The organism is Neobacillus notoginsengisoli (assembly GCF_003515685.1).
In the GTDB taxonomy this organism is placed as follows: Bacteria; Bacillota; Bacilli; order Bacillales; family Cytobacillaceae; genus Bacillus_D; species Bacillus_D notoginsengisoli.
Map to the genome: position 1 here is coordinate 1 of NZ_QWEG01000004.1, position 115,343 is coordinate 115,343.

Consider the following 115,343-nt stretch of genomic DNA (forward strand, 5'->3'; position numbering starts at 1 on the left):
ACCTCACGTACGGTTTGATGAGGGGGAACAGGAAAAGGACTTGCCCACTTGTCTGGCTTAGTAAGGTGGAACACCCTGAAACCCGAGGACAAGAAGGGCAAAGTCTAATTCCTGTTTTCTACTCTACAATAAAGTGTTACTCTAATTTTCTTATTGGCAAAATTTTACCTTTATTAGTGGAATCGCGTAGTAGTGTGGTGGACTTTCACGACGGAACTACTTTAGTTGTTAATGTAAACATTCAAATCAGTTTGATAAAAAGTGTTCAAAAATGGTATAAGTGTAGAAGAAGCATGGGAATCTCGCTTTTAAGTTTGGGATAAAGGCTGGCTTGGTATCCCATAGTGAAAGGAATTGACATGAAAGATGAAAGAAAATTTTTGGCGTGATCTACCACGGCCATTTTTTATACTTGCACCAATGGAAGATGTGACGGATGTTGTTTTTCGCCATGTCGTAAGCGCGGCAGCGAGACCTGATGTGTTTTTTACGGAGTTTACAAACAGTGAAAGTTATTGTCACCCAGAGGGGATCAAGAGTGTGCGTGGGCGTTTGAGTTTTACGGAGGATGAACAGCCAATTGTCGCCCATATATGGGGCGATAAGCCTGAAAACTTTCGGCAAATGAGTATTGGGATGGCCGAGTTAGGATTTAAGGGTATCGATATCAACATGGGCTGTCCTGTACCTAATGTGGCAGATCACGGGAAAGGAAGCGGGCTTATCCTTCGTCCGGAAGTTGCTGCAGATTTAATACAGGCCGCAAAAGCAGGAGGATTACCTGTAAGTGTAAAGACCAGGCTTGGTTATACAGAGATAGGCGAGTGGCAGGACTGGCTGACACACATATTGAAACAAGACATTGCGAATCTCTCCATTCACCTGCGTACAAGAGAGGAAATGAGTAAAGTACCTGCTCATTGGGAGCTGATTCCGGAGATTAAGAAACTACGTGACCAGATTGCACCAAATACACTTTTGACGATCAATGGGGATATCCTAGACCGCCAAACAGGCTTGGAGCTCGCCCATCAATATGGCGTTGATGGGGTAATGATCGGGCGTGGAATTTTTAAAAATCCATTTGCTTTTGAAAAAGAGCCGAAAGAGCACAGCAGTAAGGAATTGCTTGATCTCTTAAGGCTGCATCTGGATCTCAATGATAAGTATTCAAGTTTACAACTGCGTTCATTCAAGGCTCTTCAACGCTTTTTTAAGATTTATGTAAAAGGATTCCGAGGGGCAAGTGAACTAAGAAATCAATTAATGAACGCAGAGTCAACAGATGAAGCGCGTGCATTGCTCGATGATTTTGAGTCAAAGAATCTGGATGCAATTGGGGAACAGTAGAAGTATCCAATTAAGTGACTACAAATTTGGTTTTAAAATAAACAGGACCTTAAAGGTTTCTGTTTATTTTTTTGAACTGAGGAGTTGTTTGCATGTTATGCTTTTTTAAAAAATAACTTTTTAGATTCCACTAATTAGTAAGAAATCCGGAGTATTTTATGATATGGCTCACGAGGAAGCGGTAGCGGGTTAATATAAGGGAAACAGAAAAGATCTCCAAGGAATATTCTTTATACTTTTAACTCTTTAATGGAAAGAATATATGAAAAATGGGGGGTAGTTATATGGCACGTGTTTTGTTTATCAATGTTGGATCAGAAGGACATATCAATCCAACTATTGGAGTTGTTGAAGAGCTTATTTCTCGTGGAGAAGAGGTGGTGTATTTTACAGTTGAAGAATTCCGGGAACGGATAGAGAAGATGGGAGCTATGGTGAGAACCATTGACGGTCAGAAGTTTATAAAAGCCTTTATTTCAGGTGGTAGAAACCATTTACTAGAAAGAGTTAACGGTCTTTTACATACGGCAGATGTAGTCATACCTGCCATTCTTGAACAGATCAGAGGAGAGCACTTTGATTATATCATCCACGATTCCATGTTTGGCTGTGGACGTTTATTGGCTCAAATCTTGAAGCTTCCGGCAATCAATTCTTGTACATCTTTTGCGCAGACAAAAGCTTCTTTTGATAAAACATTGGAACAGCATTCTAATAAAATACCTGCAGAGATTCTTAAACCTATATACGATGAATTTCAAAGCCTCACGGGAAGGGTATTTGAGAAATACGGTGTAAAGATTCATTCGCCCTTCGAGGTTTTTTGCAATCCTGCACAGCTCACAATTGTGTATACAACCAGGGAGTTTCAGCCTTTAGGAGAAACATTTGATCAAACTTATAAATTTGTAGGCCCGTCGATATCTTCACGATTAGAGCAGGATGCCATTGCGATAGCTGCTATAAAAGAAAAAAGTCCCCTTTACATTTCGCTCGGTACCGTTTTTAATCGGGATATTGATTTTTATAAACTTTGCTTTGAAGCATTTGGAAATAGCAATCACACTGTGGTGATGTCGATTGGCAGCCAAACCCGGCTGGTTGATTTAGGGGAAATTCCCGAAAACTTCATTGTGAAAAATTATGTCCCACAACTTGAAGTGTTGAAAGACTCTAAATTATTTGTTACTCATGGTGGAATGAACAGTACCCAAGAAGCTCTCTATAGCGGGGTTCCGCTCATAATCATCCCTCAAAGTGCGGATCAGCCGTTCATTGCCAGTCAAGTTGTTAACATCGGTGCGGGTATAAAATTACAAATGCAAAGCTTGACCGCAAAGCAGCTTTATGAAGCCGCGGAGCATGTGCTAAACAACCCGTCTTTCCGTGAAGCTGCTGAAACTAGTAGGGAATCCTTTCAAAAATCCGGTGGATACCACCAAGCTGTTGACGAGATTTTCGAATTTAAAAATCAATATTCAATATAAAAGAATTGTAAAAAACGAGAATGAAAGAAGTTTGGGAAATGAATAACAATACAAAAATATAAATTTCAGGAATGATGCCGTCGTTAGCTTTTTCATCATTTCCACCTATTCTTCATGCAACGTTGGCTACTTTTTCGGAAAAATCATAAGAGTAACCTACATTGGCATCCCAATTTTCCTCACCCTGTGGTTCGGATTTCACTAGTTTACTTTCGACATCTCAAAATCCAGTCGTATCAATGCTTCAGGCTGAATTAATCAAACGTTTGATTAACTAAAATTCGACGCGATTTGAGTCTGGGAGCAGACTCCTAGTGTAAGCCATCGCATGTCCAGTTAGAATGATGTATAATCTAGTTCAGAATGAAAAAGGGACCCGAGATGCTCTTTTTAATAGGCAACTCCCATAAGGGTTAGTTGCCTTCCTAATTTCTTAGAAGTGGAAGGGTTAATTTATGGAGGATAAACGCTTTAAAATAGCACACCGGGAAGCGCTGATGGGTGTTGCTCTTGTGTTGCTTAACTTTGCGATTTGGTATGGTTTTGCTTATGGCCTCGGAAACAAGGATCCGAAAACCTATACGTACATACTTGGTTTTCCGGCATGGTTTTTTTACAGCTGTATTGCCGGGACGATTTTCATGATTGTTTTAATTATAATGGTCTTGAAATTCTTTTTTACCGAAGTTTCACTTGATGAGGAAGATGAAGAATGCACTGGCAAGTAATTATTCCTCTTGCACTATTTCTTGTTGCTATTTTTTATATTGGCTTTTGGGCTAATGCCCACGTTCGGCGCTCCAATTCGTTTTTATCGGATTATTTCCTTGGCGGAAGAGAAATGGGCGGCTTCATACTCGCGATGACGATGATGGCCACATATGGCAGCGCGTCAAGCTTTATTGGCGGTCCTGGCGTTGCCTATCAGGCTGGCCTTGGCTGGGTGCTTCTGGCGATGGCTCAATTGCCGGCGGGCTATTTCGTCTTAATGATTTTGGGAAAAAAGTTCGCGATTATCTCGCGTAGATATGAGGCAATCACCTTAATCGATTTCCTGAAGGCTCGTTACAAGTCTAATGCGATTGTGCTACTATCCGCAGTTGCGATCTTTGTATTTCTGTTCGCATCAATGACAGCTCAATGGGTAGGCGGGGCAAGGTTAATTGAGTCATTAACTGGGTTATCCTATCGTGGGGCATTGCTTATTTTTGCAGTAGCAGTGCTCGTATATGTCATTGTTGGAGGCTTTGCGGCCGTTGCCTTAACTGATGCGCTGCAAGGGTCAGTGATGATTATCGGAACGGTCATCCTGCTTGCGGCGGTTATTATAGAAGGAGGCGGGGTTTCCGCTATAATGGCGGAGCTTGTTGCGGAAAATCCAAATCTCATATCACCGTATGGCGCGGATCGAAGCCTTTCGCCGCTATATGTATCGACATTCTGGATTTTAATCGGGATCGGCGTGATCGGCTTGCCGCAAATCGCAGTCCGTGCGATGAGTTATAAAGATTCCAAGGGGATGCATCGTGCGATAATTATTGGGACGATTGGGATTGGAACCATTATGTTCGGGATGCATTTGATAGGCGCATTCGGACGGGCTGTCATGCCGGGAATTGAAATTGGCGATAAAGTGATGCCAACATTAACGCTTGAAATACTTCCGCCAATTCTTGCCGGGGTTGTATTAGCTGCTCCGATGGCGGCCATTATGTCTACCGTGAATGCCCTATTGATTTTAGTAAGCTCAACAGTTGTAAAAGATGTGTATTTAGGTTTTATAAAACCAGGTGCTAAGGATTCTGAAATAAAGCGGATTAGCTTCATTGTAACGACAGTTGTCGGAATTGCCGTGGTGGTATTCGCATTAAATCCGCCAAATTTATTAATTTGGTTAAATTTATTTGCGTTTGGCGGGCTTGAATCGGCATTTTTATGGAATGTCGTATTGGGCCTTTATTGGAAAGGCGCGAATAAATACGGGGCTCTTGCCTCTATGATTGTCGGACTTGTTTCGTATATTTATATTTATCACTTCCATAGCAATGCATTTGGCATGAACAGTGTCACCATCCCTATTGTTGTTTCACTGTTGGTATTTGTGCTAGTTAGTATGTCTACAAAAGGATTGGTCAAACAAAATCATAACGTGTAAAAGGAAGCCATCTATTTTAATATAGGTGGTTTTTTCTTATGGAACTCAAAAAGCCCGCTGTCCGTAGAAACATAAAATTGGTAACAAAAAATTTGATTATCTACAAAATGTACCTTTTTATGCATTTATCTTATGCCGGCAAAGGAATATAATGATAATAATAGACGAAATATTCTTTGTTTTAGTATAAGATGATGAAAACTGGAGGGTCATATGAGAAGAATTAGGAAAAGTTCTATTGTCTCTTATAGCCATTATGGACATACGAAAGTTCCGAATACTATTCAAACATCTTGTCCCACTTGCCGGAAAACAAGCAGTTTTTCCCTTAAGGCCAACTATCAGAAAAGCAAAAATGGGTTCCTGACTGAAGGAACCTGTTCATCGTGTAAAAAGGATTCAACCTTTGTGATGATTTTAAAAGGTGTTCCAGATGATACAGGAAATCCAATAGATGTTTATATCTATGACCCTCACTCTTCCAAACAGCCAATAAATCAGCTGGAACAATTACCAGACATCCCACCCGATTTGGTCCGGGCCTACCGCTCAGCTTTAAATATTTATCAGTGGAAGGACAATGCTGCGACAGCGGTCATGTCAAAACGTGTAATTGAAAGCATTTATAAGCATTTTGCAGGAGCCAAAGGGAATGGGCAGCCACTGTCTGAACAATCGGAACAAATTGTAGAGAATTTGGATTTAGTGAAGCCCATCCGTTATCTTGACCTGCTTCTTCGTCCTGAAAATCCTTTTTATGAAATTTTGGAGCTGGAAAAGGAACTTGATGATGAAACGGCCGCCCATTTAATGGACCTTCTTGAGAACTTAATTGATTACCTATTTGTCCTCCCTGGGAATATCGAAATTACATATACAAACATCCAACAGAATAGTAAATAGTCCCTTCAGGATAGAAGGTGCCTTGCTGCCCGTTTGTTCGTGAGTCGGGAGCAGGCACCTTTGTTTTTTATTTGGTAAAAGAACGCAATCCGGGATAGGGGCGCTTTTATTTATGATATATGTTAAAATCTACTAGGTGTTTTCTAATCATGCTTTGTCCTTTATACTAGGTAAGGTGTGTGGACAATTAATAGACCTTAAAGACCTTTTACTATAGATGTTGTATTACTAACAAGGGGAGGAAACTTCATTGACAACAACAAGTGCAGAAACAATGGTTGCCGATATCCACCGGTTGGATGAGAAGGGTTCTGGCCAGGCTGCGATTTGGCGTGAAAACGAACATGGCAATCTGAAAAAGTTGAAGCTGACCATCCCGCAAACTCTCCCGGGTGAAAAAGTGAGTGTAACGGTGGACAGACCTGAAAAAAGACGGTGGAGGGCGCTTCCTAATGAAATTTTGGAGGCCCACCCTGAAAGAACGGCTCCACCTTGCCCCCATTTTGAAAAATGTGGCGGCTGTGTGTGGCAGCATTGGCAATATGAAGGACAGGTGAAACAAAAAACAAACCATGTGAGGCAAGCTGTAGAATCACAAGGTTTCGACCCGAATTTGGTTCTCGATACGATTGGCATGGATAATCCTTGGCATTATCGCAATAAAATGGAGTTTACGTTTGCTCCCGATGGAACGCTTGGCCTGCATGAGCAAGGGAATTTCCGTAAAATCATATCATTGGAAACGTGTTTGATTGCTGGCAAGGAGATGGTTGCGGCTTCAATGGAAGTGGCCGCTTGGGCGAAAAGCCATCAATTGAGCGGCTATAACAAAGACTTACACGAAGGGCTGCTGCGGCACTTGATGGTACGGCAATCGTTTGCAACTGGGGAAATCATGCTTGCCTTGTTTGCAACTGAAGGACCGGCTGCCCATCAAGAAGCGGCTGATGATTTGGTGGAACGGATCACTACGGCATTCCCTCAAGTGAAAAGCTTGTTGTGGCTTGAAAACACAGATTGGGCAGACCGTACTCAATCACAAAATACTCATGTCCTTGCAGGAAGGGATTTCATTTATGATGAAATGGATGGCTACCGGTTTCGCCTTTGGTTTGATACCTTTTTCCAAACAAATCCGACCCAGGCTCAAAAGTTGGTCGAGCTTGCAATAGAAATGGGCGAGCCGAAAAAGACTGAGAAAATGATCGATCTTTTCTGTGGTGTTGGCACATTTTCTCTGCCATTTGCAAACAGGGTAGGGGAGTTGGCAGGCATTGAAATCGTTGAGACGTCCATTGAATCAGCGAAACGCAATGCAACGGATAATGGGATTGACAATACAACTTTCCTTGCGAAGGATGCGAGAAAAGGAATTGATGAAATCCTCGAGAGCTTCGGAAAACCAGAACTGCTGCTGCTTGACCCTCCAAGGTCAGGTGCAGGCGGAAAAGTAATGAGGAGAATCGGGCGCGCCAAGCCGGAACGAATTGTATACGTATCCTGCAATGTAGATACGTTCGCTACCGATATTAAGGAGCTTGAGCAGTTCGGATATGTCCTGGAAGTTGTCCAGCCGGTTGATCTTTTCCCTCATACCGTCCATGTTGAGTGTGTTGCGAAACTTGTTTTAAAAGATAAAAACACGATTTAATCACATAAAAAGGCAACGCGCTGTTGCCTTTCTGTTTCTTCTAAAAAACATTCAAAGAGTTATAATATGACAATGTCAAGGGAATTCACTTGTGAAACAAGCAATTCCTCATATTCCATTTGGGCGATGTACTGGATTTCCTGTTCGCCTGCCTTTGGATTTTCCTTTTTCGCTCTTTCGATTAAATCTTGCTGCACCTTCTGGGTCAAGACAATCATCTCATATTGTGAACGTTCTTTTGCCCAGAACTGCTCTTCACCAAAATCTGCAATCATTTTAGGGGCAATATCGAATTGGCTGTATTGCTTTTTGATGTCATCAAGCTGCCTTTCCACTTCCACTTGACTAGCGCTATGGCCTTTTTCCTTGGCAAGCATGGCCACGGAACGGAGCCTGATAATCTGGGTGAGGAGCTGGTTTTTGTCTTCATTGATCTTATCCTGGGCATCCCAGTAGGCTAGAGCCTCTTCAAGCTCTTTTCCGCTATATTTTTCCTTGTCCTGTTCACGGTTGATTGCGGTGTGAAGTTTATTGATAAATGTGTAAAACTTAATATCCTCGTCTGTAACCCATTCACCGTTGATTAAGGCAACGCCTTCATTTTTTTTTACGTCAAACTCGACGATTTTTTCCGTTTTATCTCCGTCATGATTGATCGTTAAAGCCATTTCGTATTTACCGGCCATCGGAAGGACAGTCTCAGCTTTATACGTTCCTTTTTCATTTTCGGCAAATTCGGCTTTCATTGTCCCGTGGTCCATATCCACCATTGTCAGTTCGCCCGTAATTTTTAAGCCTGACACGGGTTCCCCGTCTTCCATAACATTTATTGCAATCTGTGAAGGCTTATCTTTTAAGGTGTAAATTTGCTCTTTTATTTCAACTTTATAGTCAGGACTCCCTGAGCAGCCTGCAAGCAGCACGACGGCCAGGAACAACAACAGTCCAATCCGTTTTTTTCTCATTCCTCCATGCCTCCCAGCTTTTTCTTCTCCAAAAATTCGTCCACTAAATATTTTTCCATGATTCCGTCTTCAAGATAGGCAACATGTGTACAAACCTGTCTAATTTCATCAATATGGTGGGAGGACAGGAAGATTGTTTTACCTGTCAGTGATTTGATGACTTCAAGGATTTCCTTCCGGCCAATCGGATCGATGCCGCTTGTCGGTTCATCCAGAATGAGCAAATCAGCATCAGGGTAAAGCGTGATTGCAAGCCCAAGGCGCTGAAGCATTCCTTTTGAGTAATTTTTCACTTGCTTGTCCCTGTCATCCCACAGGCTTACAGACCTTAGCATTTCCTCCATCCTTGATTCATCCGTTTTTCCGCTGATTGCTTCGGAAAAGAAGGCCATGTTCTCGGCACCAGTCAGTGACGGGTAGAGAAGAAATTTTTCCGGTAGATAAGATACGGATTTCTTCCATTCCTTGTTCTTTTGGGTTACCTCTTTGCCATTGATCAGGACCCTTCCTTCGCTGACCGGAAGCTGCCCGAGCATGCTGTTTAAAAGTGTCGACTTCCCGGCGCCATTGCGGCCGACAAGGGCACAGACCTCATTTCGATTGATATTTAGATGAATATTTTTTAATACTGTCTTTTTTCCAAATGACTGGGATAGGTTCTCGATTGAAATCATTCTCCACCCTCCTTGCGGTGAAACACTACGGCACCAAGAAATGAAGCGAGCAGCCAGAATGTTGTGCTTCCCAGATAAAAATAGACCGGTTTCGTCCACATGAACGATTGAAGAAGCCTTGACATATGGCTGAATGAGTACACTTCCAGCCCAGTCTCCAAATAAATCCGAACCGCTTGCATTGGATTCAGGAAGTAGGCCGCTGAAAATAGCTTTACGTTTTCATGGGTAACGTTTGGCAAAAATGTCAGCAGCAAGAAATCGTGGAGGAAAAAGAAATAGAACCAAATCAGGATTGCGAAACCGATAATCTGCATCCTATTCCGGCTGATGCTTCCCACCAAAACTCCAAGTTGCATGAATACAATGACAATAGTGAATACCGAAAGAATAAAAATGCCGTAGCCGGCAAAATCAATCCTATAGCTGAATTTTAGTAGAGAGAGATAGAAAAACAGCCAACCAGCCAACGGCAGCAGGAAAACGGTATGAAGTGCCAGGGATTTTTTTAGCAGGAACGACGGAAAGCTATCTTTTTTTGTCAGCAGCATGACCATTGTTTTCTGTTCCTTTTCCTGAAAAACACTGAATGCACCGGTAAACAGGCATAAAATCGGAATGAAATAAGTCAATGTATCAAACAAGTTAATCAGGAGGATGTAAAAGCCCTGGTCAAATGGAAGAGAGGAAGTGAACAGCATTCCTGCCGAAACCGCAATAATGGCGGCCATAGAGAGCCATAGGCCTTTTCCTCTTATCGTTTCCTTCCATTCTTTCCAAATATAATGCATAGCCGATATCTCCCTTTTGAAAAAAGTAAGATGCCAATGAGGAACAGCCCTGTAATCAAAATCCGGGAAGGGTTGGCGGTTCCGCCGCTACCAACAAGGGGATGGGCATCCTCAAACATCACTTCTTCCCCGTTTAGAAAGCTGTTCAACTTTTCATAGATTTTCAGTGCCGGACTCTTTAGAAAAAGATAGGTTAGTTCCTGGTCTTCGAGCAATTCATAAAGAGATGAGCGGTAGGTTATTGGAAAATCCCCAGTTCTGTCTTGGTCCAGGTCGACAAGCGGAAAGGAACTGCCCCAATCATTGCCTCTATCGGCCAGGTTCCAAAAGTTATTCACGCCTTGGCCGCCAAGTGTTACTGCGGGGATGATATTTTCAGAAATTGTGTTTTCTGTGAATATATGTTGACTGGAACTGGCCCAAAGCTCAACGCCAATTTGGTTCTGGACGATTCGGTTTTCCCGGACTGTCGTACGGTTAGCCTGGTCGGAATAGATTCCCCGCTGATTTAGATAGAACGTATTGTTTTCAATAACAATATCATTGGTCTGCTGCAGCAAAACACCGAAGGATCGGTTGCCATAGTTGAAAATAAATTGATTGTTTGCAAGTTTAATATCATTTGACATCATAAGTGCGGCGCCGCCTGTATTGAAAGCGAATGTATTTCCGCTGAAGCGGTTTGAGTGCGAGTACATATAATGAAGGCCATAGCGGGTCCGGCTTATTTCATTGTCTAGAATCGTATTTCCATTGGAATAATCAAAGTACATTCCATCGCGGCTTCCTTCGATTGTATTGCCGGTTATCATATTCCCATTCGAGTAATAGACTTGGATTCCGTTTCCTTGACCGGCAACTTCACCGTCCGCAAACCCGAGTATATGATTGTTTTTCAAGGTATTGTGATAGGCCTTGCTCAAATAAATGCCATGAAAGACATCATGGATATAGACATTTTCAATTGTGTTGCCGTTCGAGAACACTTTTATTCCCGCATATTCTTCCGGAGCTGTCCGGTCCATGCTTCCATTTGTAACTGTAAGATTGGCGATTGTGACACCCGGCGCCTTGATGGAAATAACGTTCCCATCGCCGTCACCTTTAATGACTGTGCCTTTTGTTCCTGAGATCTTTATACTGTTCGTTATGACAAGGTTTCCTTCGTATGTGATTCCTTCAAGAGTCAAACTTTCTCCCTCTTCAAGGGCATCAATTTTGCTCTGCAAATCGCCAGGTGCAGCAAATGACTTTTCAGGGCCCAAGGCGATACATGACAGGAATATGAAGAGAATGAGAAGTTTTTTCATCATGATGTTTTCCGGTCCTTCCATAAAGGAATCAGAATCAGGACAAATGCTGCAAGAACAAGGTAGGTGCCGTTGTCCAGATAACTATTTGTAATAAAGTTGGCAAGTTTGTTTTCTCCAATCATTGGCGGGATGAACGGTTCAATTGTGATGGGGGCAGTCGGGCTCAAATTGGTGCCAAAGTTCTTCAGCCAGCGGTTCAAATCATAAACGCCTAGACTTCCGCCGACCACAAACAGGGTGATAAGGCCATATAAAATGGCTTTTTTTCGCAAAATCGCAGTCAGCAACGTTATGCCTGCCAGTCCCCAGATTAAATACTTCACATAGGACAATTCAGGAAAATTTTCTTCACTGAATTCGGCCATCCCAATGTAGTGGTTCAACCCGTTGACAATATCTATTTCCCCTTCCAACTTGTCAGGGTAAACAATAATATCCAAACCTTCAGGGTATTGCGGGGCAATAAAATTCATCCCCCACCATGGAAAGTATGCTGAAAGAAATATGAGTGAAGCCGCCGCAATTAAAAGAGCGGAGGATAGAAGAGACAGTTTCTTCCTTTTCATTATGCATCACCTTTCTATTAAACAGCGAAAGGTATCAGATTTTGGCCTGATACCGTCCGCTGATTGTTCCGGTCTCTTACTGTTTCGGCTTTACAAGGAAGTACCCTGTCATTTCCTGGTGAAGCGCGGAGCAGAAGTTTGTGCAGTAAAGCGGGAAGGTTCCTGCCTTATCAGCCGTAAAGGATATCGTACTGGTTTGACCAGGCTGCACCTCTATATTCATGTCATAGCTGTTAATGGCAAACCCATGGGTAATATCCTGGTCAAAGTCGATATTGGTCAGATGAATAACGACTTTATCACCTTCGCTCACTTCGATTTGGTCAGGGCGTTTTGCTTTTGCATCGAAGATAAACTTGGAACGCATCGCAATCCCGTACACATGAACTTCATTGCCTTTACGGACAATTTTCGTGTCTTCCTGTTTATAGACAGCATCCTTATTCTTTTCATCTTTTGGATAAACGGATATCGTTTTAATTTTGTCAGCCTTTATCATTTGAGCGTAGTGCGGCTCGGGATTGACTGGCGCAGATTGAATGACTTCCATCTTTTTGCCGGACAGGTCGATTAGTTGCATGGATTCAGGATGGGAAGGCCCGACTGACAGGTAACTGTCTTTTGCAATCTTATTCAAGGCAATGATATATTTTCCATCAGGTGCTACAGTATCGCCTTCCGCAGCAACAGAATGGCCAGGCGAGTACTGGACTGGTACACGGTCAAGGGTTTCGCCTGTATTTGGGTCCCATTTTACAATCTCGGAGGAAATGAACATCGTCGTGTACGCCATACCTTTATCATCGAACTGGGTATGAAGCGGTCCAAGCGCATTTTCGGGATTCACTTCACGTTCCATGACCGAATCGTAATTCAGGACAGGCAGGCCATTGCGTTCCCCCTTGAAGTCCTTATTTTCAATGGCTTTAAATGCTTTTTCAAAAGAAAACACAGTCATCGCAGGAGCAAGCTTGCCTGATGCAATAAAGTATTTTCCGTCTGGAGTGACGTCAACACCGTGAGGAGACTTTGCAACTGGAACAAGATAAATGCCCCCTTTATGTTTTTCAGGGAAAATCATTTTTTGGCCGGTTACTGTATCGTACTTGCCTTCTTTGACCATCTTCTCCAGCTCTCTCCAATTAAAAAGAACAATATAGTCACGGTCAGCCTGGGAGGCATTGATTTCTAGATTTGTAGTCGCTTCTTCAGTATTGTAGGTCGTCATGACAGCCCAATCTTTCGATATCTTCTTGCCAGCGTCGGAAAGGTCGAACGACCAAGGCGGAAGGGCTACCTGGTAGCTGATATTCAGCTTTTCTTTTTTCTCATCAAAGGTAACGGCGGACATAACCCCGCGGTATTTCTCGCTGTAGTCGTCGAGTTCGGCATACTCGCTGCCGATTGGCACAGCAAACCGTGTCGGAAGGAACATATACTCTGTATTTTCTGTTACAAATGCGGCACAATGAGGTCCGCTTGTATTTGGCACGTTAATAATGTCGCGAACTGTGAACGTTTCCAGATTCATGACCGCAGCCCGGCTGTTTCCGACATCAGTGGCAAACATGTACTTTCCATCATAGTCCCCGTTTGTTTCCGAGAAAGCCGGGTGATGGAGATCGCCCCATGTATAGTCGCCGAGCATTTTCTTTGAGTGATCGTCCCAACCATAGCCTGTTGCGGAATCCTGTGAAAACACAGGCACGGTCCGAATATGCCTCATTGAAGGAACACCATAGATGAACATCTGGCCGGAGTGGCCGCCTGAAGCAAATAAATAATATTCATCCTTTTCTCCAAAAGGAACATATACTTTTTCAGCGTTTGTTTTTGCATGGGCTGATTGTCGTTCTGTTTTAACGCTTTGCGAGAAGTCGCCAAAAAATAGTGTTGCTGCCGTGAATCCTGCGAGAAGCCCCGATGCTGCTGGGATCCATTTTTTCATGAATGCTTCACCTCTTTTAGGTAAGTTTTTGTGGGAAAGTATGGATTATCTATTAAGCTATTTTTTTTCGGATGCCTTTTTCAGCAGGTCGGCAATTTCTGTGATTTCCTCGTCCTTTAACGGGCTTCCGGCAATGACACTGGACATGACCGCAGACGTCGGCTCTTTTAGAAACTCTGCAAGTGGTTTTCCGTGTTTGTCCTCAACGTTTTCATAGGCCTGGGATAAATCCGGGCCTGTCGCGCTGCCCTGGAGTTTCAGGCCGTTCACAGCATGGCAGCCTAGGCAGCCCTTCGTTGACAGAATTTCGGTGTCAGCTGATGCTGTTGGGGCTTCTGTAGGTTCTGAGCTTGGAGTTTTCGTTTCTGGCTGTTCATTCTCCTTAGGTGAGGTCTGTTCGTTTTGCGAGGCGGCAGTATCCTTTTGCCCGCCAATGATTTCAAAAACTACATAACCAAAGCCCAGTCCGATAAACACACAGATGACAAATGTTACTAATGACCTTTTCAAATTTCCCCCTCCTTTGTTCTAGCAATTTCATTCTAAAATAGCTGAATGGAAGAAATTGTGACGTACGACACACCTAAATTTGAAAAATGTGAAGATTTTGTGAAGGTGCAATAAAAGGGAGACAATATGAAGCTCGTGTGTAGACTCAAAAAAATAACGGTTCGAAAGTGGGAAATTTTTTTGAAAAGTGTGGAAAGAATCACATCGTGCGCTTCCGGGCCACGGTAAAATCAGAAATGAATCATAAAATGGAAGGGGATGGTTCTTTGTTGAAGTTTTTGGTTTTTATTTTAATTCCTGTTACCCTGGTTGTGCTGGCAATATTTATTGAAGGCCTTTTGGAGTTGTACAAGCTTAAACGAGAAGAAGAGAACAGTTTGGCCAGAGAAGGAATGGAAGGCTATTTGGATCAACAGTTTGGATATAAAAAGGTGAGAGTATTCAAAAAAATCTATGACGCCGAAGGGGCTGTCCGATATATGGTTTATCTACCGTCCTACGAATGGTTCAAGGCGCCAAATTATCAATGGTATGAAGTCTTTTCAACTGAACAAGGATACAAGCATTGTGAAATTGAGAGATGATTTCCTGGTTCGGCATCGGTGCCGAAGTCCGGTTACTTTTTGGGCTCCAAACTTAACGTAAAACAGTTACTGCCAAAAAAGCAACGATCTCCTTGGTGAGGATCGTTGCTTTTGATTCCGTCCTAAATTTTCCGTTTATTCCATCGTGTTAAGAGTTAATTAGCAATAAATTCAGTGATGCAATAAATACTTTATGGAATAAGGAAAGGATTGGGAGTTCTATGGATTTAGTTCATGGATCTTTCAGTCCCTTTTTTGAGGGGAGATTTAATTTGTACTTGAAGTTAAGTATTATTATTTTTAAATTTTTGGTAAATTCAGCAATGATTGTTCATAAATCTGATAAAGTAAGGAGAGTAGGTGATAATTTCCATTAATATACAATGATCAAGAATTATCATATGATTGGTAAAGCAACGATTGCAATGATGAATCTACTCATGATATAGAAACGCGCATACAAAGATCTAGTATCCGCGTTAATTGTATATAGAAAAGCATGCAAAACAAAAAGAAGTAACAGCCCTCATTGAGTGGGTATAATCGATGAGTGCTTTACTTCATTTTGTAAGGACTGTAGAGCTCCTTTTCCGAAGAAGTCACGGGCTTTATTGGCTATTTCAATTAACATTTCATCATTTTTCCGTAATGTCTCACGTATACGACTTATTAATTGGAGAGCATTTTCACCAGTAATTTGCTTAGCGACACGTTCAAGGAGTACTTTTGCATCGACCGAATATTTGTGGGCAAAGCTATGACACATGACCATATTCTTCCGAAGGACATTAGAGTATTCTCCTGAAAAAGCCCGGCGAATACAGCCCCGGATTCCAGCGTAACCGTATGATATTTCAGAGACTGCCCGATAAAAAAGAACCATTCCATCAGCATGACTCGATTCCGGGTTTAAACGCAGCTCACTAACTAACGAGACTAAATGCCGTACAATCACTTTACCTGACTCAGTTGCGTTCCACCAATCTAATAAACGATGCTGATCATCCGCACTCATACCTAGCGTTTGTGTATAAGGCATTTTTCTCCCTCCAATGTAATCCTCTTAAAGTCGCGGAATTGCTTGAACGTTCTCGATACGTTTGCGAACGATTTCCCAGTCGCGACCAAGGAGTTCTTGGCCCAGTCTGTTGGCTTCTTTAATCCAAGTTGAGATTTGATTATTTAAATATCTACTTTGCACGACCAAGTAAGACACATCTGAAGATGCATCTTTAACAGCCAGTTCAAAATTAGGACTTAATTGTTTTTCGCTAATCCGCAATGTATCAAGATCGAACACCAGCATCTCTTTTTCAAAAGGCATTCGTTCCCCTTTAAGAAGACGTTGAGTGGTTCCTTGTACTGCATCGAATCCATATCCAATATCGGCTACGGAAGCATGATATGGATTAAGGCCAGGAGCAGTACGTAAGGAGGGAATAGATCGAAATCCTGTAGTAATGGAGCATACCACTTCTTTAGCGGCCATTCCTTTTTCTAAAGCAGAATGTATGGCATTTAGATAATAGTCTCTATGGGGGTTCATTTTTAGTGTCATTTACTCATCCCTCACTTTATTTCTAACAGTGTACCAATCATTTTATTTAAAAGAGAAAGACCTATCTTTACCTTATATGTATATTGTCAAATAAAGAAAATGCTCCAATTTACAAAAGCAATGGAGCAATACCGTTGTCAATAGATAAAATTATTTATTAAATGGGCTCCTGGCTTTTGACTATTCGTTTTGAGAGAAGCTCATCAACTAAATTATCCAAAAAGTGACAGAGTAATTAGTTCCAAAAGAACTTGACGTAAAAGTTAGAATAATGTAAAATAATATAGTTGTTTTCAGGGTTCTGCATCAAATCCTCTCCCCTATCAAACATTGATTATTATAGTTCACTTTAATCTTTATTTTCCTGATGAATGGAAAGTTTTTAGATGACGGCCTCCTTTGCCACCCCCTTAAAGTTACACCCAACCTTCATTATTAAACAAAACCGCAAAACCATTTCCTCGGTTGTTTTGTATGTCCTACCAAAATAAGTTTCTATTAAAATGAGCAGGGCCATCCGCAACAATTAGATTGAGGTGGTTGACCTTCACCTCCCTATCTTCATTTAACTTATATAAACACTTTTTTTCGTCCTATATGAATGTTGGTTAGGACTGTGCTGATCTCTTTTCGGAAGCATTTGAGTTTTTTGTTTTGCTGAAATGAATAAACTTTATTCTTGATAGACAAATTAAATATACATTGCTGGCCACTGCGAAGAGGGGCTAAGTGATGGAACGATTTTATGCGCTAGTTTATTTTTTTCTAGCGGGGCGTGGCAAGGTCACATTCTCTTTCCTATCCTCATCATTCATCCTTTTAAATGTTGAGTGAAATGATTCATCAGAAAATAAAGCTGATTCTTTATTTTAGCCGGCTTCCGGTGAAATGATTATGGAGAAGAGGTAGAATGGATGAATGTAAAAAGTATTAAACAAACTAGAAAAGGTATAGGCCTAGGGGCAACTTCAGCGATTGCCTGGGGAGTAGATACGGTACTCATAGGAGTAATAATAGCAAGTACACCTTTTAAGGAGGCTGTTGCACTTGCTCCAATTATAGCTGCTTTCATGCATGACTTTTTCTCTGCACTTTGGATTTCCTTGCTGATGATTATAAAAGGTGAATTTATTAACGTATTAAAGCTGATCAAATCAAAGAGCGGAGCGATTTTAGTTTTAGGAGCAGTGTGCGGTGGACCTTTAGCCATGACCTTTTACTTTCTAGGGATCCAATATGCAGGGGTAACATATGCTGCAAGTATTGCTTCTATATTCCCTGGGATAGGTGCTGTGCTTGCTTTCTTTTTTTTAAAGGAAAAAATGAACGCAAGAACTTGGCTAGGCGTAGTTCTTAGTATCTGTGGAGTAATCGTATTAGCCTATGTGCCATCGAAAATGGACGTAGGCGGTCATTTTTTCATCGGAGTATTGTGTGCATTTGGTGCCGCTTTGTTCTGGGGGCTTGAAGGGGTAATCGGCGCATGGGGAATGAGGGGAAAAAAAGCTGTTCCTCTATTTGCGATTAATATTAGACAGATGATTTCAGCCCTGAGTTTCGGCATATTAGTTATACCGTTTGTAAAAGGATATCCTTTAGTATTTGAAGTTTCATCAACCCATGTAGTATGGTTGCTCGTGGTAGCTGGTTTATTAGGGGCCATGAATTATTCTTTATACTACTCATCAATTAATATTATCGGTGCTGCCAGGGGACAATCGCTTAACAATACTTACGTTTTTTGGGCGATCTTAACTGAAATTTTGTTTATTGGTACCTCTGTTAGCTTGCAATTTATTATAGGTACAATAATCGTCATTTTGGGTTCTGTTCTTGTTTCAGCAACCCAAAAAGAGACAAAGGATCGAGAGCCCGTGACAACGACTTGATATAGAATTGATCGACTACACAATAGAACTTAATTTCAGTTTTCCTTGAACTATGAGCTGCTGGATTCGCGAAGTATTGGTTGGAACGTGAGATCCACAACAGAAAAGGGAGAACGGATGATTGATGCATTTAGTAAGAACCCTATTTCAGTCAACTACTTAAAAACAAACTTATAGCCCCCATGCTATTAGTATGGGGGCTGCAAAATTTATTAAACTTCCGTAAGGCTTTTTTATTCGGTTTGGATCACCGGTAAAAATCAGTGTAATCCTTGTTCAGGTAGTATTGCCATTAACTGGTTTTGCTTATATGATTAGGTATAAAGAGAGTGTTCAAGGGGGAACCGCTTTATGATTCCGGCAAAAATAGATCCTATTTCCTTTATACCGGTAAGTGGAAAAGAAGTGGATTCCATCGCCAATTGGTTCGATCAGCATAACCAATCATTCTATTTCTTGGGTTGGTCTTATCTTCGGAATCAGCAGCAAATGGAAGAGCTTTTTTACCGAGCTATTCTAAAAGTGCACAAAGAGTTTCCCAAAATAAATAGAGAAACAACGTTCGAAATGTGGGTGACATCGATTTTTATTCAAACCTGCCGGGAGCTTTCTAAAGTTAAAAATTTCCAAGCTGAAGAAGAAGGTTTACCAAGGCAGGATTTATTTATAGCGCTTGATGAGTTGAAAGAGGATGAGAAAGAAGCGGTGGTCCTTACCTACTTAAAAGGAATCTCCCTGGAGGACGCAGCAAAACTATTGCGCGTCTCAACGGAAAAGATCAAGCAGCTTTTGTTTTCAGGAATTCAGTCGCTTAAAAGGGGATTTGGATTCGAACGAAGCTTAAATGGCTGTAAAGAGTATCATAAATATTACATCGATTACTTTGAAAGAACCCTATCTCGGCCAGAAAAGGTTGATTTCGAAATTCATATTTATCATTGTCGGGACTGTCAGGATGATCTGGCTGCCTTTCAGGATGTCATGCTAACGATGAAAAATTTTGATGAAGGTATTGAGGGTTTTCACGTACCGACCAATTTCATGGCAAACGTCCGAGCCAGGCTGGCAGAAAGAGAAAAGACTAGACAGCTGAAGCGTAAAAAGCGGATAAGAATGGCAACTGTTTTTGCAAGTATTTTCACATTACTAATAAGCCTTGAGGTTTTGACAGGCTCTTTTACAGGCCTTTACTATGCTTATGCAGAAAAAGATGAGCAGTTGCGAGGATTTCTGCGACAAGGTATGGGGAAAATGCTGAATCTGGAAGCGGAAAGTGAAGGACTAAAAATTAGAATCAAGAGTGCGGTTACTGATGAGTTTCAGACGCTCATTTTTTATGAAATTGAGGACACAGCTGATGAACACCAATATATGATTTTCCTTGATAATGGGGCGGCAGTAGAGAACCATTATCAAATCATGAAGAGTGATAATTATCCGAGGTTTTATCCTCCTGACCTTGAGTCGGAGGCGAATAATAAGGAAAAGAACGTATATCGTGGAAAAATTACTCTCTCGCCTCTGAAAAAAGAAAAGGCAACGATTCAGCTTAAGATCACAAAGCTCCAGAAGGTGAACCGTGATGTTTCCAGCCTACATAATGTTTATTTTTTAGATGAGGCAGGAAGTAAAACGGTTGAGTGGAAATTTGAGATTCCTGTGGTAAAACAGCCGTTTTCCGAATATGCATTGGACCAAGAGACGGAAGTCGACGGCATCCCTGTCCGATTAGAAAAACTAATTATCGCGCCAACGGCAACGATTTTACGATATTCCATTCAAAATGGACTGCCGAATAAGCGAATCGAATATCTTAGTTTCAACAACCTTGAAGTAAACAATAAAAAAGCGAAAGCTGAAAAGTATGGAAACAATTATATAGAAGAAAAAATGGGTTGGATTACTTTTCAGGCTCATTTTGACCCGCTTTTTAAGATAAAGCCGAAAGAAGTCAATCTTCAATTGGAATCTGCCGTTATAACAGTAGAAGACAAAAAAACGGTCGAACTCGATGCTTCAAAGCGCTATCCCCAAACCTTCGAATATGCAGGAAGTACGATTTCCATTGAAAAATTTGAAATTGGAAAGCCAACCGTTCTTGTTATGAGTAATCATGAAATTAATAATCGGGCATTTGATTCGCTTTGGTTTGATGTTGAAGGCGATTATGATGAAGGTACCACTCCGATGGAGATAGATCCTGAAGGGGTTCTGTTTGATAAAAACGGGGTTGAACATGATTCAAATGATATCATGAATTTTGAAAAAATTGAGCAGCCGCGTTATTTTACAACCGTTTATACACTGAAGTTGCAAAGTGGCAATTCTGAAGAGAAAGCCATTCCTAAAAGGATTCTGTTGCATGGATATCACAAGACAAGATATTTTGATGATGTGATGGCTATTTCGGTGAAATAATATTTTATGTAGCATCCTAGGTATTGTCGCATATATACTCGAAGGCACATCTAAATTGGCAGTTTCCCTCCGATGAGGGGACTGCCTTTTGTAGGTTAAAAAGCCTCTGAGTGCTGTTCTATATTTTGTTCGTTATATCCACATCCCGAGAAGCGCTTGTTAAGTTGCTAATCAAATTGGTCTCTTCTACCCCTTTACCATGCTTGATTAGGAACTATTTACCACTAATCCCCGTAAATATTTATAATTCCAAATATTCATGTAATTATATCCTTATTCAACTATAATGAAGGCGTTGAAATAAAAGGAGGTAGAAAATTTGGCGAAAAAGATGATTGTTCCTGTTGTTTTGTCGCTTGGATTGATGGCAGGTGCGATTCCGGTAAACAGCGTATTCGCACAGCAGGCTAATCAAGCCCAGATTTCGAAGAAGTGGAATGAAAGGGCAAACGTGCCGCTGTTTGTGAAGGAGCGGATTGCGGACAAGTTTTCTGCAAGCACCCCATCCAATGCATTGGCTTATTTGGAGAAGAACGCTGTGAAAACTGGCATTAAAAATCCTGGCAAAAATCTAAAGGTGAAAGGTGTAGAAAAAGATGAATTGGGTATGACTCACGTACGCTTTCATCAGTCGATTAACGGGTTGAACGTAGAAGGGGCGGAAATGATTGTTCACTTTAATGAGGATAATGAAGTGGTATCCGTCAACGGAAGAATCAATCAAACGATAACCGATGACGCTGTGGACACGGCAGCTTCCTTAAGCAGTGATGCTGCCCTTCGGGTGGCCCTATCGGACGTCAATGCTCCTAAAGAGCTGACATATGAACCGACTGCTGATCTTGTGGTCTATCCTTTTGAAGGTGAAAATCATACTGCCTATAAGGTGAATGTCAACTTCATGGGAGATGAGCCTGGAAACTGGTTTGTGTTTGTCGATGCAAAAACCGGGGCGGTGATAGATAAGTATAATGGCCTCATGCATGCCGAAGAAATGAAAACTCAAAAAGGTGCTGGTAAAGGTGTCCATGGTGACCATAGGGAAATACATATCACCCAAGTGAAGGAATCAGGCACTGGAACGAAGTTTGCTTTAGCTGATTATGCTCACAAAAACCTCGAGGGGATTTTTACGTATGATGCCAAAAATGATAACAACGCAAGTAATGACACATTATATGTAGGAAATTCTGCAGCATTTGTGGGCGACTATGATCGGGCCGCTGTCGATGCGCATTATAATTCTGAGAAGGTTTATGACTATTTTCTAAATGAACACGGCCGGAATTCCCTTGATGGGAAAGGAATGGCGATCGTTTCCAGGGTCCACTATGGCCAAAATTACAATAATGCATCGTGGAATGGGCGTTGGATGACGTATGGGGATGGGGATGGTGAATTCTTCATCTCACTATCAGCCGGTCTTGATGTTGCTGCCCATGAAATGACTCATGGTGTTATCACGCATTCAGCAAACTTGGTTTACCGCCATCAACCGGGCGCACTAAACGAATCGTTCGCGGATGTCTTTGGCGCACTCGTTGATGATGACGATTGGGAAATCGGCGAGGATATTATGGCGCCGGCGGCAAAAGCTGACGGGGTAACGAGATTGCGCAGCTTGAGTGATCCAAACAGTGTCGTGGTCAGCAATCCGCAACGGGCGGCGTACGGAAGCGGAGTCTATCCGGCCCATATGGACGAATATTATCCTATGCCAACGTCAGTGGATAACGGCGGGGTCCATGTGAACTCCTCCATTCCAAACCATGCCGCATACTTGATTGGCGAGGAAATTGGCAGGCAAAAGTTAGGGCAGATCTACTATCGGGCCTTAACGGTTTATCTAACCCCGAATTCCGAATTCAGTGACGCGCGCCGGGCGATTGTTCAATCGGCAATTGATCTTTACGGAGAAGGAAGCGATGAAGAGGCCGCTGTAAATGCTGGATTTGATGCGGTGGGAATATACTAAGTTTTAGTGTTATTAAATGAATATGAGTGAGATCCCCCATGCTTTGAGTTTGGGGGATTTTTTTATGTTTCAATTTATGAAGGAGGGGTTTTTATCAAGTTCAGCAAATTGGTATAATGATTCTTATTAACTGAGAAATGAGTTGTTAGGAATGAATGTGGAAATGAATGATCATAAGGAGAATTGGTTCAGGAATATCATTCTCTTTTTGATTAGCCAGACGATTTCCTTGTTTGGATCGTCCTTGGTTCAATATGCGATTATGTGGTATATCACGCTAACGACTGAATCAGGTGTCATGATGATGCTGTATATTCTTTGCGGCTTCATTCCAACCTTTATTCTGTCCCCGGTTGCAGGGGTTTGGGCGGACCGCTATAACCGTAAAATACTGATTGTGTTGGCGGACGGCCTGATTGCTTTAGCGACACTTATCCTGGCCATTCTCTTTTTAATGGGATACGACCAAATATGGCTCCTTTTTGTGATGGCAGCCATCCGTGCCTTTGGAACGGGCATTCAGACGCCGGCGGTCGGTGCAATCTTGCCACAGATTGTCCCGAAGGATCGGCTGACAAAGGTAAATGGAATAATTGGAAGTATTCAAGCAATCATCATGTTTGTATCGCCAATGGTCAGTGCGGCTTTATTGGCTATGGCTTCGCTTAAAATCATCTTCTTCATTGATGTGATTACAGCAGCGATGGCGATTGTCACATTGCTCGCCTTTTTGAAAATCCCTTCACATAAAAAGGCGGCGGAAAAACAGACAAACAGCTACATGAGTGACTTTAAACAGGGATTGCGATATGTGAATCAACATGGGTACCTTAAGCAATTCTTCCTTTTCTTTGCTGTTTTCTTTGTACTGATGGCGCCTGCGGCATTTTTGACGCCATTGCAGGTGGCCCGGAGCTTTGGTAATGATGTATGGAGGCTGACAGCTATTGAAATTGCCTTTTCAATCGGTATGATGGCTGGCGGAGGCATCATTGCAACTTGGGGAGGCTTCCAAAATAAAGTGAAAACGATGGCATTTGCGAGTGTAATTATGGGCATTTGTACCTTCGCGCTCGGTATCGTACCGATCTTTTGGATGTATTTAGCCTTCATGGCTGTTTTCGGAATTACCATGCCGATTTTCAATACTCCGACGACGGTTCTTTTGCAGGAGAAAATTGAAGAGGATTACTTAGGCAGAGTTTTCGGAGTCATGGGGATGATTTCAACTTCGATGATGCCAATTGGCATGCTTATCTTCGGCCCAATCGCAGATTTAATTAAAATTGAATGGCTGCTGATTGGGACTGGAGTTTTTATTATCTTATTAGCTATTTTGTTAGGACAAAACAAAGTGCTTTTGGAAGCAGGAAAACCGGCTATAACGGAAGAATAACTTACAGTAAATGCCCGACCCTGGGGACAATAAGACAACTAATTAAAAGGTTGTCTTTTTGCGTTTAATATCATAGTTTATGATAACGAGTAAGGTGAAAAATCCCATTTTGCAGTAGACCATGGGGGGGGAACGAGGTGAGGAAACTAAGCGTTTGGTGGGTAGCGGCAGTCCTCGGGTTACTTGCTGGAGCGGCTATTTGGTGGGCATCTTCTTACGCAAAAGACCATAGAGACCCGCTGAACAAATCGGATGCATTTGTTCATCATGATGGCGAGGTGCTTTCTTGGTTCGAGTTAACGAGTAGAAATGGAAAAGTGAAGGGGAAGCTTCATCAGCAAAAGGTTATTGAAGAAACCGGGGAACCGCCGTTTATGGAAGAAAAAACATACGATGTGACTGGAAAAGTAACCGATAAAGGATACGTATTCAATGTTAATTTTGCCGGGAAGTGGCTAAGGTCTGACGCCTGGTTTTCCGGAGAAAATCTTGTACAGAAGCAGGGGAAAAAAGACAGCAAATTATACGAGGCTGTTGGTCAAGAGCAGCTCAAAAAGTTTGTTGAAGCAAAACAAGAGGAGCTGCAAAATGCCATTTACCATTCAGAGGAAAAAGAAAAAAACCGTATAAGAGGATTTTTTTCGGAGTTGAAAAGTGTATATGGATACCTTTCCTCCTCGGATGACGAATCTTACCAGCTGTTCCTGAAAATTGATGAAGCGCTCCTCGAAGGTGAATTAACTGGTTCACTGCTTGTTATGAATAAAGTGCGGGGTGGAGGCAACCTTTACAAGGAAAGAAAATATGAGCTGAACGGAATAACAGACGGGCGGATCGTGCGTTTTTACACGAATGTTGAAGGAAAAGAAACCAAGTTAGAAGGAAACTTTCTTGATAGCGCGGCCAAATTCAATCTGTCATTTTGGAAGACTGCTGAAAAGCTTACGTTTCATGCAGTTACGGAAGATAAATATAAAAAGCGTTACGAGGAATTTAAAGTTAGGGCACAAAAATAAATTATATAGGAAGAAAAGCTTGCTCGTGGTAGCTAATTGTCTCGTAAATCGTAGAGAATACCGAAAAGCGTAAAACCATTCTTTCTCTAAAGAATGGTTTTACACTTTTTTAAGGTAACTTGAATCAGTCTACGATAGAAGAAATCAAATCACGGGGTAACAGCCTAAGGGATTCGGACTCTTGAGTCTGCAAAAGCTAGTTGAGAGTCCGAATCCGTGGTTGATTCGGACTCTCGAGGTCTTAAAAACAGTTTAAGAGTCCGAATCCGTGGTTGATTCGGACTCTCGAGGTCTTAAAAACAGTTTAAGAGTCCGAATCCGTGGTTGATTCGGACTCTCGAGGTCTAAAAACAGTTTAAGAGTCCGAATCCGGGGTTGATTCGGACTCCCGAGGTCTTAAAAACAGTATTAGAGTCCGAATTCGGGGTTGATTCGGACTCACGGAGTCTCAAAAACAGTATTAGAGTCCGAATCCGGTGTTTATTTGGACTCTTAGTGTTTTAAAACCTGCTTACATTCAATTTTTCGATTAGTGCATATTAAAATGATCACTTAGCATCTTCCAATCCTCCAAAAAATAAGGCCACAAATTTGGCCGCCGGCGCACTGCTAATGGGTGATAGGCGACGATTGTACGATATCCACGAACATCATGCAGTTTCCCCCGTAATGTTTTTACTTCTGCCTCCTCTTTCTGAAAAAAAGATTGGACGGCGATATTACCAAGACAGAGTATAAACTGAGGCTTTTTTGCCTGCAGCTGCTGTTCCAGGTGATGTAAACAGATTTGTCTTGTTTTTTCTTTCTCATATTTCTTCGTTGGTCTCCTCTTTAGAACATAAGTTACGTATAAGTCCTCGGCCTTTAATCCAGCCTCAAAGGCAGCATTTTGCAACGTTTGCCTCGTTCCGCAGATAAAGGAGTTTCCCCTCGTATCTTCGCGGGCACCGGGATTGTCCAATAGAACGAGGATTGGCGCATTGGGATTCCCTTCGCCCCAAACCATTCGCGAGCCGTGCTTGTCCAAGCCGCATTCACTGCAAGTTTTTTGATTATCCGGTGTCGGATCCTCCGGCCACAAGGAAGCGCAGAAGTCAGGCATATTTCCACTCCTTATAGTATGTGTTGTTTTTACTATGCCCAAGGATTCCCGCCAAATATTAAACGCTGCTTTTTATCATATTAAAAATGGGGTAATGATAAGGTAATGAATTTTTCGGTGGGATGCATAGTGGTTGAGAAATTAAACTATATTATTGAGCATTATGGCTATTTTGGCATCGTTTTTTTGCTTATCGGGGGGATTGTCGGCCTACCCATTCCGGACGAATTTCTTCTGACATTCGTAGGTTTTAATGTCTTTAAGGGGAAGTTAGCCTACATTCCCGCCTTGTTAAGTGCTTTTGCAGGAGCTTCAGGTGGTATTTCGTTAAGTTATTTTATTGGCCATAAGTTTGGGCTGCCGCTCTTGCATAAATATGGCCCGAAGTTTCATATTACCGAGGAAAAGATCAACTATACGAATAAACTTTTCTCAAAAGTAGGTCCGGTCATCCTGCTAATCGGCTATTTTATACCCGGGATCCGCCATCTTTCAGCTTATATTGCGGCAATAAACGACTACCCGCTTAGAAAGTTTGTGTTTTATGCCTATACCGGTGCATTTATTTGGACGTTTACGTTTATTACGCTTGGCCGAATTTTGGGGAAAGACTGGGTTAAAGTCCGGCTTTATGCCGAAAAGTACAGCCTTTATCTTGTGGGGCTGCTTGTTTTGGCGGCGATCGGTTATTTCTTTTGGAAGAAAAGGGCCGGAAAATGAGCGTCAATGCCTGCGAAATCCTCAGTTAAAGGTAAAATGGAGGGTAAGCAGGTGCAATCAAGGAGGAATAGTTGATGGAATTGGGCATAAGTACGTTCGTAGAAACAACACCGGATCCGGTGACCGGGAAGGTGATTAGCCATGCGCAGCGTTTGCGAGAAGTAGCTGAGGAAATTGTTCTCGCCGATCAGGTAGGACTGGATGTGTTTGGAGTCGGGGAGCACCATCGGGAGGACTTTGCTGCTTCTTCGCCGGCTGTATTACTGGCCGCGGCAGCCATGCAAACAAAGCGAATCCGGATGACAAGCGCGGTGACGGTTCTCTCTTCTGATGATCCGGTGCGTGTTTTCCAGGATTTCGCCACGCTTGACGGACTGACAAACGGCCGGGCGGAAATCATGGCGGGCAGGGGATCGTTCATCGAGTCATTCCCGCTGTTCGGATACGATTTAAAGGATTATGATGAATTGTTTGAAGAGAAACTGGACTTGCATTTGACATTGCAGAAGTCTGAAAAAGTGACATGGAGCGGAAAGCATCGCCCTTCAATTAATAATATCGGGATTTACCCGCGGCCGGTCCAGGATCCTTTGCCAATCTGGATTGGGAGTGGAGGCAACCAGGAATCCGTTGTCCGGGCCGGGTTGCTCGGACTGCCGTTAGTCCTTGCCATTATCGGAGGAAGCCCGTTGCATTTTGCCCCGCTAGTCGAGCTGTATTGGAAAGCGGCAGAGCATGCGGGCCATGATTTATCGAAGCTGAAGGTCGCTTCCCATTCCCACGGCTTTGTTGCAGAAGATACCGAGACGGCTGCCGATAAGTTTTTCCCTTCCACGCAGTACGTGATGAACAAGCTTGGCCGGGAACGCGGCTGGGGGCCATATTCAAGGAGGGCTTTTGATCAGGCCAGGAATTTAGAAGGAGCGCTTTATGTTGGTGACCCAGATACTGTCGCAGAGAAAATCATCTTTTTGCGCAAAAAGGTTGGCATTACCAGGTTCATGCTTCACTTACCGCTCGGAACAATGCCGCATGAAGATGTCATGAGAGCGATTGAACTGTTTGGCAAGGAAGTTGCGCCACGTGTCAGGGAAGAAGTCGCCAAGTGGGAAGCGGAACAGTAAGGATATTTCATTCGCGACAGCAAAGTCCCGGATACGAGGATTGCAGTCGTGGATGCCGGCTTTTTTTGCAAAACAGCCCCCTGGTTTTTTTTAAAAAAATCACCCCACTCTCAGCCTAAGCGCTGATAATGGGGTGATTTTTCGTTTTACGACAACGAATTCGCTTCTTTGGGAGCAGGTGCTTTCCGCTCATGCGGGACGATCAGATTCAGAATGAGCACTGCAATGGCACCAACAGCTGTACCGGAGGACAGGATATAGTTCGCAAAATCCGGAACGCTGTAAAGGATTTCTTTTGGAAGAACCGTTGTCCCAATTGTAAGCAGAATCGGAACGCCGATGACAATCATATTCCGGTCATCGATTTCAATTGGCTGGATGACCTTCAATCCATTCATGACGATGGCGACACAAACCACCCCGAAAATCCCCTGAATCACTGGCTGGGGCACACATGTAATGACAGCAGATAGCTTTGGTACAAGACCGAGAGCCACTAGAATAATTCCAGCGGCAATAATCGCCATCCTGCTCGCAACTCCTGTAATGGCAATGATACCGGCGTTGGAGGAATAGCCGGTCATTGGAGTGCCACCGAACAACGAACCAATGAAGCAGCCAAGCCCCTCGCCAAAGGAGGCCCTGTTCAGCCTCTTATCATCCAATTCACTCTCAGTAACCGTAGAAACCACAAACCAGGTGCCGGTTGTTTCAATTAAGATGATCATATAAATGAAAACCATCGTCAGGATAGCATGCAAATCAAATACGGGTTTCCCAAATGGGAAGAAGCTTGGCAATGAAAACAATGATGCTTTTTTCACGGCTGAAAAATCGACTGTGCCAAAATAAGCTGCAGTAAGAGTTCCTGCAACAATGGCGAGAATGACCGATAAAAGGCGGAAAAAAGTTCCGTACCCTTTTGTTTTCCGGCCTAGAAGGATGCAGATAATGAGAACGGCGGCAGAAACAAAGGCAATCAACACATTGTGGCCGACATTTCCCGGTGAAGTGTAAATGCTGTTAAACGCGCTGGGCATCAAGGAGATGCCAACAATGACGATAACCGTTCCCCCAACGAGCGGTGGAATCATCTTTCTGACTGCTTTTGCGAACCATTTAAGTGGATAGCCAAGAATCGCAATGAGTAAAGCTCCTGGCAAAAGGCTGCCGAAAACCGCGCCTAATCCAAGCTTTCCGCCTATTGCCGCCAATGCGCCGATTGGAACATAGGAAGGTCCCTGGACAACCGGCATCCGAACTCCGCCAATTGTCTGAATGAGTGTAGCAATCCCTGCTGCCAGGAAACACATTTGAATGAAAAAGGTTGTGTTCGTCGTATTTAGTGAAAGTAATCCTGCAATAATGATTGGCGCGATATACAAGTCCATAGCAAGGACATGTTGCATACCGAGCAACAATGCTTTCCCCCAGCTAATCTTGTCGTCGATACCCACTGAAATGTTTGTGTTTTTCCCCGTTTGTTTCACTGACCCCGTCTCCTTCTCTTTGATGGTTTTTTTAAGATGGTGTTTCATGAATAGCTGACGATAAGTTGGAATGAAAGTGAATCTTTTACTTTCGGTGCCATTTTTTCACTTATCATTAATTTCCCACTATAGCCTGATTGCGAATTATAGTTGAATTATAAAGAAGGAATAAGCAGATGTAAACAGTTAAATACGTATATTTAATTGTTAATTTGAGTTAATGTTCGTATTTTTGTTGACTTTAGTAAAATACCTTTCTAAAATAAAGTACATAAAATACTGAAATGTGAAGGGAAGATAGAAATGATTGTGGAAGATCATGTTTTACGCAATGACTGGATTGTTGCGTGCAAAATAGAGGACGTAAAAGATGAACCGCTTCAAGTCGCGATTATGGGCGAAAGAGTCGTTTTCTTCCGCAATGATAAAGGCATCCATGCATTCAAGGATTTATGTATCCACCGAGGCGCGGCCCTGTCGCTAGGGTGCGTGAGGGATGGAAAGTTAGTCTGCCCATACCATGGCTGGGAGTATAATTCTGAAGGAGCATGCACGAAGATTCCCCAGCTGCCTGAAGGAAGGTCCATTCCATTAAAAGCCAGAGCAATCAAATATGCATGCCGGGAAGCATATGGATTTGTGTGGATTAACCTTAACAACAACAATCCCGAAATGTTCTCTTATCCGCAATTCTCCGATGAAAAATACCGCAACATTCATTGGGGGCCGCAACAGGTGCATGCCAAACCGCCAAGGGTTGTTGAAAACTTCCTCGATGTCGGCCATTTGTCATTTATACACGAGGGGTATCTTGGCGTTCAGGAGCATCCTGTTATTGGCGAGTACGACGTGCATACTGAAGACGACCGAATTTATAGTGATGAGATTGCAATCTTCCAGCCGGACCCAGATGGAACAGGGGTGGCAAAAGATGTTTACTATACGTATGAAATCCTTCGGCCGCTAACTGTTCTGTTTACAAAAAGGGACCCTGATTCGGATAATAGGATGACGATTTTGCTTACTATTTTGCCTGTTGATGAAAGTAAATCCATCGCCTACGGGATTATGTCGTTCAACTATGAAACCGGCACAACCGATCAGGAAACTATTGAATTTCAGGATATGATATTTGCCCAGGACAAGCCAATCGTCGAGAACCAAAAACCAGAAGACCTCCCGCTAGACCTGCAGGTTGAACTCTCATTAAAATGCGACAGAATGAGCATAGCCTACAGACAATATTTAAAAAGAATGGGCGTCACTTTGGGGACGGATTAATAGATTAAATGCATAAAAGCAGTGCAACAAAGTAGTGCCTGGCACCCTGGTGGGACAAAAAGAGTCCCGCCGGGGTGCCAGGCACTTTTATTATTTAAGGATTCAAAACGGCGTAATAAAAATTTCCCAACCTGATTTATGCAAGTTTTGAAAAATGATACAAATGTCCCGAAGACTGCCCTTTGGGGCTTTTTTTAAGCTGGGTAGCTTGCAGTTTTTTACAAAAAGTCCTTCTTTCCACCTGGTTATGCCGGTAGTTCGATAGCAACTTCCTTTTTCGTAGGCCATAGGTGGGATGGACAGCTGAATTGAAAGTTGGATAGTCTATAGCTTGAAAGCCCTTACATTTTGTGATAGAGCTCGCGCTCGGAGAGGAGGAAGGATGAAGAAAAAAACGTTGGCGATTGCCCTGGCGGCTGTGCTCACAACTGGAGCGCTCGTTCCCGTATCTGCCGCAGAGGGTAGCCGGAACACAGGGACATCGATGGAACAAAGAGAGGGAAAAGCGGGTTCCCAAAAAGCGCATCCTGTGTTTGCATGGGATAAGCCTGGCCCGTTGTCGCCTGTCCTGCACAACGGATCGGTCCGCGGGGCAGGGATGGTGAAGCAGCCGCTCGATGAAATTGACGGACACATGAACGAAATGATTTCCGAAGGAGTCATGCCGGGTGCGGTGGCGTTTGTCGCGCGCCGGGGCCATATCGTAAAACATGATGCGTATGGATTTGCCTACAAATACAAGGATGATCAATTCACCAAGTCGGAGAATCCAATACCGATGCGGGAGGACACCATTTTCGACCTGGCCTCAATCAGCAAAATTTTCACTACGACTGCTGCAATGATTTTATATGAGCAGGGACGCTTTGGGCTGGATGAACCGGTTGCCAAGTACATACCTAAATTTGCGGCAAACGGGAAGGAAAATGTCACAATCCGCCAGTTGATGACCCATACTTCGGGTTTCGCTGCGTGGATTCCGCTTTATACGCAAGGAACGAACCGCGACGACAGGATGAATTTTGTTCTAAATCACCCCTTAAGCAATAAACCGGGCACTGCCTATACATACAGTGATTTGAACATGATTACACTAGGATTCTTGATTGAACGACTGTCTGGCCAGCGCCAGGACGAGTTTGTAAAGAAATATTTGACGGACCCGCTTAACATGAAGGATACGATGTACAACCCGCCGGCAAGTCTAAAGAGCCGGATTGCTGCAACTGAGTTTCAACCGGCAATAGGCAGAGGCCTTGTCTGGGGTGAGGTGCACGATGAGAATGCCTGGGCATTGGGCGGCGTCGCCGGTCATGCGGGTGTTTTCTCGACTGCGGGCGATTTGGCAAAATTGGCCCATATGTACTTGAATGATGGCCGCTACGGCAGCAAGCAAATCCTGAAGCCGGATACAGTCAAAATGCTTATAGAAAACCAGATTCCAGAGTTTCCTGGAAATGACCATGGCTTAGGCTGGGAGCTTGCCCAAGGCTGGTTCATGGATGCACTGTCAGAAGGATCGACGCTTGGCCATACCGGTTACACGGGAACGTCAATCGTTGTGAACAGAAACAACGGCACAATTGCTATCCTGCTGACGAACCGGGTGCACCCGACGCGAAACACGGTGACAACGAATCTGGCCCGCAGGCAGTTGGCGAGGCAGGTTGCTGATGCGATTCCGGTTAACATCCCTGATGGAAAGGCCTGGTTTTCCGGCTACGGCGATCGCCTGCAGCGTTCCCTTGTGGCCGAGGTCGAGTTGGATAAGTCTGCGGATCTTACTTTTGAGACGTGGTACCGAATTGAAGCGGACGCTGATTATGGGTATCTCGAATTGTCTAGCGATGGGCTAAACTGGGAGCGGGCAAAAACGTTTACCGGCAGCAGTGTTGATTGGCTTTCTGGGAATGTGGAAATACCGGAAGCAACTAAGTTCATTCGGTTCACATATACCACTGACAGTTCCGTGAATGGCCGGGGCTGGTATGTGGATAACGTGAAACTTTCATCTCTGGATGGCGAGCCGGTTGAATTGAACTTCAGCGGAGATGGTTGGAAGCAGAGGGGTTATTAAGAAAAAACGAACGAAATGGGGAGTGGTTTTTTTGAAAAGAGGATTGGCTGCGGTACTGACACTGATTTTAATTTTGTCATCATTGACAGCGGTATTTGCGAATCATGACAAAGGCAATGGCAAAAGCCAGGACCATAAGAGGTTCCAGCTTGGCGCCGAGGCTTTGCTGAAGGAACACAAGGATTTAATTAAAGGCAAGCGGGTTGGGCTTATTACAAATCCGACGGGAGTGGACAAAGACCTGACCAGCGTGGTTGACTTGCTGTTCAATGATCCCGATGTGGAATTGACCGCTCTTTATGGACCGGAACACGGTGTAAGGGGAAGCGCCCAGGCCGGCCAGTATGTTGAATACTATATCGATGAAAAAACGAACCTCCCTGTTTACAGCCTATATGGCCAAACGCGGAAGCCGACCCCGGAAATGCTGGAAAACGTGGATGTGCTCCTTTTTGACATCCAGGATGTTGGAACGAGATTCTACACGTATATTTACACAATGGCCTATGCGATGGAAGCGGCAAAGGAAAACAACATCCCATTCATCGTTCTTGACCGTCCGAACCCGCTTGGCGGAACAAAGGTGGAAGGTCCAGTGCTTGATGCATCTAAGTATACGTCTTTCGTTGGGAACTATGCGATTCCGCTTCGCCATGGGATGACCGTGGGCGAGCTTGCGAAACTGTTCAATAAAGAATTCAATATCGGCGCAGACCTGACTGTCGTTGAAATGAAAGGCTGGAAGCGCACGATGTATTTTGATGAAACGCCATTTGAGTTTGTGATGCCGTCGCCTAACATGCCGACACTGGAAACGGCTCTCGTTTATCCGGGCGCGGCATTGATTGAAGGGACCAACGTTTCTGAAGGCCGCGGGACGACGAAGCCGTTCGAACTGATTGGCGCGCCGTTCATTAACGCGGATAAATTGGCTGCCGAGCTGAACGGATTGGATCTGCCAGGCGTGAAGTTCCGCGCGGCATCGTTTATCCCGACGTTCTCCAAGCATTCGGGGGCCTTATCTCACGGTATCCAGATTCACATTACAAATCGGGATTCGTTTAAGCCGGTCGAAACGGGGCTTCATATTGTGAAGACCATCCATGAATTGTATCCGGCCCAATTCCAATTCCGCGCGCCGGACAGCAAGGGAATCTCCTTCTTCGATTTATTGATCGGAAATGGCTGGGTGCGGGAAGCGATTGAAAACGGAAAATCCGTCGATGAAATGAAAGCCCAGTGGGAAGATGAACTGGATCAGTTCATGGATGTTAGGGAAAAGTATTTGATTTATTAATTAGGAGAATCGTCTCAGTCATTATGGCTGGGGCGTTTTTTTTTGCAAAAATGGCCCAGGCTATAATTTTTGTTCCAGGCTGTCACGCAAGTTCCGGATGAGTGACAACAACTATGGAAAAACCTGACTGGTTGTCACGGAAATCGCGGTTGAGTGACAAAAATCAGGACAACAGCGGTTTGGTTGTCACGCAAAACCCGGATGAGTGACAACACTCATGAAAAAAGCGGTTTAATTGTCACGCAAATGCCGGATGAGTGACAACAATCGTGAAAAACTCAGTTTGGTTGTCATGCAAAGCAAGTGTGAGTGACAACAATCGTTAAAAACTCGATTTGATTGTCCCGCAAATGCCGGATGAGTGACAACAATCAGGAAGAAATCGGTTTAGTTGTCATGCAAATCCCGGATGAGTGTCAACAACTATGGAAAAACCTGACTGGTTGTCACGCAGAAGTTTCCGGGACAATAAAAAGAAACAGAACTTAGGAGGCAAATCCATTGAAACAGAGAAATCAGAACCGAACCGACCAAGTTAAGCAAGAGAAAAAAGAACCACTGAGCAAAAAAGGCCGCAACACCCAAAAGGACGGTTTCCGCTATGATTATGACGACTCTTCCGATGTTCAATAAGCGCAGGATGCGTTCTAACTAAAGGGAAAGGGTATAATAATCTAAACAGAAGATAAGGAACCGAAAGGAGCTCCTATGACAAAAAAAATAGGTTGGAACTTCGATAATAGTTATACCCAATTACCTGATGTCTTTTATACATTGCAAAAACCGAAACCAGTCCGCGCTCCTAAAATGGCGGTGTTTAACACCTCCCTTGCGGAGCGGCTTGGTCTGGACCCTGATGCTCTCCAAAGTGAAAATGGAGTCGAACAGCTTGCGGGCAACCAAATCCCAGATGGCGCCTCGCCTCTATCCCAGGCGTATGCCGGCCACCAGTTCGGCCATTTTACGATGCTTGGCGACGGCCGGGCTGTCCTCCTTGGCGAGCAAATTACGCCTCAGGGAGATAGGATGGACATCCAGTTTAAGGGGCCTGGCAGGACGCCTTATTCCCGCGGTGGGGATGGGCGCGCGGCGTTAGGACCGATGCTCCGCGAATATATCATCAGTGAAGCGATGCACGCGCTTGGCATCCCGACGACCAGAAGCCTCGCAGTCGTGGAAACGGGTGAAGCGGTCTATAGGGAAACCGAGCTGCCGGGAGCCATTCTGACCCGTGTGGCTTCAAGCCATCTCCGGGTCGGCACGTTCCAGTACGCCGCCGGCCGGGATGAAATTGAAAACCTTCGCGCACTTGCGGATTATGCCATTCACCGGCACTACCCTGAAATGGAAGCGCAGGAAAACAAATATGTCTCTTTCCTGCAAGCGGTTATCGATCGCCAAGCTTCACTCATTGCAAAATGGCAGCTTGTCGGATTTATTCACGGTGTCATGAATACCGACAATATGACGATTAGCGGGGAGACAATTGATTACGGCCCGTGCGCGTTCATGGATACGTATGACCCAGCGACTGTTTTCAGTTCAATTGACAGGCAAGGCCGCTATGCGTACGGCAACCAGCCATACATCGGGGTCTGGAATTTGGCGCGCTTTGCCGAATCCCTTCTGCCTCTCCTTCATGAAAACATGGATGAGGCGCTTGAAATGGCCAACGAAGCCCTTTCCAGTTTTGCAAAGCTGTTCCAAAAGAACTGGCACGAAGGAATGAAGGCGAAGCTTGGCCTGCTAAACGAAGAGCCCCAGGACGAATCCTTAATAGGCGATCTTCTTACGATGATGGAAAAATACCATGCCGACTATACAAATACGTTCCGTGCCCTAACTCTCTATAAACCGGAGGATACCGTCCTGCACGAAAAAGATGAATTTAAACAATGGTATGAACGCTGGCAGGAAAGGCTCGGCCGGCAAAATGAACCTCGTGAATCATCCCAACAATTGATGCAGCAAAGCAATCCGGCCGTCATCCCAAGGAACCACCGGGTCGAGGAAGCCCTTGACGCGGCTGTTGAAAAAGGCGACTACAGTGTGATGGAAAAGTTACTAAAGGTGCTTTCAGACCCGTACGCCCACTCAACTGAACAGAAAGAGTATTGCACCGTACCGGATCAGACTGGCAAACCTTACAGGACATTTTGCGGGACCTGAAGCTATACGAATAGTGAAAGGCAACTACTTAGTGGTTGCCTTTTTTGGCGGTATATAATAGATTGAACAATAAAACAAACTATTTAGACAAAAGAGTTTCGTTGGATTGGAAAGCTGGTGAATGGGATGGAAGCGTTACTTCATGGAGTGATTTTGGCATTTGGCTTGATTTTGCCGTTAGGGGTTCAGAATGTATTTATTTTTAACCAGGGAGCAATCCATAAAAGGTTTACCGGGACATTACCCGCGGTTGTGACGGCAGGCATCTGTGACACGCTGTTGATTTCGCTGGCTGTTGCCGGTGTGTCTATCATTGTCTTAAATTTTGAATGGCTGAGGAATTTGTTGTTTATTGTGGGATTTTTGTTTTTGGCCTATATGGGATGGTCGATTTGGAAAACGTCCGGTCAGGGTGCGAGCAATGGACGGAAAGAGCTCTTTTCAGCAAAAAGGCAGGTTGCCTTCGCCGCCTCCGTTTCACTGCTGAATCCCCATGCCATTCTTGATACAATTGGTGTCATTGGGACAGCTTCCCTTGTGTATGCAGGAGTTGATAAGTGGCTGTTCACAATCGCTTGTATCGTTGTATCATGGATTTGGTTTTTTGCCCTGGCTATGACAGGTAGGAAGGTTGGCCAGTTTGATCAGAGGGGAAGTTTTCTGAAAAGGCTCAATCAAGTATCCGCCCTGGTTGTCTGGGGGATGGCCATCTATATGGGCTATATGGTTTTGGCGCATTAAGGACCCCCTTCCATATAACTTACATATAATATAGAAGTTTTTTAAGAGCCTTACTGATTTCAAAAGAGCTCTTTTTTTCTGCATGGAGTTTCCTTTGTTTTTAAAATAATGTAAAAAAAAGAAAGAATATTGAATTTTTGCCCCCCTCATGTATAATTGTTCCGAATGTAACATTTGTCGAAAAAAGACATGATTTGATGAGTAAGATCAAATCAGTTTCAAAATATAGGATGTAAGAGTAAGGAGGCGGCCAATGAATAATTCAATGATTATTCAATTTGACAATGTAACAAAGCAATATGATACTGATCGTCCTGTACTGGACGATGTCAGTTTTGAACTTGAGCGGGGCAAATTTTACACGCTGCTTGGCCCATCTGGATGCGGAAAGACGACGATTCTTCGGCTGATTGCCGGGTTTACCGAGGCCACCTCCGGAGATATTTATTTTAACGGAAAAAGAATTAACGATCTTCCAGCCAATAAGCGCCGGATGAATACCGTATTCCAGGATTATGCGTTATTCCCCCATCTAAATGTATTTGAAAACGTGGCTTTTGGCCTGCGCATTAAGAAAATGAGGGAAACGGACATCAAGGCGAAAGTGAAAGAAGCCTTGCAGTTTGTTAACCTGGCCGGCTACGAAAATAGGGAAATTACAGAGATGTCCGGCGGGCAGCGCCAGCGTGTCGCGATTGCCAGGGCGATTGTCAACGAGCCGGAAGTCATCCTTCTCGATGAGCCATTATCTGCTCTCGACTTAAAGCTGCGCACAGAGATGCAGTATGAACTGCGTGAACTGCAGCGCCGGCTTGGCATTACGTTCATTTTCGTCACACATGACCAAGAGGAAGCGCTGGCGATGTCGGATGAGATTTTTGTTATCAATGAAGGAAAAATCCAGCAAAGCGGAACGCCTACGGATATTTATGACGAACCGATCAACCGCTTCGTCGCCGATTTCATCGGTGAGTCGAATATTGTCCATGGAACAATGATTGAGGACTATTTGGTTAAATTCACCGGCAAACAATTTGAGTGTGTCGACCAAGGCTTCAACCCAAATGAACCGGTTGAAATTGTCATCCGCCCGGAAGATTTGGAAATCACCTCTCGTGAAAAAGGGAAGCTTCAGGTCCAGGTGGATTCCCAGCTTTTCCGCGGCGTGCACTATGAACTAAGCTGTTATGACAAGGATGGGAACGAGTGGCTCGTCCATTCGACGAAAAAAGCGGCTGTTGGCGATCAAATCGGACTTTATTTTGAGCCGGAGGCGATCCACGTCATGCGTCTTGGCGAGACAGAGGAAGAATTCGACCGGCGCCTGGAAGCTTATAAGGACGGGGACGAAGAATGAACCGGAACCTGACCCGCCAGCTGTATATTCTCCCGTATACGCTTTGGATGATTTTCTTTGTCATCGCACCAATTTTGTTAGTCGTCTATTACTCCTTTTTAAATATCGACGGCCATTTTTCTTTTGAAAACTATCAAAAGTTCTTCACGCCAGTATATTTGAAGATGGTGTTCAGTTCGTTCTGGTATGCGTTCTTGATTACGTTGTTTTCGTTGCTCGTCGCTTATCCGACTGCACTGTTTTTGACAAAAACGAAGCATAAGCAGCTATGGCTCCTGCTAATCATTGTTCCGTCCTGGATTAACCTGCTCTTGAAGGCGTATGCGTTCCTTGGCATTTTCGGGACTTACGGCGCAGCCAACCAGTTTCTTGAGGCGATCGGAATTGGGACGAAGCAAATACTGTTTACCGATTTCAGTTTCGTTTTCGTATCGGTTTACATTTTTATACCGTTTATGATTTTGCCAATCTTCAATTCGCTTAACGAGTTGAATCCGGCTTTGATTGATGCTGCCAAAGACCTTGGCGCATCGAAGTGGACGACGTTCAGCCGCGTCATTTTCCCTCTGACGATTGAAGGGGTGAAATCGGGCTGTCAGGTAGTCTTCATTCCGGCGCTGTCCTTGTTCATGCTGACGAGATTGATTGCCGGCAACAGGGTCATCACGCTTGGAACAGCGATTGAACAGAACTTCCTTGTCACACAGGACTGGGGAATGGGCTCCACAATCGCGGTATTTTTGATTCTGGCGATGTTTGCCATTATGGCGCTCACCGGTATCCGGAAGCGGGGTGTGCTGCGTGGATAAAAAATTATCCCCTTTTGCAAAATTGTTTTTGGTGCTGATTTTCTTTATCCTGTATTCGCCAATCTTCTTCCTGATTTTCTATTCATTTAACAGCGGTGGGAAGATGTTTGGTTTTGAAAGCTTTACACTCGATTGGTATAAAGAACTGTTAAGTGATACAAGGCTATTGATTATCGTTCTGAATACGCTTGTTGTCGCGCTGCTATCCGCCTTAATTGCCACCATGATCGGCTTAATTGGCGCGCTTGGCATCCATTCGATGAGGAAGCGGGCAACGAAAAATACTCTCCTGTCGCTGAACAATGTGTTGATTGTAAGCCCGGACGTTATCATCGGTGCGTCCTTCCTGATTTTGTTTACCGTTTCCGGGTACAAACTTGGATTCTATTCGGTCCTGCTTTCACATATCGCGTTCAGTGTCCCAATTGTCGTCCTGATGGTGCTCCCGAAGTTGTCCGAAATGAGCCCTTCGCTTGTTGACGCCGCTAGGGATCTTGGCGCCAACAGCTTGGATGTTTTGACGAAGGTTATTTTGCCTTATTTGACTCCAGGAATCATGGCCGGATTCTTCATGGCCCTGACATATTCCCTGGATGATTTCGCGGTTACATTCTTCGTAACCGGCAACGGGTTCAGCACATTGTCTGTTGAGATTTATTCACTGGCGCGCCGCGGCGTTTCATTGAATATTAACGCCCTCTCGACGCTGCTGTTCCTATTTACAACACTCCTTGTTGTGGTTTATTACTTCATCACACAAAGACAGAAGCCGGCTGGAATGGGGGTTAAAAAATGAAGCAGCTCATGCGCATGTTTTTAACAATCGTTCTCGCCTCAGCCGCTTTGCTTGGGATTATTGCAAAATTGAATGATACAAAAGGCTACTCCGGCAGCAATACGCTAACCATTTACAACTGGGGTGACTACATTGATCCCGATCTCATCAAGCTTTTTGAAAAAGAAACAGGCATCAGCGTCGTTTATGAAACCTTCGATTCCAATGAAGCGATGATGACAAAGATCAAGCAGGGCGGTACGGCTTACGATATCGCCGTGCCATCAGAGTACATGATTGCAAAAATGCTAGAGGAGGACTTGCTCCTCCCAATCGACCACTCCAAGCTGCCGAACTTAAAAAACATCGACGAGCGCTTCATGGATTTGCCATTCGACCCGGAAAATAAATATTCCGTCCCGTATTTCTGGGGAACGGTCGGCATCGTTTATAATCCAAAGATGCTGCATGATAAAGAGATCACAAGCTGGAACGACCTTTGGGATTCGGATTTAGAAAATCAAATCCTGCTGATTGATGGCGCGCGTGAAGTTATCGGCATGGGTCTTAACAGCCTAGGCTACTCGCTGAATGATACGAATAAAGTCCATTTGCGTGAGGCCAAGAATAAGCTGGATACACTAACGCCCAATATCAAAGCGATTGTCGGCGATGAAATTAAGATGCTGATGGCGAATGAAGAAGCCTCGATTGGACTCGTCTGGTCTGGCGATGCGGCTGACATCATGTCGGAAAACGAGGACCTCGATTATGTCGTCCCAAGCGAAGGATCGAATCTATGGTTTGACAATATGGTCATTCCGAAAACGGCGAAAAATAAAGAAGCGGCCCATCAGTTTATCAACTTTATGCTGGATCCGGAAATAGCCGCCCAGAATACAGAATGGGTCTGTTATTCGACCCCAAATAAGGAAGCATTGCAATTTATGCCTGAGGAAATGACCGAGGATGAGCGCTTCTACCCGTCCGAGGAACTGACAGAAAAGCTGGAAGTGTATGAAAACCTCGGCCAAAGGAACCTGGCGTACTATAATCAGCTGTTCCTTGAGTTTAAAATGCATAGGAAATAGTTTTGGTGGAGGCACCCGTAATCGGGTGTCTCTTTTTTTGTTGGGAAATAATTAACAGAAAATTCATATTTGTTTAAGTGGGGTATGCGGAGTTCAGATAAAATTAGAATAGAAACCTAGAAAGGGAGTGACTTTTTGATACTGAAAGAACGAACGGAATCCCATGAACTGATCGGCCTGCGGTATTTGAAGACGCGCATGGAGTTGTCGGAAAACAAAAAGTTTTACTTGGCGAATTTGGAATCAGGCTACGAGGGGGAACTTGCTTTTGACAAGCTAGCCGCAACACTTCAGGAAGAAAGGTATATCCTGAATGACATGCTTCTCGAGGCGAATAACTCCGATTTCCAAATTGATAGTATGATCGTCTCGGAAGGGATCACCAACTTAATTGACGTGAAGAATTTGAAAGGCGACTACATTTGGAAAGATGGGCAACTGTATACTAAGAAAGGAAATAAATGCAAGAACCCTGTCGAGCAACTGAACAAAGCCGACCTCCTTTTCCACCAATTTCTCAGGGACAACAAGTTAAATTTCCTCGTTCAATCCCGCCTGGTTTTCATCCATCCCGAATTCACTTTATACAATGCTCCCGAGGATCATTCAATCATCCTCCCAACACAAGTTAACCAATTTATTGATCAGTTGAATAGCCCGTCTCGGCTCAATGACGGACATAAAAAGCTGGCCCAGATTCTTCTGTCTGCCATCAAGGATGCCAGCCGGTACTCCAAGCTGCCGGAGTATAGTTATGAAAAGGTATGGAAGGGCATGTTTTGCAAAACTTGTCTGTCGAAATTGGCTATTCTCGACAAGCGTTTTTTGGCATGCAGAAATTGCGACTTCAAGGAAGAAAAACAAGCTGCGATTGTAAGAAATGCAAAAGAGTTTATGTTTCTCTTTCCCGAGAGAAAATTGACAATCAAAAGCTTGATGGAGTGGTGCCAATTAGAGTTGGGTAGAAGGACTTATACAAGAGTATTAATGAAGTATTTTAAAGCAAGGGGCGGTGGAAAGAATATTTACTACGAATAACAGTTTAATAAAGGGCTATATCCAATAAAAGCTGTCGTGCGCAGGGATGGATAAGAAAATGCAATACAAAATTTTGTTTAGTTATCAAGCAAGATTGCGATTCGCGGTTTCGCATCAAAGTGTCGATTGAAACTAGTTAGAATGGCGCGCAAAGCTGTGATACGCGTCAAAGATTCGTTTAAAACTAGTTAGAATGGCGCGCAAGATTACGATACGCGTCAAAGTGTCGCTTAAAATCGGTTAGAATGACGCGCAAGGCTTCGATACGCGTCAAAGTGTCGCTTAAAATTGGTTAGAATGACGCGCAAAGCTGTGATACGCGTCAAAGATTCGTTTAAAACTAGTTAGAATGGCGCGCAAGATTACGATACGCGTCAAAGTGTCGCTTAAAATTGGTTAGAATGGCGCGCAAGGCTTCGGTTCGTGCCAAAGTGTCGCTTAAAATTGGTTAGAATGGCGCGCAAGGCTTCGATACGCGTCAAAGTGTCGCTTAAAATTGGTTAGAATGGCGCGCAAGGCTTCGATTCGTGCCAAAGTTTCGCTTAAATTCGGTTAGAATGGCGCGCAAGGCTTCGATTCGTGCCAAAGTGTCGTTTAAAATCGTTAGAATGGCGCGCAAGATGGCGATTCGCGCCAAAGTGTTGCTTAAAATCAGTTAGAATGGCACGCAAGATGGGGATTCGCGCCAAAGTGTTGCTTAAAATCAGTTAGAATGGCGCGCAAGATGGGGATTCGCGCCAAAGATTTAGTGAAACTCAGGTTTGTTAACGCGGAAGCCCCCGACCCACGACAGTCATCCCCAAAAAGGAACCACGCCGCAAGAGCAAGGCAGTCGGCTGCGGATTTTTTGGCAAAAATTCTCCTGAATCGAGTTCAAAGATGAACCCAATGCCCCTTTGAGGGTATACTTTTCATAACAATTCCAAGGTTATGAACAATGGGGGAGGAATTTCATTGGAAAAGTATATTCTATCGCTGGACCAGGGTACCACCAGTTCAAGGGCGATTCTCTTTAATAAGGCAGGCGAAATTGTCCATGTCGCGCAAAGAGAGTTTACCCAGCATTTCCCAAAGTCAGGCTGGGTGGAACACAATGCAAACGAAATCTGGGGATCCATCCTGTCGGTGATCGCAAGCGCTCTTTCGGAATCGAATATCAAGCCGGAGCAGATTGCCGGGATTGGGATTACGAACCAGCGTGAGACGACAGTTGTATGGGATAAGGAAACCGGGACGCCAGTGTATAACGCAATTGTTTGGCAATCGCGACAAACGAGCGGGATTTGCGAAAAACTGAAAGAAAGCGGATACAATGACCTTTTCCGCGAGAAGACGGGGCTGTTGATTGACGCTTATTTTTCCGGCACGAAAGTAAAATGGATTTTGGACAATGTTGAAGGCGCGCGGCAAAAAGCTGAAGAAGGAAGGCTGCTGTTCGGGACGATTGATACGTGGCTGATTTGGAAGTTGTCTGGTGGCCGTGCCCATGTGACAGACTATAGCAACGCTTCCAGGACTTTGATGTTCAATATTTATGACCTCAAATGGGACGAAGAGCTGTTGAAAATTTTGGACGTGCCAAAATCAATGCTGCCTGAGGTGAAATCTTCTTCGGAAATTTTCGCGCATACGATTGAAGAGCATTTCTTCGGCCAGCCTGTGCCAATCGCCGGGGCTGCGGGAGATCAACAGGCGGCCTTGTTCGGGCAGGCGTGTTTTGAAAAAGGCATTGCTAAAAACACTTATGGAACCGGCTGTTTCATGCTGATGAACACTGGGGAAAAAGGGGTGAAATCCGAGCGCGGCCTGTTAACGACCATTGCCTGGGGGCTCGGTGGGAAGGTTGAATATGCCCTCGAAGGCAGTATCTTCGTTGCCGGTTCAGCCATTCAATGGCTCCGCGATGGCCTCAGAATGCTAAAAGATGCAAAGGACAGCGAGGAGTATGCTGAGAGGGTAGACTCCGCGGATGGGGTGTACGTCGTGCCGGCGTTTGTTGGTTTGGGCACTCCTTATTGGGACAGCGAGGTAAGGGGCGCGGTCTTCGGCCTGACAAGGGGAACGAGCAAGGAACATTTTATCAGAGCGACACTTGAGTCGCTCGCTTATCAGACGAAAGATGTCCTCTCCGCTATGGAGGCAGATTCCGGCATTGAGCTGAAAACACTGCGTGTTGATGGCGGTGCGGCCATGAATAATTTTCTGATGCAATTTCAAAGTGATCTTCTAGGAGTGCCTGTTGAAAGGCCTGTCATCAATGAAACAACGTCCCTTGGCGCTGCATACCTCGCCGGTCTGGCGGTTGGCTACTGGGAGAGCATGGACGAGATTGCCGCCCAATGGGCAATTGACCGCTCCTTTGAACCGCAAATGCAGGAAGAAAACCGAACCGAACTTTATGATGGATGGAAAAAAGCTGTCAAGGCTGCGATGGCATTTAAATAATACAAATCCCGGAGAACGTGCAACTTAGTTCTCCGGGATTTTTTAGTTAAAAAACTAGGAGTTTTTTGCAAAAAAACAAACTTTCCACGTGACAGGAGCACAAAATCGAAGTATACTTAATAACGCTAATAATTAAGTAACCTAACTAATTATTCCGAGGTGACCAAAGTGGCTGAAATGGATAGTGAAATTTCGCAAAAGCTGATCAATACATTTATGCAGTTCAGGAAAACCGGCTGGCATACGAAAAAAATTGCCGGCTGCAATCCAAGTGAGTTCAAACTGCTCATTGTTATCAAGAAAGGGATGAATGAGGGGACGGAGGCAATGAAGGTTTCAGAAATTAGCCAGAAACTTCAGGTTACCCCGCCTACCGTGACTCAGCTCATCAATGTACTTGAAAAAGACGGGCTTGTAGAACGGACAATTGACCCGAAGGACCGCCGCGCGGTAAAGATAAGGCTGACAGAGCAGGGCCTTGAAGTGACCCTTAAGGCGAAACAAGCTTTTAGGGAAACGTTCCTTGGCTTGATTGACCACCTTGGCGAGGAGGACAGCCATAAGCTTGCCGAATTACTCGAAAAGGTCAATGAATATTTCTTAAACGAAAGTAAGAGAGAAGGTAAAGCATGAAAAAATTAAGCAAATTCTTAAAGCCATTTGCTTTAATGACAGCATTTGTACTTGTTCTCGTTTTTCTCCAGTCGCTGTCGGAGCTTTATTTGCCTACGCTCATGGCCGACATTGTCGACAAGGGCGTTATGAATGGGGACTCCGCATACGTTTGGAAAATCGGCGGGTACATGCTTCTCGTTGCTGCGGGCGGAATGGCCTGTTCAATCGCTGCAAGTTATTACTCGGCAAAAGTCGCTTCCGGATTCGGGAAGAACCTCCGAAGCAAAGTTTTTTCTCATGTCAGTGGGTTTTCCCTGCACGAATTTGACCAGATTGGGACATCCTCGCTGATTACAAGAACAACCAATGATATTACCCAGGTCCAGCAAGTGCTTGTCATGATGCTCAGGATGATGGTCATGGCGCCGCTCATGTGTATTGGTGGAATTATTATGGCGGTGTCAAAAGATGCGAAGCTGACTCTTGTTCTCGCAGTATCCTTGCCTGTCCTTATTTTAGTCATTGTGATTCTTGCAAAAAAAGGCCTTCCCTTGTTCAAGTCGATGCAGAAAAAGCTCGACGGCTTGAACCGGGTACTCAGAGAGAACCTGACTGGAATCCGGGTTGTCCGCGCCTTTAATCGGATTGAACACGAGAAAAAGCGCTTTGATGTCGCGAATCTGGATTTAACGGAGACGGCCATTAGAGTAAACAAACTGATGGCAACGCTTATGCCAATTATGATGATTTTCCTCAATCTGACTACCGTGGCCATTATTTGGTTCGGCGGCATCCGGATTGATCACGGGCATATGCAGGTCGGGGACTTGATGGCTTTCATTCAGTATGCCATGCAAATTATGTTTTCGCTTGTCATGGTCTCGATGATGTTTGTGATGATTCCGCGCGCGGCTGTTTCTGCGGGCCGGATCACCGAAGTGCTGGAGCTGACTGCTGATATTAGCGATCCACTTGCACCGAAGCAGCCGGAAGCTGGAAGAGGGGTTGTCGAGATCCAGGATGTTACATTCCGCTACCCGGGTGCCGAACTGCCGGCGCTCTCAAGCATTTCTTTCGCAATGAAACCGGGCGAAACAACGGCCATCATCGGAGGGACCGGGTCCGGCAAGTCGACTTTGGTGAATCTGCTGCCGCGCTTTTATGATATTGAGAGTGGCAGGATCCTTATAGACGGAGTCGATATCCGTGAGATGACCCAGGACGATATTAGAAGCAGAATCGGCTTTGTTCCGCAGCAGGCTGTCTTGTTTTCTGGGACAATAGCTGAGAATATCCGCTTCGGAAAAGAAGATGCCACCGATGAGGAAATCCGTCATGCAGCGAAAATTGCCCAGGCCGAAGACTTTATTGAGGCAATGCCGGATGGCTATGATTCTATCATTTTCCAGGGTGGATCCAATGTTTCCGGAGGCCAGAAACAAAGGCTTTCCATTGCCAGGGCGCTTGTCAGAAAGCCTGAAATCTATGTGTTTGACGACAGTTTTTCTGCGCTTGATTTCAAAACGGATGCGAAACTGAGAGCGGCTTTGAAGGCAGAAACAGGCGATTCATCGGTCCTGATCGTTGCCCAGCGGGTCAGCACTATCATGGATGCCGACCAGATCATTGTTCTTGATGAAGGAAAAATCGCCGGCATTGGCAAACATAGAGAACTGCTGGAAACAAACAAGGTTTATAGGGAAATTGTCATGTCTCAGCTTTCCGAGGAGGAGATTGTCTGATGAGCAACGAGAAACAGAATCATGGACGTGGACCGGGAGGCGGATTCGGTCCCCGCGGCATGGGCATGCCTGTCGAAAAGGCGAAGGATTTCAAAGGGACGCTGCGGAGACTGATTGGCTACTTGAAGCCTTTTAAACTCCAGCTTCTGAGCGTGCTGCTCACTGCGATTATTAGTACCATTTTTGCCATCGTCAGCCCGAAAATCATGGGAAAGGCCACCACAAAATTATTTGAAGGCCTGATGATGAAAATAAGGCGCGTCCCTGGGGCAAAAATTGATTTTGATTATATCGGACAAATCATAGTTATCTTGATTGGGCTGTATGTTATCAGTGCCGCCTTCGCCTACCTCATGCAATACATTATGGCCGGTGTCGCGCAAAAAACGGTGTACAACCTGAGGAAGGAAGTCGAAGCAAAGCTTAATCGGCTGCCGCTGAAGTATTTCGATTCGAGGACACATGGAGAAGTGCTCAGCCGGGCGGTCAATGATGTTGATAATATCAGTAACACCCTTCAGCAGAGTCTGACACAAGCGATTACTTCGTTCGTGACCATCATCGGTGTCATTATCATGATGCTCTCGATCAGTCCACTGATGACACTGATTGTCGTTGCGACACTTCCGTTAAGTGTCTTAGGTATTGCAAATATAGCCAAGAAATCGCAGCAGTATTTTATGGGGCAGCAAAAATCGCTTGGCATGCTAAATGGACACGTCGAAGAAATGTATACCGGCCATAAGATCAGCAAGGTTTTCGGCCATGAACAGAAGTCACAGGAGAAATTTGAAGAAATCAATGAGCAGTTATATGAATCTGCCTGGAAAGCCCAGTTTATTTCGGGAATGATCATGCCAATCATGTCCTTCATTAACAATATAGGCTATGTCCTCGTTTCAGCTGTCGGCGGTATTCTCGTGATGAAAAAGACGATTGAAATCGGGGATGTCCAGGCGTTTATCCAATACACAAGGCAGTTTTCCCAGCCGGTAGCCCAAACGGCACAAATTGCGAACATCATTCAGTCGACAATTGCCAGTGCGGAGCGTGTGTTTGAAATTTTGGACGAAACCGAGGAAGTTCCTGAACCGGCAGACGCCCGGGAATTAGCGGAAGTAGCTGGCGAAGTTGAATTTAAACATGTTTCATTCGGCTATAAAGAGAATGGGATGTTAATAGAAGATATGAACATCCAGGCCAAGCCAGGGCAGAGGGTGGCAATCGTCGGTCCGACAGGCGCTGGCAAAACAACGCTGATCAATCTATTGATGCGTTTCTATGAGCTCAACTCGGGAGAAATCCTCATCGACGGCGTCAATATCACCAACCTAAAACGGAGCAGCCTCCGGAGTTTGTTCGGGATGGTCCTTCAGGATACTTGGCTGTTCAACAGTACAATCCGGGATAATATCGGTTACGGGAAGGAAGGCGCATCTGATTCGGAAATCATCGCTGCCGCGAAGGCCGCCAATGCGGACCACTTTATCCGGACGCTTCCCGATGGCTATGACACAATCCTAAACGAAGAAGCCTCGAATATTTCCCAAGGTCAGAGGCAGCTTCTGACAATTGCCCGGGCCGTCTTGGCTGACCCGGCTATCCTGATTCTCGATGAGGCGACGAGCAGCGTCGACACCCGGACAGAGGTGCAAATCCAAAGAGCGATGGACCATCTCATGAAAGGCAGGACTAGCTTTGTCATCGCCCACAGGCTCTCAACCATCCGAGATGCCGACCTCATCCTTGTCATGAATAAAGGCAAAGTCATCGAACAAGGCAATCATGAAGAACTTCTAGAAAAAGCCGGCTTCTACGCCGACCTCTACAACAGCCAATTTGCAGGTAATACGAGAAGCGCCGGCTGAAATAAAAAGGCAATGTCCCTCAACTAAGACGGGGCATTGCCTTTTATTGTTATATAGAAAAATAAAAGAGAGGGTTGTTCAATAAAACACTTGATGTTATAATCTGATAGTGTGATAATATGGTAACGTACTAAAGGATTTTCAAAAAATATAAATAAGGGTGGTTAAAATGATGAAGCGTTTAGGAATGACAGTCTTTTTGATTTCTGCATTGTTTATGATCCTGACAGGCTGCTCAGGCAGCTCAACAGCCGGAAAAGGAAACAACGATACACTCATTATCGGAATTGACGATAAGTTCGCGCCAATGGGATTCAGAGACAAGAGCAATGAGCTTGTCGGCTTCGATATTGACTATGCGAAAGCAGCTGCCAAGGAAATGGGCATGAAGGCAAAGTTCCAGCCAATCGACTGGAAAACAAAAGAGTCCGAACTGAGCAGTGGACGGATTGACCTGATTTGGAACGGATACACTATTACGGACGATCGGAAGAAAAAGGTTCTTTTCACAAAGCCTTATCTTGAAAATGCCCAGGTGGTTGTCACTCTTGCCGACTCGAAAATTGGCAAGCTGGCTGACTTGGAAGGAAAAGTCGTTGGTCTCCAAGGATTGTCTTCAGCTTCAGATGCATTGGCGGCAAACCCGGTGAATACAAAAGTTAAAACAGTAACCGAGTTCGCGGACAATGTCATGGCGCTTAACGATTTGAAGAGCGGCCGTCTGGATGCGGTTGTCATCGATGAAGTCGTCATCGACTACTACATGACCAAAGAAGAAGGCACCTTTAAAGTCCTTGATGAGTCACTCGCTCCTGAGCAATATGGAATCGGCGTGAAAAAGGGCAACGAGGAACTTCTTGAAAAGCTACAAAAAGCCCTCGATCAATTGAACGAGAACGGCAAAGCCGCTGAAGTTTCAAACAAGTGGTTCGGGGAAGATAAGATACTAAAATAATAACTGAATGATAAACAGGACAGGGGTTCCTATAGGAACCCTGTTTGTTTCGGTTTTGCTACGGAGGAATTCCTATGTCTCTCGACTATATCTTTTCAATCAGCGGACCCATGCTGCAAGGGGCAAAAATGACGATTCTGCTCTTCTTCGTCGCGATCATCTCATCCATTCCGCTTGGATTTTTGCTGACGCTCGCAGTGAAAAGCAGTTTTAAGCCGCTATCCTGGCTGGCTCAAGGATATATTTATGTGATGCGCGGTACGCCGCTTCTGCTCCAACTTTTGTTCATCTGCTTCGGTCTGCCGATGCTTCCAGTAGTTGGGGAATATTTAGTGCTGGATCGATTCTTTGCGGCTTCGCTCGGCTTCATCCTAAACTATGCGGCTTATTTTGCGGAAATCTTCCGCGGCGGCCTGTTGGCGATTGATAAAGGCCAGTATGAAGCCTCACAGGTGCTTGGCTTGTCAAAATGGCAAACAACTGTCCGGGTCATCTTGCCGCAAATGTTCAGGATTGCCCTACCGGCTGTCGCGAACGAATCGGTCACGCTTGTAAAAGATACAGCACTCCTATACGCTGTAGCCGTTCCTGAATTGCTTCATTTTGCCCAGACGGCTGTGAACCGTGATTTTACAATTGTTCCATTTTTCGTAGCCGGGGTTATTTATCTTGCCATGACGCTTGTATTGACGGTTTTCTTTAAATGGATTGAGCGGCGCTTTAATTTCCAATAGAAAGGGGTGGGGAAAATGGCTATGATTGAAGTAAGCAATATAAAGAAGTCTTTCGGCCAGGTCGAAGTGCTGAAGGATATTTCTTTTGAAGTGAATAAAAATGAAGTTGTCGCGATTATCGGCCCTTCCGGTTCCGGCAAAAGCACCATGCTCCGGAGCCTCGTCCATCTCGAAAAAATTGACGGCGGCAGCATTGCGGTTGAGGGAGATTATCTGGCGAAGGATGGTGTCTACCGAAGCCAGCTGGAAACAAAGCGGGTCACTACGAAGATGGGGATGGTATTCCAGCATTTCAATCTGTTTCCTCACCTAACCGTGAAACAAAATCTCGAACTGGCGCCTAAACTTGTCAAGAAGGATCTGTCTGTTGGGTTACGGAAACGGACCGACGAGCTTTTGGCAAAAATCGGCCTCACAAGCCATGCGAATGCGTACCCGGCCAACCTATCAGGTGGTCAAAAGCAAAGGGTAGCGATTGCCAGAGCGCTCATGATGGACCCGGACATCCTCCTTTTTGATGAGCCGACATCCGCGCTTGACCCTGAACTAACTGGCGAGGTGCTCCAGGTCATGAAGAAGCTCGCTGAGGAGCATATGACGATGATTGTTGTGACACACGAAATGGGTTTTGCCCGTGAGGTGGCTGACCGGGTGATTTTCATGGATAACGGTGAAATCGTGGAAGAAGGACCACCGTCGGAAATTTTCACGAATCCTCGCAACGAACGGACGAAGGCCTTTTTAATGCGAAGCCTGAAGTAAATGGAATCTTCATCAGCAGCGGTTTTTTTCTTTCGTCCTAATGATTAGCCGTGCTGAATCGAATCAAAGGATGAGATGTTAATTGGATAAGGAACGCTATCATGATACCCTGCTGAATATAAAAACGGGTGGCAGCCAGAAAGGTTTTTTAAAGTCGATTCATTACCACCCTTATGAACCGACCCCTTATGAGGCACTCAAAGTACTGTTTTCCGAGTATAGTCTTTCAAGCCGGGACAGGCTTGTTGACATTGGCTGCGGAAAGGGCAGGCTGGCGTTCTATGCCAATGATCTCTTCAATGCAACCGTTGTGGGTATTGAGATGAATGAAGTTTTTTGGCATGAGGCGATGGAAAACCGGACTAGCTACTTGGCAAAAAGGAAGAAACGCAGCGACAAGCTTCATTTTTACTGCTGTCTGGCTGAGGAATACGAGATTCAGCCGGAGGATAATCGGTTTTATTTCTTTAATCCATTTACACTGGCTATTTTTGCAAAAGTAGTTCACAGGATTCTGGAATCTGCAGAAAAAAGTCCCCGGGAGATTGAAATGATTCTCTATTATCCTTCCGGAGATTATGTTCATTTCCTTGAATACCAGACTTCCTTTGAATTAGTCCAGGATATTCCGCTGCCCGGCTTGGCCGAGAAAAATATCAATGAGCGGTTTCTTGTATACCGTTTGCAATAATGCAGATTTACGTTGAAAAATGGCCTCCCAATAAATGGAGGCCATTGTTGTTTTTACTCCTTAACCGATTTTCCACAGTTCGTCGCTGTGGGTTCATAAACAGATGAATAAGTTTTGTAGCCGCCGTCGAGGTTTTTCACCTTAATGCCGTGCTGGGACAAGATTCTAGCGGCAAGGTAACCGCGCAGGCCTACCTGGCATGATACATAAACCGTTTCGTCTTTTGGAAGCTCCGAAGCTCGCTCGCGGAGTTCACCCAGCGGGATGCAGATCGAGCCTTCAATATAACCCTTTTCCCGCTCGGAATGCTCGCGTACGTCAATAAGCATGCCCCCATCCGCAACGATCTCATCAATCTCATGCCATTGGACCGCTTCTACGAGGCCGTCGGCAATATTCATAGCTGCATAGCCCGCAATATTGACAGGGTCCTTCGCCGATGAGTATGGCGGTGCGTAAGAAAGTTCCAGAGCCGGCAAATTATAAATAGTCAGGTCGCCTTTAATAGCGGTAGCGATGACATCAATTCGCTTGTCGACGCCATTCTTGCCGATGGCCTGGGCACCGAAAATCTTCCCGGTTTCTTTGTCAAAAATAAGCTTCAGCGCGATTGGCGCTGCACCGGGATAGTAGCCCGCGTGGGAACCAGGATGGACATGGACAACCTCATACGGAATGCCAAGCCTGTTCAAGGTCTTTTCGTTGTTCCCGGTTGCTCCCGCGGCCAGGTCAAACACTTTTGCAATGGATGTGCCAAGTGTGCCGTTGTACTTCGCCGCAAGGCCGCTAATGTGATCGGCGGCAAGACGGCCTTGGCGGTTCGCAGGCCAGGCAAGTGGAATCTGCGTCGGCTTGCCGTTAATATAGTCGGTGACTTCAATTGCATCCCCGATTGCATATATGTCAGGGTCATCTGTCTGCAGATACTCATTGACCACAATCCCGCCGCGCTCGCCAGTCCTCAACCCAGCTTCGGCCGCCAGTTTGTTTTCTGGACGGACCCCGATGGCCAGGATAATCATATCGGTTTCGATCTTCCGCCCGCTGTTCAACACAATCGCTTTGCCGTTTTGTTCAAAAGAAGAAACGCCGTCTTCCAATATCAGGTTGACTCCCTTTTCTATCATATGGCCATGCAGGATGGAGGCCATCTCAACATCGAACGGCGCCATTACTTGATTGCCCATTTCAACGACGGTAACCTCAATGCCGAGATCCCAAAGGTTTTCAGCCATTTCAATACCGATAAACCCGCCGCCAATGACTGTTGCCTTCCGCGGCTTTTTCTCATCTGCATACGCTTTGATTTTATCGGTATCTGGAATATTCCTTAACGTAAATAAAGCTTCTGCCTCTTCAATGCCTGGAATTGGCGGCTTAATTGGACTCGCGCCAGGGGAGAGAATCAACTTATCGTAGGATTCCTCGTACGTTTCACCTGTCTTCAAGTTTTTCACTTCAACGGTTTTCCGGTCGCGATGGATCTTCGTTACTTCGCTTAGGTTCCGGATATCAAGATTGAACCGATTTGTCATGCCTTCGATCGTCTGGACAAGCAGTTTATCCCGGTTCGTAATTGTTCCGCCTATATAATAAGGAAGCCCGCAATTTGCAAAAGAGATATATTCACCGCGTTCGAACAGAATGATGTCTGCTTTCTCATCAAGCCTGCGCAGTCTGGCAGCTGCTGTAGCACCGCCAGCTACTCCGCCTACAATAAGGACTTTTTTGCCCATCTATCTCATCCTTTCAAAAATGGATTAAAATCTATGTTCATTATACCCCTATGGGTATATGGGTGTCAAAGAAATTTTCGGAAGTTGCGAAATTATTCACAAACTTGATTAACCCGCCACTAAAACGATAAGGTATACTAGACACAACTCGCTTTGAAAGGGGAAAAGACATTATATGCGTAACCGAAAAACCTTACTAAGCTTTTTCCTGTTGATGGCCTTTACGCTCGTACTGGCCGGCTGTTCAGGGAATAAAGCTTTACTTGATGACAAGGGGAAGGAAGTTTCCCTGGAAAACAAGGACAAACCTACTCTCGTATTCTTCTTCACCGGCAATACCTGAGACTATTGTAAATCGCAGCTGGTCGAGCTGCAGAAAAACAAAAATTTATTTGCTCAATTCCCGGGTGATGTTTATGCCCTAAGCGCATCCTCCCCAGAAGATCATAAAGAATTGAAAGAGGAGCTTGGGCTGGACTATACTCTCCTATCTGATAAATATCTGACTCTTATTGAAAAAGCGGAGCTGAAGGATCCGAGTGGACCGAAATCAGTGAGGGGTTTCGCCGTCCTTGATAAGGACGGAAACATCCTTGAATCCCAGCAGTTGGACCCGTTCGGGGACCAGGTTGGGGAAATCATCCCGTATGCGGCCCAAAAGGTCGGCGGACAATAGTCCACTTAGAAACTGTTTGCCTAAATCCGGCAGGCAGTTTTTTTATGGAAAAAAACCACATTGAGCCAGTGCTTAATTTTTGGTATGTTAAAAGAAGAGAAAAATGCCGAATATTGTCAAAGGCATAAAGGGGCCATTATGAAAAACATACTCTTCAGGAATAGAGGCAAAAAGCTCATCATCTTCTTCATTATCGTCGTGCTGGCTGCGGAAATCAGTTCCATTTTTCTGCCGTTAAACGAACAAATTCTCCATGCCCTTATTTTGCTAGCCGCTTCTTTGTTGCTTTTGGTCATGCTGAAAGGGGTAAATCTGACAACGGAAGAACTTCAGAAAAACAGGCATCGGCTTGACGCCATTTTTGACAGCCTTGATGTGGCCATCTGGTCACACGACTTAAAAACGAATCATTTAAAGATTACGCCCGGAATTGAGAAGCTTTATGGGTATTCCCTTGCCGAATTTTATCATGATCACAATTTGTGGAAAAGGGTTATTCATCCGGATGACATGGTTGTTTTGCCAGAGAGGGATTTGGCGCTCTCTAAAGGTGAAGCGATTACGAGCATTTATCGGATTATCCGGCCGGATGGGGAAATCCGCTGGATTCAGGACAGAGGAATTCCAACGGTTGAAAAGGGAAAGCTTGTTAACTTCAGCTCGGTGCTTTTTGATATTACAGACAAAAAGGAAAGTGAAAACCGCTATAGAAGTCTCGTTGAGATGTCCCCCGATATTATTGCTGTTTACAGTAGGGGGAAGATTGATTATGTAAATGAAACTGGAGCAAAAGTTTTTGGTGCCAAGTCGCCAGAAGAAATGATTGGGATGCCGCTCTCCAAATTAATTCCGACCAAAGATCTGAACGAGATGAGGTTCAGGGAACTGACCATTGGGGAAGAAAGGCCGGATGAAATTAACCTTGAATTCCAGGCTGTCCGCATTGATGGCCAGCTGATTGATGTAGAAATGGTTTCAATGCCGATTTTTTATGAGGGAAGGGCGGCAAGGCAAATTGTCGGCCGAGACATTTCGGAGCGAAAAGCAGCTGAACAGACGATCCAGTTTATGGCCTATAATGACGGGCTCACTGGTTTGCCCAATCGGAACAGATTCAGGGAAAAGTTATTGGAAGCAATGTCCAGGAACAAGGCGGAAAAGCTTGCTATCCTATTTCTTGATTTGGATAGGTTCAAGATCATTAATGACACAAAGGGCCATACAGTTGGCGATCAGCTTTTGAAGGCGGTTGCCGATCGGCTGAGCCAGGTTGTTGGCAGCGATGGCATCGTTTCCCGCCAAGGAGGGGATGAATTTATTATCTTGCTGGAGGGTATGGACCGGCAAAAAATCATCAAGGTTGCCAAGCGGATTTTGAACAGTTTCTCTAAACCGTTCGCCATTGATCATGAAGTGTTCTATGTCACGCCAAGCATCGGAATCAGTGTCTACCCATCGGATGGAGAGGATGGGGAAACCCTTATCAAGCATGCCGATATTGCAATGTATCTGGCAAAGGACCGTGGCAAAAATAACTATCAGTTTTATACCGCTGGCCTCCATGGGCTTTCATCCCGCAAAATGGAAATGGAAACTGGCCTCCGCAAGGCGTTGGAGCTTAACCAATTTGAGTTGTATTACCAGCCCCAAATTGAATTGAGTACAGGCTATATTATTGGAATTGAATCGCTCATCCGCTGGAACCATCCTGAACGGGGAATTATCTCGCCTTGTGAATTCATTCCGCTTGCCGAAGAAACCGGCCTGATCGTCCCAATTGGCAACTGGGTTTTGAAAGAAGCGTGCAAACAGCACAGGAGCTGGTTGAGTCAAGGGTATTGGCCAATGGTTATGTCCGTGAACATTTCAGTCAGGCAGTTCCAGGACGATGACTTTGTCAGTTCCGTCAAAAGGATTCTTAATGAAACCGACATGGATCCCGGCTATTTAGAATTGGAAATAACCGAAAGCATTATGCAAAACTTTGAGCGGTCCAATCTCATAATAAAAGATTTAAACCGGCTCGGAGTAAAAATTGCTTTAGATGATTTTGGAACAGGCTACTCTTCACTAAGCAATCTTAAGCATCTTCCAATCGATACGATCAAAATCGACAAATCCTTCCTAGATGATATGGAGGATGGTTCAATGGTCAAAACGATTCTAGACATGGGATTGAATATGGAGTTCCATGTGATTGCGGAAGGGATCGAGCAAAAAGAACAAGTAGACTTTTTATTGGTGCATGGCTGCAAAGTCGGCCAGGGGTATTTATTCAGTGAACCGATATCGGTGGATGGCATGGAGGGTATGCTCAATAAAAAGGTTTTGGTTTGAAAAGGCAGGGGCACACCTGCCTTTTTTGGAACAATAAAATGGCTTCAGGCGAAAAATATCCTTGTATACGATAAGATAGATAGAGATAGGCTGTTTATTTATGGAGCAAGGAGATGAGGAAAATGGAAATAACGAAAAAGAAGATTGGTGAACTTGGCGGCAGCGAAGTCACTGCCTATACAGTCAAAGGGAAAAACGGAATGACGATGACCTGCCTCGATTATGGCTGCATTATTACAGAGTTTATCGTACCCGATCGAGAAGGGAAGCTTGAAAATATTGTCCTCGGCTTTGACAACATAGAGGATTATGTCGAACACTCGCCATATTTTGGCGCAGTGGTCGGAAGGATTGCCGGCAGGATTAAAGAAGGCCGATTCACACTTGACGGCAAGGATTATCATATGGCAAAAAATAATGGTGAAAACCATCTCCACGGTGGAGAACGCGGTCTGGACAAGGTGATTTGGAACCTAGAGACAAAAATAGAAACAGATAAAGCTCAACTGATTTTTACATATGAGAGCCCGGATGGCGAAGAAGGGTATCCTGGAAATGTATCGTTGCGGACTGTCTATACGATCACAGACCAAAACGAGCTTGTGATTGAATACAATGGCACGACAGACAAGAAAACAATTCTGAACCTAACGAATCATACATATTTCAATTTAAGCGGAAATGCGAAGTCGACAATCCTGGAACACACACTGCAAATTGACAGTGACAAGTTCCTTGAACTCGATAGCGGACTGATGCCGACTGGAAGGCTCCTTGATGTCGAAGGCACCGCGTTTGATTTCCGGAATGGAAGGAAAGTGGCGGACGGGCCTGCTTCAAGCCATCCGCAAAACATTCTTGCCGGAAAAGGCTATGACCATCCGTTCGTCCTGAATAGGAAAAAGCAGCCTGCGATTAAAGTGAGCTGTGAAGAAAGCGGCCGGACGCTTGAAGTCGAAACAAATCAGCCTGCCGTCGTTCTTTATACATCAAACCAGCTTGAAGGCGACTTTCTTATCAATGGCAATGTCAAGGCGGAACGTTATCTGGCACTCTGCCTGGAAACGCAGAAGCATCCAGACGCCATCAACCACCCGGATTTCCCATCGGTTGTACTCGATAAAGGCGAAGAGTATTATTCTTATACGAAGTATTCGTTTAAAGTGGAATAAACGTTCATTTGCATTACCTGTTTAAAAAGATTGAAAACATGAAAGGGGGAGGCGGGCATGGTTCGAAAGCCACTGCGACTGCTGTTTGTCGTCGCGGGGTTTTTATCGCTCGGAATCGGCATCATTGGAATTGTTTTGCCGATTATTCCAACAACCCCATTACTCCTTCTGGCATCTTACTGTTTCATGCGGGGCTCGGAAAGATTCGAGAGATGGTTTAAGGGCAGCAAGCTATATAAAAAGCATCTGGAAGAATTCGTCCGTAAAGGCGGCATGACATTACGGCAAAAACTGACCATCCTCCTTTTGGCCGACTTCATGATTGCCATCCCGTTTATTATGATCGACAGGTGGATACTCAGGCTCGTGCTCGTAGCCGCAATCATTTATAAATATTATTATTTCTTTGCAAAAATAAAGACCGTTCCTAACAATTAGCTTTTTGAACATAAAAAGCCTGCTCCTGAATGGAAGCAGGCTTTACCTATTTAATCAACGAGCTTTTCAAAATTGAGGCGTTTGTTAATGGCAACCATTAATGGCGCACCAACTGCCATGACAACGAATTCACCGATGGCAACAGTCAACCAAGTGGCGAAAAACGGCCATTTCATAGCAATGTTTAATTCCCAAGCGATTAGGAACATCGTAAATGTGAAGACAACAGTGTTGACCGCCATCCTCGCCCAAATTCCTTTTATAAAGCGGCAAGAAAAAATCGTGATTAACAAGGCAATGACAGATTGTCCGAACCCAAAGACGAGGTCAAGTGCCGGGTTAGGCGAGAAGAAAAGATTCGCCAGGAAAACACCAACAATGATACCGAAAAAGTACTTTTTATTGAAAACGACGAGATGGTTGAACATCTCGGATAAGCGGAATTGGATATTTGAAAAACTAAGCGGTGCGACCAGCATCGTGACCACAATGTAAAGCGCGGCAATAAGCGCATTTACAGCAAGTGTCCTATTCTTCATTGTTCTCTCTCCTTAGTTTTTTATCGTGGGAGGTTCTCGAACCACGCGGGATTTGCCCGAAGTTTACATTATAGTCCGCCATTCAGTAACCGTCAATAGGATTTTTTTGCAAAAAAGGCGACCGGATGCGGAAAAAAGAAATTGATTTAGCGAAGAATACGAATCCCTTCCTTAGGGTATATCGTAATAACTGGCTGTACTTGCCTATTATTGAAGGAATATTTTCCTGCCAATAAGCGGAAACCTAACAAAGAACTTGTATGAATGAAACCTCATATTATTTTTATTGATTACTTATTCCCGGGAGCTGGTTTTATTGGTAATTGAACTACTTGTACTGGCAATTCTAATCCTTTTGAATGCATTTTTTGCAGCATCGGAAATTGCCTTTATTTCATTAAATGATAATAAAATTAGATTAATGGCGGAAAACGGCAATAAGAAGGCAAAAATGCTTGAGAATTTCCTATCTGAGCCGAGCCGTTTTCTCGCGACCATCCAGATCGGGATTACACTTGCCGGGTTCATGGCAAGTGCTTTTGCCGGTAAAAGCTTTGCCGGCCGGCTTGGGGGCTGGCTTAAGGAGATTGGCGTCCCGCTTTCCCATAGCTTGTTGGTCACCCTGTCGCTCGTTGCCATTACGCTTATCCTATCTTATTTTACGCTCGTCCTAGGTGAGCTTGTCCCTAAGCGGCTCGCTCTTCAAAAAGCGGAACCGATTGCTTTTTTTGCCGTCAAACCGCTCATTATTTTGTCAAAAGTAACGTCTCCATTTGGTAAACTGTTAACGGCGTCCATGAATGGTATTGTCCGCCTATTTGGAGTGGATCCGAATGCGGAAGAGGAGAACGTCACCGAAGAAGAAATTCGCATGATGATTGATGTTGGCAAAGAAAAAGGAACGATCCTGGAAGCCGAAAAAATCATGATTAATAATATATTCGAATTTGACAATAAAACGGTTTCGGATATCATGACGCACCGGACGAACATCGTCGCGCTTCCGATTGATTTCACCTTAAGCGAGGTGGTCAACCTCGTCGTGCATGAAAAATATACGCGTTTTCCAGTTTATGAGGAGCATATTGATAATATTATTGGCATCCTGCATGCCAAGGATCTCCTTCAGTTTATTGAAAATTCCTCAGAAGATGCATTTAACCTCAGGAAGCTGATTCGCGAACCGTTTTTTGTCCTGGAGTCACAAAGGATTGACCATTTATTCAAGGATATGCAGACAAACAACGTCCATATTGCCATCGCAATTGACGAATATGGAGGCACGGACGGGATTGTTACGATTGAAGATGTGATTGAGGAAATCGTTGGAAATATATTTGATGAATACGATGAGCCTGGGGTGGATGACGAAGAATATACGATGATTGATGAGAGCACGTATATGATTAATGGAACAACGAATTTGTATGAAGTGGAGCGCCTCTTAAAAGTCGATCTCCCGATTCAAGAATACGATACGCTCAGCGGATTTGTCATCGGCCACCTTGGCTACATCCCTAGCGCGCTCGAGCAGCATACGTTCCAGCACAAGAATATTTTGTTTACGGTGGAAGAAATGGATGACCGCCGGGTGAAAAGAGTCCGCGCCGATATTCTGGACGGGGAATCAATGGATGATGTGGAGGAATAAGTGGTGAGGACACGGATTTCCCTGGATGCGTGACAGGTAACGGCGGAAAACGTGTTAAGCTGTCACGCAAAGCCCAACGGCACGCGCCCACGCAGGACTTGCCAAAAAGAAAGTTGGAAAATTTCTTAAAGAAAGCCAGATGTATGTGGTATTATGGATGGATAAATCGTATCGAGGGCAAAATCCTTCTTTTAATGCGAGAGAAGGGTTTTTGCGATAAAACAGCAGCTATTTCTAGTCAACGGGGGTTTTTTAAGTGGGGAGCAGTCATCATGAGACAGAAGGGTTGAAACGAGCGTTAAGCAGCAGGCATATTCAGTTGATTGCCCTTGGAGGCGCAATTGGAGTCGGGCTGTTTTACGGGTCGAGCGCAACAATTAAACTAGCGGGACCGGCAGTCGTTCTGTCATACCTGATTGGTGGAATTGTGATTTTCACCATCATGCGTGCGTTAGGGGAAATGGCGGTCGCTGAACCGGTTTCCGGCTCGTTTAGTTCGTATGCGAACAGGTATTTAGGCCCGTTCGCCGGCTATTTGACCGGCTGGACGTATTGGTTTATGTGGGTTGTCGTCGGAATGGCCGAAATCACGGTCGTCGGCGTCTATGTGAATTATTGGTTCCCGGATATCCCGCAATGGGTGAGCGCACTGGTTGCGCTGGTCATCATTACAGCGGTCAATCTGATTAACGTAAAAGCATTCGGCGAATTTGAGTTTTGGTTCGCGATGATTAAAATAGTTGCCATTGTTGGCATGCTCGTTGCCGGGCTTGCGATTATCTTTTTTGGTTTCGGCAATGGGGGCGAAGCGGTCGGCTTTGAGAACCTGTGGGTACACGGTGGATTTGCGCCGAACGGCCTGACAGGCATCCTGTTGTCACTCGTGATGGTCATGTTCTCGTTCGGTGGCGTCGAGCTGGTCGGAATCACGGCGGGCGAGGCTGAAAACCCTCAGCGGACAATTCCGAAAGCAATTAACAGTGTGATTTGGCGAATTCTTATTTTCTACATCGGCGCCCTCGGTATTATGATGATATTGTTCCCGTGGGACCAAGTCGGCGCGGAAGGCAGTCCGTTCGTGCAGATTTTTGACCATATCGGCATTCCCGGTGCAGCGCACATCATCAACTTTGTTGTAATCACTGCCGCCCTGTCTTCCTTTAACAGCGGTTTGTTCAGCACCGGCCGGATGTTGTACAACCTTTCTTTGCAAAATAACGGACCGAAATTTTTTGGAAAATTGAACAAAGCGAGTTCTCCGAGCCGGGGCATCCTGTTCTCGTCGCTTTTCTTGCTTGTTGCAGTGTTTTTGAATTATGTGGTTCCTGAAAAGGTGTTCATCTATATTTCTGCGGTTGCAACGGTGGCGGTCATCACCAGCTGGACAATCATTCTTTTGACCCAGTTGAAATTCAGGAAAGCAAGAACAGCAGAAGAAGTTCGTTCGCTTGCGTTCAAGCTGCCTTTCTACCCATTTTCATCATGGTTCGCCCTCGCTTTCCTGGCGATGGTCATCGTCTTGATGGCATTCATCGAAGGAATGCGGGTTGCATTGTTCGTCGGCCCGGTGTGGTTTGTCATTTTATACGTTGGATATAAGATGAAACGAAATTAAGGTTTGTATATTAGGCCAGGGTCGCTGCCTGGCTCTTTGGAAACGCTGATCCGGTGGGATTGGCGTTTTTTTGTGTTGGTAGTTGCTATTTTATGGGCCCCGGGAGTTACCTCTCAAGTTCGGACAGTGAACCGTGCTTTCAAGCTCGAGCAGTCCAAAGATATCCTAAGTTCGGACAATCAACCGTGATTTCAAGCTAAAGCGGTCCGAAGATGCCCCAAGTTCGGACAGTGAACCGTATTTTCAAGCTTGAGCAGTCCGAAGATGCCCCAAGTTCGGACAGTGAACCGTATTTTCAAGCTTGAGCAGTCCGAAGATGCCCAAGGTTTGGACAGTGAACTGTGATTTCAAGCTTGAGCAGTCCGAAGGTGCCCCAAGTTCGGACAGTCAACCGTGTCTTCAAGCTTGAGCAGTCCGAAGATGCCCTAAGTTCGGACAGTGAACCGTGATTTCAAGTTCAAGCGGTCCGAAGATGCCCAAGGTTCGGACAGTGAACCGTGATTTCAAGCTTGAGCAGTCCGAAGATACCCCAAGTTCGGACAGAAAACCAGGTTTTCAAGCGCCAATAGTCCGAAGTGGGTTTGATAATTGGCCTTTCGTTCACTAAACCTGCCATCTCAAACCGAAATCCAGCCCGCCTTCCATACGCATTCACCGTTTTGTAACAAAGTTGGCATGAAGCGGGTGCTCCGTACGATTGCAAGCGTTTACAATAATAGTGAGTGTGGATGGAACGGCGTATGCTCTAGTACATCGGGAGCATGGACCACTTTTGCCATGAGAGGGGTTGGGTGAATGCGGTACGGAAGTTTTTCGGAGGTTATCGAGGAAGCGAAGCGGAGAAGGCCGATCAGGATGAGTGTCGCGGCGGCGCAGGATTTGGCGGTGCTTGAGGCGATTAAGGATGCGGTTGAGTTGGGGATTATCGAGCCGGTTTTGGTGGGGGATCACAACCAAATTTCACAACTCGCTAGCCTGATGGGCTTTCCATTAAATAAATTCGAGGTTATTCCGGCATCAACGGATGAGGAAGCGGCGTTCAAAGCGGCGGAAATCGCGAGTGACGGCAGAACTCAGGCGATCATGAAAGGGCTCGTGAACAGCACTCCGTTTCTGAAAGGTGTTTTGCACCGGCAGCTGAGTTTGCGAACCGGAAGGATTTTTAGCCATTTATCGGCGTTTGAAATTCCCGGAACCGAGTCGCTGTTGTTTATGACGGATGGAGGCATTAATATCTCGCCTGATTTCGGGCAAAAGAAGCAGATTGTTCTGAACGCGCTTGAATTCCTGAAGCAAATTGGGATGGACAGTCCGCGTACAGCCATTCTTGCCGCGAATGAATTGGTGATGGAGTCAATGCCGGTGACGTGCGAGGCGAGCCTGCTTGTGGCGGAAATCAAGGTAAAGATGGACATACCGATTGAAGGCCCGCTACCGCTCGACTTGGCGATCAGCAAGGACTCGCTCCTTCATAAGGGAATCGACAGCGAGCTTGACGGCAAGGCGGATTTGTTGATTGTTCCGACCATTGAGGCAGGCAATATTTTTGGTAAAGCGATTACGTATTATGCGCACGGAACGATGGCCGGCATTGTCCTTGGGGCAAAAGTGCCACTCGTCCTCAATTCGCGTTCCGATTCGGCCAAGGCAAAGCTTGCATCGATTGCACTCGCGGTTGTCGCGGCATCGAACGCGGCAATTCCGGTATAAAGGGGTGACAACTGTGTCCAAATGCATTCTTGCAATCAATCCGGGTTCGACCTCTACGAAGCTGGCGATTTATGAAGATATGAAACTTCTTTTTGCAAAAACGATTCGCCATGGCGAGGAGGATTTGAATCGATTTCGAAGATTGGCGGACCAGATTCCGTTCAGGCTTCAGGCTGTAAAAACGTTTATGGAGGAGAATGGCTTTGATTCAGCGTCACTTTCGGGGGTTGCCGGACGGGGCGGATTGCTAAAACCGTTGCAAAGCGGCACGTACGAGGTGTGCGAGGCGATGCTCGAGGATGCAAGAACTGGTGTGTTTGGCGAACATGCTTCCAATTTGGGATCAATCCTGGCTTTTGAAATTGCCAGCGAGGTTGGGATTCCGGCTTTCATAGTTGATCCGGTTGGCGTGGATGAATTTATACCGGAGGCACGTTTGTCGGGTTTTGCGGGGATTAAACGAAAAAGCCAGCTGCACGCGTTGAACATGAAAGCTGTTTCGCGCAAAATCGCTAGCGAAATCGGGAGGCCGCTTGATGAGCTGAATTTCGTTGTTGTGCACCTTGGGGCGGGCATTTCTGTCGCCGCTCAAAAGCGGGGAAAGCTGATTGATGTCAACAATGCCGACAATGAAGGGCCGTTTTCGCCTGAACGGGCCGGGACACTTCCATTGAAACAGCTGATCAGCCTTTGTTATTCGGGCAAGTATACCGAAAAAGAACTGATTCATCTTGTGACGAGACGGGGCGGAGTCTGTTCGTATTTGGGAACGAAGAGTGTTATGGATGCGGAAGAGAGAGCACTCGCCGGTGATGCGGAGGCGGAACTTGTGCTGCGTGCTATGGTTCACCAGATTGCAAAGGAAATCGGCGCAATGGCCACAGTTCTTGACGGCGAAGTCGACGGAGTGATTTTGACAGGCGGTTTGGCTCATTCCGACTATATCATCGTCCGAATCAAAAAAAGGGTCGAGTTCCTAGGTAATGTGTACGTTTTCCCCGGAGAAGAAGAATTGGAAGCCTTGGCTGCCGGTGCGCTGAGAGTGCTGAATGGGGAGGAATTAGTGCTGAGGTACTCTGGGCAAAGAGAAGAAGTTAGGTAAAATAGCGTGTTCGTGAAATCGTATGTATAGTTTTAGAGAGGGGTGGCCAAAGATGGCCACCCTCTTCATTATTCTTTCGTAAACTCGTCGGCGAGTTCTTGAATTTTTTCAGGTTTTAAAAATGGTGAGATCGATTTTTCTGTTTGAAGAGTAAGAGCAGCCCCAGCAAGGCCCAATTGGCAGGCGTTAAATAACGATTTCCCGTTCATAATTCCGTATATCGCACAGGATGCAAATGCTTCGCCAGCCCCTGTGACATCAACCACCTCTGTTTGGAAAGATGGCAAATGCCCGGATTCCTCTACAGAGCAATAATATACCCCTTCATCACCAAGCGTGATGATCACTTTTTGAACCCCGCGCTGTCTAATTTTTTCACAGGCGGTTTGACAATCGTTAAAGGTGTTAATTTGAATGCCGGCTAGCACTTCTGCTTCTTCGCGGTTTGGGAGCAATAGTTCCACTCCATCAAGACGAAAAGGAAGCTTTTGCGCCTTGGCGGTAGATACAGGGTCGATAAACAAAGGAATGTTATCATCTTTGCAGCGTTTAATTAAGTAGCTTATACAGTCCTTAGGAATATTCGTATCCAAATAAACAGCCTGTGAGGCGGCGATATGGGACCATTTTTCCTCGAACATGGAAATGGTCAGTTTTTCGTATATATTCATGTCTGCCATTGAGACAATGCTTTCACCGTCAAGATCTAATAAAGTAGTAAAAGTTCCTGTCCTTTCTGTTGGCAGCACCCATACTTGGCTTACGTCAACCCCTTGGCCTTTTGTTTCCTTCAGAATCCAGTTTCCTTCTATGTCATCTCCGACACAAGTCATTAGAGAAGTGCTAAAGCCGAGCCTGCTTAAGTTTTCGGCAAAATTGCGTGCGACTCCGCCACAAGCCTCAGTAATTTTGACCGGATTGGATGAATATAAGCGCACTTTCTGATTTGTTCGTGCTTTCCGGTCTGTGTTAGCCCCTCCGATACAGATGATCGACGATTCTTCCCTAAGAATATAGCCGCGGCCCTTGATCTCACCGCGTCTTGTCAGGCTGCTAATATAATTCGCAACCGCAGGTCGTGATAAACCGACTTTTTGTGACAACTCTTGCTGCGATATAAAAGGGTTCATTCTGATAAGATGTAAAATTTGTTTCTCTTTATCCATGGAAGATCCCCGCCCTCAAAAACTTTTTCCCTAAAGTTGTGTTTACAAATATATTCATATTTTCATTCTATTGGCAACTAGATTATACGCTATCAAAATTATACAAACAAATGATAATCGGTAAAAAACATGTTCAGGCAATGCAAAAACATATTAGTTAATTTTTCCATTTTTAATCATCGGGATAAATGCTAAGACTAATAATTGCGTTAAATAAAGCTTTATCACCTTTAACAATAAAAATTGGGTAATTATGCAATTGTTTTTGCGAAAGAATATTGTTGACATTCAGAAATGAAAACGTATACTAAACTTATGTTTAAGTTATAAACATTTGTCACGAAAGGGGGTTTGCACAATGACTGATGAAATTAGCAGAAGTGAAAAATTAGTATTAGACATGATTCACGCAAATCCATTTATTTCCCAAGAGGAATTATCAGAATTAATGGGACTGCCATTATCCTCCATTGCAAATAGTATTTCCGAGTTAGTTAAGAAAGAATATATTCTAGGAAAAGCTTTTGTTTTAAATGAAGCAACTCCTATTATCTGCATTGGCGGGGCTAACGTTGACCGAAAGTTCTATGCCAAAGATGAAATTACTCATGAGACGTCCAATCCGGTGAAATCTTCGATATCGGTAGGAGGCGTCGCGAGAAATATTGCTGAAAACTTAGGTAGATTAGGCGAAGAAGTCATCTTGCTATCCGCTAGGGGCAATGATTCCGATTGGGACGTGATTTATGATTTATCCTCACCATTTATGAACTTGGAGCATGTCACTCCATTTGAACATTCATCAACAGGCTCCTATACAGCAGTTTTAGATAAGAATGGTGACTTAACAGTCGCATTAGCAGACATGGATATTTACGAAAATATCACCCCTGAGTTGTTAATGAAAAACAGTCCGATTCTTAGAAAAGCGAAATGTATTGTCGTTGATTTGAACTGTCCAGAAGCGACGATTGATTTTCTTAGTTCTTTCACATCTAAGCATCATATTCCATTAGTCGTGATCCCTGTTTCAGGGCCAAAAATGAATAGGCTTCCAGAAGCCTTGAATGCAGTAAGCTGGCTCATCGTAAATAGGGATGAAACTGAAACCTTCATGAATATGAAAATCAAAGATGAGAAGGATTGGAAAGAGTCAGTGGAAAAGTGGCTCGAACTAGGCGTAAAAAATGTGATTGTAACGAATGGATCAAAAGGTGTCATGGTTGGAGTGGAAACCGGAGAGATCCATCACTACTCGGCTATTGAAACACCAAAGGTTGTGGATGTGACAGGTGCAGGAGATTCTTTTTGTTCAGGGGTCGTTTATTCCTGGTTACAAAAGAAAGACCTCGACTACATTATTAAATCTGGTTTGGTCAATGCACACAAAACAATTATGTCAGAGTATACAGTCAGACAGGAACTATCCCAAAAACAATTTATTTTAGATATGGAGGCAATTTAAATGAAACAATATCTTGAATTTTCCGCAGAGGTACAAAAAGCAAAAGAAGAAGGTAAAGCAATCGTAGCGTTGGAATCAACGATTATCTCCCATGGTATGCCTTATCCGCAAAACGTCCAGATGGCACGCGAAGTTGAACAAATCGTTCGTGACAATGGCGCCGTTCCTGCAACAATTGCAATCATCGACGGAAAAATCAAAATTGGTTTGACAGAGGAAGAGCTGGAGCTATTCGGTAAAAGCTCAGATGTTGCCAAAGTATCAAGACGTGACTTGGCTGCAATCGTTGCAACGAAGAAACTAGGTGCGACGACTGTTTCCTCCACAATGATTTGTGCTGAAATGGCAGGAATCGGCATCTTCGTAACAGGCGGCATCGGCGGCGTTCACAGAGGCGCAGAAACAACGATGGACATCTCAGCTGACCTTGATGAGCTGGCACAAACAAATGTAGCTGTTGTTTGCGCAGGCGCGAAATCCATTCTCGACCTGGCTCTTACGCTAGAGTACCTTGAAACAAAAGGAGTTCCTGTCATCGGGTACGGAACTGAAGTTCTTCCAGCATTCTACACAAGAAGAAGTGAACATAAATTAAACTTTTTCACTGATTCACTTGATGTAATCGCTGATACTCTGAAAACAAAATGGGAATTGAACCTTAAAGGCGGAGCGGTCATTGCGAACCCGATTCCAGAAGAGCATGCGATGGACGAAGATTACATCAATGGCATTATCGCTGACGCGGTGAAAGAAGCAGAAGAAAAAGGCATCTCCGGTAAAGACAGCACGCCATTCTTGCTTGGCGCAATCAAAGAAAAAACAGAAGGCAAGAGCCTTGTTGCCAATATCGAGCTAGTAAAACACAATGCTAAAGTAGGATCTCAACTCGCAGTTAGCTATAACAATAAAGCAAAGTAATTGAAGTGTTAAAATAAAGGCTCTATTAAGGAATACTGTTGATTTTTTAAAACGTTGATGGAAGCGAAGGGCACCGCCTCCGGCGGGATATAGCGGCAAGGTGGAGACCCCACAGGCGCAGTGCGCCGAGGAGGCTCCACTGACGCCCCGCGGAAAGCGTGTGCCCGTAGTGGAAATCAACAGCCAAGTTAGAAAGAGAAAAAAACAATTCAACTTCTATAAAGTGAAATAATCAAAAACTTTATAGAAGTTGTTTTTTTCAAAAGCTAGCTGAAAACGCTAACAATAGAAGGTGGGCTTTACATGAACTTTATCTTTTTATTGACAGGACTTTTATTTATTTTTGTTATTGGCTTCCTAGTCAGTAATGATAGAAAAAACATTAAATATAAACGAATTCTAACCATGTTGGTTGTACAGGTCATTTTAGTTTACTTTATGATGAACACCAATATCGGTTTGATTGCCATCACAAAAGTGGGCGTGTTCTTTGAAGAGTTAATGAAACTTGCTGATGCAGGGATCAACTTTGTATTTGGCGGCATGGTAAATGAAGGCGCATTCACATTTTTTATGTCAGTATTATTACCGCTCGTCTTTATATCCGTTTTAATTGGAATTTTAAATTATATAAAAGTACTGCCGTTTATTATTAAATATTTAGGGTTGATTTTAAGCAAAATCACTGGCATGGGAAAGCTGGAAAGCTATTTTGCTATTTCTACGGCAACACTTGGGCAGCCAGAAGTATTCCTGACAATCATTAAACAAATTCCTGTTCTATCGCCTCAAAGGCTTTATACGATTTGTACGTCAGCAATGAGTGCAATCAGTATGGCGATGGTAGGTTCTTATATGAAAATGTTGGAGCCGAAATTCGTTGTAACCGCTGTCGTATTGAATATTTTCAGCGCACTTATTATTGCAAATATTATCAACCCATATGACTTGGACGAAAAAGAGGATTTAGTTCAAGTGGAAGAAAAAGAAAAGCTTCCATTCTTCCAAATGATTGGCGAAAGTGTAATGGATGGGTTTAAACTCGTCATTATCGTAGCAGCTATGCTTTTAGGGTTTATTTCCTTAATGGAATTGATCAATGTCGTTTTCCTCGGCGTATTCCAAATTTCTTTCCAAACGGTTATTGGTTATATTTTTGCACCAATTGCTTTCTTAATGGGTATTCCATGGGGAGAAGCCGTCCAGGCAGGCGGAATCATGGCCACGAAACTCATTACAAACGAATTTGTGGCAATGTTGAATTTCGGCGATATTTCAAAACAGCTTTCGGATAAAACAGTCGCCATAGTATCTGTTTATTTGGTCAGCTTTGCGAACTTCGGAACGGTCGGAATCGTTGCCGGCTCCATCAAGGCCATTAGTGAAAAACAAGGGAATTTCGTAGCAAAACATTCTATGAAATTGCTGTTGGGGGCAACATTGGCATCTGTTATTTCAGGAACAATGATGGGGCTTGTGATGTAATAACTTCTAGAGGTGAAAAGGATTGAATAACAAAAGAAAAATCATCTTGGATTGTGATCCTGGCCATGATGACGCGATTGCAATTATTTTAGCCGCTGCAAGGCCGGAATTGGAGATACTGGGAATTACAACTGTTTCAGGAAATGCGGAGATTGAAAAAACAACGGATAATGCGTTAAAAATATGTGATTTGGTTTCATTAAAAGATGTGATAGTTTCTAAGGGAGCAAGTGAACCGTTGATTCGTGTGCGGGAAACGGCACCTGGCATTCATGGTGATTCCGGATTGGACGGGCCGGATCTCCCTGAACCATCCCGCAGCTGGAGTGATGAACATGGTGCAGACACCATTATTAGACTTGTAAAAGAGTCGAAAGACCCGGTTACCATTTTGCCAACCGGACCATTAACAAATGTTGCCCTCGCTTTAGCGAAGGCACCGGAAATAAAGGATAATATAGAAGAAATTGTCCTGATGGGCGGCGGGACATTTGGGAACTGGACACCTACGGCTGAATTTAATATTTGGGCAGACCCGGAAGCGGCAAAAAAAATATTTGATAGTGGCCTTCCAATTGCCGTGATGGGGCTGGATATCACACACCAGGCCTTGGCAACAAAAGACGTGATAAATCAAGTGAATCAAATTGATAATCAAGTTGCTAAAATCGTTGGAGAGTTACTTGTTTTCTTTGCTTCAACCTATAAAGAGATGTTCGATTTTGATGGAGCGCCTGTACACGATGTGTTAACGGTTGCCTATTGTGTCGCACCGGAATTATTTAAGATGAAAGAGGTAAATATTACGGTCGAAACGAAAGGCGAGTTTACAGCGGGAACGACTTCAGTCGATCTTCATGGAGTTACGGGCAGAGAAGTGAACGCCAAGTTCGGATTGGAACTGGATGTAGATGGTTTCTGGAAGCTCATGATTGACGCGCTTAAAAAGTATTAAACAATAAAAAGGCTGAAAACATTGATGTTTTCAGCCTTTTTTCTCATGTATTAATGTTGCTTATTCGGAAGCTGGTCGCTCGGGTTTCCTTTTCCTTGACGCTTCTTGTTTTGCTTGTCTTTTCTTTGCTTTTCGTGAATCTTCTCAACGAACTCATGGGTGTTATCCATGCCTGTCCCTCCTGGTTTTCATGTCCTGGAGTTAGTGTTGGCAATCACGTCCGAAACCATGTATGAATTTTTGCCAAAAGAAAAAGCCTTAAAGAATTAAATAAACTCCACAACATCCCCTACAGGGAACCGTGTTGTCGGGCGGCCCGGCGCAGCGGCTTTGCCGAGTGCAATAAGGATAGTGGGAATGTAGCGGTCACCAATGTCAAATCGTTCCTTGAACAGTTCTTTATTGTAGCCGCCCATTGGCACAGTGTCGTATCCGCGTGCTTTTGCAATAAGCATGAGCTGCATGGACACCAGGCCCGCATCGAACGTAGCGATATGTTCCCTAACCTCATGCGAAGCATTCTGATAGGTGCGGCTTGTGTTTTCAATCATGCGCTCCATTATCTTTTCTTCCATATAACCTGCTTCATAAGCGCTCCGGTAAACATCCTCAATATTGTGATACATTTCGGCATCACCGAGGACGGCGATGACTGCAGAAGCCGTTTCCACCTGCTCCTGATTAAAGGCAATGCCGCGAAGTTCCTTTTTCACTTCCTCATCTGTAAAGACGAGAAACTTCCAAGGCTGCAGATTGTTGGATGAAGGAGCAAGAGTTGCTTCTTGCAAAATATCAATGATTTCATCGCGGGAAATTTTGAAAGAAGGATCATACTTCCGGACAGAGCGGCGCTCCTGAATGACCGAAGAAAGAGTTTGTTCTGAGACAATCATGCTGTATATACCTCCAAACTAGTTACAAAAAGTAAGCTGTAATGAACAGGGTAGCGTTTTAAAGAGGAATATGTCAAATGATGAGGCTTGACGCCTTCAGCAAGAAAAACACCTTTCCCCATTGCTAGGGAAAGGTGTTTTCTATTTTACCTCTATCTAGTGTACGAAGAGGAAAAATGAACTTTATAATGAATTCAATCAAACGTTCGATTAAATTGTATTTCTACCTACTACCTAACCTCTATCACAAACGCGTACCCCGAGGAGCCACGTTCCCAGCTCCCGTGAATGCTGTAAACGTAAATTCCTTTTTCATCAGGTGCTGTGAAGATGTTGCCGTTCAGTGTGGCTCGTTCAGCATCGATGTCGCTGACCCAGCGGCTGATACCGACTGAGTCTTTAAGCGGGACTTTTTTGAAAGCAATTTTCACTTCTTCCCCGGGGGAGACGACAATTGGCTTCAGGTTGTGGTGCTTGACGAGCTCTGGCGGGGAAATAGTGTCTTCACACTTCGAGTGAATAATTCCCTCCCAGCAAAAAGAGGCTCTTGCCGCGGTCATATGCTGGTTACCCGCAGACACGGCGAGTGTCGGCGGTCCAACCGGGATTAACGTCAGAATCAAATAAATCCCCGTCACCAAAGACAAAAATATCACAACTTCTTTCAACAGCCTTTCCACTTCCATCCCCCCGGATGATTTTGTTGTTATCTATTAGACGGATGAACGGCTGGAAAGTTGCTAAAGAATTTCCTGTTATTCGCAAAAATTTCTTTCGTTTTCCTCTCTAAGCCTTCGGACTTCATCCTCCAAATAGCGCAACCGAATGTTAATACGATAGAAGATGGGCATATAGGCAACGATGATAATAATTAAAAAAACAATCCAATTCAATTTGGCTCCCCCTCAACCTGTACAGAATAACTTAACTATATCTCAGCATTTTTCTTTTTTGCAAAAGAAAACAGCCCTGGGGGTGGAACTCCAGGACTGTTTACTGCAAAGGCTTCGCTGGCGCGGCGCTATGGACAGGCAAATCTTTTCTCCGGTACACACTTAAGACAAGCCCGACAATGAATGCGTTAATCAATGTCGGCATGAGTCCGTAGCTGATAAACGGCAGTGAAACAGAGGTGAGGGGAAGGAGGCCGATTGACATCCCGATATTATAGAAAACTTGTGCTGAGAAGAGGGCGACGGCCCCGGTCACGAGCATTTTTCCGAAAGAATCATGAATCATGGTTAAGATGAATGCCATCCTGATTGCCAAAAATAGCAGAGTGGCCAATAGAATTGCCGCGAAAAGCCAGCCCGCATAGTGTGTGATGGAAACGAAAGCCATGTCAGTGTGGCCTTCAGGCAGAAAATCCCCATGCTCCCGCTGGCCGAACCAGCCTGCGGAAGATAAGGCCTTCCGAAGATGTAGATACAGATAACCGAACCCTTCGGAGTCCCTTTCCGGGTAAAGGAAGGCAGTAAAACGCATCTTTACATAATTTTTCATTTGAATATAATACCCGGTTGACATGATGGTGATCATCGCAGTTAAAATCGCGGCCGTTTTTGCAAAAGAGAACGTTCTTGAAAGTCTCCTGGCAAGCATGGCCAAAACGATGACAATATATAAGATAATCGTTGGAAGCATACTGACCGGAATCAGGATGATGAGGGAGATGAAAAATAATAGGGCTAATTGCCAAAGCCTCATCCGGTTATTTTCGAAAAATGATGCCCATGCCAAAAACAGAAACGGCAAGGCCATCGTACTTTCAATCCTTACAGGACCGATAGCCAGATATGGCATTCCCATAATATACCTGCTCGCCAAGAATTGGAGAGCCAATAGAATGGATATTCCCAAGCCGAAATAAACAAAGCCATATTTTTTCAGAATCCGGTAATTGACGAGCATCAAGCCTAGGGCCACCGCGGCGCCAATGAGGATAGTCAGCATTTTTTTGACGGCATAGTGTGGGATTGAAATATAACCGGCTGGTATAAGTGACAGAAAACCAAAGCACAGGGCAAGCCCCAATAGGATAATCATCAGCCAATCAACTTGCGGACGGTAGAGCTTGTCAAATTGCATGCCGAGCTGAATCGGGCTGCCCATTTGCTTAACAGCTTGTTTCTCGGCATCTTCATCAGACATTCCTTTTTGCGCCCATTCTTCCGTCGAACATTTAATGTGATAGGCGAGTTCGTCCTTAACGAGCCTTTTTGCTTCATTGGACTTTATGTGTTTAACGACTTCTTGAATGAAGGAATTTTTTTCATGTCCCACTTGTATTTCCTCCCAGTAGCTCGGTTAGGCCTAGGCGGTTAGAGGCAGCCCGCCTTTCGTTTTTTGCGAGAAATTTCTTTCCCTTGTCTGCCAGTCTGTAATATTTCACTCCGGATTCCCAGTTAGGGAAAATCAACCTGTTTTTCTCGAGTTGGTGGAGGATTGTGTAAAGGGATCCTTCGTTTTCGACGAAACGCTTCATGCCACGAGCTTCTAGCAGTTTTACGAGCCCAAAGCCAGTCCGTTCCTGAACAAGAAGCTGCAAGATAGCCATTGTGGTGTCTTCGTCACTCTCAAATGAAGTTTTCACTTTTTTCTTGATTTCTTTTTGAAGATCTTCTGTAAAAACGAGATCCGCGAAAGTATTCTTTTTCATTGATGTACGCAGCTTTTTCAATCGATCTTCCATTGATTCAGCCCTCCAGTAGTTCCTTTAGTAGATCCTTTGCCCGCTTCAGCCGGGTTTTGACTGTGTTTTGGTTCAGGCCAATTAAGTCAGCAATCTCCTTTACCATCAAGTCTTCAAAGTAAAAAAGGTAAATAACTTCCCTGTACATGACAGGCAGCTTCATCACCGCCGCTGCCAGCTGGGCATCCTCATCCTTTTTAATGACTTCATGTTCAACCGTATTTGTACTGCAGCGTGTTGCATAAGGTTCATTTTCTGAAACAACGACATTGTTGTTATACCAGCTTTTTAGATAATCCTTGCTCGTATTAATGGCGATTCTCCACAGCCAAGTCCTCAACGAAGCCCGCCCTTTATATGTATGAAGAGACTTATAACATTTAATGAAAATCTCCTGGGTTAAATCCTCTGCGACGGCCTTGTTCTTCACATAGGAAAAAACAAGCTGCAGGATTTCCTGCCCGTACAAAGTCATTAATTGATCAATCATTTCTTCTCTTTCTTGCAAAATAAGCCCATCAACCGCATATCCCTTCAACCCTCTTCCCTCCCGTTCAATAATTAGACGACCATTCCCGCGGAAAGGTTTGTGTAAAAGAAAGTATATTTTTATTTAAGGCAGCAAAAAAGATTTGGCAGCCGTTCCTTCGGTTACTAAAGGAAGGTTTAGTGCCCGGACAGCTACTTTCAGAACAGCCTTCGATTAATAAAGGCGGACTTATTCATTGAACAGCTACTGGCAGCAGAGCCTTCGATTAATAAAGGAAGCTTTAGTGTACGAACAGCATCGGTTAGCCGCCGCTTTGGTCACTAAAGCACGTGGCAAGCGCGTCCAGAAAAGGACAAAAAAAATCCCCCTTCCAAAAGGAAGAGGGATTCACGGAAGGAGCAAAAATGAACTAAAATTTAGCCATCAGCCGCCATTGCCATAGTTGGTCATCGGTCAAGAGTGACAGTGTGATAGGGAATCGGTCATCGGTTTGCCTTTTGCCATCACAAAATACCAATTGTATCTGGGGCGCTCCTTCCGCGCCTTGAAGGGGAGTCTCACCCCTTCAAGGTTAGAAATAATTATCAGCGTCGAAATCCAGTTCGATCGAATAGTTTTTCGCATTTATCAGGTTGGAAAGTTTGTTGGCATGACGCTCCGCTTCCAGCCCTTTGACGCGGTATTCCTCAGGTTCGAAGAGCGCTACCTTCACGATAGAAATGTTCTCGCCATATGTATAAGGAAACTCTTCCTTCTGGGCTGCGCCGTACTCTTTATACTTTCGCGCTTTTGCCCGGAGCTGGGTCGCAAGCTCGATTGCTTCCACGATCGGAAGCTCTTCATCATTGAAGATAACAGTGTTTTCGATATTGGCCGCATAGACCAATCTGTCCAAAATCCGCATGTCTTTACGGATAGCATCAAGGTCAAGCTCTACTTCCTTCAGCGTGCGGGGGAGCTTTGGCTTTTTCCCGCCTTTCTCCATTTCAACGAACGCAACCCGGTCCATTTCCTCTTCAATCTCATGAACCCGTTTATTTAAGATACTTTTCAGTTTAACCGCTTCTGCGAGTGTTATTTTTGCCAAAATCCCCAACTCCCTCTTAATCAGGATTATTCAAGATTACCATTATTTGAGATTGACATCAAATGAGAAGAAGGAATTTACCGGCAAAAAATGAATTAGTAATGAAAGAGAGGTATTTGAGGAGGAAGCGGTTTGCAAATCAGGCTTGCTGAAACGAAGGATATTGAACAGTTAATCAAAATGAGATGGGATTTTACGCTGGAGGATTACCCGTCCGCACAGGAAAAGAGTGATTATCATTCTTTTACTATGGAGTGCAAAAATTTTCTCGAACAGGCAATCAGCAGCGGCCAATGGTTTATCTGGGTCGCGGAGGAAGGAGAGCAGCTTGTTTCACATATTTATATTGAACTCATCCAGAAAGTGCCGCGGCCTGGAAGGGTGACCGCACCTTTTGCATATATGACAAATGTGTATACAGTGAAGGAATATAGAGGCAAAGGGATTGGAAGTAAACTGATTTCCGTGGTCAATGACTGGGTGAAAGAAAATAAGTACGAATTTATTATCGTTTGGCTGAGTGAGGATGGCGTCCGATTTTATGAGCGCAATGGATATGCCCGCTGCATAGAGCCGATGGAGTACTTTCCAAATTGAGTTTTGCCAGCAAGGGGCCTGACCGGCTCTTTTTTCTTTTGCAAAATGAAATTTCTTAAAACTTTTTAGCCGACTGGATGTCTAATGTGTAGAAAGGGGGCGGACAGGTGGATAGCAGGGTGCGAATGGTGAAAGCAGCGATTAAGGGGGATGACGAGGCTTTCCTTGAAATGATGAAAGCTTACAAGATTGATTTATATAAAACAGCGCTCGCGTTTTTAAGGAATGAGGGAGATGCGCTTGAAGCGGTGCAGGAAGTGACGTTCCGCGCCTATAAAGGGATCCGTTCTGTCAGGGAGGCTTCGTACGTCAAGACTTGGCTCATCCGGATTATGATCAACTATTGCAATGACGTTTTGAAAAAGAGGAAAAGGGTTGTGTTTGATGAAGTAATCCTTTATTCGGAAGGCCGGATCGAGAACCACGACGGGCTGGAAATTCGGGATGCGATGAAGGGGCTGGATGACCGATCGCGCGAAATATTGGCGATGAAATATTTCCAGGACTTGAAAATTAGTGAGATTGCGACGGCGCTCAACCATCCTGAAGGAACGATTAAAACTTGGCTGAACAGAGCGTTAAAGGCGTTGCGGGAAAAACTTGGTGAGAATGGAGGAGGGTACCGTGTATAGTCCGGAAGAAGAAAAGCTAGCAGATTACAAACGGTTTGTCGATGGCCTTCCTGTCCCGGAAGAATTACTGGATTCTGCGATTTTGGCAGGTTTTGAAAAGGGCATTCTTGAGAAAAAGCGGACTCAAAGGTGGAAAAGAAGTTTATTTTCAGTGGCAGCTGCCGCTGTCATGGTCATAGGCTTTTTTACTTCGATCAGGCTTTCGCCGGCTTTCGCGGGATATGTATCCGAACTGCCAGGCTTTGCGAAGGTTGTTGACTGGATTCAGGGAGACAAAGGCATCATTGCCGCGCTCGAATCGGAATATGACCAGGAAATTGGCGCATCGAGCACGAAGGATGGGGTTACGTTTACTGTTACGAGGGCGATTGCAGATGAAACGGGGCTGCTGTTGTTTTATACCATTGATACGGTGACAGAACGGCAGGAAATTGGCCTTGAGGATGTGAAATTTAAAAATACGGATGGAAAGAGATTCGTGTTGGAAAGTGCCAGCCATGGTATGCCGCATTATTCTGCAAAAGGGGAAAAGTCGTTTACCGGTACGCTCGATTTCTCTTTTCAGGAACAGTTAGAAGCTAGGGCGTTTCATTTAAAGGTAAAAATTGAAGGAACAGAGCATGAGGTTGATTTTAAGCTGAATAAAGAAATTTCCGCGAAAAAGGAATATGTTATAAACAAAACTGTTGCCATAGAAGGCCAGAAGGTTACCTTTGAAAAGGTGGAGATTTATCCGCTCAGGGTGGCCATTCATGTCAAAATGGATCCCGCCAATACGAAAAGGATTTTAAATTTTGACCAAATCCGGCTTGTGGATGAGCGTGGCGAGACATGGAATAAAATTTCAAATGGGATAACGGCCAGCGGTGGCCCAGCCGACGACAAACGAATTCTTTATGTGCAGAGCAATTACTTTAGGGAACCGAAAAAGCTTTATCTCATTCCTGGCAAAATACAGGCCGTTGATAAAAGTGATGCTTATATGATTGTCGACACGGAAAAGGAAACGATTATTAAACAGCCTCAGCCAGGAAAATTTTATGGCGTGAAGGTGGAGGATGGCAGCTTGTTGATGAGAATGAAAGGAAAGGTTCATTACTTTCCATTTTCAAGTATTAAGGATGCGGAAGGAAAAGATCTTGAAAGACATGATAGCGCAAGCTCTGGTCAGTCGTTTACCACATATGGCAATGGGTATACAGAGCATGGAATCAGTCTGCCGCCCGGAAAGAATGTGTACAAAAACCCGTTGACACTTGAATTGGCTTTCTACCCGTCTTGGATCGAGTCACAGGAAAAAGTAAGGATTAAATAAAAATTTTAGGGCAAAATCCGGGTGCGGGTTTTGCCCTTTTAGTCTTGTAGTCCCTTAAAGTCTAGATGAGTGACAATAATCCGCGAAAATCCGGTCTTGTTGTCACGCAAACCCCGTATGAGTGACAACAATCAGTAAAAGTCCGGTCTGGTTGTCACTCAAAGTCAAGATGAGTGACATCAATCCGCAAAAATCCAGCTGGGTTGTCACTCGAATCCCGTATGAGTGACAACAATCCGTAAAAGTTCGATCTGGTTGTCACGCAAACCCCGTATGAGTGACAACAATCTGCAAAAATCCGGTATTGTTGTCACTCAAAGTCCAGATGAGTGACAACAATCCGCAAAAATCCGATCTGGTTGTCACTCAAAGTCCAGATGAGTGACAACAGTCAGCAAAAATCCAATCTGGTTGTCACTCAAAGTCCAGATGAGTGACAACAATCCGCAAAAGTCCGATCTGGTTGTCACGCAACCCCCGAATGAGTGACAACAGCCAGCAAAAATTCAACCTGGTTGTCACGCAAAAATCCTTTTTACAAATAAATATCTCTGTACTTGATAGAATTACTTCCTCAAATGCTTCGTGCAATTATACAAACTGCACTCCCACACTTCGCCGTTCTCTTCTAACACGGTTACCGCAGTGTTCAACAACGCTGCCTCTTCACTCAAAGCCGGCGCGAGTTCGGAAATAATTTTGCGAATAAACACGCCGTGGCTGACGATGAGGATATTTTTGTCAGGATTAGCATCACTTATATCCCGGACGGCAGCGAGTCCCCGTTCAACGACGCTTTCATGCTGCTCGATGCCAAGGTCGAGTTCCCGCCAGTTGTTGCCCCATCTCACGATTCGCTCAGATTCAGTCGTGCCTTCAATTTGCCCGCCGTTAATCTCACGTAGTCGGGGGTCGAAATGTATCTCATCGACTCCGAGCGTGATAGCGATGATTTCCGCAGTCTGCTTTGCTCGGAGCTGGGGGCTCGCGTAAATCACGTCCCAACTTTCGCCAGATAGCCTTTCGGCGACCAGTCTCGCTTCGTTGATCCCATCCTGGTCAAGGGGGATGTTGGAACTGCCTTGTGCCCGTCTTTCCTTATTCCATGCTGTACTGCCATGCCGGATAAAGCCAAAAGTCGCCATAATGAGCCTCCTAAGTATGTAATCAGAACCTATTCGATCCGCTCAATCAGTTTTCTTTCCCACGCCTGGGTTTGATTTGGATGTTGGCTGTTAATGAAAATATCACCATCATCCGTTTCAATGAGAAGATAGGGAGGCTTCGCTTTTTGAATAAACAACAGGCTGGTCCCATGGCCGGTCACTTTAAATTTTCCTTTGGCAATATCGCTCATCGCAAACCCATTGACTCGGAACGTCACCTCGGGTAATTCGTCAATCAGCTCGACTGATCGAATATCTTCGTAGGGAATTTCTTTTCCGTACATTCCGGTAATTTCAAAGCTGTCTTTCCGTAAAATCAGCTCGGTTTTCTCGTAACCAAAGAACATCAGCACAGCTAGAAAGCTGAAGGTAACTATTGCAATCCCGATGCTGATGACATAGCTTCTCTTCCGTTTTTGGGGAATTTCATATCGGGAGAGATAAATGATTCCTCCTAGCAAAAAAACGATCATGAAGCCGAAAATGAGCTCAACTTTATAAGTAAAGGAAGTAAATAATAACGGAAGCAAAACAATCATTCCAACCGCAGTCGCAATGAGCAAGGAACCAATTTTTTGGGGGTATCCCGCTTTAAGCAGCTGTTCCTGTTCTTCCTTTGAACGATTGGCATAGCCTGAAATGAGCCAGTAGGCGCCTTTTCGGACACCCCAGCCGAGCAGCAAAAACAGCACTGCAGTCCCAAGTACGACAAAAAATAGCATCCACATAATAACCCCTCCTTGTTGGTTTAAGGATACTACATTTTGCCGTTATTTGGCATGGAAAACCGGGTTCCATATTTAGAAACCCGGTTTGTTTGTTCCATTATTTGCTGATGAACATTTGGGTCCAGTAATAGCCGCCTTGTTCGAATCCGACGCCGATGTGGGTGAAGTCACGGTTGAGAATGTTCTGGCGGTGTCCTTCGGAGTTCATCCAGGCTTGGACGACTTCCTGTGGAGTGCGTTGGCCCATGGCAATGTTTTCTCCTGCGCTCCTGTAGGTAACGCCGAAGTCGCGCATCATATCAAATGGCGATCCGTATGTCGGGCTTGTGTGTGAGAAGTAGTTTTTCTGCTGCATATCAATCGATTTTTTTTCAGCCACTCCGCTTAATTTTGTATCGGCTTTCAGTGGCGGCAAACCGTTTTGCTGGCGCTGTACGTTCGTTAAATCAATGACCTGCTGTTCGAACTTGTCAATGCCAGCAGTCGGCTTTTGCTGCTGCTGTGTGGGCGCTTGCCCCTGCCGTTGGCCTTGTTTCTGTGCGGGTGCTTGCTGTTGCTGCCCTTGCTGTGGAACTTGAACCTGGCCACCCTGACCCTGGTTAGGCGCGCCTTGTCCAGGCTGCATGACTGGAGGCTGTGCTCCAGTATTTGGCGGCATGGAAATCAGCCAGTTTTGTCCTTGTCCTGGAATCTGCTGGAACTGTCCCTGACCCTGTCCCTGTCCAGGCATCTGCTGAATTTGTCCAGTGCGGGGATCAATCCTGACAAATTGGTATTCGGCCGGCTGTACAAGGATAGCCGTTGTTTTTGGATAATTCTTACTGTCCATGTCAGTCTCGAGACTTGAAATATTGTCCCTATTGAAGCGGCCATTTCTATCCTTGCCGCGGCGGTTGTTATCGCCTAATGTACCAAACCTATCGTTTCGGTCATCGTTATGGCCAGGATTCCATTCTTCTGTCAATGGACCTTCATGATCCATGCCAAAAAGATCATTGTTTCTGTCTCCGTTATCACGGACATTATACGCCCCGGTTCGATGGTCCGTAGCGTTATCGTTATTGGCATTGTTATTACAGGCCGCAAGTCCGAGGGCAAGAACACTTGCCGCCATAATGGCGAAAGATTTTTTAATCAAGTTACCATCCTCCTCTTGCAAATATAGTGGTACGACCTTATTTTTCAACCAGTTAGGCAAAATATAAGTGGAAATTAGCTGCCGAAACCCTACATTCTGGAAAGCCTTGCCTGTTCTGTTTATCTTGCACCATGTGATGATATAATGGGGAATTAACAGGAGAAAAATGGGGAGTGGGCGAGAATGATGACATTGGAAGAAGTGATGGAAAAATTGTCCGGGATGGGGACGGAGCAAACGAAGAAGACTTTTTTGCGCCACGGGGCACCGGAACCGCTTTTCGGTGTAAAAGTCGGTGATATGAAAAAGCTTGTCAAGTATGTTAAAAAGGACCAGGAGCTCGGGTTGGCGCTTTATGATACAGGAAATTCCGATGCCATGTACCTTGCAGGGCTATCGGTAAATCCAAAGCTGATGGAGAAGGAAAGACTGCAGAAGTGGGTTGAAAAAGCAAAGTGGTATATGCCGGCTGAGTATACGGTTGCAAAAGTGGCGGCCGAAAGCAAGTATGCCCTGGAACTTGCGCGGGAGTGGCTTGAGTCTGATAAAGAGTATATCGCTGTCTGCGGCTGGAGCACCTATTCAAATTATCTTTCAATCACCCCGGATGAAAAACTCGATCTTGATGAACTAAAGCGACTTTTGCAAAGGATTGAAAAGTCCATCCATCAGGAAAGAAACAGGGTCCGATATGTCATGAATGACTTTGTTATTTGCACAGGATCGTTTGTGAAGCCTTTCTATGATGAAGCAATGAAAGTGGCTAAAGCAATTGGCAAGGTTCATGTCGATGTCGGCAATACAGCCTGCAAGGTTCCGCTTGCCGCAGATTATATCAAAAAAGTAGAAGCAAGGGATAAAATTGGGGTAAAGAAGAAAACATGCATTTGTTAAAAAGGTAATCGGAAGTAAAGAGGTGCAAGCGGAGTATGGAAACAAAAAATGAGGAACATTTAAAGAGAGGCTTAAGCAACAGGCACATCCAGCTGATTGCCCTTGGTGGCACAATCGGTGTCGGCTTATTTTATGGTTCGAGTGCGACCATTCAGTTGGCTGGGCCGGCCATTTTGCTATCCTACCTGATTGGCGGCGCTGTTATCTTTATGATTATGCGGGCGCTAGGGGAAATGGCGGTCGAAGATCCTGTATCTGGGTCCTTCAGTGCCTATGCGAATAAGTATCTTGGCCATTTTGCCGGATATGTAACAGGCTGGACGTATTGGTTTAACTGGATTGTGGTCGGGATGGTCGAGATTACGGTATTCGGCGTATATATAAAATACTGGTTTCCCGGTGTGCCGCAATGGGTATCGGCACTTTGTGCACTCGTTGTGTTTACGGCAATTAACCTGATTCACGTAAAAGCATATGGAGAGTTCGAATTTTGGTTTGCCATGATTAAAGTAGTGGCGATCATCGGTATGATTCTTGCTGGGCTTGGCATCATCCTGTTTGGGATTGGGAACGGCGGCGTACCGATTGGCTTTGATAATCTTTGGGCAAACGGAGGATTTATGCCAAACGGGGCTTTAGGCATTGTTCTGTCGCTTGTGATGGTCATGTTTTCGTTCGGCGGGATTGAGATGATCGGTCTTACAGCTGGAGAAGCGGAAAACCCGAAAAGAACGATTCCAACTGCGATTAACAATGTGATTTGGCGTATTTTGATTTTTTATATCGGTGCGCTCGGCATTATTATGGTTTTATATCCTTGGGATAAAATTGGGACTTCGGGAAGCCCGTTTGTGCTAATATTTGACAAAATTGGCCTGCCGGCTGCCGCAGGAATCATCAACTTTGTTGTGATAACAGCTGCTCTGTCGGCGTTCAACAGCGGCATGTATGGGACGGGCAGGATGCTTTACAGCCTGTCTGAACAGGGGAACGGGCCGGCATATTTCCGTAAATTGAGTAAATTCGGTGTTCCGTCCCGAGGGATTCTGTTTTCGGCGGCCATTTTGCTGGTGGCGGTTCTCCTGAATTATCTTGTTCCGGAGAAGGTGTTTTACTATATTACCGCGATTGCAACGGTAGCGGCGGTAACCAGTTGGAGCATAATCATTATCACTCATATAAAGTTCAGAAAAGCCAATCCTGGAGGCGGGGCGTTCAGGATGCCGCTTTATCCGTTTTCTTCATACTTCGCCTTGGCCGCGCTTGCTGTTGTTGTCGTTGCCATGGCTTTTATTGAGGGAATGGCGGTGGCTTACATCGTCGCTCCAATTTGGTTTGCGATCCTGTTTATTGGCTACAAGTTGAAGATGAAATAATGTCTATCAGGAAATGCCTGTTTTAAGGCCAGTTTTCATACGGCTTTGGGACAGGTTTTTTTATGGCAAAAAGCTTCACAAAGTTGTGGATTTTCTTCGCGGAAATTGATTGACAATTCAGATAGAATAGGGGTGACAGGAATATAAATTTTAAGGGAAAGAGGCGCAGGATGATGAAATCCCAAAAAGTAGTGACCGGATTGACAATATCAATTATGATATTAGCCGCAATTGCTGCTTCCTGGGGCATTTTTTCGGGCGGTGGGCCAGGACCGCATCCATTCAAAACCCTTAATGGTACAGAAGTCCAACTCTATGGGAAAGGATTGTATCAAGATGATTCGGTTTCTGGTGCTGAGCAGGAAATCGCACAAGACATCGTCACGCTGGCAATAGGCATTCCTCTTCTTTTGCTATCGCTATTTATGTACGGAAAAGGCTTATTAAAAGGAAGGCTGCTTTTAGCCGGCACACTCGGTTACTTCCTTTATACGTATACATCTTACTCGTTTTTATCCTCCTATAACACATTCTTTCTTATCTACGTTGCACTCATGTCCTTTAGCTTTTTCGCATTCGCCCTCGTGCTTCTTTCTTTTAATATGGAAACATTGGCCTCGAGCTTCAACCCCCGAATGCCAGTCCGCTTTCTAGGGGGAGTGCTCATTTTCTTAGGGGTTGCGGTTGGCCTGATGTGGTTAGGAAGAATTTTACCCGCCTCGTTCAATCACACTGTTCCATTTGGGCTGGATCATTATACAACGCTAGTCATTCAGGCGCTCGACCTCGGTTTTGTGCTTCCTGCAGGAATTTTTGCGGGAATCATGCTCATTAAGCGGAAGCCGGCCGGTTATTTACTCGGGCCTGTCCTGATTATTAAAGGAATCACGCTGCTTACAGCGATTACGGCGATGGCCATCAGGATGATTGCCGCAGGGGTTCAGTCAAGTTTTGCAGAGATAGCCCTTTTTGCTGCTTTCATACTCCTATTCATGTATTGCCTCTATCTTGTGCTGAGAAATGTAAATGAAACGGAGGGAACGGTATGAGGAATTTGATTCTTTTTGAAACGAAGCATGGGGCTGTCGAGCATGCCGGGGCTTTGCTTGCTGATATGCTGGAAGGTGAAACGAGGACGGCCCGGGTTTCCCGAGGCAATATTCCGCCCTTAGATCAGTTTGATACAATCATCCTCGGGGGTTCTATTTATTTTGGCAAAATACAAAAGGCACTCTCAATCTTTATGGCAAGACATCAGGAAGAACTGCTAAAAAAGCGACTAGGCTTATTCATTTGCGGAGCCCACCCTGATCAAAACGAGCGGGAGAAGGAACTTAGGGAATCCTTTCCGGAAAAGTTAAGAGAACATGCGGTAGCGAAAGATATTCTTGGTTTCCAAATCCATTTCCAATCGCTTAATCTTCTTGAAAAGAGTATTGTTAAATCTATCCTAAGGTTAAAAGAAGACAAGGAAGCCATTGATCGGGAGGCCATTCAGGCTTTTGCGGAGAAGTTCAGATCATGAATGTGCCCAATAAATAAGAAAGCCATCCCGGTTGTTAACCAGCGGATGGCTTTTCTCATTTTCTTTGTGAAAATTGTTTGTTGATCTCCACTCCGGGCACACGCTTTCCGCGGGGCGTCAGTGGAGCCTCCTCGGCGCTTGCGCCTGCGGGGTCTCCACCTTGCCGCTGCATCCCGCCGGAGTCGGTGCCCTCCGTTTCAATCAACCTGTTTATAATCAATATTTGACTTTAAGACAGCCTTTTCCTTAAGACGCTTTTAATTCAGTTTGTTTGATTGATTTTTCCCCTTTGCTGCCGCTCATCATTAAGCCAAGCAGCGCGCCCACGATAGCGGGAAGGACCCAATCCATCCCGGCTGAAGCGAATGGGAGAGCATTCCGAAGAGCGAGGACGGGTCCGAGTTTGAACCCGAATGTGCTTAAACCGCCGATCGCCGCGAAGACTCCTGTGAATAGCATCGATGTTCCGTAGACCATGCGCGGATTCTTATAAAAGCGGTGGAAAAAGCTTAATGTAATCAAGACGATTGTCAGCGGATAAGCGGTAACCAGGAACGGAACAGAAACCTTTAGAATTTGCGCCAAGCCCATATTTGAAAGAGTAAAACCAATGAAGGCAACGCCGGCTACGACTGCTTTATAGCTCAACTTTGGAAAAAGGTTCGAGAAATATTGGCCGCAGGCAGCTGTAAGGCCGACAACCGTTGTAAAGCAAGCGAGTGTAAAAATAAGTCCGAGCAGCATAGGGCCGTATTTGCCTAGAAGGAGTGCCGAAGCAGTTGTCAGGAGCTCGGTTCCAGATTCAAATGAGCTGCCAACAGCGATTTTTCCGCCAACAAACGCAACCGACAAATAGACCAGAGTGAGAAGTGTCCCTGCGATAACAGCGGCTTTCATTGTGTAACGAGTGAGCTGTTTATCATCGCTTACCCCGCGCTTTTTAATAGCAGTTAGGATCACAATTCCGAAAGCAAGTGCGGCCAAGGCATCCATTGTATTATAGCCTTCTAGAAAGCCTTTGAAGAAGGCTCCCGCTTCATAGCCGCCGGACGGAGCCGGAAACGGGCCATTTAATTTTGTGAAACCTGCCGTACACAAGGCGACAATGGCGATAAGCAAAACCGGCGTGATCAAGCGTCCCATATATTTTTCCATCTTATCCCGATTGAGAGCGGTCAAATAGACGATTCCAAAGAAAATAGCTGAGAAAACGAATAATGTCATAGTTTTACTTAAAGATTCCGGGGCGAACGGGAGGACGCCCATTTCAAAAGCAACGGTGGCATTCCGCGGGATTGCCAGGAATGGCCCGATTGATAAATAAACAACAACCATGAAGATCGTGCTAAACGTTGGATGAACCCGGTTCGCTAGAGCTTCCGCCCCGCCCTTGGCGAGGGAAACAGCCAGAAGGACTGCGAATGGAAGACCAACAGCAGTCAGGATAAATCCTGCCATCGCCATCCAGTAAGATGTCCCGGACAAAGCGCCAAGAATTGGAGGGAAAATTAAATTGCCAGCTCCGAAAAACATTGAAAATAACATGAACCCGATGAACAGTGTGTCAAACTTTTTCATTTTAACTCTCCCTTTCATGAGAATGCGCAAGCGGCCAACCCGGACATTTCTCGAATATATTTGTGAATTTTTACTATAGTAAAATAAAAAACTCGCCCCTGTTAAAAACAGGGACGAGTTAATAACCCGTGATACCACCCACATTCCGCAATCGCCAAAAAGGCATGCGGCACTCAGTAACGTACAATCATACGTCTTCCTTGTAACGGCGGAAACCCGTCAAAGCTTACTTTCTTTCAGCTTTGCATCTCAGAGATGATTTTCGGTCAGGTACTGGACACCGGCTTTCACCACATGCCGGCTCTCTGGGGAACAGTTTTCCTGGCTTACTCTTCTCGTCATTGATTTTTTAAAAAATTAAGAATGTGGAATTTGTCTAGCTTCACACCGGGCGCTTGCCCTTTTCTTATTTAAAAATAATTTATCAGACAATGAGTGAAGTGTCAACCACTTTTAGACAATTTCAATAATTGCGGCAGATAGGGCGAAAAAAATTTATGTTCAAAAGTTAATTTGGCAATATTGTAAACGATTTCTTTAATGGAAATTAATTTTGCGAAAACAATATTCTTTTTAAGGCTATAGTAAAGTGGCTGTTGCCGCTCCGAGTTCGGGCGCGCGTCTGGCCGGAAGCTCAATCACAACGCTTGTCCCTTTATTCAATGCGCTTGTAAAGACCATGTTCCCATGATGGGAATCAACGATTTTAGAGCTGACTGTCAGTCCAAGTCCTGTCCCCTTTTCTTTTGAGGAATAGAAGGGTTCGCCGATTTTTTCAAGTCGTTCCTTTGAGATTCCAATTCCGTCATCCTTTATTGAAATTCTCACTTTTTCTTTTTCGGGCGTTTCTATACTTACAAAAACCTTACCGCCCGGGAAGGAGGCTTCGATGGCATTTTTCATTAGATTAATGAAAAGCTGTTTCAACTGATTTGGCTCACAGTCAATGCAAATATCTTTTTCGGTAAAGTCCCGGCATATCTCGACATTGTGAATTGCCGTAACGGGTTCCAAAAGGGAGATGACATTCCGGATAATGTTTTGAAGGCCTGCACGGACAAATTTGATTCCCTGCGGCTTGGCAAGTAAAAGCAGTTCACCTGCAATATGGTTAATTCTGTTCAATTCCTCCGCCATAATGGAGTAATAAAATTGATGCTTTTTATCCTCCGATTCAAGAAGCTGGACAAACCCAATCAAAGATGTGAGTGGGTTGCGGATTTCATGGGCAACACTTGCGGATAATTCGCCCACAATTGAAAGCTTTTCTGTCCTTCTCAATTTCTCTTCTGTTTTCCTGAGTCTTGTTACATTCTTGGCGTGGCCAACGATTCCCCTCGTTTCTCCATGAACCATCATGGGTAGGGATGTGCATTCCAAAACGATTTGTTCTCTGTCCTTACTATTTAATTCAAGCTCAATAATTTGCGGTCGCTTTTCATTTAAGACGACTGAAATGTATTTTTCTAACGTTTTCTTGTAACGGAAAGGGAGAAGATTTTGCAAACGCCTACCTACAATTTCTTCGCGTTTATAACCTGTCACTTCTTCAAATCTCGGATTCAAGTCGATGAATCTGCCGTCCAGGTCAGTCATGTATACGATGTCAGGGCTGTATTCAAATAAGGATTTGTATTGCTGGCGGCTTTCCTCAAGCAAGTTCATGAGTTGCCTTTTTTGGGTTATATCCCTCCCAATAATAACGAGGCCTTTGCGGCTTCCGTCAGGGTTGAATAAAGGGACTTTAATCGTATCGAATATTTTCTTATCACCATTAGGGGAAACTAGTACTTCTTCTACCCGGGTAATTTTACGATTTTTCCACGTCTCTTCATCAGAAACCTCACAATAATGAAGGGCTTCGGCATAGTCCTTAGAATAGGTAGCTAGTTCTGAATCCTTTTTTCCTCGGTAGTCTACCCCTTCGAGCCCAAAAAGCTTTAGCCCGAATTCATTCACTTCAACCCACCTGCCCTCGCCGTCTTTGAAATTGACAAAGTCGACCATCGATTGAATGAGGGTAGAGAGGCGTTGTTTATCGATTTTTGTTGTATTGAGTTCCTCTGTTTTTTTAAGAGCTAGATAAAAGAGGATGGCTGTTGCAGCAACATACAGCCCTTCTTTTATTTGGCCGGCAAGGGTGACTAGGGGGGAGGGCTCGAACTGGGCGAGCAGCAGATTTGTTCCGTAAATCCAAACGATGCTGCCGGTGATATACCAAATAATCATTTGTTTTTTCTTCATAGCTCCGCTCCTGAAAAAGGTTATTCAATGGCACGAGAAATTCGACAACACTCCTAGAGCAAGCCCCTGTTTGTTCGATATCCGGTTAGGTATGACGTTCCTTTCGGCCAAGGTTCCTTTTCCTTGAAGCCATCAATTCTTCAAAGGCTCCTGACCCGAACAATACGCCAGCCAGAATGAAGGGGAAGCCCGCAATGTGAGAAATGGTAATCTCCTCATTTAGGAAAATGGCCGCGCCAACAAGGGAGAAAAACGGACTCAGATTTATAAAAATCGCTGATTCGGCGACTCCCACTTTTCCGATTGCGTAATTATAGGCCATATGCCCAAAGGCGGTTGAAATAACGGCCGAGGCAAAAAAGATTACCCAGACGGATCCGGGAGCATTTCCAAGCATGGCGAGTCCCCCGGGCTCCTGACCAAGGCTGATAAAAAACAGAAGAATAGAGCCTAAAACTAGCATATATCCAGTCATAAGGCGGGGATCCATCGTACGGGAAGCTCTTTTGATTAAGATGAAGCTGCCTGCCTGTGCCAAAATGGACAGGAAAATAAACAAATCACCAAGAGAAATCGTTCCGACTCCTTGGCCGTTATCCAGGACGATAAACGTAACGCCTGCAAGCCCGGCTAAGACCCCGACGATCCGGATAATGTGTAAGCGGCTGCCAAGGAAAATGGCTGCAAGGATTGCTGATAACAGAGGGCCGAGACCAAGAATCAAACCCGCATTCGAAGCGGTTGTTTTTGTCAGGCCAACCGACAGAAAATAATGGTGGCAAACAACGTTAAAAATACTGGCGATTACAATGGCCAGAAATTCTGCTTTAGTTGGCTTGCGCACCTTTTTCATAAAGGCGAGATACAGAAATACCGCTCCCCCCGCAGTCAATATTCTTAGTGAGGTAATCGTTACCGGCGTAAAGGCGGTGACGATGATTTTAGTGGCAATGACGTTCAAGCCCCATGCCGCCATCACCGCTACCAAAATAGCATATATTTTAAAATTTTGCTTTTGTTCCATTCTTCAATGTTCCTTCCTGCATAGATTGCCTGACAATGAGAAAGAGGGATGGTGTGTGGACACCTTCCCTCTGGCAATCCTTCTTATTGAGTTTTAGTATAACAGGTTTTTCACTATGAGGCACTGCAAAAGTGCTGGATCCCAAGCATTCTCTCCTTGGAAGGAATGTTACATTCACCCTTTTTTGGCCAGGCTTCCGTCCTTTTCGTAAACAAGGACCGTTTCTACGCGCGCCTGTTGGACGCCCTTGCCGATGGATATGGCATCTTTCGCTGAATCGTGTACGGTAAGGCTGCCAATCAGGATGGAATCAGCACAGTTCTCCCCTCCGAATACTTTCAAGTCTGTTCCCGCGGTCCGGAAACCGCTGACTGAAACATGATTAAGCGCGACATTTCTGGAACGGTATTGAATGGCCATTACAGGCTCTCCCTGATAATCATAGTCCGGGTCGCCTATGGCAGTAAAATAGTTTATGGAGACATTTCGATAAGCCGAAACAACAAGTGCTCTTGGCTTCGAGCCGGCATATAGCTCTGTACGGATTGGTGCAATTGAAACGAGATTGGTTGCCCTGATATGAAAGGCCGTTTTTGAAACAGGATCCGTACTTTTATGGTGGTCGATATGCCTCCAGTTAAAGGAACGGTTGTCGTGAACGGACAGGTGGCCGATAATGTTGACGTTTGACGCGGCGGATGAATTGCCGTGCGCTTTGATTTCGATACCGCCGAAACAGCGGGTTGATGAATTATTGACAAGCCATACATTTTTCGAACCATCATCTGCTTCGAAGCCGTTTGAATTTGAAAAACCTTTCTTATGGGCACGGCCGCTTGGGTCGCACATGTGGCAATTGGAGATGAGGATATTATCACTATGATGAGTTGTCACACCATCATCGCCAAAGCCGTAGCCATTCAATCCGTCCAGCCATATATAATTGCTTCCGCCCCTAGCCCGATAGCCGTCACCGGAGTAATTGTAAATTGTCGAGGACACATCAAAGCAATGGAGCCCGGGGTTGATTGCCTCCACATCCTTCACCCAGCCGAAAGTGACATTCGCATAAAGAAGGCAGCTGGACCGGTTATTCCCGGCTGCCGTTTTCTTTACATCGCCCAGCCTCTCAACGTTCCAATCCAAGGTCATCCCTTTAACAAGAATATTGCGATTGCCTTTCCAGTGAGTCGCATTTGTCACAAGCTGGGAGGACTTTGGCGCTTTCTCATTAAGCTTCAGCACTGTTTGGCCTTTCCCCTCGCCAATCAAGCATGTCCAGGAGGGAAGCCGGATTTCGCTCGTGACAAATGTCCCTTTGGGGACACGGACAGTCACCCTTCCGTTTCCAATCGCCTGTTTAAAGGCTTCTGTATTATCTGTTACTCCATCCCCGACCGCCCCATAATCCGCAACATTTACTTCCCTTCTCGAAACCGACATCAGGTGCCTGTATTCTTCATCAAGGATGTTTTTCCAGGAAGGGTACACACTGCCGTCATCCGCTACAATCGTTTTCGATTCCTCCATGGCCGGGGAGGTCTTTTTTGCAAAAAAGAACACAGGCATGGTTGTGAAGAGTTGTTTGAACTTAGCGGTTATCGGCCTTTTCCGTTCTGTTTCAAATGAATAACTGGACGGGTTGGCGCTGTGCTTCCTGAAAAGCTCTTCCGTTTCGGCTATGGCCCCCCGTAAATCCGTTTGAAAGGCCGAAACCTTTGCTAGCAGGGCGGCATTTTTGCGGGGATCATGCTTTTTATCTAAATAGAGCATTTTTCCACCTCCTGACTTGTTCCATTGAATAGGTTTAATATATTATTCCCGGTCTTGTCGGCAGTAATCTTTCGGGAAATACATTGGGTTTATTTCCTTTATTTTACTATAGGTGAAAGTCCCTACAAGGTATGCTGGTTTTCAAAACGAGACACGGCATCTGCCCAATCTTTCGGCTTCGCTTCTTTAAAGGTACTTTGTTAAGATAGAGATGAATTAATAATGATGACAGAACATGATACACTAACAAATACATAAAAAAATACTGGGAGGACGGCTATGAATCTCGAAAAAATGCTAATTGAAAAAAAGTATTATGAAAGCTTTATGGAGGGGCAAAGTGAGCATCCGGCGGCTGTCCTTGCGGAAGCGTATCTTGAAGCAAGGGAGAGAGGAGAAGAAGGGCTTCAGGAAATCCGTTTTGCCCAAGGTGAAGTTTACTTTGGCTTCAGGGACTATGAAGCGGCCATCCAGAAATGGGAGGGCATCAGCGGCTCGCTGAAATCGTGGTCGGTAAAAAATACAGCCGATTCATATTACGAGCTTGGTGAACTTGCAAAAGCGGAAGACCTGTACAGGGCGGCCGAACCGAAAAACAATTCTCTTAAGGCTGAGGTTGCGCTTCAGCTGTTTGCTCTCTATATTGAAAAAGGCAAAGAGGAGGCTGCCTCCGATACGATAAAAGGGCTGATTGCTGAAAACCCGGGCTATCCTGATGCAGCCAGTCTGGCGCGGAATTTTTTTGAAAGCCGCGGTGATTGGTCCAGTGCAACCGACCTGGCCGCAAACGAACTCGAGAGGACAAAAACAACGGACTGGGCGGACGTCCTCATTTCCTATGTCGACAGGGGCGCCACTAGCGGAATGCATCCTGCCTATTTCATGAAGGTGCTCGCCTTTCTGTATGAATTGGACAAAGATAGATTCGGACATCTAGCTGCCTCGCTTTGGAAAAACTACTTCGGCACAGAGAATTATTTTGCGTGGATAAATGAATTTAATGCATTGCTTGCCGGGTTATCTGATCTTCCGAACGGGGAATGGCCGGAGTTGACCGAGTTATATAAGGAAGCCTATCTGGACTTTACAACTTCCGGCAATTATTCAATCCAATCCCTTTCTGGAATTATGCCACCTTTACTGAAGAATTGGCTTGATATCGAAGACAGGCAGACAATCGGGTTGGCGGCATCGGCCCTCCTGGCATGGAGCGGCAAGTATCCTGGTGGGATTTCCGCGAAATCAATTGAAACAGCTGAAACTGCGCTATCCCACTCTAAGAGAACTGAAAATGACTTTACAGAGGGACTTTCCTTGCTTTCAGAAATCGCCGCGTGGTCAAACAGTCAGGGGATGCAGCTTGGGCCGCGATTTGAGTGGATTGCCGGAGAACTTGCAAACTTCCGCACAAGGCATGTTGTGACAGTAGGCATGCAGGGGAGCGGGAAAGCACACGTGCTCCGAAATATTTTCGGGGATGCCTATCCAGACGGAGCCGACTCGGGTGCGCTTGCGTTTAAGTACCAGGATGAAGCGGCTGTCAGCAAAGTCACCGATGAAGGCATAGACGAAGTGGAAGTCTTCGAAGAATTGACAAGTGCTGAAAATGGGAATGGCATCATTTCTTTTTCGCTCCCGATTCCATTCCTTAAGGATTCAGGTCTATCCTTTATCGACCTGCCTGAATTTGAGGATGAAACACTTGGACCTGATGAGATGGAATATATTCATTTAGCGGACAGCCTCCTGGTGACCGTCGAATCAAGAGAACCGTTAACAACCCCCGAAAGGATTGTTATCGGCCAAATCCGTGAAATGCAGCCTGGACTGCCGATTCATTTCCTGCTTACCCAGACAGGGGAACCGGATCCGTATGCGTTTGAGCAGGCAGCCATGCAGATTAAAGCATCCTTCCCCGATTCAGAAGTGATAAAAGCAGGGCCTTCTCCAGATAGAAATTATCTATTTGAAGACATTGTAAAGGCTGCTGTAATCGGAACCCCTGAGCGAAGTATAATAGGAAGCCGCTCCGATAAGCTGCTCCTGTTGATCAGGAGGGCGTTGGATCATTTGCTCCTACAGCGTACGGAACAAGAGAAAGGTATTCAGGATAAGATTGAAAATGAGGAGCAAATGGCTTCAAAATTAACGGGCGCCATCCATCAGCTAAATGATATTGAATCAGAAAAGATTGAAAAGATACAAAAATCCTATCGTCTGTTAGTAGATGAAGCAAAAGCAGAGATGCTCACAGAAATCCCGGAAATTTTGCGGGGAACAGCAGATGTGATTAAAGAGGATAGTGACTTCAGGAATATTCATCTCGATTTGAATGAGGAGATGAATAGAAGGCTGAATGAGTATATGAATGGAACCGCCATGCCGAAACTCCGCACTGCTCTCGAACAATGGATTGAGGAAACAGGCGGGGAACTAATTCATATCCAGGAATATCTTGATGAAATGAGTGACGGTTTCAATAAGCTTTATGGACAGGATTGGATTCGCCTGGACTGCGACTTCCGTATTGTCGAAGACTGGAAAAGGGACATTGGCCGGATGACAAACGGCTACCAGCTTGATAAAGTGAATATTCTGTTGCGCCGGACGCCTTCCCAGATCTTTTTAAAGGGTGCCGGAAAGCTTTTTGGAGCCTTGCCGCAAAATAACGCGATGCTTTATAACCGCTACAAGACATATGTTGAAACCGAGGACTATCTTGATACTGCCAGACACGTGAATGACCGTTTCTTCCTCCAGTTTGATTTGTTCGAGAAAGCGATTGGCAGGGATATATCACTGTTCTTCCATCGTCCGCATGAAGTCCTTGATGCGACGCTAAGAGATACCCAGGCTCAACTGGAAAACAGCAGAAGCATGGCGGATGATATGAAGAAAAATCCACAGCGTTTCCATGATCCCGTGGCTTTGTTCAGCATTCGGCTCAGGCAGCTTGAATGGTTGGAAATCGTCGGTAACAGACTGTGAGTTCGGTATCGGAAATTATATAGTTCAACCTATTTAAAAACGCATCCCTTTGTTCTTGCAAGGGGATGCTTTATTTTGAAGCTGGCTGCATTAGGTTTCTATTCTATTTTTAATTTTGTATAATGTGGTTATTCCATTACGAACTCAGAGGTTAATTCTATGAAGATAAAACTGGATGAATTGACAGCGAGACTATCATCGGTTCAAATCATCGTCCTTTATTACTTGTCTGCCATCATCATTTCAACCTTTTTGTTAATGATGCCGGTAACGCTGCAAGAGGGAGTGAAGCTATCTTTCATTGACGCTCTCTTTACGGCCGTCAGTGCGGTTAGTGTCACAGGGCTGTCGACCATTTCCCTCCACGAAACGCTTAGCTACACCGGCACCTTCATTCTGGCGTTTATCCTGCAGATAGGCGGAATCGGAGTGATGACGCTTGGTACATTTGTGTGGCTGATTTTGGGCAGGAAAATCGGGCTTAGGGAACGCATGCTGATAATGACGGACCAGAACCAGTCGGCTCTATCCGGCCTGGTGTATTTGCTGCGGGAAATTTTAGTGCTAATCGTTGCAATTGAACTGATTGGCGCGCTCATACTAGGCGTCCACTTCCTTAATTATTTCCCTACGTGGCAGGAAGCGTTCCGCCAAGGGTTATTTGCCTCAGTCAGTGCAACAACGAATGCGGGCTTTGATATAACCGGACAGTCGCTTATTCCATTTGCCAATGATTATTTAGTGCAGACCATTAATATTCTCCTGATTATCTTGGGGGCAATTGGGTTTCCGGTCTTGATTGAGTTTCGTGAATTTCTGGCGCAAAGGAAAAAAGGACACTTCAGGTTCTCCTTATTTACAAAAATTGCGGTGACCACCTTTGCTGCCTTGCTTGTTGCCGGAACGGTTTTTATTTTCATTTTTGAGGCGAACCACCTGCTTACTGGTAAAAACTGGATTGAAGCTTTTTTTTACTCAGCATTCCATTCAACATCAACAAGGAGTGCGGGCTTGTCGACTATTGATATTAATCAATTTTCAACGCCTACCCATCTGCTCCTCTGTCTGTTCATGTTCATTGGTGCTTCGCCTAGCAGTGTAGGAGGTGGAATTAGGACAACGACCTTTGCAATTGCCCTTTTGAGTGTCATTTCGTATGCGCGGGGAAACAGTACAATTAAAGTATTCAAGCGTGAAATTATGCCGGAGGATATCGTGAAGTCATATATCGTGATCATGACAGCTTTCATGCTTTGCGGTTTTTCTGTGATTTTTCTTTCGTTTATAGAACCGTCCTTTTCACTGATGGAAATCTTGTTTGAGGTATCGTCCGCATTTGGAACGACCGGAATGTCTCTTGGCATTACGCCGGAACTCGGGACGGTTGGAAAAAGCCTCCTGATGACCCTTATGTTCATTGGCCGGATTGGCATTTTCTCATTCTTGTTCCTTGTTAGGGGCAAGCCGAAAAATGAGAAGTTCCACTATTCGAAGGAAAGGGTCATTATTGGCTAAGCGATACAAAAGGCAGGACCCTTTTAAGCGGGGCCTGCCTTTTCTAATATCTGAAACCTTTAATCTTCTTCGGACTCACCGAAAAAGGGTTTATTGACGAAGTAATACATACCTGCCATGAACAGTGCGCCGCCAATCATATTGCCGATTGTAACGGGGACAAGGTTATGAATGACCCCTCCCCAGGAAATTGTGCCCGGGGGATCGAGGACAAGTGCAATGGCGAAGGTGCACATATTGGCGATGCTGTGCTCGTAGCCTGAGATGAAGAAGCAAAAAACGAACAGCATCATCGTAAACAGCTTAGGCCCGTCGCCTTTTAGGGTAGTCGGGATGAAAAAAGCGAGGCAGACAAGCCAGTTACAGAGGATACCTCTGAAGAACAGTTCGCTTGTGGGCACATGCATTTTCTTTTCTACAACACTCAGTAAAAAGCCATTCACAGCGTGTTCAGCAAACAAGCCGGTTGTATAAATCAAAATTGCGAAGGTTGTCGCTCCAAGTATATTTCCAGCATAGCTCGCGGCCCAAAGTTGGACAACATCCAGCCAGCGCATCTTCTTTCTTAAGGCGGCATATGTAAAATAAAAAGTATTGCCTGTAAATAAATCCCCGCCGCCATAAGCAATTAAGATAATCGCGGAGCCGAACGTAAGAGCAGCCATCGGATAGGTCAGCGGCGATTCCTCAAGATAAAAGTAGTTTCCTGTCTTAAAGGCAACGATGACGCCAAACCCGATGAACATGCTGGCAAGCATCGCTCTTAATAAATAACGGAAAAAACTCTGTTTGTAGATTTTTAGCTTCTTTAATGCGAGGTTTTCAATTTCGATTAGCGATTTGACTTCCATGGGTAATCGTTTCCTCCCGCTTCTCTCATATTCCTGTTCTAATGAATTAGCTATGCATATGAACGGGACTTTACCCTTTTGGCGGCATGGTAAACGCCACATGTCGGGAAGCATAAGTAAAAGAGGACTGGCCTGGCCCTCTTTTAAATTTATTGCTTAAGAATGTACCTTACTATTGAAAAGACGAGTTTTGTGCGTGACCGTCAGTAATGTAAATCCGCTTAGGAACAGCAGGGCGCTTGTTACGAGAAAAACCGCCGAAAAGCCCAAGCTTCCCGCAAGGAAACCGCCCATTATGGGCCCGGCGATATTGCCAAGGAATCGGAGGCTGGTGTTGTAGCCAAGCACCTCTCCTTGAATTGCGACAGGAGCTTCCTGGCGGATATATGCCATTCGGACAGGGATGATGCCGCCAATCGTAATGCCAAGCCCAAAGCGGATCAGGACGAGCTGCCATACAGCGGTGACAAGCGAGCCGAACGTATAGATGAATGCGCCTGACAAAAGGAGAATAATCAAGATGTTCAAATAACCTTTCCTGTCAGCGAGCTCCCCCCATTTTCTTGCCATCAACAAATTGCCTACTCCCGCTGCCGAAAAGGCCATCCCTGAAATAAAGGCCAGATTCTCGGGGCCATTCAGTTCGCTCACGAAGAGTGCAAGGATTGGCTGGATGCTGAATAGGGCAATTTGAATAAACATTGAAATCAGAAGGACCGTTGTCAGGGCAGGGTTCCGCGCGATATGCCGTACTACATCTCTCCTAGAATAATATTTCGATTTCTCATCCATCTCTCCGATTTTAAATTCGCGCGCCATAGAAATTAAGAAGACAGAAATCAGAATTATGACGGATGTCCCTTTAAACGTACCAGCATATCCGAAAGTATCAGCAAGGAAGCCACCCGCGAGCGGACCGAGCAGGGTCCCTGCGATACTGCCGGTTTGCAGAGTACCAAGTACTTTTCCTGCCATCCTTTTCGGGGTCTGGGTTGAAATAAAAGCCTGGGTGATGGGGATCATTCCGGCAAAAAAGCCCATAAACAGGCGGAGAGCCAAGAGTTGCCATACAGTAGTCACAACCCCCATTAAGTAAAGTGAACAGGCAATTCCCAGGCCAAGAATAATCAGGATTCTTTTCCTTCCAACCTTGTCGCCAAGCCTGCCAAGAAAAGGCGAGAACAGGAAGGCCGTCACAAAGGTCGCGGCGAATGCAATCCCAGCCCAATGCTGGACGTAGGCAGCAGAAAAATTTCCGAATGTTTCAATATAAAGGGAGATAAATGGCATAACCATCGTCATGCTTCCACCAACAAAAAAATTCGAAAACCACATAATGGTCAAATTGCGTTTTAAAATACTTTCATCCTCTGCCAACTTGCTCACTTCTTTCGGGACTGTAATCGTATGATTATTTCGGTTTCCTAAATAGAATATCAGAAAACAAGCCATTGAAGAAAGGATGGGCTCAAGATGGCAGGGAAGAAATCCCTGTCAAAATCCTCCGGAGTCCAGCATGAACGCGGGGAAGTGAAATATGTTTTCAGTTTATCGTTAAAACAGGATATAATGATTTGAAATGTAAAGAAATGTGGAGAGATGAAATGGAAAATCAGCGTCGTGAAGTATATGATGTGATGAAGGTCTGTCTGAATGCCGGCAAAATTATGCTGCAGAACGGGGCGGAAACGTACCGGGTTGAAGATACAATGACAAGAATGGCTTCTTCATTCGGAATTGAGGCATCCCATAGTTATGTCATCCCGACTGGTATTATCTTTACCGCCGAAGATGGCGGACCAGGTGTGACGAAGCTGATTCGAATTTCCCACCGGTCTACTGATTTGCAGAAAGTTGCCCTTGTGAATTCGATTTCAAGGCGGATCAGTGAAGGAGACATTACCTTGGAGCAGGCGGTGGAGCTCCTTGATGATATAGATAAGATGAGCCATACGTTTCCGCTTTCAATGCAGACAGCTGCGGCGTCCCTGGCAAGCGCGTGTTTCATGATTATGTATAAAGGGAGCTGGATAGATTTTATCCCGGCGCTTTTTGCCGGAGGGCTGGGGTTTTTAACAGTTACCTATCTGCAAAGAATAGTGCCAATCAAGTTTTTCGCCGAGTTTTGCGGTGCCCTGATTATCGGCCTTGTTGCGCTGATTTTCGTTTTAATTGGATGGGGAGACCAGCTGGATAAGATTATCATCGGTTCGGTGATGCCGCTTGTACCGGGGCTTCTTTTGACAAATGCGGTAAGGGATTTAATCGCGGGTCATCTCGTTGCAGGCCTGTCCAAGGGCGCGGAAGCCACTCTAACCGCGATAGCCATTGGTTCGGGAGTCGCGATTGTCCTGGCTTTATTATAGAAGGGAGTTGTCGGCTTATGGCCGTCATTGAGCAACTCATACTGAGTTTTATTGCGACAGCTGCATTTGGAATCCTTTTTAATGCTCCCCGAAGCATGCTGATTAAATGCGGTTTTGTCGGGATGTTCGGCTGGACGATTTATTATTTAATTGAACGGGACACATCGAATGGGGTTGGCGCAACGCTTGTCGCGGCGTTTGTTGTCGGCATCATCAGCCATATGCTGGCAAAGTCGTCGCGGACGCCGGTAATCGTGTTTAGTGTATCCGGGATGATTCCCCTCGTCCCTGGTGGAATGGCCTATAATGCGATGAGGCATTTTGTCGAAATTGATTATTCCACGGCTATGAGCCTAGCTGGAAGAGCGTCTCTCATGTCCGGAGCCATTGCGATGGGGCTTGTCTTTTCGGAGGCGTTGAACCATATCCATCGGAGTATCAGGACAATTAGGAAATAATAGCGTTGTCATTTCCGGAAAAGGAATTCAACTTTAATTGGAAAAAAAGCATTTAATAAAAATTTCGCTACTTATGCGGAATTTTTTTACTGGCTTAAACTAATGCCATTAGTTATTATTAAACTAATACCATTAGTCAAAGGGGGAATTAGGATGAAATTAACAAAAGAAGGGCAGCTTTACCAACTCGCTTTTATGCCTTCCGTTTTTCCGATTAATTGCTACTTTGTAGAAGAGGAAGAGACCTTGACGCTGATTGATGCAGCTTTGCCTTATAGCGCGAAGGGAATTATCAGCTCGGCGAAAAAGATTGGGAAGCCAATCGGAAAAATTATATTGACCCATGCCCATGAGGATCATGTCGGAGCGCTTGATGCTCTGAAGTCAGCTTTAGGAGAAATACCCGTTTACATCTCCAAACGCGACGCGAGGTTAATGGAAAATGATAGAAGCCTAGATGCAGAAGAACCTCAAACACCAATTAAAGGCGGCGTCCCGAAAAAACTGATCACAAGGGCGGACGGATTTCTTTCTGATGGGGAAAGAATCGAATCCCTGGTTGCTGTCAGCGTGCCTGGCCACACCCCAGGGTCGATGGCGTTTTTTGATACAAGAACGGAAATGCTAATTGCCGGTGATGCTTTTCAGACGAGGGGAGGCATAGCAGTTGCGGGAGATATGAAGCCTTTGTTTCCATTCCCTTCCTTTGGTACGTGGAGCCGGGAGCTCGCCTTGGAAAGTGCGCGAAAGCTTGCGGGATTGAAACCTAAACTGCTTGCCTGCGGTCATGGTGTAATGCTGAAGGAGCCGCTGGCTGTTATGGAACAGGCAATCCTTCATTTGGAAAACAAAATAGTCAAAGGGGCTTAAAAGAATGTCACCAAGAAGAAAAGTTGCAGTCGACAAGGAAAAAATCATCCTGGCGGCAGTTGAACTTGCAGACGGAAGAGGGTTTGAGGAGGTAACGCTGGCCAATTTGGCAAAGGCGCTTTCCATTAAGCCCCCTTCCCTTTATAACCATATCGATGGTTTGCCTGGAGTAAAAAAAGAGCTGGCCATTTACGGAATAAATGAACTATACAATGCCCTGGAACGGGCAATCGAAACTCAACGGGAACATGAACCAATCCTGGCGCTGAGTTTTGCCTATGCGGACTTTGCCGGGAGGCGGCCGGGAATTTATGAAGCAACCTTTAACGCGCCTGACCCGGCTGACCGCGATGTCCAGGCAGCAGGCAGTAAAATAGTCAGTCTTGTATTAGATAGCATCAGCAGTTATTCGCTTGGAGAAAAAGAAGCGCTGCATGCAGTCCGCGGATTGCGAAGCATGATTCATGGTTTCTGTTCGCTTGAACAAAAAGGTGGCTTTGGTCTGAACCTGGATGTCAACGAAAGCCTTGCTTTTATGGTCGCTACCTTTTTGGATGGATTGACAAGCAAGAAATAGGAGAGAGTCGCTCATCATATTATTTCTGGCAGGTCCTAAAAGGGGGATACCCATTTAATATATTTTTATTTTTTGCCACCCAGATAAACAAAAATCAACTCGTGTAAGAAAACCTCGTCAATGGTAAATCCTAATGGATAGAAGAGCGCTGATTCTGTCGAAACCCGCGCCAGGCAAGCATTTGAAATAAATTTGTAATTTATTGGAGGGTTAATGGACAGGCCTGGCGGGTAATAAATCCTTGTATCAACCTTTAAAGGAGGAAGATCAAATGGATAAGAGAATTGTTGGAGTTTATGATAACGGTGATGAAGCGGTACGAGCAATTGAAGATTTGAAAGCTCAAGGTTATGACAGGGATGCGATATCTGTAGTTGCCAGAGACAGAGACGACATTGATGAGATACACGAAGAAACAGATACGAAAGCAGAGGAAGGCTTGGCGACAGGCGCGGCAACGGGCGGTGTTCTTGGCGGCCTGGCTGGATTTTTGGCAGGGGTGGGCGCATTGGCAATCCCTGGCGTAGGACCAATCCTCGCAGCGGGCCCGATTGCGGCGACATTGACCGGTGCCGCGGTTGGAGCAGGTGCCGGCGGTTTGGCAGGCGCGCTGATTGGCATGGGCATCCCGGAGGACGAAGCGAACCGTTACGAAAGTGATGTCAAAGCAGGTAAAATCCTCGTCCTCGTAGATGAAGATGAGAACAGGCTGGGCACTGGCAGAACGGGTGCTGTCACTGAAAATTCGAATGAATGGTCAGGAAGCACGACGATGGATGACCCAACCATGAGGACAGGGAACGACTTCGGAACTGGAACCGTTGACGCCAACCGCGACACACTTGGCGGGAACCTAAATAATGACCTGGACAGAGACCGAAACAGGGATTTCACAAACAGGACTACAGATGAAACGAGCGGCATGATGTCTGGAGGAGCCTCGATGGGCAGTGCGAATTTAAGTGATATGTCCGACTATCCAACAGGATCCGATGACAACTTATACCGCAACGACCCATCAGCTATTAACCAGAATACAGCCGGAGCTGCTTTTGGTACGGATGAAGATACGATTAAAGGCGGTGCCGGTGGAAATTCCACTCTTGGAACGGATAATGATCCGTCGCTTGGAACAGGTACTGGAGCATATAACCCAGGATTGGGCTCGGATCCGAATTTATCAAATACTCCGAATGCCAAACCTGAATCAAGCTTTGGAGATTCAATGATTAGCAATGACCCGTTCAGAGGGACGGATGATACGTTGAGGGAAACGAATAAAAATCGTGACAGCTTTGATGACCGTTTCGATGGCGAAGGCCGGGACAACTCGAAGCGCTAATGGGCTAAACAATAGAAAAAGGCAGGGAAATGGAGACATTTCCCTGCCTTTTTACGTGCGGTATAGTTCTGATATTCATGTTGGCGGAAAACCGTATTTTCCGCGGGCATCTGCCCTATTTCAAGTAACTTGCAGCATGTTGCAAGGTAATAGTTTAAATAAATTATGGATTGTTTTTTGCAAAACAACAATCCTTTGCCGCGGTTCAATATTCCACCTGGTTGTTTGGTACCTAAACGATGTAAGCCCTACCTCTCCTACATCCTTGCGGCTCCGAAGCCGCGCCAGTGTGAATAAGTCCTTCTATTAAAACAAAAGCAGAATGCCAGTTTTTATTACATTGCAATCTGCGCGATTTCAAGCTACTCGAGCGCACAATATTTAACTATACTTTAGAAAAACGATTTTGTCAACAGCAAAGTTAACATCCATAATTGTTGCATATTCTTTTAAAAATGGGTAAAAAAGCAGTATGATTAAGTTGTAAGAATGTTTAGATTTCCGAAGGATTGATGGAATTTTACGATCGATTGCCGGAATCGTTAGGCAGGTGGCCACCGTGTCCAAGATATTTTCATTTTTAAAACCATACCGGCTGCATATGGCCGTTGCGTTGATCCTCATGCTCGTTGAGCTCGTTGTCGAACTTTGGCAGCCGCTTCTTATGGCAAAGATCATAGATGAAGGGGTTTTGAAAAAGGACCTCAATCTTGTGATTTACTGGGGAGGCGTTATGCTTGGAGTTTCTGCCCTGGCATTCGCTGCGGGGATTATCAATTCATTCTATGCAGGACATGCAAGCCAAAGCTTTGGCTTTGATATCCGCAAGGCACTTTTTGAAAAGGTCCAATCCTTTTCTTTTTCAAATTTCGACCGTTTTTCAACGTCTTCGCTTGTCACGAGGATGACAAATGATGTGACCATGATTCAAAACACTGTGTTTATGAGCTTGAGAATCATGCTTCGGGCGCCGCTGTTGATTGTCGGGGGCCTTATCATGGCCATCCTTGTCGATGTGAAGCTGGGCCTTATTTTGGCCGGCGTTACGCCACTCCTTGTCCTTTTTCTCGCCTGGGTCAGAACGAGGGCAAGGGGGCTGTTCCTTTCCATGCAAAAAAATCTCGATCGGGTGAACTCGGTCCTCCGGGAAAATCTAATCGCCATGAGGCTGATTAAAGCCTTTTTGCGCGGAAAGCACGAAATAGGGCGGTTTACTGATTCGAATGAACGCCTCAAGAAGAAAACCGTTTCCGCTTTTAGGTTAATCGAGTATACGACGCCAGTCCTGATGCTCGCCATGAACGCTGGAATTCTCGCTGTGCTCTGGTTTGGTAATATTGAGGTCGCAAATGGGGATATCAAGGTTGGTGAAGTGGTGGCGATTATTAACTATGGCACCCGAATTACGTCGGCTCTGTCGATTGTCTCTATGATTATCATGATTTTCTCACGTGCGCGTGCTTCGAGCCAGAGGATCGCCGAAGTGTTTGATACGGATATAGATTTGCTGGATGCACCCGCGGCATTGAAAGAGGAAACCGTTCCTTTTGGCAAAATTGAATTTAGAAATGTATTTTTTCAGTATCCAGGAACCAAAAGACCGATACTGGAAAATGTCTCGTTTACGGTCAAGCCGGGTGAAACGCTGGCCATTCTTGGCGCAACAGGTTCGGGAAAGACGACCCTGTTCCAGCTCATTCCTAGGCTCTATGATGTCACACGGGGGGAAATCCTGCTTGATGGGACAAATATCCGTGACATGAAACTCGATAAACTCAGAAGGCAAATCGGCTATGTCCCTCAGGATGTCTTGCTATTTACTGGGACAGTGGCCGAAAATATCTCCTGGGGGAAGGAGGATGCTTCCAAAAAGGAAATCATTGAGGCAGCCAAGAATGCTCAAATCCACGACTCAATCGAAAAGTTTCCTAAAGGCTATGAATCGAAAATCGGTCAGAAGGGTGTCAACTTATCTGGCGGACAGAAACAGCGGATTTCGATTGCGAGGGCACTTGTCCGAAAACCAAAAATCCTTCTGCTGGATGACAGCACAAGTGCGCTCGATATGAAAACGGAAACAAACCTCTTGAAGGATTTGTATCAATACAATTGCACAACCTTAATTATCACCCAAAAAATCACGACAGCGATAAGTGCGGATTCAATCCTTCTTTTGGAAGAAGGGAAAATCAAGGCTGCCGGAAGCCATTCCGCCCTTCTCCGCACAGAGCCGCTTTATAGAAGAATATACGAAACACAGCTGGAAGAAGGGAACCAAAGCTATGCTGAAGGGTTTAACTAGGCCATTTGTGTATACAAGACCAGCGCTGCAGGCAAAAGGAAAGGCAATGGCAAAGAAGAAGGAGAAAGCGAAAAATTGGGCTGCTACAATCAAAAAGCTTTGGGAGTATCTTTCGGTTAAAAAGGGCGGAATCACACTGGTCCTGTTCCTTGTTGTGCTGAGCACCGCTCTCTCTTTGCTAGGCCCTGTGCTGATTGGGAAAACCGTCGACAACTATATTGTTGCGAAAAAGACCGACGGCTTGCCGCTCTTGCTCGCGGGAATTCTTGGGGTTTATATCCTTTACTCCGTTTCCAACTTCCTCCAGGGCTATATCATGATTGGGATTGCGCAGACGACGGTGGCAAGGCTTAGGGCGGATTTGTTCAGCCACCTTCATCGGCTGCCGATTTCCTTTTTTGACAAAAGGCAATCGGGGGAATTGATGAGCCGTGTTACAAATGATATTGAAAACGTCAGTACGACACTGAACAGCTCGGTCATCCAGATTTTTTCGAGTTTACTTATGCTCGTCGGGACCATTTCCGTGATGGTCTGGCTGAGTCCTCTGCTGACGGCGATCTCGCTCATTATCGTCCCTCTCATGTTCCTTGGCATGAAATGGATCACGAACCGGACTGGTGTCTTGTTTAAGGAACAGCAGCGCAATCTTGGCGAGCTGAACGGCTTTATCGAAGAAACAATCTCCGGACAGCGGATTGTTAAGACATTCTCCCAGGAGCAAAAGGTAATCGATGAATTCATGCACAAAAATAGCCGGCTTCGGGAGTCAGGCTTTTGGGCGCAGACTTTTTCCGGCTTTATCCCGAAGCTAATGAACGTCCTTAACAATGTCAGTTTTACGATCATTGCCGCGATTGGCGGTATTTTTGCTCTCAAAGGAATGATTACCATAGGGGTCATCATTGTCTTTGCTGAGTATTCTCGCCAGTTTACACGACCGCTGAATGATCTCGCCAACCAGTTTAACACCTTGTTGTCGGCTGTTGCGGGAGCGGAGCGTGTTTTTGAAATTCTGGATGAAGATGCTGAGTCCATCGATGAATCTGCCGCTATTGAACTGGAAGAAGTCCAAGGCGAGGTTGAATTCAGGAACGTGTCGTTTTCCTATGAAAAGGAAGGGAGCACAATCAGGAATGTCTCTTTCACCGCCGATCCGGGGCAGATGGTCGCGCTCGTCGGTCCGACCGGGGCGGGGAAATCAACAATAATCAATCTGCTATCACGCTTCTATGACCCTGATAGCGGGATGATTCTGATTGATGGGTATGATACATCCACTGTCAAAAGAAAAAGCTTGCGGAGCCATATGGGGTTTGTTCTTCAGGACTCTTTCCTGTTCGAGGGACCGATTTTGGAAAATATCCGCTATGGCAGGCTTGACGCGTCAGATGAAGAAGTAATCGAAGCTGCCAAGGCGGCAAATGCCCATTCCTTTATCGAGAAGATGCCTGATGGATATAGGACAGTCCTGAAACAGGACGGAAGCGGCATTTCCCAGGGGCAAAAACAGCTTCTTTCCATTGCCAGGGCCATTCTTGCCAACCCGGCGATCCTGATTCTCGATGAGGCGACAAGCTCGATTGATACAATTACGGAATTAAAAATCCAGGAAGCGCTTAGCAGGCTGATGGAAGGGAGAACAAGCTTTGTAATCGCCCACCGCCTGAATACAATCCGCAATGCTGAAAAAATTCTGGTGCTAAAAGACGGAGAAATTACTGAACAAGGAAGCCATGATTTTCTCCTCCGCAAAAAAGGATTTTATTATGAGTTGAATAATAATAAAAGGTGAACTGCCGGTTTCTTGGACCGGCAGTTTTTTCTGTTTATAGGCCAATAGTATATAAAACTATGTGAATTAATACTCATATATAGGGCGAAAGTTAGAAGAAATCTGTATCTTTATACGTATTTCAGAAAAATATTTTAAATAGTGTGACAAAAATGGTTGTTTAAGGGAAGTTATTATTTTATAATTCAAAATGTAGTGAAAATTAAAAACACAAGGGGGATGTGTGTGGAAAAATTTGTTGATTTACTAAATGGGTGGCTATGGAGTACACCGATGATCGTATTTTGCCTTGGGGTGGGGCTATACTTTTCATTGCGTACTCGCTTTCTTCAGGTTAGGCACATCAAGGATATGGTTATGCTCATGTTCCAAGGAAAGAGCTCCGATGCCGGCGTTTCTTCCTTCCAGGCTTTGTCACTTGCTCTTTCAGGACGAGTAGGTACCGGAAACATTGCAGGTACCGCTACAGCTATTTTTTACGGAGGCCCAGGGGCTGTGTTCTGGATGTGGGCGATTGCCTTTATCGGGGCGGGAACCGCATTCGTCGAATCGACACTTGCCCAGATTTACAAAGTAAAACAGGATGGAGAATACCGTGGCGGCCCGGCTTATTATATTGAAAAGGGCATGGGTGTAAAATGGTATGGAATTTTATTTGCTATTTCAGCATTGATCGCAATGAGCTTCCTCATGCCGGGAATCCAGGCCAATTCGATTGCGGTAGGAATTGAAAACGCCTTCAATGTGAGCCGGGCGGTAACTGGACTGGTCATTGTCGCCATTCTGGCAGCAATTATTTTCGGAGGCGTTAAGCGGATTTCGACCGTCGCTTCCTACGTTGTTCCGTTTATGGCTTTAGGCTATATCCTTGTTTCTCTTTATATCGTAGCAGTGAACTTTTCTGAGGTGCCTGCTGTATTCTCATTGATTTTCAGAAGCGCATTCGGTGCGGATGCAGCATTTGGCGCATTGCTCGGCCTTGCAATCCAGTGGGGCGTCAAGCGCGGGATTTATTCAAACGAAGCCGGCCAGGGAACTGGTGCGCACGCGGCTGGGGCAGCTGAAGTCTCCCATCCGGCAAAACAGGGGCTTGTCCAGGCATTCTCTGTTTATATCGATACGTTGTTCGTCTGTTCGGCAACCGCATTCATGATTCTTTTTACAGGCATGTACAACACAGTCGCACCGGGTGAGAAGAGCTTCATTACCCATAATCTTCCGGATGTTGAGGCAGGTCCAGGCTTTACCCAGGCTGCTGTTGATACGGCACTTCCTGGTTTCGGTGCAGGATTTGTTGCGATTGCGCTTTTCTTCTTCGCGTTTACAACGATCATGGCCTACTACTATATCGCTGAGACAAATATTGCCTACCTGACAAGGAATGTAAGCAGTAAATGGCCGATGTTCATTCTGAAGCTTGTCTTAATCGGTTCTACATTCTACGGGGCAATCAGGACGGCCAATTTAGCCTGGGCGCTCGGTGATGTCGGGCTTGGCATCATGGTCTGGCTCAACCTGATAGCAGTTGTGATTTTGGCAAAACCTGCCTTGGTCGCTTTGAAAGATTATGAGGCGCAGAAAAAGCTGGGGCTCGACCCTGTATTCAATTCCAAAAAGCTTGGCATTAAAAATGCCGAGTATTGGGAAGAAGAATACAAGATCCCAGAAGAAGAAAAAGTATCTTAATAGAAAAGACAGGACGGAACGCATCGGCGTTCCGTTTTTTGCTGTGTTTTTGTCGTAATTTAGGGGATTTCCATAGTAATTGTCGTACGAAAAAAGGCTGTAAAGGGAGGGAATAGAGGGAGTTTTGTCGTAAACTAGACATACAAAGAAGTCAAAGTAGAAATTGGGTGTATGACAATGATTGAGGAAAAACTTCTTCTTCAAGTGTTAATAATATTGGCTCCAGTTCTCCTCTACAGCCTTTTGCCCGAAAACAAACGGTGGCAAGAGAACGGCCTGATTTTCGGACTCCTGCTGAGCGGGGCGGCATTTTTAAGTATAGTGTTTTCCTATCAGTTTGAAGGTTTTTACTGGGATTTGAGGTATGTTCCATTTGTGCTGGCAATCCTTTATGGCGGGCCAGGGGCAGGCTTGATAGTTTTTCTGGTTATCCTGGCAACACGTACGATTATGGGCGGGGAGGCAGTCGTTTACAGTTATTTTACAAGTCTTGCGACTGTGGCCTTTACCTTGTTATGGTATGGTAAGTTCTGGACTTATTCATCTTCAAAAAGGATTAGGCTTGCAATTCTGGTTAGCGGCTGGTCGATCTTTTTTTCTTTTATGATGTTTGTCGTATTCCGTTCTATGGCTGATAAGCCGCTGGACAGGGATTTGTTCCTATCACCAGGCATATGGATGTTCGGCGTAATCAGTATCATTGGCATTGGTTTTGCTGCCAGGCTTATTGAGGAAATACTAGAGCGGGATAAGATGCGGAATGATATCATCCGTGCGGAGAAACTGAATACAATGGGCGAGCTTGCTGCTTCCTTTGCTCATGAAGTGCGGAATCCGCTGACCGTCGTTAAAGGGTTCATGCAGCTGATGCACCAACAGGAAACAGGTAAAAACCATGAATATTTGACTCTCGCCTTAAGTGAGGTGGGCCGTGCGGAAATGATTTTGAGCGACTATCTTAATTTCGCAAAACCGCAATTCAACAAAATAGAGGAATGCAGCTTTCACGAGGTGCTAACGGAAATAGTGGCCCTATTGGGACCGCTCGCCGCAAAGGGAGGGGTCTCGCTAAAAACCCAGATGGAAAAAGAAAAAATGTGCATTTCCACCGACAGAAACCAGCTTAAACAAGCCCTTGTCAATCTCGTCAAAAACGCCATAGAGGCCACAGATGAAGGCGGCGTTGTCACGATTTCACTTCGCCATCACGATATCCATGCTGTTATTGAAATCCAGGATAATGGCCGGGGTATGTCAGAAGAACAGTTATCCCGGATTGGCACCCTTTTCTATACGACGAAAGAGAAGGGGACCGGTCTTGGCACCTGCGTCTCCCTCCGCATCCTGAATGAAATGAAAGGCAGCATTCATTATAGCAGTGAGGCGGGTAAAGGAACGATCGTAACCGTCCAGCTCCCTCAGTTCAAAACAAGCTGCTGCAAACAGACACAAGCAATCCTCAATATTGCAAAATAAGAAACAAGCGAGAAGGCTTCCATGACAGGTGGAAGCCTTTTAATTTTTAGAATCTCTTCCAGTCGCTTTTTTAGCCGGTTTTTACGTAACAAGATCAATTATTCATCGTCTAATATGTGAAAAGAGGAAAATTATGTCGAATTTTGTGGGAAATTCATAAATAATGGGCAATATGGATGGAAAAGGTGGTAAAATAGGGGGGATTAAAAGGAACCGTAAGGAGAATAGGACCTATGAATGGTGTTCTACAAAATAAAAAAATGGAACAAGAAGAGCTCAAAGCATTAAAGTTTTGTATTTGGCTTTTTTATATCTCTTTTATTGGTGTAGATTTGTTGTTTTATGTATTTTTTCCAAATCTTCTTGGCATATATGGTAGTGGTGCGCCATTTAGAGGGATAGGATTTTGGTACTATATTATCGGACTAACCTTACTGCCAATTAGTATATTTATGTATAAGAGAAAAAAGATATATTTTATAAAATACTTTTACTTTATAGGATTTAATGTACTTGATCTAATCAATAATATTTTGATTTATAAAGATAAAAATATAATTTTTCAATCAGGAAATTTTTCTGAGGTGGTATTTTTTCTCTTTACACCGATTTTTATTAGCAAAAGATATTTCTGGACCGTTACAATTGGAATTCTAATTAAATATTTAGTGACAGGGATAGTCCTCCACACAAATGAAACCATCGCTCCAATGACTTTGTTAACAGTAATTTCAGCTATCACATATATTCTTTTAATTCGATTTAAGTCTTATTTGAATTCTCTATCAGTAGTTTACGAAGAGATGAACCAAAAAGAAAAATTAATTGGCATTGGGCAAATGGCAACGGGGATTGCTCATGAGATTCGTAATCCTTTAACTTCTCTAAAAGGATTCGTCCAGCTTCAGCAGGAGTTAAAACATGAGGAAAAAGACTTTTTCCCGATTATGAAGCAGGAAATCGACCGGATTAATTCAATTGTTGACGACCTGATGATTTTGGGGAAACCCAGTGTTGTATCTTCCTTTGATAAGGTAAATATAAAGGATATAGTCGACTACGGCTTGTCCATTGCTGAACAGTTTGCAAGAGGAACAGAAATAAAATTTATTAAAGAATATGACAATAGAAATCCTGAATATATACGGGGGGATGAAAAACAGCTTAAACAGGTTGTAATCAACTTAGTTAAGAACTCTATAGAGTCAATGCCCGATAAAGGAACAGTCAAGGTTTCTATTAAAATAGAAGGCCAAGACAAGGTAGTATTATCTATCGCTGATGAAGGAAACGGCATATCTGAAGACAATCTCCAAAAGCTATTTGAACCATTTTTTACAACAAAAAAAGACGGTACTGGATTAGGGCTAATGGTTTCAAATCAAATTATTAAGGAACATAAAGGGCTAATTCAAGTCGATAGCAAATTAGGAAAAGGGACAAAAGTAGATATAATCTTCCCTAAAATATAAAAAAGTCTAGTTTTCGAGCAATTTTTCTACGATTATACACAATTATCTCATTGTCCCTATGTATTGCTAAAGTAAATTGTTTTATAATGAACTGTAGAATTGACTTCTGGCAAAGGAACCAATTTTTGCATGTTTCTTGCCAGTGTCTAGTCAGCGAGGTATATAAATGCAAAAACCAATTTATCAAAGCTTAATGAATGAGGAACAAAGGACCTTAAAATGGTTTATTATCCTTTTTTACGTAATTTCTATATCGTTTGATTTCTTTTATGGTTACATTATGCCGACATATATGGCTGGCTATAAAGAAGATAATTCTCCACCTGATTTATTAGGTTCTTGGATGTATGTTTTCATGTTTTTACTAATCCCTATTTCAATTTATTTAAGCAAAAAAAGTAAATTGTACACTATTAAATATATTTACTTTATATCATACACTTTATTTTCACTGATAAGGGATATTACTGCTTTCCTTGGTCACGAAGAGAATTATAGAAGTGGCAATCCAGTAGAGATTTTTTTCTTACTAATGACTCCAATTTTTGTTAATTCTCGTTTTTTTTTAGTAGTGCTTTTAGGACTTATAATTAAATATCTAGTTGCAGGAATAATAATAAAAACTACAAACGTAATTCTTGCAATAGTGATGATTGCAGCCCTTTCAATTTTTGCCTATATATTATTAAATCGTTTTCAATCCTACGTAAATGCAGTGAAGACCTCATATGATCAGCAACTAATTGGTATAGTTAAAGGGGTTATTTCAACTCTTGAACTCAAAGACCCATATACAAGAGGCCATAGCGAACGGGTGGCGGCCTATGCTTTAATATTGGCTAAGGAGATTGGAAAATTTAATAAAGAAGAATTAAAAATGTTTAATTATGCATGTCTTCTTCATGATATTGGCAAAGTTCATATCCCAGATAACATTTTAATGAAGCCAACCTCTCTTACAAAAGAAGAATATGAAATTATTAAGTCACATACAGAAGTTGGAGAACGGGCGGTAGAAAATGTTGATGGATTACAGGGGAGTATATCTGTTATCCGCTCCCACCATGAACGATGGGATGGTAAAGGTTATCCCGATCAACTTCAAGGAAAAGATATCCCGTATTTGGCCAGGATTACTGCTGTTGCAGATGCATTTGATGCAATGACCAGTTCGCGTTCTTATAGGGATGCACTACCACCTGAAGAGGCTTATAAAAGAATAATTGAAGGCAAAGGGACCCAGTTTGATCCTGATTTAGTGGAAGTCTTTAAAGAAGTTTATCCTTCATGGGAAAAGGTTCATAAAGAGTGGGATAACAATCCAGTTAACAAGTTTTCAAACATTCATATAGTTTAATGAAAAGGAGGTGAAAATATGAAAATCCGTAAGCTTAACAAAGTGAAAGCTACTGCTTTTCCTTGCTGGTGGTGCTGGTTTGCTTAATAAGTGAGTCAAAGGGGTGCATGCTGTTAAACCATGCATCCCTTTGCTATTTTTAAAAGTTAGGTGAAAACATGACAATCAATAAAACTTCAAAGATAGTATTAGTACCAATTGAGTACCATAAGGATAGAACAAACTACATAGTTAAAGACAAAACTTCAGGGGAATTTTATGAAATGCCGGAAATGGCAATAAGGGCAATTAAGTTGCTGATGGAGGGTCACTCCTTAAATGAGGTGGAAAGACGGCTTAAAACGGCGTACCCGGAAAAAGAGGTAGATATAGTTGATTTTGCCCATCAGCTAATTGAATTAAATCTCGTAAGCGAAATAGATGGAGTGAAAGTCTCTGCTAAGGAATATAAAACAGAAACCAAGGGCTTTATGTGGATTCCAGTTGGAATAGGTAAATTGGCATTTAATAAAGTAAGTTATATTATTTATTCAATATTATTTGTTTTTAACATATTTCTTTTTATAAGAAACCCATCTCTTTTTCCAAGTTATAAAGACTACTTTGTATTTGATTGGATGTCGTTGAATGTCCTTTTATGGATAGCGGTAGGAATGATTCTACTTTTAATTCATGAATCAGGCCATATTTTAGCTATGCGATCCTATAACTTACCGACTCGGCTGAGCATTGGCCATAGGCTGATGTTTCTTGCCCTCGAAACGGATATGGAAGGAACTTGGGGGCTGTCGCCTGCGCAGAGGAATGTACTTTATTTAGGCGGACTATGTTTAGACTTAGTAATATTAACGTTTGCATTGACTGTCCAAGCTTATTATCTTGAAGGACCAATGTTGTTACTGGCAATAATGAAAATCATAGTAATTGATATTTTTATACGATTTGTTTTTCAGTGCGGCGTTTTTATGAAAACGGATTTGTATTTTGTATTAGAAAATATTACTGGAAGCTATAACTTAATGGAAAATGCACATCATTTGATAAAAAGTTGGTTTAAAAGGACTACTAGAAAAGTTGGCGAGGTTTCGTATGAACATGAGAAAAAAACCATCGCTTTCTATAGTATTATATACTTCCTTGGGGTGTTTTTAACAATTTCCATTTTTGTTTTATTTTCAATTCCCCAGATTTTTATTACTTTCAGCCATTCCATTGAAAGGTTGGGTAGCCCGCTGTTTTCGAAGGAGTTTTTAGATGGTGCTATTGTTTTACTTCAAACAATGACGGGCCTATCTCTTCTCCTCTACTCCTGGAACAAAAAATATCGCCTAGGTAAAGATTAATATTTATTGAAGCTATCTGGTTTTGAACTGGATGGCTTTTTGATTATTTAATTCGGGCAAGTCCCCATGTTGGGACAGAGATTCAGAGAATTAAGCGTTCACTGTTCTAAGTTGTCCCATGTTGGGACAGAAATTCAAAAAATCACGCGTTAATTGTCCCAAGCTGACCTTTGTTCGGACAGAGCTTCAAAGAATATCGTGTTCTTTTTCCCAAGAACCACCAAGTTCGAACAGAACCCCACAAAAAAACCGCGTTCCTTGCCCGAAGATATTTCCGAGTTCAGATCGAGATTCAGCAAATCGCATTTTCAATGTCCGAACCCGAGCCTCATAAACAACAGCACCCCCTGCTTCCAATCCCACCTTTGTGTCAAAACTATGTCAAAACCTCAAGAACTCAGGGGATTTCCCCCGGAGGATGGGGGAATACCCTGATGCAAGCAAACAGCCTTTATTTCCTACAATAAGAGTAACGAATTGAACAGTACATTTTTTTAGGAGGAACTCTTATGCAGGCAAATCTTGAAACTGTAAAAAAACCCGGCCGGTCTGTCAATGATGCTTTTGCATCCCATTTTGCCAAATCGATGTTTTTGGCGGTGAGCGGGCTTGTCATCCTATCTTTCATTGGAACGAGGATGTTCACACACGTTGATTTAAATCTCTATGGCTATATGGTTGGAACGATTGTTTTCCTCGGCGGATTTTTCTACCGGTTCATTGCCTGGGGAGAGAGGCCTCCGACAAAAATCTTTATCAAAAAAGGCATCAAGCTTCTGTTTAGGAGATCAACTCC

Annotated in this window: 99 protein-coding genes, 1 pseudogene, 1 riboswitch and 1 other annotated feature (1 of these 102 running past the window's edge); of the genes and pseudogenes, 68 read left to right on the forward strand and 32 right to left on the reverse strand. The window is 44.6% G+C overall.

Going from position 1 to position 115,343, the window contains the following annotated elements:
* Window positions 1-366 precede the first annotated feature (366 nt).
* From D1B31_RS06705 to rlmD, 6 genes are all read left to right on the forward strand, one after another.
* Window positions 367-1,350 carry a tRNA dihydrouridine synthase gene (locus D1B31_RS06705; protein ID WP_118920000.1) on the forward strand — a complete coding sequence of 328 codons (984 nt, stop codon included), beginning with the start codon at window positions 367-369 and terminating at the stop codon, window positions 1,348-1,350.
* Window positions 1,351-1,634: 284 nt separating this feature from the next.
* Window positions 1,635-2,837, forward strand: a complete 1,203-nt coding sequence (locus D1B31_RS06710) for a macrolide family glycosyltransferase (RefSeq protein ID WP_118920001.1) — start codon at window positions 1,635-1,637, stop codon at window positions 2,835-2,837.
* Window positions 2,838-3,292: 455 nt separating this feature from the next.
* A complete protein-coding gene (locus tag D1B31_RS06715) occupies window positions 3,293-3,565 on the forward strand; it encodes a YhdT family protein (RefSeq protein WP_118920002.1) in 273 nt (90 codons plus the stop codon).
* On the forward strand, window positions 3,550-4,992 hold the full coding sequence (gene panF / locus D1B31_RS06720; RefSeq protein WP_118920003.1) for a sodium/pantothenate symporter: 1,443 nt from the start codon (window positions 3,550-3,552) through the stop codon (window positions 4,990-4,992). Before D1B31_RS06715 ends, panF begins: the two co-directional genes overlap by 16 nt.
* A 213-nt stretch (window positions 4,993-5,205) precedes the next feature.
* A complete protein-coding gene (locus D1B31_RS06725; RefSeq protein WP_118920004.1) occupies window positions 5,206-5,895 on the forward strand; it encodes a hypothetical protein in 690 nt (229 codons plus the stop codon).
* 274 nt (window positions 5,896-6,169) lie between these two features.
* Window positions 6,170-7,546 (forward strand): 23S rRNA (uracil(1939)-C(5))-methyltransferase RlmD, encoded by a 1,377-nt coding sequence (gene rlmD, locus D1B31_RS06730; RefSeq protein ID WP_118920313.1) that lies wholly within the window; start codon window positions 6,170-6,172, stop codon window positions 7,544-7,546.
* Window positions 7,547-7,605: 59 nt separating this feature from the next.
* Here the strand turns inward: rlmD and D1B31_RS06735 are convergent, their stop codons facing one another.
* The 7 genes from D1B31_RS06735 to D1B31_RS06765 form a co-directional block, all read right to left on the reverse strand.
* The gene (locus tag D1B31_RS06735; RefSeq protein WP_118920005.1) at window positions 7,606-8,511 is read right to left on the reverse strand and encodes a FixH family protein; all 906 of its coding nucleotides are present in this window, start codon (window positions 8,509-8,511) and stop codon (window positions 7,606-7,608) included.
* Entirely contained in the window at window positions 8,508-9,185 is a 678-nt protein-coding gene (locus tag D1B31_RS06740) for an ABC transporter ATP-binding protein (RefSeq protein WP_118920006.1), read from the reverse strand. Before D1B31_RS06740 ends, D1B31_RS06735 begins: the two co-directional genes overlap by 4 nt.
* Window positions 9,182-9,976, reverse strand: coding sequence for an ABC transporter permease (locus D1B31_RS06745; RefSeq protein WP_118920007.1), 795 nt, complete (start codon window positions 9,974-9,976; stop codon window positions 9,182-9,184). The genes D1B31_RS06740 and D1B31_RS06745 overlap by 4 nt, the downstream gene beginning before the upstream one ends.
* The gene (nosD, locus tag D1B31_RS06750) at window positions 9,940-11,289 is read right to left on the reverse strand and encodes a nitrous oxide reductase family maturation protein NosD (RefSeq protein WP_158587482.1); all 1,350 of its coding nucleotides are present in this window, start codon (window positions 11,287-11,289) and stop codon (window positions 9,940-9,942) included. The genes D1B31_RS06745 and nosD overlap by 37 nt, the downstream gene beginning before the upstream one ends.
* On the reverse strand, window positions 11,286-11,855 hold the full coding sequence (locus tag D1B31_RS06755; RefSeq protein WP_118920009.1) for a hypothetical protein: 570 nt from the start codon (window positions 11,853-11,855) through the stop codon (window positions 11,286-11,288). The genes nosD and D1B31_RS06755 overlap by 4 nt, the downstream gene beginning before the upstream one ends.
* 76 nt (window positions 11,856-11,931) lie before the next feature.
* On the reverse strand, window positions 11,932-13,803 hold the full coding sequence (gene nosZ, locus D1B31_RS06760) for a Sec-dependent nitrous-oxide reductase (RefSeq protein WP_118920010.1): 1,872 nt from the start codon (window positions 13,801-13,803) through the stop codon (window positions 11,932-11,934).
* A gap of 57 nt (window positions 13,804-13,860) precedes the next feature.
* Complete coding sequence (locus tag D1B31_RS06765; RefSeq protein WP_118920011.1) at window positions 13,861-14,313, reverse strand: c-type cytochrome; 453 nt, start codon at window positions 14,311-14,313, stop codon at window positions 13,861-13,863.
* A 266-nt stretch (window positions 14,314-14,579) separates the two neighbouring features.
* On the opposite strand from D1B31_RS06765, the gene D1B31_RS06770 reads away from it, so the two are divergent.
* Window positions 14,580-14,897, forward strand: a complete 318-nt coding sequence (locus tag D1B31_RS06770) for a hypothetical protein (protein ID WP_142922571.1) — start codon at window positions 14,580-14,582, stop codon at window positions 14,895-14,897.
* Window positions 14,898-15,423: 526 nt separating this feature from the next.
* On the opposite strand, the gene D1B31_RS06775 is transcribed toward D1B31_RS06770, so the two are convergent.
* Both D1B31_RS06775 and D1B31_RS06780 read right to left on the reverse strand, forming a co-directional pair.
* Window positions 15,424-15,936, reverse strand: coding sequence for a hypothetical protein (locus D1B31_RS06775; protein WP_118920013.1), 513 nt, complete (start codon window positions 15,934-15,936; stop codon window positions 15,424-15,426).
* Between the two features lie 24 nt (window positions 15,937-15,960).
* Window positions 15,961-16,455 carry a hypothetical protein gene (locus D1B31_RS06780; RefSeq protein WP_240035200.1) on the reverse strand — a complete coding sequence of 165 codons (495 nt, stop codon included), beginning with the start codon at window positions 16,453-16,455 and terminating at the stop codon, window positions 15,961-15,963.
* 914 nt (window positions 16,456-17,369) lie between these two features.
* On the opposite strand from D1B31_RS06780, the gene D1B31_RS06785 reads away from it, so the two are divergent.
* From D1B31_RS06785 to D1B31_RS06805, 5 genes are all read left to right on the forward strand, one after another.
* On the forward strand, window positions 17,370-18,344 hold the full coding sequence (locus tag D1B31_RS06785) for a DMT family transporter (protein ID WP_118920014.1): 975 nt from the start codon (window positions 17,370-17,372) through the stop codon (window positions 18,342-18,344).
* A 351-nt stretch (window positions 18,345-18,695) separates the two neighbouring features.
* Complete coding sequence (locus D1B31_RS06790) at window positions 18,696-20,762, forward strand: sigma-70 family RNA polymerase sigma factor (protein ID WP_118920015.1); 2,067 nt, start codon at window positions 18,696-18,698, stop codon at window positions 20,760-20,762.
* Window positions 20,763-21,093: 331 nt separating this feature from the next.
* Complete coding sequence (locus D1B31_RS06795; RefSeq protein WP_420846081.1) at window positions 21,094-22,737, forward strand: M4 family metallopeptidase; 1,644 nt, start codon at window positions 21,094-21,096, stop codon at window positions 22,735-22,737.
* 163 nt (window positions 22,738-22,900) lie between these two features.
* On the forward strand, window positions 22,901-24,133 hold the full coding sequence (locus D1B31_RS06800) for an MFS transporter (protein WP_420846078.1): 1,233 nt from the start codon (window positions 22,901-22,903) through the stop codon (window positions 24,131-24,133).
* Between the two features lie 137 nt (window positions 24,134-24,270).
* A complete protein-coding gene (locus D1B31_RS06805) occupies window positions 24,271-25,149 on the forward strand; it encodes a hypothetical protein (RefSeq protein ID WP_118920018.1) in 879 nt (292 codons plus the stop codon).
* Between the two features lie 529 nt (window positions 25,150-25,678).
* Here D1B31_RS06805 and D1B31_RS06810 read toward each other — a convergent pair.
* The gene (locus D1B31_RS06810; RefSeq protein ID WP_118920019.1) at window positions 25,679-26,251 is read right to left on the reverse strand and encodes a uracil-DNA glycosylase; all 573 of its coding nucleotides are present in this window, start codon (window positions 26,249-26,251) and stop codon (window positions 25,679-25,681) included.
* Window positions 26,252-26,380: 129 nt separating this feature from the next.
* Here D1B31_RS06810 and D1B31_RS06815 point away from each other — a divergent pair, with 129 nt between their 5' ends.
* Window positions 26,381-26,971 (forward strand): DedA family protein, encoded by a 591-nt coding sequence (locus D1B31_RS06815; protein WP_420846079.1) that lies wholly within the window; start codon window positions 26,381-26,383, stop codon window positions 26,969-26,971.
* A gap of 74 nt (window positions 26,972-27,045) precedes the next feature.
* Complete coding sequence (locus D1B31_RS06820) at window positions 27,046-28,095, forward strand: LLM class flavin-dependent oxidoreductase (RefSeq protein ID WP_118920021.1); 1,050 nt, start codon at window positions 27,046-27,048, stop codon at window positions 28,093-28,095.
* 146 nt (window positions 28,096-28,241) lie between these two features.
* Here D1B31_RS06820 and D1B31_RS06825 read toward each other — a convergent pair whose 3' ends face one another.
* Window positions 28,242-29,585: a uracil-xanthine permease family protein gene (locus tag D1B31_RS06825; protein WP_118920022.1), complete on the reverse strand. Its 1,344-nt coding sequence runs from the start codon at window positions 29,583-29,585 to the stop codon at window positions 28,242-28,244.
* 303 nt (window positions 29,586-29,888) lie between these two features.
* On the opposite strand from D1B31_RS06825, the gene D1B31_RS06830 reads away from it, so the two are divergent.
* The 19 genes from D1B31_RS06830 (at window position 29,889) to D1B31_RS06915 (ending at window position 52,032) form a co-directional block, all read left to right on the forward strand.
* Entirely contained in the window at window positions 29,889-30,866 is a 978-nt protein-coding gene (locus tag D1B31_RS06830) for an aromatic ring-hydroxylating oxygenase subunit alpha (protein WP_118920023.1), read from the forward strand.
* 382 nt (window positions 30,867-31,248) lie between these two features.
* On the forward strand, window positions 31,249-32,943 hold the full coding sequence (locus D1B31_RS06835) for a serine hydrolase domain-containing protein (protein ID WP_118920024.1): 1,695 nt from the start codon (window positions 31,249-31,251) through the stop codon (window positions 32,941-32,943).
* Window positions 32,944-32,974: 31 nt separating this feature from the next.
* Window positions 32,975-34,240 carry an exo-beta-N-acetylmuramidase NamZ family protein gene (locus tag D1B31_RS06840; RefSeq protein WP_240035201.1) on the forward strand — a complete coding sequence of 422 codons (1,266 nt, stop codon included), beginning with the start codon at window positions 32,975-32,977 and terminating at the stop codon, window positions 34,238-34,240.
* Window positions 34,241-34,741: 501 nt separating this feature from the next.
* The gene (locus D1B31_RS25020; protein WP_275670704.1) at window positions 34,742-34,873 is read left to right on the forward strand and encodes a hypothetical protein; all 132 of its coding nucleotides are present in this window, start codon (window positions 34,742-34,744) and stop codon (window positions 34,871-34,873) included.
* Between the two features lie 75 nt (window positions 34,874-34,948).
* A complete protein-coding gene (locus D1B31_RS06845) occupies window positions 34,949-36,409 on the forward strand; it encodes a protein adenylyltransferase SelO (RefSeq protein ID WP_118920026.1) in 1,461 nt (486 codons plus the stop codon).
* 126 nt (window positions 36,410-36,535) lie between these two features.
* A complete protein-coding gene (locus D1B31_RS06850; RefSeq protein ID WP_118920027.1) occupies window positions 36,536-37,150 on the forward strand; it encodes a LysE/ArgO family amino acid transporter in 615 nt (204 codons plus the stop codon).
* A gap of 253 nt (window positions 37,151-37,403) precedes the next feature.
* On the forward strand, window positions 37,404-38,507 hold the full coding sequence (locus tag D1B31_RS06855; protein ID WP_118920028.1) for an ABC transporter ATP-binding protein: 1,104 nt from the start codon (window positions 37,404-37,406) through the stop codon (window positions 38,505-38,507).
* The gene (locus tag D1B31_RS06860) at window positions 38,504-39,316 is read left to right on the forward strand and encodes an ABC transporter permease (RefSeq protein ID WP_118920029.1); all 813 of its coding nucleotides are present in this window, start codon (window positions 38,504-38,506) and stop codon (window positions 39,314-39,316) included. Before D1B31_RS06855 ends, D1B31_RS06860 begins: the two co-directional genes overlap by 4 nt.
* Window positions 39,309-40,112, forward strand: a complete 804-nt coding sequence (locus D1B31_RS06865) for an ABC transporter permease (RefSeq protein ID WP_118920030.1) — start codon at window positions 39,309-39,311, stop codon at window positions 40,110-40,112. Before D1B31_RS06860 ends, D1B31_RS06865 begins: the two co-directional genes overlap by 8 nt.
* The gene (locus tag D1B31_RS06870; RefSeq protein ID WP_118920031.1) at window positions 40,109-41,182 is read left to right on the forward strand and encodes an ABC transporter substrate-binding protein; all 1,074 of its coding nucleotides are present in this window, start codon (window positions 40,109-40,111) and stop codon (window positions 41,180-41,182) included. Before D1B31_RS06865 ends, D1B31_RS06870 begins: the two co-directional genes overlap by 4 nt.
* A 135-nt stretch (window positions 41,183-41,317) precedes the next feature.
* Window positions 41,318-42,220, forward strand: coding sequence for a nuclease-related domain-containing protein (locus D1B31_RS06875; protein ID WP_118920032.1), 903 nt, complete (start codon window positions 41,318-41,320; stop codon window positions 42,218-42,220).
* 954 nt (window positions 42,221-43,174) lie between these two features.
* Window positions 43,175-44,665, forward strand: coding sequence for a glycerol kinase GlpK (gene glpK, locus D1B31_RS06880; RefSeq protein ID WP_118920033.1), 1,491 nt, complete (start codon window positions 43,175-43,177; stop codon window positions 44,663-44,665).
* A gap of 177 nt (window positions 44,666-44,842) precedes the next feature.
* Window positions 44,843-45,298, forward strand: coding sequence for a MarR family winged helix-turn-helix transcriptional regulator (locus D1B31_RS06885; protein ID WP_118920315.1), 456 nt, complete (start codon window positions 44,843-44,845; stop codon window positions 45,296-45,298).
* A complete protein-coding gene (locus D1B31_RS06890) occupies window positions 45,295-47,022 on the forward strand; it encodes an ABC transporter ATP-binding protein (protein ID WP_118920034.1) in 1,728 nt (575 codons plus the stop codon). The genes D1B31_RS06885 and D1B31_RS06890 overlap by 4 nt, the downstream gene beginning before the upstream one ends.
* Window positions 47,022-48,890, forward strand: coding sequence for an ABC transporter ATP-binding protein (locus D1B31_RS06895; RefSeq protein ID WP_118920035.1), 1,869 nt, complete (start codon window positions 47,022-47,024; stop codon window positions 48,888-48,890). Before D1B31_RS06890 ends, D1B31_RS06895 begins: the two co-directional genes overlap by 1 nt.
* A 172-nt stretch (window positions 48,891-49,062) precedes the next feature.
* The gene (locus D1B31_RS06900; protein WP_192894751.1) at window positions 49,063-49,845 is read left to right on the forward strand and encodes an amino acid ABC transporter substrate-binding protein; all 783 of its coding nucleotides are present in this window, start codon (window positions 49,063-49,065) and stop codon (window positions 49,843-49,845) included.
* A 74-nt stretch (window positions 49,846-49,919) separates the two neighbouring features.
* Window positions 49,920-50,579 (forward strand): amino acid ABC transporter permease, encoded by a 660-nt coding sequence (locus D1B31_RS06905; protein ID WP_118920037.1) that lies wholly within the window; start codon window positions 49,920-49,922, stop codon window positions 50,577-50,579.
* Window positions 50,580-50,594: 15 nt separating this feature from the next.
* The gene (locus D1B31_RS06910; RefSeq protein WP_118920038.1) at window positions 50,595-51,341 is read left to right on the forward strand and encodes an amino acid ABC transporter ATP-binding protein; all 747 of its coding nucleotides are present in this window, start codon (window positions 50,595-50,597) and stop codon (window positions 51,339-51,341) included.
* Window positions 51,342-51,423: 82 nt separating this feature from the next.
* Entirely contained in the window at window positions 51,424-52,032 is a 609-nt protein-coding gene (locus D1B31_RS06915; protein WP_118920039.1) for a class I SAM-dependent methyltransferase, read from the forward strand.
* Between the two features lie 53 nt (window positions 52,033-52,085).
* On the opposite strand, the gene D1B31_RS06920 is transcribed toward D1B31_RS06915, so the two are convergent.
* Window positions 52,086-53,768 (reverse strand): CoA-disulfide reductase, encoded by a 1,683-nt coding sequence (locus D1B31_RS06920; protein ID WP_118920040.1) that lies wholly within the window; start codon window positions 53,766-53,768, stop codon window positions 52,086-52,088.
* Between the two features lie 175 nt (window positions 53,769-53,943).
* On the opposite strand from D1B31_RS06920, the gene D1B31_RS24160 reads away from it, so the two are divergent.
* The 5 genes and pseudogenes from D1B31_RS24160 (at window position 53,944) to D1B31_RS06940 (ending at window position 58,391) form a co-directional block, all read left to right on the forward strand.
* Window positions 53,944-54,111: a hypothetical protein gene (locus D1B31_RS24160; RefSeq protein ID WP_158587483.1), complete on the forward strand. Its 168-nt coding sequence runs from the start codon at window positions 53,944-53,946 to the stop codon at window positions 54,109-54,111.
* A 15-nt stretch (window positions 54,112-54,126) separates the two neighbouring features.
* A pseudogene (locus D1B31_RS06925) lies at window positions 54,127-54,444 on the forward strand (redoxin domain-containing protein); the annotation flags it as partial.
* A gap of 138 nt (window positions 54,445-54,582) precedes the next feature.
* On the forward strand, window positions 54,583-56,781 hold the full coding sequence (locus D1B31_RS06930; protein WP_118920316.1) for a sensor domain-containing protein: 2,199 nt from the start codon (window positions 54,583-54,585) through the stop codon (window positions 56,779-56,781).
* Window positions 56,782-56,903: 122 nt separating this feature from the next.
* Complete coding sequence (locus tag D1B31_RS06935) at window positions 56,904-57,953, forward strand: aldose epimerase family protein (RefSeq protein ID WP_118920042.1); 1,050 nt, start codon at window positions 56,904-56,906, stop codon at window positions 57,951-57,953.
* A gap of 57 nt (window positions 57,954-58,010) precedes the next feature.
* Entirely contained in the window at window positions 58,011-58,391 is a 381-nt protein-coding gene (locus D1B31_RS06940; protein ID WP_118920043.1) for a YbaN family protein, read from the forward strand.
* 50 nt (window positions 58,392-58,441) lie between these two features.
* On the opposite strand, the gene D1B31_RS06945 is transcribed toward D1B31_RS06940, so the two are convergent.
* Window positions 58,442-58,930, reverse strand: a complete 489-nt coding sequence (locus D1B31_RS06945) for a QueT transporter family protein (RefSeq protein WP_118920044.1) — start codon at window positions 58,928-58,930, stop codon at window positions 58,442-58,444.
* A gap of 6 nt (window positions 58,931-58,936) precedes the next feature.
* Window positions 58,937-58,981, reverse strand: a riboswitch (PreQ1 riboswitch).
* Between the two features lie 265 nt (window positions 58,982-59,246).
* Here D1B31_RS06945 and D1B31_RS06950 point away from each other — a divergent pair.
* Complete coding sequence (locus D1B31_RS06950; protein WP_118920045.1) at window positions 59,247-60,581, forward strand: hemolysin family protein; 1,335 nt, start codon at window positions 59,247-59,249, stop codon at window positions 60,579-60,581.
* 256 nt (window positions 60,582-60,837) lie between these two features.
* Entirely contained in the window at window positions 60,838-62,196 is a 1,359-nt protein-coding gene (locus tag D1B31_RS06960) for an amino acid permease (protein ID WP_118920047.1), read from the forward strand.
* A gap of 457 nt (window positions 62,197-62,653) precedes the next feature.
* Here D1B31_RS06960 and D1B31_RS24165 read toward each other — a convergent pair whose 3' ends face one another.
* Window positions 62,654-62,812 carry a hypothetical protein gene (locus D1B31_RS24165; RefSeq protein ID WP_158587484.1) on the reverse strand — a complete coding sequence of 53 codons (159 nt, stop codon included), beginning with the start codon at window positions 62,810-62,812 and terminating at the stop codon, window positions 62,654-62,656.
* A gap of 179 nt (window positions 62,813-62,991) precedes the next feature.
* Here D1B31_RS24165 and D1B31_RS06965 point away from each other — a divergent pair, with 179 nt between their 5' ends.
* Window positions 62,992-63,906 (forward strand): phosphate acyltransferase, encoded by a 915-nt coding sequence (locus D1B31_RS06965; protein ID WP_118920048.1) that lies wholly within the window; start codon window positions 62,992-62,994, stop codon window positions 63,904-63,906.
* 13 nt (window positions 63,907-63,919) lie between these two features.
* Entirely contained in the window at window positions 63,920-65,008 is a 1,089-nt protein-coding gene (gene buk, locus D1B31_RS06970) for a butyrate kinase (protein WP_192894757.1), read from the forward strand.
* Between the two features lie 68 nt (window positions 65,009-65,076).
* Here buk and D1B31_RS06975 read toward each other — a convergent pair whose 3' ends face one another.
* Window positions 65,077-66,174, reverse strand: a complete 1,098-nt coding sequence (locus D1B31_RS06975; RefSeq protein ID WP_118920050.1) for a carbohydrate kinase — start codon at window positions 66,172-66,174, stop codon at window positions 65,077-65,079.
* 358 nt (window positions 66,175-66,532) lie between these two features.
* On the opposite strand from D1B31_RS06975, the gene D1B31_RS06980 reads away from it, so the two are divergent.
* From D1B31_RS06980 to D1B31_RS06995, 4 genes are all read left to right on the forward strand, one after another.
* The gene (locus D1B31_RS06980) at window positions 66,533-67,639 is read left to right on the forward strand and encodes a carbohydrate kinase (RefSeq protein ID WP_118920051.1); all 1,107 of its coding nucleotides are present in this window, start codon (window positions 66,533-66,535) and stop codon (window positions 67,637-67,639) included.
* Window positions 67,640-68,557, forward strand: coding sequence for a pseudouridine-5'-phosphate glycosidase (locus D1B31_RS06985; protein WP_118920052.1), 918 nt, complete (start codon window positions 67,640-67,642; stop codon window positions 68,555-68,557).
* Between the two features lie 303 nt (window positions 68,558-68,860).
* Window positions 68,861-70,042: a NupC/NupG family nucleoside CNT transporter gene (locus D1B31_RS06990; protein WP_118920053.1), complete on the forward strand. Its 1,182-nt coding sequence runs from the start codon at window positions 68,861-68,863 to the stop codon at window positions 70,040-70,042.
* Window positions 70,043-70,064: 22 nt separating this feature from the next.
* Complete coding sequence (locus D1B31_RS06995; RefSeq protein WP_118920054.1) at window positions 70,065-70,997, forward strand: nucleoside hydrolase; 933 nt, start codon at window positions 70,065-70,067, stop codon at window positions 70,995-70,997.
* A gap of 50 nt (window positions 70,998-71,047) precedes the next feature.
* On the opposite strand, the gene D1B31_RS07000 is transcribed toward D1B31_RS06995, so the two are convergent.
* The 8 genes from D1B31_RS07000 to D1B31_RS07035 form a co-directional block, all read right to left on the reverse strand.
* Complete coding sequence (locus D1B31_RS07000; RefSeq protein ID WP_118920055.1) at window positions 71,048-71,167, reverse strand: DUF4023 domain-containing protein; 120 nt, start codon at window positions 71,165-71,167, stop codon at window positions 71,048-71,050.
* 96 nt (window positions 71,168-71,263) lie between these two features.
* Window positions 71,264-71,890 (reverse strand): nitroreductase family protein, encoded by a 627-nt coding sequence (locus tag D1B31_RS07005; RefSeq protein WP_118920056.1) that lies wholly within the window; start codon window positions 71,888-71,890, stop codon window positions 71,264-71,266.
* 230 nt (window positions 71,891-72,120) lie between these two features.
* Window positions 72,121-72,537 carry a hypothetical protein gene (locus D1B31_RS07010; protein WP_158587485.1) on the reverse strand — a complete coding sequence of 139 codons (417 nt, stop codon included), beginning with the start codon at window positions 72,535-72,537 and terminating at the stop codon, window positions 72,121-72,123.
* Between the two features lie 108 nt (window positions 72,538-72,645).
* A complete protein-coding gene (locus tag D1B31_RS24170) occupies window positions 72,646-72,783 on the reverse strand; it encodes a hypothetical protein (protein ID WP_158587486.1) in 138 nt (45 codons plus the stop codon).
* A 100-nt stretch (window positions 72,784-72,883) separates the two neighbouring features.
* Complete coding sequence (locus tag D1B31_RS07015) at window positions 72,884-74,173, reverse strand: FtsW/RodA/SpoVE family cell cycle protein (RefSeq protein ID WP_118920058.1); 1,290 nt, start codon at window positions 74,171-74,173, stop codon at window positions 72,884-72,886.
* Window positions 74,163-74,582 (reverse strand): PadR family transcriptional regulator, encoded by a 420-nt coding sequence (locus tag D1B31_RS07020; RefSeq protein WP_118920059.1) that lies wholly within the window; start codon window positions 74,580-74,582, stop codon window positions 74,163-74,165. Before D1B31_RS07020 ends, D1B31_RS07015 begins: the two co-directional genes overlap by 11 nt.
* Window positions 74,583-74,586: 4 nt before the next feature.
* Window positions 74,587-75,120, reverse strand: coding sequence for a sigma-70 family RNA polymerase sigma factor (locus tag D1B31_RS07025; protein WP_275670705.1), 534 nt, complete (start codon window positions 75,118-75,120; stop codon window positions 74,587-74,589).
* 523 nt (window positions 75,121-75,643) lie between these two features.
* Window positions 75,644-76,159, reverse strand: coding sequence for a hypothetical protein (locus tag D1B31_RS07035; protein WP_118920061.1), 516 nt, complete (start codon window positions 76,157-76,159; stop codon window positions 75,644-75,646).
* 132 nt (window positions 76,160-76,291) lie between these two features.
* Here D1B31_RS07035 and D1B31_RS07040 point away from each other — a divergent pair, with 132 nt between their 5' ends.
* The 3 genes from D1B31_RS07040 to D1B31_RS07050 all read left to right on the forward strand — a co-directional run bounded on the left by D1B31_RS07040 (window position 76,292) and on the right by D1B31_RS07050 (window position 78,703).
* Complete coding sequence (locus tag D1B31_RS07040) at window positions 76,292-76,756, forward strand: GNAT family N-acetyltransferase (RefSeq protein WP_118920062.1); 465 nt, start codon at window positions 76,292-76,294, stop codon at window positions 76,754-76,756.
* Window positions 76,757-76,863: 107 nt separating this feature from the next.
* Window positions 76,864-77,388 carry a sigma-70 family RNA polymerase sigma factor gene (locus D1B31_RS07045; RefSeq protein ID WP_240035202.1) on the forward strand — a complete coding sequence of 175 codons (525 nt, stop codon included), beginning with the start codon at window positions 76,864-76,866 and terminating at the stop codon, window positions 77,386-77,388.
* Window positions 77,381-78,703, forward strand: coding sequence for a DUF4179 domain-containing protein (locus D1B31_RS07050; protein WP_158587487.1), 1,323 nt, complete (start codon window positions 77,381-77,383; stop codon window positions 78,701-78,703). The genes D1B31_RS07045 and D1B31_RS07050 overlap by 8 nt, the downstream gene beginning before the upstream one ends.
* Window positions 78,704-79,269: 566 nt before the next feature.
* Here D1B31_RS07050 and D1B31_RS07055 read toward each other — a convergent pair.
* The 3 genes from D1B31_RS07055 to D1B31_RS07065 all read right to left on the reverse strand — a co-directional run bounded on the left by D1B31_RS07055 (window position 79,270) and on the right by D1B31_RS07065 (window position 81,426).
* Window positions 79,270-79,848, reverse strand: coding sequence for a histidine phosphatase family protein (locus D1B31_RS07055; RefSeq protein WP_118920064.1), 579 nt, complete (start codon window positions 79,846-79,848; stop codon window positions 79,270-79,272).
* A 29-nt stretch (window positions 79,849-79,877) separates the two neighbouring features.
* Entirely contained in the window at window positions 79,878-80,597 is a 720-nt protein-coding gene (locus D1B31_RS07060; protein ID WP_192894747.1) for a DUF3784 domain-containing protein, read from the reverse strand.
* Window positions 80,598-80,694: 97 nt separating this feature from the next.
* On the reverse strand, window positions 80,695-81,426 hold the full coding sequence (locus D1B31_RS07065) for a CAP domain-containing protein (RefSeq protein ID WP_118920320.1): 732 nt from the start codon (window positions 81,424-81,426) through the stop codon (window positions 80,695-80,697).
* A 495-nt stretch (window positions 81,427-81,921) separates the two neighbouring features.
* On the opposite strand from D1B31_RS07065, the gene D1B31_RS07070 reads away from it, so the two are divergent.
* The 4 genes from D1B31_RS07070 to D1B31_RS07085 all read left to right on the forward strand — a co-directional run bounded on the left by D1B31_RS07070 (window position 81,922) and on the right by D1B31_RS07085 (window position 85,530).
* On the forward strand, window positions 81,922-82,629 hold the full coding sequence (locus D1B31_RS07070; RefSeq protein WP_118920321.1) for a DNA alkylation repair protein: 708 nt from the start codon (window positions 81,922-81,924) through the stop codon (window positions 82,627-82,629).
* Window positions 82,630-82,664: 35 nt separating this feature from the next.
* Window positions 82,665-84,005, forward strand: a complete 1,341-nt coding sequence (locus D1B31_RS07075; RefSeq protein ID WP_118920065.1) for an amino acid permease — start codon at window positions 82,665-82,667, stop codon at window positions 84,003-84,005.
* A 170-nt stretch (window positions 84,006-84,175) separates the two neighbouring features.
* Complete coding sequence (locus D1B31_RS07080; RefSeq protein WP_204562994.1) at window positions 84,176-85,054, forward strand: hypothetical protein; 879 nt, start codon at window positions 84,176-84,178, stop codon at window positions 85,052-85,054.
* Window positions 85,051-85,530 carry a flavodoxin domain-containing protein gene (locus D1B31_RS07085; protein ID WP_118920066.1) on the forward strand — a complete coding sequence of 160 codons (480 nt, stop codon included), beginning with the start codon at window positions 85,051-85,053 and terminating at the stop codon, window positions 85,528-85,530. The genes D1B31_RS07080 and D1B31_RS07085 overlap by 4 nt, the downstream gene beginning before the upstream one ends.
* A 246-nt stretch (window positions 85,531-85,776) precedes the next feature.
* On the opposite strand, the gene brnQ is transcribed toward D1B31_RS07085, so the two are convergent.
* From brnQ to D1B31_RS07105, 4 genes are all read right to left on the reverse strand, one after another.
* Window positions 85,777-87,108, reverse strand: a complete 1,332-nt coding sequence (brnQ, locus tag D1B31_RS07090; protein WP_118920067.1) for a branched-chain amino acid transport system II carrier protein — start codon at window positions 87,106-87,108, stop codon at window positions 85,777-85,779.
* Window positions 87,109-87,214: 106 nt separating this feature from the next.
* Window positions 87,215-87,459, reverse strand: a binding site (T-box leader).
* Window positions 87,460-87,687: 228 nt separating this feature from the next.
* The gene (locus D1B31_RS07095; protein WP_118920068.1) at window positions 87,688-89,352 is read right to left on the reverse strand and encodes a PAS domain S-box protein; all 1,665 of its coding nucleotides are present in this window, start codon (window positions 89,350-89,352) and stop codon (window positions 87,688-87,690) included.
* 85 nt (window positions 89,353-89,437) lie between these two features.
* Complete coding sequence (locus D1B31_RS07100; protein WP_118920069.1) at window positions 89,438-90,376, reverse strand: DMT family transporter; 939 nt, start codon at window positions 90,374-90,376, stop codon at window positions 89,438-89,440.
* 174 nt (window positions 90,377-90,550) lie between these two features.
* Entirely contained in the window at window positions 90,551-92,149 is a 1,599-nt protein-coding gene (locus D1B31_RS07105) for a glycosyl hydrolase family 28-related protein (protein WP_118920070.1), read from the reverse strand.
* Window positions 92,150-92,428: 279 nt separating this feature from the next.
* Here D1B31_RS07105 and D1B31_RS07110 point away from each other — a divergent pair, with 279 nt between their 5' ends.
* Both D1B31_RS07110 and D1B31_RS07115 read left to right on the forward strand, forming a co-directional pair.
* Window positions 92,429-95,137: a tetratricopeptide repeat protein gene (locus tag D1B31_RS07110; protein WP_118920071.1), complete on the forward strand. Its 2,709-nt coding sequence runs from the start codon at window positions 92,429-92,431 to the stop codon at window positions 95,135-95,137.
* A 159-nt stretch (window positions 95,138-95,296) separates the two neighbouring features.
* A complete protein-coding gene (locus D1B31_RS07115; protein WP_118920072.1) occupies window positions 95,297-96,652 on the forward strand; it encodes a TrkH family potassium uptake protein in 1,356 nt (451 codons plus the stop codon).
* A gap of 59 nt (window positions 96,653-96,711) precedes the next feature.
* Here the strand turns inward: D1B31_RS07115 and D1B31_RS07120 are convergent, their stop codons facing one another.
* Together D1B31_RS07120 and D1B31_RS07125 are read right to left on the reverse strand one after the other, a co-directional pair.
* Window positions 96,712-97,503 carry a formate/nitrite transporter family protein gene (locus tag D1B31_RS07120; RefSeq protein ID WP_118920073.1) on the reverse strand — a complete coding sequence of 264 codons (792 nt, stop codon included), beginning with the start codon at window positions 97,501-97,503 and terminating at the stop codon, window positions 96,712-96,714.
* Window positions 97,504-97,659: 156 nt separating this feature from the next.
* The gene (locus D1B31_RS07125) at window positions 97,660-98,838 is read right to left on the reverse strand and encodes an MFS transporter (RefSeq protein ID WP_118920323.1); all 1,179 of its coding nucleotides are present in this window, start codon (window positions 98,836-98,838) and stop codon (window positions 97,660-97,662) included.
* A 269-nt stretch (window positions 98,839-99,107) separates the two neighbouring features.
* Between D1B31_RS07125 and D1B31_RS07130 the strand changes: the two genes are divergently transcribed.
* From D1B31_RS07130 to D1B31_RS07195, 13 genes are all read left to right on the forward strand, one after another.
* Complete coding sequence (locus D1B31_RS07130; RefSeq protein WP_118920074.1) at window positions 99,108-99,869, forward strand: threonine/serine exporter family protein; 762 nt, start codon at window positions 99,108-99,110, stop codon at window positions 99,867-99,869.
* A 17-nt stretch (window positions 99,870-99,886) separates the two neighbouring features.
* Window positions 99,887-100,327 carry a threonine/serine exporter family protein gene (locus D1B31_RS07135; RefSeq protein WP_118920075.1) on the forward strand — a complete coding sequence of 147 codons (441 nt, stop codon included), beginning with the start codon at window positions 99,887-99,889 and terminating at the stop codon, window positions 100,325-100,327.
* A gap of 153 nt (window positions 100,328-100,480) precedes the next feature.
* Window positions 100,481-101,197 (forward strand): MBL fold metallo-hydrolase, encoded by a 717-nt coding sequence (locus D1B31_RS07140; protein ID WP_118920076.1) that lies wholly within the window; start codon window positions 100,481-100,483, stop codon window positions 101,195-101,197.
* Window positions 101,198-101,201: 4 nt separating this feature from the next.
* Window positions 101,202-101,774, forward strand: coding sequence for a TetR/AcrR family transcriptional regulator (locus D1B31_RS07145; RefSeq protein WP_118920077.1), 573 nt, complete (start codon window positions 101,202-101,204; stop codon window positions 101,772-101,774).
* A gap of 271 nt (window positions 101,775-102,045) precedes the next feature.
* Window positions 102,046-103,116 carry a YflT domain-containing protein gene (locus D1B31_RS07150; RefSeq protein WP_118920078.1) on the forward strand — a complete coding sequence of 357 codons (1,071 nt, stop codon included), beginning with the start codon at window positions 102,046-102,048 and terminating at the stop codon, window positions 103,114-103,116.
* A 559-nt stretch (window positions 103,117-103,675) separates the two neighbouring features.
* The gene (locus tag D1B31_RS07160) at window positions 103,676-105,418 is read left to right on the forward strand and encodes an ABC transporter ATP-binding protein (RefSeq protein WP_118920080.1); all 1,743 of its coding nucleotides are present in this window, start codon (window positions 103,676-103,678) and stop codon (window positions 105,416-105,418) included.
* Window positions 105,399-107,213, forward strand: a complete 1,815-nt coding sequence (locus D1B31_RS07165; protein WP_118920081.1) for an ABC transporter ATP-binding protein — start codon at window positions 105,399-105,401, stop codon at window positions 107,211-107,213. Before D1B31_RS07160 ends, D1B31_RS07165 begins: the two co-directional genes overlap by 20 nt.
* Before the next feature lie 225 nt (window positions 107,214-107,438).
* Complete coding sequence (locus D1B31_RS07170; RefSeq protein WP_118920082.1) at window positions 107,439-108,899, forward strand: alanine/glycine:cation symporter family protein; 1,461 nt, start codon at window positions 107,439-107,441, stop codon at window positions 108,897-108,899.
* Between the two features lie 177 nt (window positions 108,900-109,076).
* On the forward strand, window positions 109,077-110,375 hold the full coding sequence (locus D1B31_RS07175) for an ATP-binding protein (RefSeq protein WP_118920083.1): 1,299 nt from the start codon (window positions 109,077-109,079) through the stop codon (window positions 110,373-110,375).
* Between the two features lie 233 nt (window positions 110,376-110,608).
* The gene (locus tag D1B31_RS07180; RefSeq protein WP_118920084.1) at window positions 110,609-111,847 is read left to right on the forward strand and encodes a two-component system sensor histidine kinase NtrB; all 1,239 of its coding nucleotides are present in this window, start codon (window positions 110,609-110,611) and stop codon (window positions 111,845-111,847) included.
* Between the two features lie 166 nt (window positions 111,848-112,013).
* The gene (locus D1B31_RS07185; protein WP_118920085.1) at window positions 112,014-113,204 is read left to right on the forward strand and encodes an HD-GYP domain-containing protein; all 1,191 of its coding nucleotides are present in this window, start codon (window positions 112,014-112,016) and stop codon (window positions 113,202-113,204) included.
* A gap of 158 nt (window positions 113,205-113,362) precedes the next feature.
* Window positions 113,363-114,547, forward strand: coding sequence for a hypothetical protein (locus D1B31_RS07190; protein ID WP_118920086.1), 1,185 nt, complete (start codon window positions 113,363-113,365; stop codon window positions 114,545-114,547).
* Between the two features lie 509 nt (window positions 114,548-115,056).
* Window positions 115,057-115,343, forward strand: partial view of a hypothetical protein gene (locus D1B31_RS07195; RefSeq protein ID WP_118920087.1) — the 5' portion only. It continues 796 nt past the right edge of the window; only the first 287 of its 1,083 coding nucleotides appear in the window; its start codon is at window positions 115,057-115,059; the stop codon falls past the right edge of the window.

Coding starts and splice junctions, on each gene's coding strand:
- D1B31_RS06705 (WP_118920000.1), top strand. CDS start 367: ATGAAAGAAAATTTTTGGCGTGATCTACCACGGCCATTTTTTATACTT.
- D1B31_RS06710 (WP_118920001.1), top strand. CDS start 1,635: ATGGCACGTGTTTTGTTTATCAATGTTGGATCAGAAGGACATATCAAT.
- D1B31_RS06715 (WP_118920002.1), top strand. CDS start 3,293: ATGGAGGATAAACGCTTTAAAATAGCACACCGGGAAGCGCTGATGGGT.
- panF (WP_118920003.1), top strand. CDS start 3,550: ATGCACTGGCAAGTAATTATTCCTCTTGCACTATTTCTTGTTGCTATT.
- D1B31_RS06725 (WP_118920004.1), top strand. CDS start 5,206: ATGAGAAGAATTAGGAAAAGTTCTATTGTCTCTTATAGCCATTATGGA.
- rlmD (WP_118920313.1), top strand. CDS start 6,170: ATGGTTGCCGATATCCACCGGTTGGATGAGAAGGGTTCTGGCCAGGCT.
- D1B31_RS06735 (WP_118920005.1), bottom strand. CDS start 8,511: ATGAGAAAAAAACGGATTGGACTGTTGTTGTTCCTGGCCGTCGTGCTG.
- D1B31_RS06740 (WP_118920006.1), bottom strand. CDS start 9,185: ATGATTTCAATCGAGAACCTATCCCAGTCATTTGGAAAAAAGACAGTA.
- D1B31_RS06745 (WP_118920007.1), bottom strand. CDS start 9,976: ATGCATTATATTTGGAAAGAATGGAAGGAAACGATAAGAGGAAAAGGC.
- nosD (WP_158587482.1), bottom strand. CDS start 11,289: ATGATGAAAAAACTTCTCATTCTCTTCATATTCCTGTCATGTATCGCC.
- D1B31_RS06755 (WP_118920009.1), bottom strand. CDS start 11,855: ATGAAAAGGAAGAAACTGTCTCTTCTATCCTCCGCTCTTTTAATTGCG.
- nosZ (WP_118920010.1), bottom strand. CDS start 13,803: ATGAAAAAATGGATCCCAGCAGCATCGGGGCTTCTCGCAGGATTCACG.
- D1B31_RS06775 (WP_118920013.1), bottom strand. CDS start 15,936: ATGCCTTATACACAAACGCTAGGTATGAGTGCGGATGATCAGCATCGT.
- D1B31_RS06780 (WP_240035200.1), bottom strand. CDS start 16,455: ATGACACTAAAAATGAACCCCCATAGAGACTATTATCTAAATGCCATA.
- D1B31_RS06785 (WP_118920014.1), top strand. CDS start 17,370: ATGAATGTAAAAAGTATTAAACAAACTAGAAAAGGTATAGGCCTAGGG.
- D1B31_RS06790 (WP_118920015.1), top strand. CDS start 18,696: ATGATTCCGGCAAAAATAGATCCTATTTCCTTTATACCGGTAAGTGGA.
- D1B31_RS06795 (WP_420846081.1), top strand. CDS start 21,094: ATGATTGTTCCTGTTGTTTTGTCGCTTGGATTGATGGCAGGTGCGATT.
- D1B31_RS06800 (WP_420846078.1), top strand. CDS start 22,901: ATGAATGATCATAAGGAGAATTGGTTCAGGAATATCATTCTCTTTTTG.
- D1B31_RS06810 (WP_118920019.1), bottom strand. CDS start 26,251: ATGCCTGACTTCTGCGCTTCCTTGTGGCCGGAGGATCCGACACCGGAT.
- D1B31_RS06820 (WP_118920021.1), top strand. CDS start 27,046: ATGGAATTGGGCATAAGTACGTTCGTAGAAACAACACCGGATCCGGTG.
- D1B31_RS06830 (WP_118920023.1), top strand. CDS start 29,889: ATGATTGTGGAAGATCATGTTTTACGCAATGACTGGATTGTTGCGTGC.
- D1B31_RS06835 (WP_118920024.1), top strand. CDS start 31,249: ATGAAGAAAAAAACGTTGGCGATTGCCCTGGCGGCTGTGCTCACAACT.
- D1B31_RS06845 (WP_118920026.1), top strand. CDS start 34,949: ATGACAAAAAAAATAGGTTGGAACTTCGATAATAGTTATACCCAATTA.
- D1B31_RS06850 (WP_118920027.1), top strand. CDS start 36,536: ATGGAAGCGTTACTTCATGGAGTGATTTTGGCATTTGGCTTGATTTTG.
- D1B31_RS06855 (WP_118920028.1), top strand. CDS start 37,404: ATGAATAATTCAATGATTATTCAATTTGACAATGTAACAAAGCAATAT.
- D1B31_RS06860 (WP_118920029.1), top strand. CDS start 38,504: ATGAACCGGAACCTGACCCGCCAGCTGTATATTCTCCCGTATACGCTT.
- D1B31_RS06870 (WP_118920031.1), top strand. CDS start 40,109: ATGAAGCAGCTCATGCGCATGTTTTTAACAATCGTTCTCGCCTCAGCC.
- D1B31_RS06885 (WP_118920315.1), top strand. CDS start 44,843: ATGGATAGTGAAATTTCGCAAAAGCTGATCAATACATTTATGCAGTTC.
- D1B31_RS06890 (WP_118920034.1), top strand. CDS start 45,295: ATGAAAAAATTAAGCAAATTCTTAAAGCCATTTGCTTTAATGACAGCA.
- D1B31_RS06895 (WP_118920035.1), top strand. CDS start 47,022: ATGAGCAACGAGAAACAGAATCATGGACGTGGACCGGGAGGCGGATTC.
- D1B31_RS06900 (WP_192894751.1), top strand. CDS start 49,063: ATGAAGCGTTTAGGAATGACAGTCTTTTTGATTTCTGCATTGTTTATG.
- D1B31_RS06905 (WP_118920037.1), top strand. CDS start 49,920: ATGTCTCTCGACTATATCTTTTCAATCAGCGGACCCATGCTGCAAGGG.
- D1B31_RS06910 (WP_118920038.1), top strand. CDS start 50,595: ATGGCTATGATTGAAGTAAGCAATATAAAGAAGTCTTTCGGCCAGGTC.
- D1B31_RS06920 (WP_118920040.1), bottom strand. CDS start 53,768: ATGGGCAAAAAAGTCCTTATTGTAGGCGGAGTAGCTGGCGGTGCTACA.
- D1B31_RS24160 (WP_158587483.1), top strand. CDS start 53,944: ATGCGTAACCGAAAAACCTTACTAAGCTTTTTCCTGTTGATGGCCTTT.
- D1B31_RS06930 (WP_118920316.1), top strand. CDS start 54,583: ATGAAAAACATACTCTTCAGGAATAGAGGCAAAAAGCTCATCATCTTC.
- D1B31_RS06935 (WP_118920042.1), top strand. CDS start 56,904: ATGGAAATAACGAAAAAGAAGATTGGTGAACTTGGCGGCAGCGAAGTC.
- D1B31_RS06940 (WP_118920043.1), top strand. CDS start 58,011: ATGGTTCGAAAGCCACTGCGACTGCTGTTTGTCGTCGCGGGGTTTTTA.
- D1B31_RS06945 (WP_118920044.1), bottom strand. CDS start 58,930: ATGAAGAATAGGACACTTGCTGTAAATGCGCTTATTGCCGCGCTTTAC.
- D1B31_RS24165 (WP_158587484.1), bottom strand. CDS start 62,812: ATGGCAGGTTTAGTGAACGAAAGGCCAATTATCAAACCCACTTCGGAC.
- D1B31_RS06965 (WP_118920048.1), top strand. CDS start 62,992: ATGCGGTACGGAAGTTTTTCGGAGGTTATCGAGGAAGCGAAGCGGAGA.
- D1B31_RS06975 (WP_118920050.1), bottom strand. CDS start 66,174: ATGGATAAAGAGAAACAAATTTTACATCTTATCAGAATGAACCCTTTT.
- D1B31_RS06980 (WP_118920051.1), top strand. CDS start 66,533: ATGACTGATGAAATTAGCAGAAGTGAAAAATTAGTATTAGACATGATT.
- D1B31_RS06985 (WP_118920052.1), top strand. CDS start 67,640: ATGAAACAATATCTTGAATTTTCCGCAGAGGTACAAAAAGCAAAAGAA.
- D1B31_RS06990 (WP_118920053.1), top strand. CDS start 68,861: ATGAACTTTATCTTTTTATTGACAGGACTTTTATTTATTTTTGTTATT.
- D1B31_RS07000 (WP_118920055.1), bottom strand. CDS start 71,167: ATGGATAACACCCATGAGTTCGTTGAGAAGATTCACGAAAAGCAAAGA.
- D1B31_RS07005 (WP_118920056.1), bottom strand. CDS start 71,890: ATGATTGTCTCAGAACAAACTCTTTCTTCGGTCATTCAGGAGCGCCGC.
- D1B31_RS07020 (WP_118920059.1), bottom strand. CDS start 74,582: ATGGAAGATCGATTGAAAAAGCTGCGTACATCAATGAAAAAGAATACT.
- D1B31_RS07055 (WP_118920064.1), bottom strand. CDS start 79,848: ATGGCGACTTTTGGCTTTATCCGGCATGGCAGTACAGCATGGAATAAG.
- D1B31_RS07060 (WP_192894747.1), bottom strand. CDS start 80,597: ATGTGGATGCTATTTTTTGTCGTACTTGGGACTGCAGTGCTGTTTTTG.
- D1B31_RS07065 (WP_118920320.1), bottom strand. CDS start 81,426: ATGGACAGTAAGAATTATCCAAAAACAACGGCTATCCTTGTACAGCCG.
- D1B31_RS07070 (WP_118920321.1), top strand. CDS start 81,922: ATGACATTGGAAGAAGTGATGGAAAAATTGTCCGGGATGGGGACGGAG.
- D1B31_RS07075 (WP_118920065.1), top strand. CDS start 82,665: ATGGAAACAAAAAATGAGGAACATTTAAAGAGAGGCTTAAGCAACAGG.
- D1B31_RS07080 (WP_204562994.1), top strand. CDS start 84,176: ATGATGAAATCCCAAAAAGTAGTGACCGGATTGACAATATCAATTATG.
- D1B31_RS07085 (WP_118920066.1), top strand. CDS start 85,051: ATGAGGAATTTGATTCTTTTTGAAACGAAGCATGGGGCTGTCGAGCAT.
- brnQ (WP_118920067.1), bottom strand. CDS start 87,108: ATGAAAAAGTTTGACACACTGTTCATCGGGTTCATGTTATTTTCAATG.
- D1B31_RS07095 (WP_118920068.1), bottom strand. CDS start 89,352: ATGAAGAAAAAACAAATGATTATTTGGTATATCACCGGCAGCATCGTT.
- D1B31_RS07100 (WP_118920069.1), bottom strand. CDS start 90,376: ATGGAACAAAAGCAAAATTTTAAAATATATGCTATTTTGGTAGCGGTG.
- D1B31_RS07105 (WP_118920070.1), bottom strand. CDS start 92,149: ATGCTCTATTTAGATAAAAAGCATGATCCCCGCAAAAATGCCGCCCTG.
- D1B31_RS07110 (WP_118920071.1), top strand. CDS start 92,429: ATGAATCTCGAAAAAATGCTAATTGAAAAAAAGTATTATGAAAGCTTT.
- D1B31_RS07115 (WP_118920072.1), top strand. CDS start 95,297: ATGAAGATAAAACTGGATGAATTGACAGCGAGACTATCATCGGTTCAA.
- D1B31_RS07120 (WP_118920073.1), bottom strand. CDS start 97,503: ATGGAAGTCAAATCGCTAATCGAAATTGAAAACCTCGCATTAAAGAAG.
- D1B31_RS07125 (WP_118920323.1), bottom strand. CDS start 98,838: ATGTGGTTTTCGAATTTTTTTGTTGGTGGAAGCATGACGATGGTTATG.
- D1B31_RS07130 (WP_118920074.1), top strand. CDS start 99,108: ATGGAAAATCAGCGTCGTGAAGTATATGATGTGATGAAGGTCTGTCTG.
- D1B31_RS07135 (WP_118920075.1), top strand. CDS start 99,887: ATGGCCGTCATTGAGCAACTCATACTGAGTTTTATTGCGACAGCTGCA.
- D1B31_RS07140 (WP_118920076.1), top strand. CDS start 100,481: ATGAAATTAACAAAAGAAGGGCAGCTTTACCAACTCGCTTTTATGCCT.
- D1B31_RS07145 (WP_118920077.1), top strand. CDS start 101,202: ATGTCACCAAGAAGAAAAGTTGCAGTCGACAAGGAAAAAATCATCCTG.
- D1B31_RS07150 (WP_118920078.1), top strand. CDS start 102,046: ATGGATAAGAGAATTGTTGGAGTTTATGATAACGGTGATGAAGCGGTA.
- D1B31_RS07165 (WP_118920081.1), top strand. CDS start 105,399: ATGCTGAAGGGTTTAACTAGGCCATTTGTGTATACAAGACCAGCGCTG.
- D1B31_RS07175 (WP_118920083.1), top strand. CDS start 109,077: ATGATTGAGGAAAAACTTCTTCTTCAAGTGTTAATAATATTGGCTCCA.
- D1B31_RS07180 (WP_118920084.1), top strand. CDS start 110,609: ATGAATGGTGTTCTACAAAATAAAAAAATGGAACAAGAAGAGCTCAAA.
- D1B31_RS07185 (WP_118920085.1), top strand. CDS start 112,014: ATGCAAAAACCAATTTATCAAAGCTTAATGAATGAGGAACAAAGGACC.
- D1B31_RS07190 (WP_118920086.1), top strand. CDS start 113,363: ATGACAATCAATAAAACTTCAAAGATAGTATTAGTACCAATTGAGTAC.